This window comes from Halorubrum alkaliphilum, from assembly GCF_017873815.1.
Lineage (GTDB): Archaea > Halobacteriota > Halobacteria > Halobacteriales > Haloferacaceae > Halorubrum > Halorubrum alkaliphilum.
Genome location: NZ_JAGGKQ010000003.1, coordinates 1 through 112298, shown reverse-complemented (window position 1 = coordinate 112298; position 112298 = coordinate 1). Strand labels below are relative to the sequence as shown.

116 protein-coding genes, 4 tRNA genes and 1 pseudogene (1 of these 121 running past the window's edge) are annotated in these 112298 nt (G+C 66.7%); 53 read left to right on the top strand and 68 right to left on the bottom strand.

What is annotated here, in order from left to right:
• Nucleotides 1-171: the final stretch of an RAD55 family ATPase gene (locus tag J2751_RS03035; RefSeq protein WP_209483014.1), read on the top strand. The gene continues 453 nt to the left of window position 1, outside the view; the window shows 171 of its 624 coding nt (coding positions 454-624); its start codon lies off the left edge, out of view; the stop codon is at nucleotides 169-171.
• Between the two features lie 42 nt (nucleotides 172-213).
• On the opposite strand, the gene J2751_RS03030 is transcribed toward J2751_RS03035, so the two are convergent.
• Both J2751_RS03030 and J2751_RS03025 read right to left on the bottom strand, forming a co-directional pair.
• Nucleotides 214-489 (bottom strand): hypothetical protein, encoded by a 276-nt coding sequence (locus J2751_RS03030; RefSeq protein ID WP_209483012.1) that lies wholly within the window; start codon nucleotides 487-489, stop codon nucleotides 214-216.
• Between the two features lie 101 nt (nucleotides 490-590).
• Entirely contained in the window at nucleotides 591-1538 is a 948-nt protein-coding gene (locus tag J2751_RS03025; protein WP_209483010.1) for an FKBP-type peptidyl-prolyl cis-trans isomerase, read from the bottom strand.
• A gap of 202 nt (nucleotides 1539-1740) precedes the next feature.
• Between J2751_RS03025 and cyaB the strand changes: the two genes are divergently transcribed.
• Entirely contained in the window at nucleotides 1741-2310 is a 570-nt protein-coding gene (cyaB, locus tag J2751_RS03020) for a class IV adenylate cyclase (protein WP_209483008.1), read from the top strand.
• A gap of 16 nt (nucleotides 2311-2326) precedes the next feature.
• Here cyaB and J2751_RS03015 read toward each other — a convergent pair whose 3' ends face one another.
• Nucleotides 2327-2803, bottom strand: coding sequence for a MaoC family dehydratase (locus J2751_RS03015; protein WP_209483006.1), 477 nt, complete (start codon nucleotides 2801-2803; stop codon nucleotides 2327-2329).
• Nucleotides 2804-2965: 162 nt separating this feature from the next.
• Between J2751_RS03015 and J2751_RS03010 the strand changes: the two genes are divergently transcribed.
• On the top strand, nucleotides 2966-3907 hold the full coding sequence (locus J2751_RS03010) for an HpcH/HpaI aldolase/citrate lyase family protein (RefSeq protein ID WP_209483004.1): 942 nt from the start codon (nucleotides 2966-2968) through the stop codon (nucleotides 3905-3907).
• Between the two features lie 40 nt (nucleotides 3908-3947).
• Nucleotides 3948-5201 (top strand): Glu/Leu/Phe/Val family dehydrogenase, encoded by a 1254-nt coding sequence (locus J2751_RS03005; RefSeq protein ID WP_209483002.1) that lies wholly within the window; start codon nucleotides 3948-3950, stop codon nucleotides 5199-5201.
• Nucleotides 5202-5216: 15 nt separating this feature from the next.
• Here J2751_RS03005 and J2751_RS03000 read toward each other — a convergent pair whose 3' ends face one another.
• The 6 genes from J2751_RS03000 to J2751_RS02975 all read right to left on the bottom strand — a co-directional run bounded on the left by J2751_RS03000 (nucleotide 5217) and on the right by J2751_RS02975 (nucleotide 9410).
• Complete coding sequence (locus J2751_RS03000) at nucleotides 5217-5684, bottom strand: hypothetical protein (protein ID WP_209483000.1); 468 nt, start codon at nucleotides 5682-5684, stop codon at nucleotides 5217-5219.
• A gap of 91 nt (nucleotides 5685-5775) precedes the next feature.
• Entirely contained in the window at nucleotides 5776-6492 is a 717-nt protein-coding gene (locus tag J2751_RS02995; protein ID WP_209482998.1) for a diphthine--ammonia ligase, read from the bottom strand.
• A 103-nt stretch (nucleotides 6493-6595) separates the two neighbouring features.
• Entirely contained in the window at nucleotides 6596-7162 is a 567-nt protein-coding gene (locus J2751_RS02990) for a DUF7110 family protein (RefSeq protein WP_209482996.1), read from the bottom strand.
• A gap of 115 nt (nucleotides 7163-7277) precedes the next feature.
• Nucleotides 7278-7622: a glutaredoxin family protein gene (locus J2751_RS02985; protein ID WP_209482994.1), complete on the bottom strand. Its 345-nt coding sequence runs from the start codon at nucleotides 7620-7622 to the stop codon at nucleotides 7278-7280.
• 89 nt (nucleotides 7623-7711) lie between these two features.
• Nucleotides 7712-8353: a transcriptional regulator GfcR gene (gene gfcR / locus J2751_RS02980; RefSeq protein ID WP_209482992.1), complete on the bottom strand. Its 642-nt coding sequence runs from the start codon at nucleotides 8351-8353 to the stop codon at nucleotides 7712-7714.
• Nucleotides 8340-9410, bottom strand: a complete 1071-nt coding sequence (locus tag J2751_RS02975; protein WP_209482990.1) for a glucose 1-dehydrogenase — start codon at nucleotides 9408-9410, stop codon at nucleotides 8340-8342. The genes gfcR and J2751_RS02975 overlap by 14 nt, the downstream gene beginning before the upstream one ends.
• Nucleotides 9411-9514: 104 nt before the next feature.
• Here J2751_RS02975 and J2751_RS02970 point away from each other — a divergent pair, with 104 nt between their 5' ends.
• The 4 genes from J2751_RS02970 to J2751_RS02955 all read left to right on the top strand — a co-directional run bounded on the left by J2751_RS02970 (nucleotide 9515) and on the right by J2751_RS02955 (nucleotide 12039).
• Nucleotides 9515-10324 (top strand): NRDE family protein, encoded by an 810-nt coding sequence (locus J2751_RS02970; protein WP_209482988.1) that lies wholly within the window; start codon nucleotides 9515-9517, stop codon nucleotides 10322-10324.
• Nucleotides 10325-10349: 25 nt separating this feature from the next.
• Entirely contained in the window at nucleotides 10350-10703 is a 354-nt protein-coding gene (locus J2751_RS02965) for a helix-turn-helix transcriptional regulator (protein ID WP_209482986.1), read from the top strand.
• A gap of 231 nt (nucleotides 10704-10934) precedes the next feature.
• The gene (locus J2751_RS02960) at nucleotides 10935-11708 is read left to right on the top strand and encodes a GTP cyclohydrolase III (RefSeq protein WP_209482985.1); all 774 of its coding nucleotides are present in this window, start codon (nucleotides 10935-10937) and stop codon (nucleotides 11706-11708) included.
• Nucleotides 11709-11808: 100 nt separating this feature from the next.
• Nucleotides 11809-12039 (top strand): hypothetical protein, encoded by a 231-nt coding sequence (locus J2751_RS02955; RefSeq protein WP_209482983.1) that lies wholly within the window; start codon nucleotides 11809-11811, stop codon nucleotides 12037-12039.
• Nucleotides 12040-12051: 12 nt separating this feature from the next.
• Here the strand turns inward: J2751_RS02955 and J2751_RS02950 are convergent, their stop codons facing one another.
• The gene (locus tag J2751_RS02950; RefSeq protein ID WP_209482981.1) at nucleotides 12052-12270 is read right to left on the bottom strand and encodes a hypothetical protein; all 219 of its coding nucleotides are present in this window, start codon (nucleotides 12268-12270) and stop codon (nucleotides 12052-12054) included.
• A 104-nt stretch (nucleotides 12271-12374) separates the two neighbouring features.
• Here J2751_RS02950 and J2751_RS02945 point away from each other — a divergent pair, with 104 nt between their 5' ends.
• Nucleotides 12375-13181: an SDR family NAD(P)-dependent oxidoreductase gene (locus J2751_RS02945; RefSeq protein ID WP_209483211.1), complete on the top strand. Its 807-nt coding sequence runs from the start codon at nucleotides 12375-12377 to the stop codon at nucleotides 13179-13181.
• Between the two features lie 26 nt (nucleotides 13182-13207).
• Here J2751_RS02945 and J2751_RS15495 read toward each other — a convergent pair whose 3' ends face one another.
• On the bottom strand, nucleotides 13208-13363 hold the full coding sequence (locus J2751_RS15495; protein WP_245202575.1) for a hypothetical protein: 156 nt from the start codon (nucleotides 13361-13363) through the stop codon (nucleotides 13208-13210).
• A 130-nt stretch (nucleotides 13364-13493) separates the two neighbouring features.
• On the opposite strand from J2751_RS15495, the gene J2751_RS02935 reads away from it, so the two are divergent.
• Genes J2751_RS02935 through J2751_RS02925 form a run of 3 tightly spaced genes read left to right on the top strand, consistent with a single transcriptional unit; the run spans nucleotide 13494 to nucleotide 16207 of the window.
• Nucleotides 13494-15083: a heme-binding protein gene (locus J2751_RS02935; RefSeq protein WP_209482979.1), complete on the top strand. Its 1590-nt coding sequence runs from the start codon at nucleotides 13494-13496 to the stop codon at nucleotides 15081-15083.
• 48 nt (nucleotides 15084-15131) lie between these two features.
• The gene (locus J2751_RS02930; protein ID WP_209482977.1) at nucleotides 15132-15923 is read left to right on the top strand and encodes a DUF7117 family protein; all 792 of its coding nucleotides are present in this window, start codon (nucleotides 15132-15134) and stop codon (nucleotides 15921-15923) included.
• A 56-nt stretch (nucleotides 15924-15979) separates the two neighbouring features.
• Nucleotides 15980-16207, top strand: a complete 228-nt coding sequence (locus J2751_RS02925; RefSeq protein ID WP_209482975.1) for a DUF7385 family protein — start codon at nucleotides 15980-15982, stop codon at nucleotides 16205-16207.
• Between the two features lie 64 nt (nucleotides 16208-16271).
• Here the strand turns inward: J2751_RS02925 and J2751_RS02920 are convergent, their stop codons facing one another.
• Together J2751_RS02920 and J2751_RS02915 are read right to left on the bottom strand one after the other, a co-directional pair.
• Nucleotides 16272-18008 carry an MATE family efflux transporter gene (locus J2751_RS02920; protein WP_209482974.1) on the bottom strand — a complete coding sequence of 579 codons (1737 nt, stop codon included), beginning with the start codon at nucleotides 18006-18008 and terminating at the stop codon, nucleotides 16272-16274.
• A gap of 73 nt (nucleotides 18009-18081) precedes the next feature.
• A complete protein-coding gene (locus J2751_RS02915; RefSeq protein ID WP_209482972.1) occupies nucleotides 18082-19191 on the bottom strand; it encodes a mechanosensitive ion channel family protein in 1110 nt (369 codons plus the stop codon).
• Between the two features lie 100 nt (nucleotides 19192-19291).
• Between J2751_RS02915 and J2751_RS02910 the strand changes: the two genes are divergently transcribed.
• From J2751_RS02910 to aroA, 3 genes are all read left to right on the top strand, one after another.
• A complete protein-coding gene (locus J2751_RS02910) occupies nucleotides 19292-20029 on the top strand; it encodes a proteasome assembly chaperone family protein (protein WP_209482970.1) in 738 nt (245 codons plus the stop codon).
• Between the two features lie 100 nt (nucleotides 20030-20129).
• On the top strand, nucleotides 20130-21182 hold the full coding sequence (trmB, locus tag J2751_RS02905; protein WP_209482968.1) for an HTH-type sugar sensing transcriptional regulator TrmB: 1053 nt from the start codon (nucleotides 20130-20132) through the stop codon (nucleotides 21180-21182).
• A gap of 89 nt (nucleotides 21183-21271) precedes the next feature.
• Nucleotides 21272-22609, top strand: a complete 1338-nt coding sequence (aroA, locus tag J2751_RS02900) for a 3-phosphoshikimate 1-carboxyvinyltransferase (RefSeq protein WP_209482966.1) — start codon at nucleotides 21272-21274, stop codon at nucleotides 22607-22609.
• Between the two features lie 33 nt (nucleotides 22610-22642).
• Here the strand turns inward: aroA and rocF are convergent, their stop codons facing one another.
• A complete protein-coding gene (rocF, locus tag J2751_RS02895; RefSeq protein WP_209482965.1) occupies nucleotides 22643-23548 on the bottom strand; it encodes an arginase in 906 nt (301 codons plus the stop codon).
• 760 nt (nucleotides 23549-24308) lie between these two features.
• On the opposite strand from rocF, the gene J2751_RS02890 reads away from it, so the two are divergent.
• Complete coding sequence (locus J2751_RS02890; RefSeq protein ID WP_209482964.1) at nucleotides 24309-24548, top strand: hypothetical protein; 240 nt, start codon at nucleotides 24309-24311, stop codon at nucleotides 24546-24548.
• A 69-nt stretch (nucleotides 24549-24617) separates the two neighbouring features.
• Complete coding sequence (locus J2751_RS02885) at nucleotides 24618-25151, top strand: Rrf2 family transcriptional regulator (RefSeq protein ID WP_209482963.1); 534 nt, start codon at nucleotides 24618-24620, stop codon at nucleotides 25149-25151.
• A 682-nt stretch (nucleotides 25152-25833) separates the two neighbouring features.
• On the opposite strand, the gene J2751_RS02880 is transcribed toward J2751_RS02885, so the two are convergent.
• The gene (locus J2751_RS02880; protein WP_209482962.1) at nucleotides 25834-27015 is read right to left on the bottom strand and encodes an NAD(P)/FAD-dependent oxidoreductase; all 1182 of its coding nucleotides are present in this window, start codon (nucleotides 27013-27015) and stop codon (nucleotides 25834-25836) included.
• 65 nt (nucleotides 27016-27080) lie between these two features.
• Nucleotides 27081-27899, bottom strand: coding sequence for a nucleoside phosphorylase (locus tag J2751_RS02875; protein ID WP_209482961.1), 819 nt, complete (start codon nucleotides 27897-27899; stop codon nucleotides 27081-27083).
• Nucleotides 27900-28015: 116 nt separating this feature from the next.
• Here J2751_RS02875 and J2751_RS02870 point away from each other — a divergent pair, with 116 nt between their 5' ends.
• Together J2751_RS02870 and J2751_RS02865 are read left to right on the top strand one after the other, a co-directional pair.
• A complete protein-coding gene (locus J2751_RS02870; RefSeq protein ID WP_209482960.1) occupies nucleotides 28016-28777 on the top strand; it encodes a helix-turn-helix domain-containing protein in 762 nt (253 codons plus the stop codon).
• A gap of 192 nt (nucleotides 28778-28969) precedes the next feature.
• Nucleotides 28970-30457: an amidohydrolase family protein gene (locus J2751_RS02865; RefSeq protein ID WP_209482959.1), complete on the top strand. Its 1488-nt coding sequence runs from the start codon at nucleotides 28970-28972 to the stop codon at nucleotides 30455-30457.
• On the opposite strand, the gene cdd is transcribed toward J2751_RS02865, so the two are convergent.
• The 5 genes from cdd to ligA form a co-directional block, all read right to left on the bottom strand.
• The gene (cdd, locus tag J2751_RS02860) at nucleotides 30449-30868 is read right to left on the bottom strand and encodes a cytidine deaminase (protein ID WP_209482958.1); all 420 of its coding nucleotides are present in this window, start codon (nucleotides 30866-30868) and stop codon (nucleotides 30449-30451) included. The two genes, J2751_RS02865 and cdd, sit on opposite strands and share 9 nt — an antisense overlap.
• A gap of 81 nt (nucleotides 30869-30949) precedes the next feature.
• A complete protein-coding gene (locus tag J2751_RS02855) occupies nucleotides 30950-31537 on the bottom strand; it encodes a GNAT family N-acetyltransferase (RefSeq protein ID WP_209482957.1) in 588 nt (195 codons plus the stop codon).
• A 40-nt stretch (nucleotides 31538-31577) separates the two neighbouring features.
• Nucleotides 31578-32312, bottom strand: coding sequence for an MBL fold metallo-hydrolase (locus J2751_RS02850; protein WP_209483209.1), 735 nt, complete (start codon nucleotides 32310-32312; stop codon nucleotides 31578-31580).
• A 60-nt stretch (nucleotides 32313-32372) separates the two neighbouring features.
• Entirely contained in the window at nucleotides 32373-33305 is a 933-nt protein-coding gene (locus J2751_RS02845) for a hypothetical protein (RefSeq protein WP_209482956.1), read from the bottom strand.
• 58 nt (nucleotides 33306-33363) lie between these two features.
• Nucleotides 33364-35217: an ATP-dependent DNA ligase LigA gene (gene ligA, locus J2751_RS02840; RefSeq protein ID WP_209482955.1), complete on the bottom strand. Its 1854-nt coding sequence runs from the start codon at nucleotides 35215-35217 to the stop codon at nucleotides 33364-33366.
• Nucleotides 35218-35298: 81 nt separating this feature from the next.
• Here ligA and J2751_RS02835 point away from each other — a divergent pair, with 81 nt between their 5' ends.
• Nucleotides 35299-36867 carry a hypothetical protein gene (locus J2751_RS02835; protein ID WP_209482954.1) on the top strand — a complete coding sequence of 523 codons (1569 nt, stop codon included), beginning with the start codon at nucleotides 35299-35301 and terminating at the stop codon, nucleotides 36865-36867.
• A gap of 44 nt (nucleotides 36868-36911) precedes the next feature.
• Here J2751_RS02835 and purK read toward each other — a convergent pair whose 3' ends face one another.
• Nucleotides 36912-38108: a 5-(carboxyamino)imidazole ribonucleotide synthase gene (purK, locus tag J2751_RS02830; protein WP_209482953.1), complete on the bottom strand. Its 1197-nt coding sequence runs from the start codon at nucleotides 38106-38108 to the stop codon at nucleotides 36912-36914.
• 172 nt (nucleotides 38109-38280) lie between these two features.
• Here purK and J2751_RS02825 point away from each other — a divergent pair, with 172 nt between their 5' ends.
• Nucleotides 38281-38910 carry a CDP-alcohol phosphatidyltransferase family protein gene (locus tag J2751_RS02825; protein ID WP_209482952.1) on the top strand — a complete coding sequence of 210 codons (630 nt, stop codon included), beginning with the start codon at nucleotides 38281-38283 and terminating at the stop codon, nucleotides 38908-38910.
• Here the strand turns inward: J2751_RS02825 and J2751_RS02820 are convergent.
• The 21 genes and pseudogenes from J2751_RS02820 to btuC all read right to left on the bottom strand — a co-directional run bounded on the left by J2751_RS02820 (nucleotide 38907) and on the right by btuC (nucleotide 52643).
• Nucleotides 38907-39656, bottom strand: coding sequence for a hypothetical protein (locus J2751_RS02820; RefSeq protein ID WP_209482951.1), 750 nt, complete (start codon nucleotides 39654-39656; stop codon nucleotides 38907-38909). The genes J2751_RS02825 and J2751_RS02820 overlap by 4 nt on opposite strands.
• Before the next feature lie 152 nt (nucleotides 39657-39808).
• Nucleotides 39809-40027 carry a hypothetical protein gene (locus tag J2751_RS02815; RefSeq protein WP_209482950.1) on the bottom strand — a complete coding sequence of 73 codons (219 nt, stop codon included), beginning with the start codon at nucleotides 40025-40027 and terminating at the stop codon, nucleotides 39809-39811.
• A 60-nt stretch (nucleotides 40028-40087) separates the two neighbouring features.
• The gene (gene ftsY, locus J2751_RS02810) at nucleotides 40088-41206 is read right to left on the bottom strand and encodes a signal recognition particle-docking protein FtsY (RefSeq protein WP_209482949.1); all 1119 of its coding nucleotides are present in this window, start codon (nucleotides 41204-41206) and stop codon (nucleotides 40088-40090) included.
• Between the two features lie 11 nt (nucleotides 41207-41217).
• Complete coding sequence (gene pfdA, locus J2751_RS02805; protein ID WP_209483207.1) at nucleotides 41218-41670, bottom strand: prefoldin subunit alpha; 453 nt, start codon at nucleotides 41668-41670, stop codon at nucleotides 41218-41220.
• Nucleotides 41670-41846, bottom strand: a complete 177-nt coding sequence (gene rpl18a / locus J2751_RS02800) for a 50S ribosomal protein L18Ae (protein WP_209482948.1) — start codon at nucleotides 41844-41846, stop codon at nucleotides 41670-41672. Before rpl18a ends, pfdA begins: the two co-directional genes overlap by 1 nt.
• Nucleotides 41847-42006: 160 nt before the next feature.
• Nucleotides 42007-42096 (bottom strand): annotated as a pseudogene (locus J2751_RS15855) (ABC transporter ATP-binding protein); the annotation flags it as partial.
• A gap of 201 nt (nucleotides 42097-42297) precedes the next feature.
• Entirely contained in the window at nucleotides 42298-42963 is a 666-nt protein-coding gene (locus J2751_RS02790; RefSeq protein WP_209482947.1) for a translation initiation factor IF-6, read from the bottom strand.
• 1 nt (nucleotide 42964) lies between these two features.
• Complete coding sequence (locus J2751_RS02785; RefSeq protein WP_209482946.1) at nucleotides 42965-43243, bottom strand: 50S ribosomal protein L31e; 279 nt, start codon at nucleotides 43241-43243, stop codon at nucleotides 42965-42967.
• Nucleotides 43244-43396, bottom strand: a complete 153-nt coding sequence (locus J2751_RS02780; protein ID WP_023498294.1) for a 50S ribosomal protein L39e — start codon at nucleotides 43394-43396, stop codon at nucleotides 43244-43246.
• A gap of 113 nt (nucleotides 43397-43509) precedes the next feature.
• Nucleotides 43510-44664 (bottom strand): M20 family metallopeptidase, encoded by a 1155-nt coding sequence (locus J2751_RS02775; RefSeq protein WP_209482945.1) that lies wholly within the window; start codon nucleotides 44662-44664, stop codon nucleotides 43510-43512.
• 75 nt (nucleotides 44665-44739) lie between these two features.
• Entirely contained in the window at nucleotides 44740-45024 is a 285-nt protein-coding gene (locus tag J2751_RS02770; protein WP_209482944.1) for a DUF357 domain-containing protein, read from the bottom strand.
• Nucleotides 45025-45116: 92 nt separating this feature from the next.
• On the bottom strand, nucleotides 45117-45251 hold the full coding sequence (locus J2751_RS15850) for a DUF1289 domain-containing protein (RefSeq protein WP_209482943.1): 135 nt from the start codon (nucleotides 45249-45251) through the stop codon (nucleotides 45117-45119).
• A gap of 255 nt (nucleotides 45252-45506) precedes the next feature.
• Nucleotides 45507-45681 (bottom strand) — tRNA-Trp (locus tag J2751_RS02760).
• Between the two features lie 111 nt (nucleotides 45682-45792).
• Complete coding sequence (locus J2751_RS02755; RefSeq protein ID WP_209482942.1) at nucleotides 45793-46014, bottom strand: DUF5795 family protein; 222 nt, start codon at nucleotides 46012-46014, stop codon at nucleotides 45793-45795.
• Nucleotides 46015-46081: 67 nt separating this feature from the next.
• Nucleotides 46082-47137 carry a DUF5794 domain-containing protein gene (locus tag J2751_RS02750; protein WP_209482941.1) on the bottom strand — a complete coding sequence of 352 codons (1056 nt, stop codon included), beginning with the start codon at nucleotides 47135-47137 and terminating at the stop codon, nucleotides 46082-46084.
• Between the two features lie 634 nt (nucleotides 47138-47771).
• Nucleotides 47772-47844 (bottom strand) — tRNA-Thr (locus J2751_RS02745).
• A gap of 597 nt (nucleotides 47845-48441) precedes the next feature.
• Nucleotides 48442-48831, bottom strand: a complete 390-nt coding sequence (locus J2751_RS02740; RefSeq protein WP_209482940.1) for a peptide ABC transporter ATP-binding protein — start codon at nucleotides 48829-48831, stop codon at nucleotides 48442-48444.
• Complete coding sequence (locus tag J2751_RS02735) at nucleotides 48818-49039, bottom strand: hypothetical protein (protein ID WP_209482939.1); 222 nt, start codon at nucleotides 49037-49039, stop codon at nucleotides 48818-48820. Before J2751_RS02735 ends, J2751_RS02740 begins: the two co-directional genes overlap by 14 nt.
• A gap of 55 nt (nucleotides 49040-49094) precedes the next feature.
• Nucleotides 49095-50084, bottom strand: a complete 990-nt coding sequence (locus J2751_RS02730) for a class I SAM-dependent methyltransferase (protein ID WP_209482938.1) — start codon at nucleotides 50082-50084, stop codon at nucleotides 49095-49097.
• Nucleotides 50085-50145: 61 nt separating this feature from the next.
• Complete coding sequence (locus J2751_RS02725) at nucleotides 50146-51504, bottom strand: ATP-binding cassette domain-containing protein (RefSeq protein ID WP_209482937.1); 1359 nt, start codon at nucleotides 51502-51504, stop codon at nucleotides 50146-50148.
• The gene (gene btuC / locus J2751_RS02720) at nucleotides 51501-52643 is read right to left on the bottom strand and encodes a vitamin B12 ABC transporter permease BtuC (protein WP_209482936.1); all 1143 of its coding nucleotides are present in this window, start codon (nucleotides 52641-52643) and stop codon (nucleotides 51501-51503) included. Before btuC ends, J2751_RS02725 begins: the two co-directional genes overlap by 4 nt.
• A 62-nt stretch (nucleotides 52644-52705) precedes the next feature.
• Between btuC and J2751_RS02715 the strand changes: the two genes are divergently transcribed.
• Nucleotides 52706-53752 (top strand): PGF-CTERM-anchored ABC transporter substrate-binding protein, encoded by a 1047-nt coding sequence (locus tag J2751_RS02715; RefSeq protein ID WP_209482935.1) that lies wholly within the window; start codon nucleotides 52706-52708, stop codon nucleotides 53750-53752.
• Between the two features lie 50 nt (nucleotides 53753-53802).
• Here J2751_RS02715 and J2751_RS02710 read toward each other — a convergent pair whose 3' ends face one another.
• Nucleotides 53803-55026, bottom strand: a complete 1224-nt coding sequence (locus tag J2751_RS02710) for a pyridoxal-phosphate dependent enzyme (protein WP_209483205.1) — start codon at nucleotides 55024-55026, stop codon at nucleotides 53803-53805.
• 112 nt (nucleotides 55027-55138) lie between these two features.
• On the opposite strand from J2751_RS02710, the gene J2751_RS02705 reads away from it, so the two are divergent.
• Nucleotides 55139-56449, top strand: coding sequence for an NAD(P)/FAD-dependent oxidoreductase (locus tag J2751_RS02705; RefSeq protein WP_209482934.1), 1311 nt, complete (start codon nucleotides 55139-55141; stop codon nucleotides 56447-56449).
• Nucleotides 56450-56483: 34 nt separating this feature from the next.
• Here the strand turns inward: J2751_RS02705 and J2751_RS02700 are convergent, their stop codons facing one another.
• From J2751_RS02700 to J2751_RS02680, 5 genes are all read right to left on the bottom strand, one after another.
• The gene (locus J2751_RS02700) at nucleotides 56484-56819 is read right to left on the bottom strand and encodes a 2Fe-2S iron-sulfur cluster-binding protein (protein WP_209482933.1); all 336 of its coding nucleotides are present in this window, start codon (nucleotides 56817-56819) and stop codon (nucleotides 56484-56486) included.
• A 168-nt stretch (nucleotides 56820-56987) separates the two neighbouring features.
• Complete coding sequence (locus J2751_RS02695; protein WP_209482932.1) at nucleotides 56988-58028, bottom strand: zinc-dependent alcohol dehydrogenase family protein; 1041 nt, start codon at nucleotides 58026-58028, stop codon at nucleotides 56988-56990.
• Nucleotides 58029-58049: 21 nt separating this feature from the next.
• Nucleotides 58050-59189: a sensor histidine kinase gene (locus J2751_RS02690; protein ID WP_209482931.1), complete on the bottom strand. Its 1140-nt coding sequence runs from the start codon at nucleotides 59187-59189 to the stop codon at nucleotides 58050-58052.
• Nucleotides 59190-59471: 282 nt separating this feature from the next.
• Nucleotides 59472-59545: transfer RNA gene (locus J2751_RS02685), tRNA-Ile, on the bottom strand.
• A gap of 131 nt (nucleotides 59546-59676) precedes the next feature.
• Nucleotides 59677-60339, bottom strand: coding sequence for an FxsA family protein (locus J2751_RS02680; RefSeq protein WP_209482930.1), 663 nt, complete (start codon nucleotides 60337-60339; stop codon nucleotides 59677-59679).
• A gap of 169 nt (nucleotides 60340-60508) precedes the next feature.
• On the opposite strand from J2751_RS02680, the gene J2751_RS02675 reads away from it, so the two are divergent.
• Both J2751_RS02675 and J2751_RS02670 read left to right on the top strand, forming a co-directional pair.
• Nucleotides 60509-61201 carry a DUF1405 domain-containing protein gene (locus J2751_RS02675; protein WP_209482929.1) on the top strand — a complete coding sequence of 231 codons (693 nt, stop codon included), beginning with the start codon at nucleotides 60509-60511 and terminating at the stop codon, nucleotides 61199-61201.
• Between the two features lie 71 nt (nucleotides 61202-61272).
• Nucleotides 61273-62319, top strand: a complete 1047-nt coding sequence (locus J2751_RS02670; RefSeq protein ID WP_209482928.1) for an enolase-like domain-containing protein — start codon at nucleotides 61273-61275, stop codon at nucleotides 62317-62319.
• A gap of 7 nt (nucleotides 62320-62326) precedes the next feature.
• Here the strand turns inward: J2751_RS02670 and engB are convergent, their stop codons facing one another.
• A complete protein-coding gene (gene engB, locus J2751_RS02665; protein WP_209482927.1) occupies nucleotides 62327-62947 on the bottom strand; it encodes a GTP-binding protein EngB in 621 nt (206 codons plus the stop codon).
• Between the two features lie 136 nt (nucleotides 62948-63083).
• Here engB and J2751_RS02660 point away from each other — a divergent pair, with 136 nt between their 5' ends.
• The gene (locus J2751_RS02660; protein ID WP_209482926.1) at nucleotides 63084-63827 is read left to right on the top strand and encodes a 5-formyltetrahydrofolate cyclo-ligase; all 744 of its coding nucleotides are present in this window, start codon (nucleotides 63084-63086) and stop codon (nucleotides 63825-63827) included.
• An 88-nt stretch (nucleotides 63828-63915) separates the two neighbouring features.
• Here the strand turns inward: J2751_RS02660 and J2751_RS02655 are convergent.
• Nucleotides 63916-63990: transfer RNA gene (locus tag J2751_RS02655), tRNA-Arg, on the bottom strand.
• 218 nt (nucleotides 63991-64208) lie between these two features.
• Between J2751_RS02655 and J2751_RS02650 the strand changes: the two genes are divergently transcribed.
• Together J2751_RS02650 and J2751_RS02645 are read left to right on the top strand one after the other, a co-directional pair.
• The gene (locus J2751_RS02650; protein WP_209482925.1) at nucleotides 64209-64811 is read left to right on the top strand and encodes an RAD55 family ATPase; all 603 of its coding nucleotides are present in this window, start codon (nucleotides 64209-64211) and stop codon (nucleotides 64809-64811) included.
• A 72-nt stretch (nucleotides 64812-64883) separates the two neighbouring features.
• Nucleotides 64884-65306, top strand: a complete 423-nt coding sequence (locus tag J2751_RS02645; RefSeq protein WP_209482924.1) for a CoA-binding protein — start codon at nucleotides 64884-64886, stop codon at nucleotides 65304-65306.
• Between the two features lie 44 nt (nucleotides 65307-65350).
• On the opposite strand, the gene J2751_RS02640 is transcribed toward J2751_RS02645, so the two are convergent.
• A complete protein-coding gene (locus J2751_RS02640; protein WP_209482923.1) occupies nucleotides 65351-66331 on the bottom strand; it encodes a PLP-dependent cysteine synthase family protein in 981 nt (326 codons plus the stop codon).
• Nucleotides 66332-66427: 96 nt separating this feature from the next.
• On the opposite strand from J2751_RS02640, the gene thrS reads away from it, so the two are divergent.
• A complete protein-coding gene (gene thrS / locus J2751_RS02635) occupies nucleotides 66428-68404 on the top strand; it encodes a threonine--tRNA ligase (protein ID WP_209482922.1) in 1977 nt (658 codons plus the stop codon).
• 285 nt (nucleotides 68405-68689) lie between these two features.
• Here the strand turns inward: thrS and J2751_RS02630 are convergent, their stop codons facing one another.
• Nucleotides 68690-69406 carry a class I SAM-dependent methyltransferase gene (locus J2751_RS02630; protein WP_209482921.1) on the bottom strand — a complete coding sequence of 239 codons (717 nt, stop codon included), beginning with the start codon at nucleotides 69404-69406 and terminating at the stop codon, nucleotides 68690-68692.
• A 125-nt stretch (nucleotides 69407-69531) separates the two neighbouring features.
• On the opposite strand from J2751_RS02630, the gene J2751_RS02625 reads away from it, so the two are divergent.
• Nucleotides 69532-70329, top strand: coding sequence for an FAD-dependent oxidoreductase (locus J2751_RS02625; protein ID WP_245202572.1), 798 nt, complete (start codon nucleotides 69532-69534; stop codon nucleotides 70327-70329).
• Nucleotides 70330-70401: 72 nt separating this feature from the next.
• Here the strand turns inward: J2751_RS02625 and J2751_RS02620 are convergent, their stop codons facing one another.
• A complete protein-coding gene (locus tag J2751_RS02620; protein WP_209482919.1) occupies nucleotides 70402-71574 on the bottom strand; it encodes a pyridoxal-phosphate-dependent aminotransferase family protein in 1173 nt (390 codons plus the stop codon).
• 116 nt (nucleotides 71575-71690) lie between these two features.
• Between J2751_RS02620 and J2751_RS02615 the strand changes: the two genes are divergently transcribed.
• Complete coding sequence (locus J2751_RS02615; RefSeq protein WP_245202570.1) at nucleotides 71691-73208, top strand: ATP-binding protein; 1518 nt, start codon at nucleotides 71691-71693, stop codon at nucleotides 73206-73208.
• Between the two features lie 102 nt (nucleotides 73209-73310).
• On the opposite strand, the gene J2751_RS02610 is transcribed toward J2751_RS02615, so the two are convergent.
• The 3 genes from J2751_RS02610 to J2751_RS02600 form a co-directional block, all read right to left on the bottom strand.
• Nucleotides 73311-73928: a DUF7109 family protein gene (locus J2751_RS02610; RefSeq protein ID WP_209482918.1), complete on the bottom strand. Its 618-nt coding sequence runs from the start codon at nucleotides 73926-73928 to the stop codon at nucleotides 73311-73313.
• Nucleotides 73925-75070 carry a glycosyltransferase family protein gene (locus J2751_RS02605; RefSeq protein ID WP_209482917.1) on the bottom strand — a complete coding sequence of 382 codons (1146 nt, stop codon included), beginning with the start codon at nucleotides 75068-75070 and terminating at the stop codon, nucleotides 73925-73927. The genes J2751_RS02610 and J2751_RS02605 overlap by 4 nt, the downstream gene beginning before the upstream one ends.
• A 99-nt stretch (nucleotides 75071-75169) precedes the next feature.
• Nucleotides 75170-76342 (bottom strand): MFS transporter, encoded by a 1173-nt coding sequence (locus J2751_RS02600; RefSeq protein WP_209482916.1) that lies wholly within the window; start codon nucleotides 76340-76342, stop codon nucleotides 75170-75172.
• 134 nt (nucleotides 76343-76476) lie between these two features.
• Between J2751_RS02600 and J2751_RS02595 the strand changes: the two genes are divergently transcribed.
• Nucleotides 76477-76647 carry an HVO_0758 family zinc finger protein gene (locus tag J2751_RS02595; protein ID WP_209482915.1) on the top strand — a complete coding sequence of 57 codons (171 nt, stop codon included), beginning with the start codon at nucleotides 76477-76479 and terminating at the stop codon, nucleotides 76645-76647.
• Between the two features lie 69 nt (nucleotides 76648-76716).
• On the opposite strand, the gene J2751_RS02590 is transcribed toward J2751_RS02595, so the two are convergent.
• The gene (locus J2751_RS02590) at nucleotides 76717-77835 is read right to left on the bottom strand and encodes an aldo/keto reductase (RefSeq protein WP_209482914.1); all 1119 of its coding nucleotides are present in this window, start codon (nucleotides 77833-77835) and stop codon (nucleotides 76717-76719) included.
• 150 nt (nucleotides 77836-77985) lie between these two features.
• Here J2751_RS02590 and dacZ point away from each other — a divergent pair, with 150 nt between their 5' ends.
• The 8 genes from dacZ (at nucleotide 77986) to J2751_RS02550 (ending at nucleotide 88015) form a co-directional block, all read left to right on the top strand.
• Entirely contained in the window at nucleotides 77986-78804 is an 819-nt protein-coding gene (gene dacZ / locus J2751_RS02585; RefSeq protein WP_209482913.1) for a diadenylate cyclase DacZ, read from the top strand.
• Nucleotides 78804-79640, top strand: coding sequence for a mechanosensitive ion channel family protein (locus tag J2751_RS02580; protein WP_209482912.1), 837 nt, complete (start codon nucleotides 78804-78806; stop codon nucleotides 79638-79640). The genes dacZ and J2751_RS02580 overlap by 1 nt, the downstream gene beginning before the upstream one ends.
• A gap of 105 nt (nucleotides 79641-79745) precedes the next feature.
• A complete protein-coding gene (locus tag J2751_RS02575; protein ID WP_209482911.1) occupies nucleotides 79746-80615 on the top strand; it encodes a UDP-2,3-diacylglucosamine diphosphatase in 870 nt (289 codons plus the stop codon).
• A 99-nt stretch (nucleotides 80616-80714) separates the two neighbouring features.
• Nucleotides 80715-81407 carry a GNAT family N-acetyltransferase gene (locus J2751_RS02570; protein ID WP_209482910.1) on the top strand — a complete coding sequence of 231 codons (693 nt, stop codon included), beginning with the start codon at nucleotides 80715-80717 and terminating at the stop codon, nucleotides 81405-81407.
• A 70-nt stretch (nucleotides 81408-81477) separates the two neighbouring features.
• Nucleotides 81478-83163: a hypothetical protein gene (locus J2751_RS02565; protein WP_209482909.1), complete on the top strand. Its 1686-nt coding sequence runs from the start codon at nucleotides 81478-81480 to the stop codon at nucleotides 83161-83163.
• Nucleotides 83164-83273: 110 nt separating this feature from the next.
• A complete protein-coding gene (locus J2751_RS02560; protein ID WP_209482908.1) occupies nucleotides 83274-85667 on the top strand; it encodes a DEAD/DEAH box helicase in 2394 nt (797 codons plus the stop codon).
• Nucleotides 85668-85715: 48 nt separating this feature from the next.
• A complete protein-coding gene (locus J2751_RS02555; protein WP_209482907.1) occupies nucleotides 85716-86150 on the top strand; it encodes a phosphate-starvation-inducible PsiE family protein in 435 nt (144 codons plus the stop codon).
• A gap of 80 nt (nucleotides 86151-86230) precedes the next feature.
• The gene (locus J2751_RS02550; RefSeq protein WP_209482906.1) at nucleotides 86231-88015 is read left to right on the top strand and encodes a PAS domain-containing sensor histidine kinase; all 1785 of its coding nucleotides are present in this window, start codon (nucleotides 86231-86233) and stop codon (nucleotides 88013-88015) included.
• Nucleotides 88016-88052: 37 nt separating this feature from the next.
• On the opposite strand, the gene J2751_RS02545 is transcribed toward J2751_RS02550, so the two are convergent.
• Nucleotides 88053-89003: a hypothetical protein gene (locus tag J2751_RS02545; RefSeq protein WP_209482905.1), complete on the bottom strand. Its 951-nt coding sequence runs from the start codon at nucleotides 89001-89003 to the stop codon at nucleotides 88053-88055.
• Nucleotides 89004-89461: 458 nt separating this feature from the next.
• Here J2751_RS02545 and J2751_RS02540 point away from each other — a divergent pair, with 458 nt between their 5' ends.
• From J2751_RS02540 to J2751_RS02530, 3 genes are all read left to right on the top strand, one after another.
• A complete protein-coding gene (locus J2751_RS02540; protein WP_209482904.1) occupies nucleotides 89462-90154 on the top strand; it encodes a DUF7344 domain-containing protein in 693 nt (230 codons plus the stop codon).
• A 114-nt stretch (nucleotides 90155-90268) separates the two neighbouring features.
• A complete protein-coding gene (locus J2751_RS02535; RefSeq protein WP_209482903.1) occupies nucleotides 90269-91813 on the top strand; it encodes a cryptochrome/photolyase family protein in 1545 nt (514 codons plus the stop codon).
• 31 nt (nucleotides 91814-91844) lie between these two features.
• Nucleotides 91845-92510: a DJ-1/PfpI family protein gene (locus J2751_RS02530; protein WP_209482902.1), complete on the top strand. Its 666-nt coding sequence runs from the start codon at nucleotides 91845-91847 to the stop codon at nucleotides 92508-92510.
• Nucleotides 92511-92530: 20 nt separating this feature from the next.
• On the opposite strand, the gene J2751_RS02525 is transcribed toward J2751_RS02530, so the two are convergent.
• Nucleotides 92531-92962, bottom strand: a complete 432-nt coding sequence (locus J2751_RS02525; RefSeq protein ID WP_209482901.1) for a universal stress protein — start codon at nucleotides 92960-92962, stop codon at nucleotides 92531-92533.
• Nucleotides 92963-93172: 210 nt separating this feature from the next.
• Between J2751_RS02525 and J2751_RS02520 the strand changes: the two genes are divergently transcribed.
• From J2751_RS02520 to J2751_RS02485, 8 genes are all read left to right on the top strand, one after another.
• Complete coding sequence (locus J2751_RS02520) at nucleotides 93173-93658, top strand: type IV pilin (RefSeq protein ID WP_209482900.1); 486 nt, start codon at nucleotides 93173-93175, stop codon at nucleotides 93656-93658.
• Nucleotides 93659-94011: 353 nt separating this feature from the next.
• Nucleotides 94012-95973: an acetate--CoA ligase gene (gene acs, locus J2751_RS02515; RefSeq protein WP_209482899.1), complete on the top strand. Its 1962-nt coding sequence runs from the start codon at nucleotides 94012-94014 to the stop codon at nucleotides 95971-95973.
• A gap of 141 nt (nucleotides 95974-96114) precedes the next feature.
• On the top strand, nucleotides 96115-97971 hold the full coding sequence (locus J2751_RS02510) for a bacterio-opsin activator domain-containing protein (RefSeq protein WP_209482898.1): 1857 nt from the start codon (nucleotides 96115-96117) through the stop codon (nucleotides 97969-97971).
• Nucleotides 97972-98039: 68 nt separating this feature from the next.
• Entirely contained in the window at nucleotides 98040-100031 is a 1992-nt protein-coding gene (acs, locus tag J2751_RS02505) for an acetate--CoA ligase (protein WP_209482897.1), read from the top strand.
• Between the two features lie 87 nt (nucleotides 100032-100118).
• Complete coding sequence (locus tag J2751_RS02500) at nucleotides 100119-100598, top strand: DUF4212 domain-containing protein (protein ID WP_209482896.1); 480 nt, start codon at nucleotides 100119-100121, stop codon at nucleotides 100596-100598.
• Nucleotides 100595-102298, top strand: coding sequence for a VC_2705 family sodium/solute symporter (locus J2751_RS02495; RefSeq protein ID WP_209482895.1), 1704 nt, complete (start codon nucleotides 100595-100597; stop codon nucleotides 102296-102298). The genes J2751_RS02500 and J2751_RS02495 overlap by 4 nt, the downstream gene beginning before the upstream one ends.
• Before the next feature lie 3 nt (nucleotides 102299-102301).
• Nucleotides 102302-102763 carry a universal stress protein gene (locus J2751_RS02490; RefSeq protein ID WP_209482894.1) on the top strand — a complete coding sequence of 154 codons (462 nt, stop codon included), beginning with the start codon at nucleotides 102302-102304 and terminating at the stop codon, nucleotides 102761-102763.
• A 143-nt stretch (nucleotides 102764-102906) separates the two neighbouring features.
• Entirely contained in the window at nucleotides 102907-103167 is a 261-nt protein-coding gene (locus J2751_RS02485) for a hypothetical protein (RefSeq protein WP_209482893.1), read from the top strand.
• Nucleotides 103168-103334: 167 nt separating this feature from the next.
• Here the strand turns inward: J2751_RS02485 and J2751_RS02480 are convergent, their stop codons facing one another.
• The 4 genes from J2751_RS02480 to J2751_RS02465 form a co-directional block, all read right to left on the bottom strand.
• The gene (locus J2751_RS02480) at nucleotides 103335-103508 is read right to left on the bottom strand and encodes a hypothetical protein (protein WP_209482892.1); all 174 of its coding nucleotides are present in this window, start codon (nucleotides 103506-103508) and stop codon (nucleotides 103335-103337) included.
• Nucleotides 103509-103647: 139 nt separating this feature from the next.
• A complete protein-coding gene (locus J2751_RS02475; protein ID WP_209483201.1) occupies nucleotides 103648-105114 on the bottom strand; it encodes an MATE family efflux transporter in 1467 nt (488 codons plus the stop codon).
• 108 nt (nucleotides 105115-105222) lie between these two features.
• Nucleotides 105223-105879 carry an NAD-dependent epimerase/dehydratase family protein gene (locus J2751_RS02470; RefSeq protein WP_209482891.1) on the bottom strand — a complete coding sequence of 219 codons (657 nt, stop codon included), beginning with the start codon at nucleotides 105877-105879 and terminating at the stop codon, nucleotides 105223-105225.
• 90 nt (nucleotides 105880-105969) lie between these two features.
• Nucleotides 105970-108684 (bottom strand): heavy metal translocating P-type ATPase, encoded by a 2715-nt coding sequence (locus J2751_RS02465; protein WP_209482890.1) that lies wholly within the window; start codon nucleotides 108682-108684, stop codon nucleotides 105970-105972.
• 237 nt (nucleotides 108685-108921) lie between these two features.
• Here J2751_RS02465 and J2751_RS02460 point away from each other — a divergent pair, with 237 nt between their 5' ends.
• Together J2751_RS02460 and J2751_RS02455 are read left to right on the top strand one after the other, a co-directional pair.
• A complete protein-coding gene (locus tag J2751_RS02460) occupies nucleotides 108922-109116 on the top strand; it encodes a cold-shock protein (protein ID WP_004045866.1) in 195 nt (64 codons plus the stop codon).
• Between the two features lie 141 nt (nucleotides 109117-109257).
• A complete protein-coding gene (locus J2751_RS02455; RefSeq protein WP_209482889.1) occupies nucleotides 109258-109812 on the top strand; it encodes a hypothetical protein in 555 nt (184 codons plus the stop codon).
• 27 nt (nucleotides 109813-109839) lie between these two features.
• Here J2751_RS02455 and J2751_RS02450 read toward each other — a convergent pair whose 3' ends face one another.
• The 4 genes from J2751_RS02450 to J2751_RS02435 form a co-directional block, all read right to left on the bottom strand.
• The gene (locus J2751_RS02450) at nucleotides 109840-110787 is read right to left on the bottom strand and encodes an oxidoreductase (RefSeq protein ID WP_209482888.1); all 948 of its coding nucleotides are present in this window, start codon (nucleotides 110785-110787) and stop codon (nucleotides 109840-109842) included.
• Nucleotides 110788-110856: 69 nt separating this feature from the next.
• Complete coding sequence (locus tag J2751_RS02445; RefSeq protein WP_209482887.1) at nucleotides 110857-111195, bottom strand: rhodanese-like domain-containing protein; 339 nt, start codon at nucleotides 111193-111195, stop codon at nucleotides 110857-110859.
• Nucleotides 111196-111307: 112 nt separating this feature from the next.
• Complete coding sequence (locus tag J2751_RS02440; protein ID WP_209482886.1) at nucleotides 111308-111847, bottom strand: thiol-disulfide oxidoreductase DCC family protein; 540 nt, start codon at nucleotides 111845-111847, stop codon at nucleotides 111308-111310.
• A 264-nt stretch (nucleotides 111848-112111) separates the two neighbouring features.
• The coding region (locus tag J2751_RS02435; RefSeq protein WP_209482885.1) for a hypothetical protein at nucleotides 112112-112298 on the bottom strand (187 nt) is incomplete at its 5' end.

Here is a 112298-nt window from a genome sequence, read left to right as displayed (position 1 = left end):
TCCGAGCAGGTGGCCGATGTCGTCTTCGACCTTCGAACCACGGTCTCGGCGACCGAGATCGTGAACCGGCTCGCCGTCACCAAGTTCCGCGGCGGTGCCGCACTGGAGGAGCCGGTCAAGCTGAAGCTCACTGACACCGTCTCGGTCGACACGAGCCGGGACATCGCCTAGTGTTCCGGCCGAGCACCGAACACGTGCGTCGGAGCAACGGGATCACACGCCAATGACGACCCGGCCCGCCTCGATCGCGAGCACTATGAAGCCGGCGAGCACCGCCGCGACCGCCCAGTTCCGTGACGTGTCCATCCCTCCGTACGGTCCGCCCTTCCGAGAGAAGAGGTACGCGAGGTAGACGCCGAGCGGCACCAGCGTCGGAGCCGTTCCGATGGTCACTGCTCCGATGACGCTCGATACGACGGCGAGGACGATCGTCGATCCCCCGGCGCTCGCGGCGACGAGGAGGTCCCCGCGTGCCCGTTCGATCCCCATGCTCACGAGTGGAGACGGGGAGATTCAAAAGGTGTCGATCCGTTCGTCTCCCTCTCCAGGCATGGAGGGGGAAATCGCCCGGTTGGAAGCGACGAACCCGGTTATGCTTCGTCGATCTCGTCCGCGATCTCGTCGGCGTCGATGTCGACGTCTTCGAGCGCGTCCTCGATGTCGCCCGCGCCGGCACCGCCCATGCCGCCCATCATGCCGCCGAGACCGCCCATACCGCCACCCTCGATGACCTCCTCGACGACCACGCGGTCGAGATCGAGGCGGCTCATGAGGTCCTGCGCGATCTGCTGTTTCTGGAACATCCACTGCTGGTTCATCTGCATCGCCTGCGTTGCCGTCACGTAGAGGACGTCCTTCTCGACCTCCTCGGTCTCGACAACTTCTTCACCCTCGTCGTCCTCGGTGACGGTCTCCTCCTCCTCGACGACCGTCTCGATTCGGACCTCGGGAGCCTCCTGAAGGTGCATCCCGAGCATGCCGGCGGCCTTCTCCTCACGATCCTCGATGATCTCGAGCACCTCGTACTCGTATTCGAGGTCCTCGCCGGCCAGCGGGTGGTTGAAGTCGACGCGGGCACGGCCGCCGATGATCGTTTCGAGGTGGCCCTGACGGTTGTCGATCTGGACCTGTGCGCCGGGGTAGCGGCTGTCCTCGGGGATCTTGTCGGCCTTGACGGTCTCGACCTCGTCGGGGTCGTACGCGCCGAACGCGTCGTCGGCGGGGACGTCGACGACATCCTCGTCGCCGACGGACGCTCCGATGAGCGCCTCCTCGACGCTCGGGAACACGTGGCCGGCACCGAGCGCGATGATCCGGGGCTCGAACTCGTACTCGTCGGTGTCGATCTCGGCCTCCTCAGCGGTCGCCTCGTCCGTGGTGTCGATGACGTTGCCGTCGTCGGCCGTTCGGATCGTGTACGCGAGTCGGACGAAGTCGCCGTCGTCGAGTCCGTTCGCGTCGGACTCGGTCTCCTCGTCCGGCTCTGCGTCGGACTCCTCGGCGCTCTCGGCCGCCTCAGCCTGCTCCTGATCGCTCATAGCGGAACAACACCCGTTACACTCTTAAGGCGCACGGTTCGGGCCGAACGGCGGCCGAGAGACCCGGCCGATGGGTCCGCTCCTCGCCCGTGCTACGCCGCTGCTGCGCTCGGGTCGACCGCTGCCGGAGTCGTCCGATCGATCTCGGCTCCGGTCCGACCGCTGCCGTCGCCCTTTTGAGTACTCCCGCCGACCCGCGAGTATGTACGAGGTGGAGATCAAGGTCCCGGCCGCCCACGACGCCGTTCGGGCACGGCTTACAAACGGTGACGCCCGGCCCGGCGAGACGCGCTGGCAACGGGATGTCTACTACGACGCCCCACACCGCGAGTTCGCGGAGACGGACGAGGCGCTCCGGATCCGGCATGAAACGACTCGAAACGGGGGCGAGGCGAGCGGGGACGAAGAGACGGAATCGACGCGGATCACGTATAAAGGGCCGCTCCTCGACGAGGGATCGAAGACCCGCTCGGAACACGAGACGGGAGTGGACGACGCCGACGAGGCCGCCGGAATACTCGACGGGCTCGGGTTCGAGCCGACGGCGACCGTCGAGAAACGCCGCGAGTACTGGTCGTTTGAAGGGTTCACGGTCAGTCTCGACGCCGTTGACGGCCTCGGGGAGTTCGTCGAGATCGAACGCGAAGTCGAGACGGAGGACGCGATCGCTCCGGCCCGCGATAGCGCGGTCGACGCCCTCGAACGGCTCGGTCTCGACGCCGCCGATCAGATCCGAACGTCGTATCTCGGGCTGTTGCTCGCGGACGAGTAGACCATTTAAAAGACGCTCACTCTCCGTCGGTCGTCTCGGACCGTTTCAGGGAGAGCACCGTTCGCTCGAACGAACAGACCAGGACGTCCTCGGCGTCGTCGACGGTCTTGAACGCCTCCACGCGCAGTGTGACGATCCCGCGCTCGCCGTCGCTCGTCTCCCGCTTGTCGAGCACCGTCGACCGCGCGCGGATCGTGTCGCCGTGGAAGACGGGGTTCGGGTGTTCGACGGCGTCGTACCCGAGATTGGCGACGACAGTGCCGTCGGTCGTTTCCGGGATCGACACGCCGACCGCCAGCGACATGGTATATAAGCCGTTCACGAGCCGGTCGCCGAACTGCGTGTCGGCGGCGAAGTCGGCGTCGAGGTGGAGCGGCTGCTGGTTCATCGTCATATCACAGAACCGCTGATTGTCGGACTCGCTTATTGTCCGCCGCTTCGCGTGGTCGATCGTCTCGCCCACCGTGAACTCCTCGTAGTAGCGTCCGGTCATGTCGGGAGCCTCCACGGGCACCCACATATGGCTGGCGCTCGCAGTCGATCACCGCCCGCTCGTCGCCGACCGTCCGCTCGTCGCCGACCGTCCGCTCGTCGCCGACCGTCCGCTCGTCGCCGGCTCACCGGCTTTATTATTCGACGGCGACCAGCCTCGGGCATGGCCCGACGAAGCCTCCTGTTCTCGCCCGGTGACCGCCCCGAACTTATGCGGAAGGGGCCGGCCACGAACGCCGACGTCCTCTGTTTCGATCTGGAGGACGCGGTCGCGCCGAGCCGGACGGAATACGCCCGCGAGGCGATCCGAGAACTCCTCACCGATCCCGCCTTCAACCCCGACGCCGAGGTGTGCGTCCGGCTGACCGCGACCGAAGCGGACGCCGACCTCAACGCGCTCGCGGGCAGCATCGCCGGGCAGGGATCCGAGGGTGACGACGGTGGCTCCGACTCCGAGGGGAACGACGAGCCCCTCCGACTGGACGCGGTCATGCTCCCGAAAGTCGAATCGGCCGATCGGATCGATCGCGTGGCGGCGCTGTGTCGCGATCGCGGGCTCGACGCTATCGACGTGTTCGCGCTCGTCGAGACCGCGGAGGGAGTGCTCTCGACACGGGAGATCGCCGGGGCGTCGGCGACGACCGCGGTCGCGTTCGGGGCGGAGGACCTCGCGGCGGACATCGGCGCGACTCGGACCGACGAGGGGACCGAAGTGCTCCACGCTCGCGAGCACGTCGTTCTCGCCGCCAGCGCCGCCGAGGTCGACGCGATCGACACGGTGTACACGGACTTCTCGGACCCGGACGGCCTCCGGGAGGAGACGAAGTTCGCGATGACGCTCGGCTACGACGGCAAGTTGGCTATCCATCCCTCGCAGGTGGACCCGATAAACGAGGCGTTCACGCCGGACCCGGAACGCGTCGAGTGGGCGAGGGAGGTGTTGGCGGCTCGCGACGAGGCCGACGCCGAGGAGCGCGGCGTGTTCCAAGTCGACGGCGAGATGATCGACGCGCCGCTTCTCACACAGGCGGAGCGAGTCGTGGACCGCGCTCGCGCGGCCGGCCTCGTCGATCGCGTCGGCGTGGGCGATCGAGAGGATCCGTGACATTCGCCACCGTTAACTCTCGGGCACCGGATACTCGAGTATGAGCGACGAAGCGAATCCGTTCGAGAGCCTTCAGGAGCAGATCGACGACGCGGCCGTCCATCTGGACGTCGACCGGGGCGTCATCGAGCGACTGAAACGGCCCGAGCGGGTGTTGGAGACGAACCTGACGTTCGAGCGCGATGACGGGTCGCTCGAAACCGTTCGTGCGTACCGCGCACAGTTCAACGGCGATAGAGGCCCATATAAGGGAGGTATCCGATATCACCCGGGCGTTACCCGAGACGAGGTGAAGGCGCTCTCCGGCTGGATGGTTTATAAATGCGCGGTCGTCGACATCCCCTACGGCGGCGGGAAGGGAGGGATCGAGATCGACCCCGCGGAGTACTCGATGGCAGAGCTCGAACGGCTCACTCGCTCCTTTGCGACGGAGCTCCGACCTATGATCGGCGAGGACCGGGACATCCCGGCACCCGACGTGAACACGGGCCAGCGCGAGATGAACTGGATCAAAAATACCTACGAGACGCTGGAGAACACGACTGCTCCCGGCGTCATAACGGGGAAGGCGATCGACTCGGGCGGCAGCGCTGGTCGCGTCGAGGCCACCGGGCGGTCGACCACCCTCGCCGCGCGCGAAGCGTTCGACTGGCTCGGCCGCGACGTCGCGGACGCGACCGTCGCAGTACAGGGGTACGGGAACGCGGGATCCGTCGCGGCGGCCCTGCTCGATGATCTCGGGGCAACGATCGTCGCCGTCTCCGACTCCGGGGGCGGGATCTACGATCCCGAGGGGTTCGACCCGCGTGCGGTCAAAGACCACAAATCCGAGACGGGCGCGGTGGGCGGGTACGAGGGAACCGAGCCGATCACGAACGACGAGCTGCTGACGACGGACGTCGACCTCCTCGTCCCTGCGGCACTGGAGAACGCCATCGACGCGGACCTCGCGGTCGACGTGTCGGCCGACGTGGTCGTCGAGGCGGCCAACGGGCCGCTCACGCCCGGTGCCGACGACGTATTAACCGAGCGTGGCGTCACCGTCGTCCCCGACGTCTTCGCGAATGCCGGCGGCGTCACGGTGTCGTACTTCGAGTGGGTCCAGAACCGACAGCGGTTCCATTGGACCGAAGAGCGCGTTAACAAGGAGCTCGAACGCGTCATCACCGACGCCTTCGACGGGCTCATCGAGGCGTACGAGACACACGACCTCCCGAACCTCCGCACGGCCGCGTACGTCGTCGCTCTCGATCGAGTCGCGAACGCGTACGATCAGAGCGGAAACTGGCCTTAGGCCTCGAAACGAGAACTACACCTCGAAGAGCCGTTCCGCGTCGTCCGCCTGCCGACGGTATATCCCGCGCCCTTTCAATCGCGGAACCGAGTGCGTGTGGAGCGTCCGCGTCTCGGTGTCGTATACGAGCGGAAACACGTTCGTTCGCCGCTCGGCAACCGTGTACTCGGCCGCCGCCGTACTGAGTGCGTCATCGGCACCGGAGACCACGAAGACGACGTAGCCGATCCGCGTCACCGATTCGTCGCCGTCGTCGGTTCGGCGGTCGACCACCGCCCGAAATCGGTCGGCGGTGTCCGCGAGGTCATCAGCGTCGTAGTCGGTCGCGTCGACGACGGTTCCGAACAACGACACCGACCCGACCGTCGGGTCCTCCTCTCGTCTCGTCCACAACCGATCGAATCCCGACCTCCCGTCGAGGGCGTCGAAATCGTGCTCTCGTCGGTTCGCAGCCACCGCCTCGCGGTACCGATCGAACTCCATGTCACGGACGAAGGGGCCATATGATAAAAAATGACATACATGCCGGCAGTACTGACTTCCCGTGGGCGTCCCGGAGAGTGACGCTCCCGACTCAGCGCAGCGTCGCGTCCGTCACGTCGATATGGCCCCGATCACCCTCCCAGACGGTCTCGTACTCCAGATCGATCCGCCGGTTCATGTGTGGCCCGTCGACGACGTACGTCTCGAACTCGCCGCCCTCGCCCAAGGGATGGACGCCGTACTCCTCCCGGAGTTCGAGCAACTCCGCGAGTGCTGCCGCGTCGTATCGTCGACCGAGCCAGGACTCGTCGAGCCCGTAGGCGGCCACTTGGACGATCCGGATCTCGAAGCCGGCGTCGAACATCGCCTCCGCGAGTTCGACCGGGTCCTCCCCCCACAGCGGGGCGAACAGCTCGATCCCGAGCCGGTCGCACATCCCCCGGATCCGACTCGTCTGGAACTCGCTCTCGACGGCTCCCGCGGTGACACCCGCCAGATCGATGTCGCGGTCGGCGGCCAACTCGCGAAGCGCAGCCTCCATCGGCTCCAACTCGTCGTCACCCTGCGCGCCGGCGTCGTCGACGTCGTCGGCACCGAAATCGTCCGGTTCGAGCTCGACGAGGTCGATCCCAACGCTCTCGGCGGCGAGCGCCGCGAGCCGCGTCGCCGGCGTGTGGTACATGTAGGAGTCCCCGGCCGGATGAACGGTGAGCAGCCGAGAGACATCCAGATCGCTCTCCATCGCGCGATACAGCGCCCACGAGGAGTCCTTCCCGCCGGAAAAGAGGCTTACCCAGTCGCCAGTCATGAGTCATCGGACGCAGGGGACGCCTAAAGCGTCGGCGGTCGGAGCGGGTCGGCAGGCCAAAACGGGTGACGGTCGGGGCGGGTCGTCGGCGTCGACGATCCGCTCAGTCCGAAATGAAGTCGTTGTCGCGCCAGTTGACGCCGCCGTCGCCGTCTCCGCCCTGCGGACTCTCGACGACCTCGATGCTGGCCGGTCGCGGCTCACCCTCGACGATCCGCGTTGCCTCCAGCTCGTCGTCGGCCTCGGTTATCGCGGTCAGGGTCCCCTTCTCGGAACGCGTCGCCAGCTCCCGCAGGACGAGGAACATCGGGTACTGGAGCGCGCTGTTCTGGAGCACGGTCTCCCGATCGCCCTTGAAACAGGCGAACTCGACGAGCTCGGAGGGGATCTCCTCCTCCTCGTCGTCCATCCACTGTGGGCCGCCGGCACGAGGGGGCTCCTCCTCCCACACGCGGGTCTCGGAGACGGACGCCTTCAGCTGGGCGGTCGGCGTGTACTTGCTGATGCTCTCGTCGTCGGACAGGGCCTTGATAATGAGCGTATTGTTTCGACGCGTGATGTCGATGCCGTCGATCTCCGGCGGTAGGTCGGGGTCTTCGTCGAAGTACGTCTCTACGTCTTCGAGTGGCAGTTCGAGCGTCGAGTGAAGTCTGAACACGCGGCCTGTCATTGTTTACTGGGATGGATGATGGGTTGGACGGGTCGTCGGAACGCGGGCGGAAACGGTTGTACCTACCCCATATACGTGACGTAGGTTTATATGGCCTACTCTTCGGACGACGCCGTTACGCGACGCCGAGCTCGCCCGCGAGCTCGCCGCGTTCGTCGAGCTCCGCGAGGACGTCGCTCCCGCCGATGAACTCGCCGTCCACGTACGTCTGCGGGATCGTCTCCCAGCCGCTGTGCTCGGTGAGTGCCTCACGATAGGCGGGTAGCGCCGGCAACACGTCCACCGTCTCGAACTCCTCGACGTGACCGCTGATCAGCTCAATCGCGCGCTGCGAGTAGCCACACTGGGGCATCAGTCGGTTCCCCTTCATGAACAGCACCACGTCGTTCTCGGCTATCGCCTCGTCGACTCGCTCCGCGACCGCGTCGGGATCCATGTCGCCCTCTGGTTGAAACGTCATGGGCATGGGTAGGCGACGACGATTCAAAGGGGTTCCGCCCGGACCATACCGTCCGGTCGAGGGAAGTCATCCCGATCGGATCCGCCGGGCTACTCGCGGTCGACGCTGACGACGTCGACGAGCGAGTGAACGGGGACGCCCTCGATGTCGTCGTAGCCGACTTTGTCCACCAACACGGCACAGGCCACCGGCTCGCCACCGTGTTCGCGGATCGCGTCGATCGACTCCCGCATCGTCGTCCCGGACGTGATGATGTCGTCGACGACGTAGCAATCGCGGTCGCGGATCCCGGCGAAGTTGCGGGAGAACCCGCCACCGTGGTCGGCGATGTCGCCTTCCTCCCACTGGTGTTTCGCGGGCGCGTACGTCCCGAGGTCGGTGTCGAGCTCACGGGCGACCGCGGTCGCGAGCGGCGCGCCGGCCTTCTCGATCCCGACCGTGAGGTCCACCGCCTCGCCCTGCTTCGCGAGGAGGTCCGCCATCGCCGCGGCAGCGTACGAGAGGCGCGTCGAGTCCCGACCGAGCGCCGACCAGTCCACGTGGATGTCGGCGGTGGAGTCCGTGGAGTCGGCGTCGGTGGACGCCGACCCGTCGCCGTTTCCGCCGGCTCGCTCGACGAGCCAGCTTGCGGTCTCCCGGGAGACGTTCAGCTCGTCCGCGATCTCTCCCTTCGAGAGCCCGTGCTCGGCGAGCTCGGCTGCGCTGTCGATCAGGTCGTCAACGTTCTTCATATGCGCCGAATTCGACCGCCGTTTTAATAGTCGTGTCGTCATCCTCGAAGGCGGCCTCGAACTCGTCGAGCGGATACACGCCGGTGACGAGATCGGTCAGGAACGACTCGGAGAGCGTCGATAGCGACTCGACGGCGGCCTCGAAGTGCTCGTAGCTGGAGTTGACGCTCCCGACGAGCGCCTTATTGTGGAGGACGAGTTCGCGGTGGAGCCGTCCCCCGTCGATCTCGAACTCCCAGTCGCCGGGCACGCCGAGCAGCGCGGCGGCCCCGTTGGGCGCGAGCGCCTCGATGCTCTCGAAGGCGTGCGGGGCGTACCCGGTGGCCTCGAAGACGAAGTCGACGGCCTCGTGAGCGTCCGGGACCGCCGGCACCGGCGTCTCGTTCGAGTTGACGTACGTCGCGCCGAGCGACTCGATGACGTTGATCGTCGGATCGGGGCGGTCACGGCGCCCGAGACAGTAGATCCGCTCGAACTCATCGTCCAGCATCGCGACGGTGAGAAGCCCCAGCGCGCCGTTGCCCAACACGAGCATCGACTCCGGCTCCCAGTGGAACGCCGACCGGCTCGCGGCCGCGTGTTCGACGGCCTTCTCCGTGATCGACGCCGGCTCGATCAAGAACCCCCACTCGGCCAGCGACGGCGGCACCCCGACGAGGAACTCGGCCGGGCTCGTGAAGTACTCGGCCATGAACCCGTGCGCACCGACGATCCCCCGTTCGTGATATCGTCCGTTTGGGGCCATGTCCGGCTCTCCCCGCGCAAAGTACTCGTTGGCACCGTTGGGCGGGCGGCGGACCGTCGGCACGACGAGATCGCCCGCCTCGAACGGGGTGTCGTTCGGGTCCTCGACGACGCCGACGGCCTCGTGGCCCAGCACGAGGTGGTCTTCACCCTCAGGGGTGCCGCCGTGACCGCCGGCGATCACCTCGTGATCGGTGCCGTCGACGCCGACGCGCAGCGTTCGGACCAGCGCTTCCCCCGACGACGGCTCGGGCCGGGGCTTGTCGATCACGACCGGCTCGCTGCCGCCCTCGTACACTGCGATCGCCTTCATGCGTCTATCGAGTGGGCCAGTGACCAAAAGATTTCTTTTACTCCGAGTAAACGATATCACGTTTCCGACCGCGGGTTTTTGTCCGAGGCCGGCGATCGACGGTCGTGTGTACGCTCACGATCGCTTGGCGCGCGTTCGAGGGAGTCCCGATCGCTCTCGCCGCGAACCGTGACGAGGCTCTCGACAGGGAGTCGGAGCCGCCCGCGCTTCAGGGAGAAGGTGATGCCGACTCTGGCGACGAGGGTCAGTACCTCGCCCCGCGGGACGCCGAGGCCGGGGGGACGTGGATCGGGATGGGACCTTCGGGGCTCGTCGTCGCCGTCACGAACCGGTGGCTCGACGGTGACCGCGAGGGCGACCGATCCCGCGGCCTGCTGGTCGCCGACTGCCTCCGGATGTCCTCCGCGGGGGCGGCCGTCAGAGCGGTCGAGCGGGAGGTCGACGAGCGGACCTACGACGGGTTCAACCTCGTACTCGCGGACGACCTCGCCGCGTTCCTCCTCTCGTACGACGGCCGGTTGTCGGTCACCCGGCTCGATCCGGGCGTCCACGTCGTCGGCAACGTCGGCGGAGTCGTGAACGGCGAGCCACGGTTCGCGGTCCCGGAGCGGCGCGCGGAGTCCGGCGCGGAGCGGGCGGACAGCGCCTACCGGGTCGCCGCCGCGGTCGTTCCGGAGCCCGGGGAGGGGGCGGGGACATGGCTCGACCGCGCGGCCGACGTGCTCGCGGACCACTCGTACGGCGCGTGTCTCCACGGTGACGGGTTCGGGACCCGGTCGTTCACCCGGATCCGGACCGGGTCCGACCCCGCGTTCGCGTACGCCGACGGGCCGCCGTGTGAGACCGCCGCAGAGGCGATCGTCGTCCCCGACGGGTTCGGCGACGGCAGCGACGCGACGGAAAGCCAGTTTTAAGCGACTCGCGAGCGGGTGTAGGGACATGAGCGTGTCCGAACTCGAGTCCGAGCTGTCGGCCGACGAGCGCGCCGGCCTCGAACTCATCCGCGAGACCGGCGGGATCCACCAGAGCGACTTCTGGAAGGAGCTCGACGTCTCCTCGCGGAAGGGAAGCCGCATCGCGGAGGCGTTAGAGGAGTCCGGGCTCATCCAGCGCGAGAACACCGTTTATAATGGGCACAACACCTACTACCTCGAACCCGCCCCCCGTGACCTCGAGTTCGGGCTCCTGATGGCCGACGACATGCTGTCCCCATTCATCGGCGAGGAGGAGATCGACCCGCAGTCGGACGCCTTCTCTCAGTGGCTGATGAACCTCGCGTACGAGGAGTACTGAGACCGCTACGACCACCGCGAAGCGGTTGTTGGCGCGTCGTTTCGGCTCCGTTGAAATCGAATCGGTGGTTCGAGACCGCTCGTCGAGGAGTGGTTTTCGCTAGACAGCGAGAGTGAGTAACGCAGGTCGGTATGAAGTCGGATCCGACCGATATCGTTCCAGTTTTGAAACCGGTTCCACCTTCGTGATAACGGAAGGGTAAAGCGACGGCGGGCCGAACGGAGTAGTACTGTGACGACGACCCAGGTGACGCTGGTCCAGATCGACAACTACGGACCGTGGACCGTGACGCCGGAGCCCCGTCGAGAGATGGACTTACAGACGCTACAGTCCCGGCTGTTCGCCGACATCGCCGAGTATCTCGGCCACCGTGACGGGTACGCCTTTTTCACCCGATTCGATAACATGATCACGGTGACGAACGGCATCGACGGCGACGCACACGCAACGCTTCAGGAATCGATCCGGAATCGCTACCCGGTGACCGTCAGCCTCGGCACCGCCGTGAGCGACCGCCCGGTCGACGCTCTGGAGGAGGCGAACCACCGGATCCAACTCGAAGGGAGCGCCCAGGACGAACACCGGACGGAAGTGCTCGCAGGAGAGTATCTCACGGAGACGACTCCCTCCGACCTACAGATCGCCCACTTCGACGTCGTGAACGCGACTGGAAAGTACACCGACCGACTCAACGAGTTCGACACGTTCATCAACATCGAACGGGCGTACGCGTCGCTGATGGAGTACCTCCGGGAAGCCCACGGCGCGCTCTCGTTTTTCGTCGGCGGCGACAACATCATCGCCGTCTGTCCCGACCTGAACGAGTCCGCGTTCACCGACGCGGTCGATCACGTCATGAACGACGTCGACGTCGACCTTCAGGTCGGCGTCGGCCGCGGTGCGACCGCCCACGAGGCCGGCTTCGCCGCCAAACATGCGCTTGAGGACTGTCGACACGACGGAACGAGCGTCGAGATCACCGGCGTACCGGCCCCGACCGACTGATCTGCGTCGCCTTCGCCGTCGACCGCGTCGTCACCTTGATATCATTCCTGATAACTGGGTACGGATTTTTTTATATACCCGAGCGATACCACGAGCCAGCATGTCAGAAGAGATAGTCTTCGTTTGTACGGCGGACGAGTGCGAGGCCGGGCCGTGGGAGGGTTCCCACGACGCGATGGCACACTGTGAGCAGCACCCGAACCACGGGTACACGGGTCGGCCGCGATCGGAGGTCGACGAGGTCATCCCGGCGACCGCGGTCCGCAAGCGTGACAACCGGAACCTACAACACAAGGGTCATCCGCAGGGCGCGCTCGCCGACCACGACTGATCCACCCTCGGATCAGCGCTCCTCGGCGTCCTCGTCGAACAGACCGAGGTCCTCCGCGACGAGGTCGGCCAGTTGGTTCTTCAGTCCGGGGTCGACCTCCGCCACTTCCTCACCGTCGTGTTTCCCCTCGTTGTGTCGCGAGAGCGCGTCCTCGAGATCGTTCAGAGGGACACGGGTCTCCGTCTCGCAGTCGGTACAGACGATCGGAACGCGCGGTTCCTCCGTTGGCATGTCTCGAACCGTCGGCGGTGACGGATATAGTCCTTCGGGGATGGCCTCGACCGTGAACCGACGAAGTACCGCCTACTATGACCCGGGGGCTCGAACGCCGAGGCATGCGAGTCGTCGTTACCGGTGCGGCGGGCGGGATCGGGAGCGGGGTCGCGGAGACGCTCGTCGACCGTGATCACGACGTGATCGCGCTGGATCACGACGCCGACGGCCTCTCGACGCTTCCCGACTCGATCGAGACCGCGGTCCTCGATCTCCGTGACGGCGACGCGGTCCGGGAGGAACTGTCCGGACGCGACCTCGACGTCGTCGTCACCTGTGCCGGGGGCTACGAGCTCGCCGCGCTCGAGGACACCACGCCGGAGTCGTTTCGCCGGCAGCTGGACACGAATCTCACGACGGTTCATACCGTGGTCCGCGCCGTCGCGCCATCGATCCGGGAGCGGAACGGGCGGATCGTCGTCGTCGGTTCGATGGTGGGCAGCGTCGCGTTGCCGTACCACGGCGCGTACAGCGCCGCGAAAGCCGGAGTACGTGGGTACACTGAGGCGCTTCGACGCGAGCTCGAACCGCGCGGGCCCACCGTCGCCCTCGTCGAGCCGGGACCGGTTCGAACCGGGTTCAACGAGCGCGCGAGCGACGGGATCCGGTCGCTGTCGGACGGCGGGAGCGCGTACGCCGACGTCTACCGCGAGTTCGAGGCGTACACGCCGGCCGCGACGAGGGTCGAAACCGTCGTCGAGGCGGTCGTCACCGCGGCGACGACCGACCAACCTCGTACCCGATACCGGGTGAGTCGTCGGGCGAAATGGCTCCCACGACTCGCCGCGGTGCTCCCCGACCGCGTGTACGACCGGCTCGTCAGAACGGGCCTCCCGGGCGGCCTCCTCGGGCGGTTGATAGACCGCTAGGCGAGGAGAAGTGACTCCGCCCCGTCTCAGTCCGCCGACCCAGACGAGATCTCGCCCTCCGCCGCGTCGCCCTCGGTTTCCGCGGTCGCGTGGAGCTCCTCGACCGAGTCCGTGATCCGCTCGGCGAGCAGCTCCAAGGCGAGATACGAGATCAGTCCTTTCGGTGGGACGCTTTCCCGCATCGTTTCCGTCTCACACGGTCGTCGTGAAACGGTTTCGGTCCCGGCGACGGCACGAGGACGATACGGTCGCCCCGGGGCGTTCCGAGTACGACCCGAAAACCCCTAAGCCACGGGGGCTCCAAGTCGACGTATGGTCGAGGCACCAGCGACAGAGGAAGGGTGGTTCGCGCTCCACGAGTTCCGATCGATCGACTGGGACGCGTGGCGAAACGCACCACGTCACGAGCGGGACCGAGCCATCGAGGAGGGACGGTCGTTTCTCGCCCACCGAGAGGCGCTCGCCACCGCCGAGACCGGCGATTCGGCGGTGTTCTCCGTCATCGGGCACAAGGCGGACCTGCTGACGATCCACTTCCGGCCGACGTTGGACGCGCTCTCGACGATCGAGCGATCGTTCGAGAACACTGCGCTCGCCGAGTTCACGACGACGGAGTCGTCGTACGTCTCCGTCACCGAAGTGTCGGGATACGTCTCCGACGCGTACTTCGAGGACGACGAGGCGGAGATCGACGATGGGCTCCGCCGGTACATCGAGGGGAAGCTGAAACCGGAGATGCCCGACGACGAGTACGTCTCCTTCTATCCGATGAGCAAGCGACGCGGCGAGGAGTACAACTGGTATGACCTCTCCTTCGAGGACCGCGCCGACCTCATGGCGGGCCACGGCGAGGTCGGGAAACAGTACGCCGGGCGGATCAAACAGGTCATCGCCTCCTCGGTCGGCTTCGACGACCACGAGTGGGGCGTCACCCTGTTCGGCGCGGACCCGACCGACATCAAGGACATCGTCTATGAGATGCGCTTCGACGAGGCCTCCTCGCGATACGGCGAGTTCGGGCAGTTCTACGTCGGTCGGCGGTTCCCGCCGAGCGACCTCGGCGCGTACCTCGCCGGCGAGTCGGTCCCGACGGGCGAGTCCGCCGACGGCGACGCTCACGCAACCGGGACACATCCGGATGGCTCACACGACGCGCACGGCGACGGTTCCCACGGAGACGGTAGGGGCCACGACCACGCCGACGCGAGCGGCGGGTCCGCACACGGCGACCACCCGCACGGCGAGGAGGAGACGGGCGGCGAGGGCGACCATCCACACGGAGATGACTCGCAAGCGGGCGACGGGGACGGGACTTCCGACGAGGAGATCCGCGGCGAGCTCGCGGACCTCGACATCTACGCCGGCAAGCCCCACGGCGAGGATGTGTTCGCGACGGTCCTCTACAGCGAGGCCGACGTGGACGAACTGTTCGACGAGGTCGAGGGGCTCCGCGGCAACTTCGATCACTACGGCACCCACGTGAAGACCGCCGTCTACGAGGGCCACACGACGGACCGGACGGCGGTCGTCTCCATCTGGGAGACGGGGTCGGCCGCGGAGACCGCCGCCGGCTTCCTCTCCGAGCTTCCGGGTATCGTCGCCCGTGCGGGCGAGGAGTCCGGTTTCGGCACGATGGGGATGTTCTACGAGACGATACCGGAGTACACCGAGGAGTTCGTCGACACGTTCGACGACGTGGGGGAAGCCCTCGCGGAGATGGACGGCCACTTCGAGACGGATCTGATGACCAACGTCGAGGACGAGAACGACATGTTCATCGCGAGCCAGTGGCGCTCGAAGGAGGACGCGATGACGTTCTTCCGGTCGGACGACTTCCGCGAGACGGTACAGTGGGGGCGGGAAGTCCTTGCTGACCGACCACGACACGTCTTTTTGGCCTGATCGGACGAACCCGCAGTATTTTACCACGCACGCGACCCATATCGGATAATGAACGTTCGCGGCGAGCGGGAGTGTCGCGACTGCGGCGGTCGCTGGTCGTACTACGAGACCGGGTCGATCGAGTGTCCCGACTGTGGAAGCGTCCGGAGCGTTGGCCTCGAGGGACGGGCGACCCACACCGACACGCCCGCGTCGCTCGATCTCGCCCCACACCGAGATCGCTTCGGCGACGCGAGGAAAACGCTCCCGGCAGACGGCGTCGCCGACCTGAAACGTGATCTCCGAGAGTACCTACGGAAACGAGGATTCATTAGCGGCGGCGAGCTCCGACCGCTCGACGGGACCGTCATCGCCGCGCGCGAGCTGCTCGAAGCGGTCGACGTGTACGACCGTCTTCGTGAACCGACCGACGCTGACCGCGAGTACCTCCTCGCGCTGCTGGCTGGCGCGGATGACGGGGAGCGACCGGCAGCGACCGAGGTTCCCGGGTCGATGCGGGAGGCCCGTGGCAGCGCGGCCGCCCGTATCGTGAGCGAGTATCGGGACGACTTCCTCACGTTCCTCGACGAGTTGGCGTCGCCGGCAGGATCGGATCCGGACGCGGATCCCACCGTCTCCGTCGCCGGCGAGGAGGGGACGGCGCGGATCGAGCCCGCGCGGGAGCTTCTCGAACGCGTCAGGGACCGGACGAAACGGATGAGCGCGTTACAGGGGGATGTCGACCCTACCGTCGCCGACGCTCTGATCGAGGCGGCGAACGCGACGGGCGCGTATGTCCGGACCGGCGATACGGAGGCGCTCGACCGGGCCCGATCCCTGCTCGACGGCGCGGATGCGTGAATCACGACTGATACTCGCGGGCACACGTTCAAAACGTTCGGCTCGGACACTCGCGTATGCCCGACTTCGACGTCCACGAGCACCGCCACGCGCTGAAACAGCTCCGGGACACCGGCGACACGAGCCTCTGGGAGAACCGAAAGGCCATCGACTGTCCCGTCTGCTCGGAGCCGTTCGACCGCCTGTTCACCACGGGGAAGTCGACGGCACAGTTCCCCGAGAACGACGGAGCACGGTTCTGTCTCGCGCGCGACGAGGAGACGCTTCACCTATTTCGACACTGAACTGTTCTCGGTCCGGCCCGTTCTCAGTCCGGCCCGTTCTCGGTCCGGCCCGTTCTCGGTCCGCTCAGTCCTCGCCGACCGGGTCGACGTCGGGAGCCGGCTCCTCGATGTACCGGTCGGTCCACGTTCCGCGGGCGAACCAGGCGACTCCGACGATCGCGCCGAACACGTTCCCGAGCGCCATCCCGACCCACACGCCGGTCGCTCCCCAGCCAAGCGCAGCGACGGTGACGTCGACGACGGGGATCGTCACGCTCCACGTCAACGCGAGGTAGAACACGCTGGCGACGCGGCCGACCCACAGCGTGAGGATCGAGATGATCATCGCGGTCTTGGTGTTGCCCGCGCCACGGAACGCGCCGAGGATCACCTGCGAGACGCCGATGAAGGCGAACTCGACCGAGCGGATCCGAACGTACTCGACTGCGAGCTCGATGGTCGCCGGTGCGTCGGGCACGTCCCCGAGGAACGCCGCGACGATCGGTTCGGTGAACGTCACAGCGATCACGGCGACGAGGAACATCACCCCCGCACCGGTCGTTGCGGCGAGCTTGACCGCCTCCGCCGCGCGGTCCGCCCGGTCCGCACCGAGGTTCTGTCCGACCATCGTGTCGATCGCGCGGCCGAGCCCCATCGCCGGCAGGAAGACGAGGGAGATGAGCCGGTTCCCGAGGCCGTAGGCCGCGACGACCGGCGGCGAGAACGTGACGATCATCGCGGTGAGTGTGATCATCGCCATCGCGCTCGTCGTCTGTTCGACGCTGGAGGGGAGCCCCAGTCGGAAGATGTCCTCGATGAACCCGAAGTCGGGGCGGAGATCGGCGAGCGCGACCGCGGGACCGAGGTCGGTCGCGAACAGCGCCCACAGCCCGATGGCGGTCGCGACGCCGCGAGCGGCGATCGTCGCCAGCGCGGCCCCCTCGATCCCGTAGCCGGTGAACCCGGTCGCCGCGAACAGCGAGGACTCGATCGCGACGGGGTCGAGCGCGGCGATCCCGGGAACCGCCGCGAGCCACCCGAACAGCGGGTTGTTCTCGAACCCGAAGATGAGGAACGGATCGAGCAGGACGTTGACGACGACTGAGACGAGCATCACGGCCATCGGCGTCCGGGTGTCTCCGTAGCCACGCATGAGCGCGGAGAAGACGAAGAAGCCGAACATCAGCGGGATCCCGAGGAAGATGATCTCCATGTAGTCGGCCGCGAGCGGGATCACGGTCGCGGCGGTGTCGGGATCACTCGGAAGCAGTTCGAGTGCCGGCCGGGTATAAAAGTACCCCCCGATCCCGATGAACACGGAGAGCACGGAGACGGTAAAGATGGTCTGGCCAGCGACGAGTCCGGCCGAGTCGTCACCCTCCGCGCCGGTGTACTGCGCGACGAGGATCGCCCCCGCGGTCGTGAACCCGCCGGCGACCGCGATGAGGAGGAAAATGAGGGGGAACGCCAGACTGATCGCGCCGACTGCCTCGGCCGAGAGCCGACCGAGATACAGCGTGTCGACGACGTTGTACGTGACCTGTAACAGCTGAATGACGACGATCGGCCACGCGAGATGGAACAGGGGCCGAACGAGGCTCCCCTCGGTGATCGAGTCCGTCGGATCGTCGGACGACCCATTCTCGTCGCCCGGGTCGGACGGCCCATTCTCGTCGCCCGGGTCGGACGGCCCATTCTCGCCAGCATCGCCATTCTCGTCGCCCGGGTCGGACGGCCCATTCTCGCCAGCATCGCCACTCTCGGGCGGTACGTCTTCGCGCTCGTCGTGACCGGAGGACTGCTCGGAGGGCTCGTCGCTCACTCCGTGATAGGATGTAATCTCGGCGTATCAGGGTTCCGGTAGCGGCCTAGACGCCCTCAAAATGACGGGCCCGTTACTGGTCTGTGTCGGACGGATCGGAGCCGGAGCCGGGTACGCCGGAATCGGGGTCACCTCCGACTTCGGTTCCGCTGTCTCCGGTGTCGGTTTCGACGTCCGTGTCGCCGCTGGCTCCCGTGTTATCGTTGGCTCCGGCGTCCACGTCGACCTCGACGCCGATCTCGCTTCCCGGATCGGGGCTCTCCGTTCGCTGCCCGTGTCCTCGGTCGTCACGCATTCCCACCTGTGCGACTCCCGAGGTGTCGTCGAAGACGAGATGCCGATGCGGGTACGCCATCTCCACCTCGGCGTCCGCGAGCCGTTCGCGGATCCGCGTGTTCAGTTCCGACTGGACCTTCGCGAGCTTGTACGGCTTCTTCACCCAGTAGCGGAGCCGCAACAGGACCCCGTTGTCGCCGAACTCCTGGATCCGACACTCCGGGCTCGCGTTGTACCGCGCCACCCCGACCCGGATGTCCGGGCCGCCGTTGATGACCGCCTCGCAGTCCCGGGCCGACCGCTCGATCCGTCGCCGAGCCTCGTCGATGTCGGACTCGTAGGTGACGAGCACGTCGGCGCTCCGGCGAGTTCGTTCGTCCTCCGCGGAGTAGTTCGTCACGTCGCGGTCGCGCATGTTCCCGTTCGGAATCACGAGAAACGTGTTGTCGAGGGTGAATATCTTCGTGTAGCGGATCGTGATGTCCTCGATGAATCCTTGAGTCCCGTCGTCGAGTTCGACCATGTCGCCGATCTCGAACGGCTGGTCCGCGAGGATGAACACGCCGTTTATGAAGTTTCCGACGAGCGGGGCGAGGATGATTCCCACCACGGCCGAGAGCACCGCAGTCCCGATGAGGAGGTCCGTGAACCGGAACCCGATCGCCCAGAGCCCGAACAGGAACGCGAACACGATCGTTCCGACTCGAACCCCGCGAACGATCGTCTGTGCGACGCTTTGTCGGGAGAACTGCCGGGCAACCGGCCGGCCGATTACCCGAACGATGAACCGCGCCAGCACGACGCCGATGACGACGGAGAGAACGACGAAGAGGAACCGCGCTCCGGGGATCTCCCCGAGCCACGAGGACCAGTCGTCGATCGGCGCGGTCACCTCCAGTCGTACCATAGCGAACACCGCGTCGTCCACCCGAAAAAGCGTTTCCTCCCGCGAGCGCGCGAGCGGGACGGTGGGGAAACCATAACCCCCACCCGGTCGAAGCGGGCGTATGCGCGATCTCACGTCCGAACCGACGTTCAGTTTCACACACGAGACGGAGCCGGAGGACACGCTCATCGCGGGGTTCTCGGCGTACGGCCTCGCCGGACTCACCGCCGTCGACTACCTCATCGATCACCTCGAACTCGAGGAGCACGGCCACGTCACGGCCGAAGGGATTCCCTCGATCACCCCCTTCGAGAAGGGTCGACCGCGCCATCCGACCCGCCTGTACTCCGCCCCGGATCTCGACGTGACGGTGCTCGTCGGCGAGCAGTTCGTCCCGTCGGCGTTCGGCGAGCACCTAGCGACGTCGGTTCTCGACTGGACGGAACGCAACGACGTCTCCGAGATCGCCGTCCTGTCCGGCGTGCCGATCCCTCACGGTCCGGACGCCCACCGAACGGTCTACGTCGCAACCGACGACTATCACCAAGGACGACTCGACGGGGACGGGATCCCCGCGATGGAGTCCGGGTTCCTCGACGGGGTCAACGCGACACTGCTCGAACGCGGCATGGAGTCGCCGCTCGGTGTCGGGGTGTTCATCACGCCGGTACACGCACAGGTGCCGGACGTCGAGGCGGCCATTCGACTCGTGGAGACCGCGGACGACGTGTACGGCCTCGGGATCGACGCCGGTCCGCTCGAGGCGTTTGCGGCCGACGTGCGCCGCCACTACGAGGACCTCGCGGAGCGGATCGAGGAGCGTGAACCGGACGGAACGTACGACCGGATGTACATGTGATCGGGTCGATCCGGTTATGGGGTGGATAATTCGGATATGAAATCGGGTGAAACTCGTCTCATAGTAAAAAATTATACCGGAGGACCGTGTTGAAACGTTCATGGCAGACGATCTCCGGACGACGCTCGATCACGTCGGAGACCGGTTCAATCTGGGCGAGTACGAGATAGACGCGTATCTCACGGTGCTGGAACACGGTGAGTTGACCGCCAGCGGGATCGCCGACCGAACCGACATTCCGCAACCACGGGTCTACGACACGGTTCGAAGCCTGTCGGACAGAGGTCTCGTCGAACTCCGCGAGTCCCGTCCGATGAAGATCGTCGCGGTGGATCCGGAGGACGCGTTCGGCGAACTCCGGTCGTCGTTCACGGAGATGGTCGACGAACTCGAAGCTCGCTACACGGCCCCTACCCGCGAGACCGAGGCCGTCTCGCTCGTGAAGTCTCGTTCGACCATTCTCCGATATCTCGAGGAAGTGATCGTCGGTGCCGAGTACGAACTCGCCGTTTCGCTCACGCCGGAGCTGCTCCGTCGGTTCCGCGATGACCTCGCAAAAAAGGTAGCGGAGGGAGTCAGCGTCGAACTCCTGGTGACGCCAGCCACTCGGGCACCAGCCCCCGATGAGTTCGACTACCTCGAAGTGTCGACGACCGCTCGCGCGCGTCGCGGCATTACGACTCCGATCCTCGCCGTCGGCGACGGGGTGTACTCCGTGTACGCGACCCAAGACGCGTTACGCGACGATCGGGAGCGGTACGGCGTCATCTTCAACCGGTCGGCACTCGGCTTCCTCGTCTCCGGGTTCTTCGGGACGGTGTTGTGGACGACGGCGGAGACCATCGCGACCAACGACATGGATCGTCCCTTCCCGCGCCGGTACGCCTCGATCCGCCGGGCGGTGAAGGACGTTCGCGCGTTCGACGGGGATCCGTTCTATGCGACCATCTCCGGGCGTGACATCGAGACCGGCGAGGCGGTCACGGTCCGCGGGCGGGTGGTCGACAGCGCGTTCGAGGACAGCGAGGAGGTCGCCTCGCTCGTCGTCGAGACCGACGCCGGTCGTATCGAGATCGGCGGCCGCGTCGCCGCCTTGGAGGACGTCGAGGGACAGGAGATCGTCATCGGCCGCGGGTCGCCGCCGGAGATCTGATCGGTTCGGACGGGGTCCGACCGGTCCGGACGGGACCGGTGCGGTGTCGCGGCCGGTACCGACTTATTACCGGGCACGACACGGGGAGTATGGACATCCATCTCACGCGATCGGACGTCGCTGGGACCGCCCGCGCCCCGCCCTCGAAGAGCTACACTCATCGCGCGCTGCTCGCGGCGGGCTACAGCGACGGTGCGACCGTCGCGTCCCCGCTCGTCTCCGCCGACACGAAAGCGACGGCCCGCGCCGTGACCGCCTTCGGCGGCAGCGTTACGCCGGAGAAGGGGGGCGCCGACGACCTCGCCGCCGCCGACTCGCTCGTCGTCGAGGGGTTCGGCGGACGACCCAGTGTTCCCGCCGACGTGATCGACTGTGCGAACTCCGGGACGACGACCCGATTGGTGACCGCGACCGCGGCACTCGCCGACGGCGGAACGGTGTTGACCGGGGACTCCTCGCTGCGGTCGCGACCGCAGGGCCCGCTTCTCGACGCGCTCGACGAGCTGGGCGTCCGTGCCGAGTCGACCCGCGGGAACGGGCAGGCACCGCTCGTCGTCTTCGGTCCACTCTCGGGCGGCGACGTGGCGATCCCGGGCGACGTCTCCTCACAGTACGTCACCGCCCTGTTGATGGCCGGCGCGGTCACCGACGACGGGATCGAGGTGTCGCTGACGACGGCACTCAAATCGGCCCCCTACGTCGACATCACGCTCGAGTTGTTGGACGAATTCGGGATCACGGCCGACCCGATCGGGAGCGAGACGGCGGCCGGCGCGGAGGGGTTCGTCGTTCCCGGCGGCCAGACGTACGCGCCCGAGGACGGTCGCTACGAGGTCCCCGGCGACTTCTCGTCGATCTCCTATCTCGTCGCCGCGGGCGCGGTCGCCGCCGATCCGGACGACGCGGTTCGGATCGAGGGTGCGCGTCCGAGCGCGCAGGGCGACGCCGCGATCGTCGACATCGCGGACCGGATGGGAGCGACCATCGACTGGGACCGTGAGAACGGGATCATCACGGTCGAGCGCTCCGCGCTGTCGGGCGTGGCGGTCGACGTCGGCGACACGCCGGATCTACTCCCGACGATCGCGACGCTCGGCGCGGTTGCCGACGGCGACACGCGGATCACGAACTGCGAACACGTCCGCTACAAGGAGACCGATCGCGTCGCCGCGATGGCCGAGGAGCTGGAGAAGCTCGGCGCAGAAACGACGGAAGAGCGGGACGTTCTCACGATCCACGGCTCCGAGAGCGACCTCCGGGGGGCGACCGTCGACGGGCGGGCCGACCACCGGATCGTGATGTCGCTAGCGGTCGCTGCGCTCGCGGCCGAGGGGACGACGACGATCCGCGGCGGCGAACACGTCGACGTCTCGTTCCCCGACTTCTTCGAGACGATGGCGGAACTGGGCGCTCGCGTCGAGCGATAGCGGGTGTCCAGAGGCCGTTGCTGGCGACCGGGATCAGATAACTCGTTTTCCGAATGCACTGGCCGCGAGCTCGGTCGCGAGCGAGGCGGTCTCGTTGTTTCGATCGAGCGTCGGGTTGACCTCGACGAGCTCCATCGACCGGAGACAGTCGGCCTCGTCGACGAGCTCCATCGCGCTGTGGGCCTCCCGGTAGGTGACGCCGCCGCGGACGGGCGTCCCGACGCCGGGTGCCTCGTTGGGGTCCAGCCAGTCGAGGTCGAGGCTGACGTGAACCCCGTCGACGCCCTCGGCGGCCGCCGCCATCGCCTCCTCGGTGACGTCGGTGACGCCCCGTTCGTCGATGTCGGACATCGTGTAGGCCGTAAATCCGCGATCGCGGATGAGATCGACCTCGGCGGAGTCGACCGATCGGAGTCCGACCAGCGCGACGTTCTCCGGCGAGAGCGTCGGCGCGTTCGCCCACGCCTTGCCGGCGAACTCGTCGATCCCGAGCGCGGCCGCGAGGGGCATCCCGTGGACGTTCCCGGAGGGACTCGTTGAGGGCGTGTTGAGGTCAGCGTGAGCGTCGAACCACACCGCGCCGATGTCGGCGTCGCGAGCCGAGCCGACGAGCGAGCCGATCGCGATGGAGTGGTCACCGCCGAGCGCGAGCGGCACCGCGCCGTCCGCGAGCGTGTCGCTCACCTCGTCGGCGAGCCGGCGGCATACCCCGGCCGTCTCCTTGAGGAACTTCGCGTTTCCAACCGCCGGCTCCGCGGTGTCCGGGTCGCGCTCCTCCGCGCGCGGAACGTGGAGGTCCCCCACGTCGACGACGTCGACTCCCGCGCCGGCGAGTTCGTCGGCGAGCCCCCCATACCGGATAGCTGACGGCCCCATGTCGACGCCGCGTCGGTTCGCCCCGTAGTCGGTCGGTGCCCCGATGATTCGAACCCGTGTCATACGCCAAGGCGAACGCGACGTGGCTTGAATGGCCGGGGTCCGGTCCGCACTCGTCGACGACGACGACTTCGCTCCGGACCCATCCATCCACCCGCCTATCCATCCACCCATCCATCCGCCCGCCCATCCACCGTGAACATCTCGGACCGAGAGAACCGTGATCGAACTTAAAACAGCCGCGAGCGGCTTCAACGATTGCTTATAAGAGACGATACGGTGGCGCGCCTCCGAGTGGCCGAGCGGAGCGAGGCCGCGAGGAGCCCGCGAGGGAGCCCGGAACGGCGCTTATAAGCGCCGTTTCGGCGAGGCTGGGGAGGTGTGAGGTGCGGTGCCGTGCGGTGCGGGGTGGGACTCAAAGGGGCAGCCTGCTCCGGGAAGACGGGTGACGCAAGCACTGGAACGGGCGAGCATCGCGAGCCCGTTCCAGCGCGCAGCGAGCCCTTCGACCGGAGCAGGCTGGGGCTTTGAACGCGTTCGCCGTCGATCCAGCAGTAATCATTTATTAGCGAACGATCGAGCCTTCAGACGTATTTACCGCCCCAGCAACGACGTATACACGGCCGCCGGCGACGTCGTTCGACCGTTTATAAAGGGTCACACAACCGTTCTAATGGACGTACTCCCGATATCGATCAGAAAGCACTCTTCAGCGACCGGGTGTTTCAGTCGAGAAGCCATTTGAAGACCGGAATTTCAACGGATCCGCCCGATCCCATCGCGGATCCGTCACGGTTTCGGTCGCCGGGACGAACGGGAGGGTATGGACGAAGAGACGGAAGCGGTGGCGGACGACGATCCGACCGGCATCGACCCCGGTGACATCGAGCCGGCCGGCGCGCTGATCGCCGTGGCGTTCACCGGCGCGATCATCGGCCTCGTCGGGGCGGGGCTCGTCCCGCTCGTCGGCGACGCCGCCCTCGTGTTCGTCGTTCTCGGGGTTATCGTCGTACTGGCGAGTCCGGTCGCGTACCTCCGGTTCCGTGGTCTCGACGGACCGTGATCCGTCCCGCCGATTCGTTTATAAGGCTCTTCCATCGGATTTATGCGGGGTCGTCGTCTATTCGGAGTTATGTCATCGATAGAGCTCACATCGAGCCAGAAAAGCATCCTCACGGCCCTCATCAACCTGTACGGCCAGGAGGAGGACGCGGTGAAAGGCGAGTCGATAGCCGAGGAAGTCGACCGGAATCCCGGTACCATCCGCAACCAGATGCAGAGCCTGAAGGCGCTTCAGTTGGTCGAGGGCGTCCCCGGCCCCAAGGGAGGATACAAACCCACCTCGAACGCCTACGAGGCGCTCGACATCCAACGGATGGACGAGCCGGCTCACGTTCCCATCAAACACAACGGCGAGGAGGTAGATGGGGTCAACGTGGACGGGATCGACCTCTCCAGCGTCCATCACCCGGAGCTCTGCCGCGCGGAGATCCACGTTCAGGGCTCGGTCCGTGACTTCCACGAGGGCGACTCGGTCACCGTGGGACCGACCCCGCTCTCGAAGCTCGCCATCCGCGGAACCGTGGACGGGAAAGACGACACCGCGAACGTCCTCATCCTCCGGATCGACGACATGCGCGCGCCCGACGAAGAGCCCGCACACTGACGCGGCCGCCGACACTCACGCACCGCAGCGCCGTCCCCGCGAATGTATGCTCGGCGGTTCTCTCTCTCTCTCTCGTTGGCTGCTTCGGTGAGCCGCCGTCACCGGTCGTCGAGCGCAACGAGCGATGCCGGGAGTAGATCGCTCAGATCGATGGCGACGAGATCGTATTTAAATATGGAACGGGCGGCAGCGACGATCTCTTATAAATAAACCGCGGTGGCGTCACCGGCGGCGGAGCCGCCGGTTGCTAGCGAGAGCTTCGCTCTCGTCCCGCGCCCCTGACGAGGCTGGGGAGGCGTGAGGTGCGGGGCGGTCGCTGTGCGGGGTGGGACTCAAAGGGGCAGTCGCCGGACTACGTCCGGCTGCCAGAGGCGCGGAGCGCCTCACGGCTGGGGCTTTGGCGGTGTTTACCGCCGATCCGCCGGCAACTACGTATAAGCGAGCGGTTGGTGCTTTTAACTAGTTCAATACCGCCGATCCATACTCAACCACTTATAAACAGCCGCAAGCAACACCGCTTCACTACTTATAAACGACCACCCACCCGACGTGCTATACCCGCTCCCGACATCGATCAAGGAGCACTCTCCGCCGACGGATCGGTCCGAGGCGTATTGTTGAAGGAGCCCGTTCGTGTTCCGGTCCGAGCGAGCCGGTAGCCGGTCGATCGGGAACCCTCTCCCTACATATCGCCGAACGCGCTGACGCCGCGTCCGGTCGAGGAGACCTTCGCGATCCAGCGGACCGCGATGGACTTCTTCAGCAGTTTCGCGGGCGTGCCGCCGAACGTCTTGATGGGCATCCCCATTACGTCGTGTGCCACCGCCTCCTCGCCGACCGAGATGACGGTTCCCTTGTCCTTGTGCTCCCACGACTGGAGGGGCGCGCCGCGGGCGGCCCGCGCGAGGTTCTCGCCGGCGACCTCGGCGGCCTGCCACGCGGCCTGTGCGGTCGGCGGCGCGACGTCGTCACCGCCCTGATCGACCAAGGCGGTGTCGCCGATGGCGAACACGCGGTCGTCGCTCGTCGTGAAGTCGGACTCGGCGAACACGCGGTTCGAGCGGTCGTCCTTCTCGACTTCGACCCCATCGAGCTCCTCCTGACCCGTGATGCCGCCCGTCCAGACGAGCACGTCGTAGGGCAGTTCCTCCGGGTCCTCGTCCTCATCGCCGCCGAAGTAGACGGCGTCCTCCTCGGCCTTCGAAATGAAGTTGCCGGTGAGGATCTCGACATCGGCGTCCTCGAGCCGCTGGCGGAGCGCGCCCTGTAGCTGCGGGTCGTTTCCGGGGAACACCTCGTCGAGGCCTTCGACGAGAGTGATATCGATGGGCGCACGGTGTTTGTCGCGGTACTCCGCGACCTCGCCGGCCGTCTGGATCCCGGAGAGTCCAGCACCGCCGACAACGACGTGGGCCGGGTCCGAACGTGTCGCGTTCGCGGCCGCCTCGCGGACGTCCTCGTGGATCGCCTTCGCGTCGTCGAGCCCCTTCAGCTGGTGTGCGTGCTCCTTCAGCCCCTCGATGCCGAAGAAGGCAGTCGTGGAGCCGATCCCGAGCAGCAGGTAGTCGTAGTCGACCGTCTCGCCGTCGTCGGTCTCGACGACTCGCTCGTCGGTGTCGACGTCGACGACGCGTCCCTGAACGAACGTCGACTCGTCGGACATGATCTCCCCGACGGGGATGGTGATCTTGTCCTCGACCGCGGGGTTGCGGATGGCCCGGTGGACCTCGTGTAAGACGAGGTGGTAGTCGTGTTCGGAGATCCACGTGAGCTCCGCTTCACCGTGGCCGACTTCCTCTTCGAACGCTTTCACCGCACCCGCGCCGGCATACCCGGAGCCGACGACGACGATCTGGGATGTCATGTCTTTCGATGCGCGGGCCGCGGGTAAAGTCACTTTGGAAGCGGCCGGAAGCAATTCTTGCCGGACTACAACGAGAGTCCCGCGTGCCAGCGATCCGCGCCGGACTCGCGTTTGATTTCGTCCATGCGCGCGAGCAGCTTCACGGCGAGGCTTGCGGTCTCGGCGGCTCGCGTCTCGCCCTCCGTCCGGAACTCCCCGGTCACGCGGTTCGCGTACACCGAGCACACCGCGCCGGCGCGGAGTCCGTACACGTTCGCGACGGTGAGGATCGCCGATGCCTCCATCTCGACGTTCTTCACGTTCGCCTCCCGTAGCTCCTCGACGAGCGCATCGGAGCCGGCCGCCTCGAACCCCTCGAACCCCGGGCGTCCCTGTCCGGCGTAAAAGGAGTCGGCGCTCATCGTGATCCCCATGTGATAGTCGTGCCCGAGCCGTTCCGCTGCGGCGACGAGCGCGGAGACGACCTCCCCGTCCGCGCTCGCGGGGTAGTCCTCCCGGACGTACTCGTCGCTCGTCCCCTCCTGACGGACCGCGCCGGTGGTGATGACGAGGTCGCCGACGTCCATCTCCGGTTGGATCGCCCCGCAGGAGCCGACCCGAATGAACGTCTCGACGCCGACGCGCGCGAGCTCCTCGACGGCGATGGTCGCCGAGGGCGACCCGATCCCGGTCGAGGTCACCGATATCGGGGCGTCGTCGTACGCGCCCGTCGCGGTGCGATACTCGCGGTGATGGGCGACCTCCTCGTGAGCGTCCCACAGCGCGGTCACCTTGTCGACGCGCTCGGGGTTCCCCGGGAGGAGCACGGCATCGGCGACGTCGTCCGGCCCGACCTCGAGGTGGTACTGTTTCTCCGCGTTCGGATCCTCGCTGTCCGCTGTCATAGGCGGTGATCGGAGTGCTCTCGTAAAACAGTTCAGAAAACGCCCGGTCCCGGCCACCGCTCGCTCCGCATATGCTAACCGTACGTTGATGTACGGTCGCTTGTTATATTCAACCGATGCAGGAGTTCGATTTCACGGTCACCTACGAGGAGGGTGCCGACGATCTGATGGACGTCTTCGTTCGGCATCCCGGCCTCTACTCGCGGACGGTCTCGTGCCACGCCAGCGCCGACACGATGTGGCGCGTCGACGAGGTCACTGGTCCCCCGGACGCGCTCACCGCGTACGACCGCCATCTCCGGGGACTCCCCCGGTGTTCGAGCCTTCAGGGAATGGGTGGTTGTCAGCTGGACTGGGACCACGAGGTGCTTGCCGAGCGCCCGACGAGCCGGCTCATCTACTCCCGACAATCCGAGGGAGAGGGATGTCGTTCCGTGCCGTACTTGGTCACCAAGCGGCTCGGCGACGGCGCGCTCTGTCGTGCCCAGCAGTACGGGAACACGTACGAGTGGAACGTGCTCGCCGAGGACGATGCCGCGTTGAGTCCGATATACGAGGAGCTGGAGGCGAACCTGCGTCCCGGACTGGAGATCTCTTTCGAGCGGGTCGACGGGTCGCCCGACTGGACGACCGACCGGCCGGACGCCGACGACCTCCCGCCCGAGCAGCGCGAGGCGCTCCGGGCCGCCATCGAGCGAGGCTACTACGACACTCCGCGACGGAACTCGCTTCAGGAGGTCGCGGAGGCCGAGGGGATCCCCGTCTCCACCCTCCAGTATCGCGTCACTCGCGCGGAGGCGTGGCTCGCGAAGAACTACCTCTCCGGACGGACGGAGTTCGCGGCGGAGAGCGCCGAGATCGGCGAGACAGCGCCATAACCGTCCGTTTTTTCGCGCCCCGCGTGTTCCCGACGCCCTCGCGTATTCTCGACGCCCCCGCGTGTTCTCGACAGCCCTGACCGGTTCGTCAGCGTCGCTCTTCGATCGGTGGCGGGGTAGCCGCGCCGACCGGTTCGTAACATACCGAACGAACCTCCACGATGTCACGGCGCGTATCCTGAACCACCGACGATGCGACGACGCAACACCGACTCGAACGACGTATCGCGACGGAGCTACCTTGCGGGCGGCGCGGCTGCCCTCTCCTTGCCCCTCACTGGCTGTCTGGGGTCGCTCGGCGGAGATGACGGGAACGGTACGGGGACCGAGAACGCCGCGGGCGAGCAGCCGGATCGGCTTCTCGTACGGGACGGGACCGTGGTCTCCGTCGATCCTGACATCGGCGTGCTTGAGCACGGGGACGTGTACGTGGAGGACGGCGAGATCGTCGAGGTCGGCGAGGGGTTGACGGCCGACGACGCGACCGTGATCGACGCGGAGGGCAGCGTGGTCGCGCCCGGTTTCGTCAACTCTCACCTCCACACGTGGCAGGCCGGCGTGCGCGGCGTCGCCGGCGACTGGACGTTCATGGACTACCTCGACACGATGCTCGGCGAGGTGAGCAGCCACTACGAGCCCGAGGACGCCTATCTCGGCAATCTGTTCGGTGCCGCCGAACAACTCAACGCGGGGACGACGACGATCCTCGACTGGTTCCACATCGCCAACACTCCCGAGCACTCCGACCGCGCGATCGACGGGCTCGCGGACGCCGGGGTTCGCGCCGTCTTCGCACACGGTCCGCCGGGCGACGACGGCGACACGTGGTGGGAGGCGAGCACGGAGTCCCATCCCGACGACATCGAACGGCTCCACGAGGAGCGGTTCCCCGCGGCCGACGACCGACTCACGCTCGCGATGGGGATCCGTGGCCCCGACTACGCCACGGACGAAGTGGTCGAGGAGGACATCACCCGGGCTCGCGAGATGGGGATCCCGGTGTCGATGCATGCCGGGTCGCTCGGTCCGGGAACCGTCTACGCGCTGGAGGATCTCGGTCTTCTCGGCGACGACCTCAATTACGTCCACGCCAACCGGTTCGAGGAGGAGGAGTTCGCCCTGATCGGGGACTCCGGCGGTTCCGTCTCAATCACGCCAGAGGTCGAGCTCCAGATGGGGATGGGGATGCCCGCCCTCGGCGAGACGCTCGACGCGGGCGCGACGCCGACCGTCGGCGTCGATATCGTCTCGAACGTCAGCGGCGACATGTTCACGCAGACGCGCACGGCGGTACAGGTCCAGCGGGGCCGCGACAACCAGCCGGCCGTCGAGGCCGGCGAGCAGATCGGCGAGGTCTCGATCGATGCGGAACGAGCGTTGGAGCTGGCGACTATCGACGGCGCTCGCGCCCTCGGACTCGACGACCGGATCGGCTCCATCACCCCCGGCAAGCGCGCAGACCTGACGATCATCGGCGGCGATTCGGTGAACACGTCGCCGGTTCACGACCCGGTCGAGACGGTCGTCTTCCAGGCGAGCGTCGCCAACGTCGATACCGTCGTCGTCGACGGCACCGTGGTCAAACGCGACGGTGGGCTCCTGAACGACACGCTCGCCGAGGAGCACGACCGATTCGTCGAGTCCGGCGAGCGGGTGCTCCGCGAGAGCGGCCTACTCTGAGGGCGATCGGTCCCGATCGGCGTCGTCCAGCGTTCCCTCGCTGATCGTGTTCGGCAACAACTCGCCGAGCGCGTACTCGCTGGTCTCGCCGCCGCCCTCGTCGCAGAGGACGGGGAGGTCGCCGTCCGCGAACTCCGCAAGCGTCTGTCGACACATTCCGCAGGGAGTCACGCCGTCCCGAACCCCGGACGTGACGGCGATCCGGTCGAACTCCCGATGGCCCTCTTTGACCGCCTCCGCGATGGCGACCTCCTCGGCGTGGAGGCTGTTGGAGTAGTTGGCGTTCTCGATGTTACAACCCGTGAACACGGTTCCGTCGGCGGTCTCGATGGCGGCACCGACCCGATACTCGGAGTAGGGGACGTGCGCGTTCTCAAGCGCGTCGCGTGCGGCCTCGATCAGCGGATCCATGTCGGAGGGTCGGTTGGCGGTCGCATAAGTTGCGGGTTCCCCGCTCCGACGCCCGCTCCGACGAGCGATCGTCGACCACTCTCACTGCCCGGTGTCGTATTTATACGTCGCCGACTCCGGGTCGATCCCGAAGTCCTCCGCGGACTCCACGGGGTCCTCGTCGTCGTCGCCCGCCCTCTGTGTCGCGTTTTTAAACGCCTCCCGGAGCCCGCTCGGCATCTCGAAGCCGTCGGTGGGAAGCCGCAGTGGCGTGATCTCTCCGTCAAGCGTCTCGCGCTTCTCCGCGCGGCGATCCGTGAGCGGGTCGGGAACCGTACCATCGTCGATCGGTTTGAACCCGAACTGGGTGAGGTACTCCGGCTGATCGGTGAGGACGTAGACGACGTCGAACCCCTCCGCGGCCGCGGTGTCGACGAGTCGCTCGACGACGTGTGCGCCGACGCCGGCCCCGCGCCACTCGGGCAACACGCCGATCCCCGTGAGCTCGATCGCCTCCTCGCCGTCCGGCTTGTGAAGCCGCAGTCGCCCGAAACCCGCTCGGTCGCCGGACTCCTGATCGACCGCGATCACGTAGTCCCGCGACCGGAAGGCGACGTCGTCGAGTCCGACGTCCTCGATCGCGTCCAGCAACCACGCCTCGTCACGGTTCTTGGCGTCGCGGACGTACATACTCGACTCTACGGCACCGAACATAAAAACGGTTCGCCGGCTACCGGTTCACGGACCGTTCGTCGAGCGCGGCCGGGATCGACCGGGACGCGACGTCGCCGGCGAAGGCCTCGCCGTCGGCCTCCAGAGCGTCGAAGGTGTCATAGTGGATCGGAACGACCAGCTCGGGGGCCATTCCCTCCGCGAGGTCGGCCGATTCGTGACGGTCCGAAACGATGTCCCCGCCACCGATGTTCGCGAGGAAGAGATCGACGTCGAGTTCGGCGAACCCGTCGAGAGCGTCGCCGTCGCCCGGCCAGAAGGCGGTTCGGTCTCCGATCGAGAACAGGAAGCCACAGCCGAAGCCTTCCGGATGTGGAACAGTGCCGTCCGCGTCCGCACGGGGTCCCTCCGGATCGTTGTACGTGGGGACCGTCCAGACGGTAACGGTTCCGTCGTCGAGTTCCACCTCGAACTCCGCTTCGTCGTCGACGCGGATCACGTCGTAGTCGTCCGAAAGCGACTCGACGGACTCCACGTCGCGGTCGATCCGATCGGGGTCGACTGCCTCGTAGATCACGAGCGTCGCGCCCGGGTCGGCGACCGACCGGATCCCCTCGGGGTCGTAGTGGTGGTCGTGGGTGACGAGGACGAGATCACCGTCGCGGGTCCAGTAGTCGTCGAGCACGCCGTATCGACCCGGATCCGTGTAGACGGTCGGGCCGTCGACGGCGGCGACGCGCGCGGTCGCATAGCCGAGCCACTCCACGGTCAGGCCGTCGTATCGAACGGTCATGTTCCCCCATCGGCCGGCCGTCTCCTTGAGCGTGGCCATCGCTCGGTGTAATCGACGACGCTATCGCCCGGTGTGGTCGACGACGAGGAGATCCCACGCACCCCGGATCGTCTCGGCTGCGTCCTCACGCGCGTTCCCGCCTCCGACCCCGATGCCGACCGCGTGTTCGGGGACAAGCGGCATCGGGATCGGAACGAACCCCGCCGCACGCATCGCTGCGAAGCCGCCCACGCTCTCGACGACGGACCCGTCGTCACCGCGACGAACGCGGAACCGCTTGTCCTCCGGGTCGCGCCGATAGAAGTACGGGAACGCGGTCGACGGCGGGGTTCGAAGACTCTGGACGCCCGCGAGGACGCCACGAACCCGGCCGTCGACCGCACAGACGAGCCGCGGCACGTCGGGACGACCCGTCTCGTCCACGGCCCCGGCGTCGACCCCTCCGACGGACGGTACCGGACCGATCGGGGTGCCGGTCTCGCGCCACCGGAACGCCGGATCCGGCGCACCGCCGATCGGATCGGCCACCCGGATACAGGCGTAGCCGCCCGTGTCGACGCGGAGTCCCGTCGTGTCGACCGGGATCCGGTCCGGACCCGCGTAGAACGTCCGGCGTCGGTCGGTCTCGGCGACGAGTAACGGCGGGTCTTCGAGAACCGATCGGAGCGCCGACGCGACCGACTCGTCAGCGACGACGAACAGCACGCGTCGGTCCCGGTCGAGCGCGTGCGCGACCCGGGAGACGAGCGTGGTCGGCGTGACGTCGTCCGCGGCCAACGGCTCGATGGCCAACGGTCTCTCCTCGACTGGCCCGTCCGTTCCGCCGTGTTCGTTCCCCCCGCGCTCTGAACCCCCTTCGTCCCCCGTCTTGGCGATCGCTGGCGGTTCGGCGCGGCTCTCCGAGCGCGTGATCGCGAAGCCGTCGGCCGCGAGCCGGGCAGCCGCGGCGTCCGTCAGTCGGCGACGCGTCGCGTCGCCGAGAGGATTCGACATACACGGAGGGAGGGGCCGGAGCGTGAAGCGCGTTTCGCGTTCCGGACTGGCTTCCCGCTCATTCCGACTCCGCAAGCCGGGCCACCCGCTCGACGCTGTCCGCCTCAGCGGCGGACTTGTCCTCGCGAACGCCGACGAACCGCGGGAACCGGAGCGCGAATCCGGAGCCGTACGATGGGGAGGTCTGTATCTCCTCGTAGCCGACCTCGATAACGACCTCGGGGCGGAGCCGCAGCTCGGCCCCCGACTCCGAGACCACGTGGGGCTCCAGTCGTTCCGTGAGGTCCGCAAGCGCCTCGTCCGTGAGTCCGGTTGCGACCTTGCCGATCGTCGCGTATCCGTCCGGTCCGTCGGCGGCGACGTTCGTCCCGTTGGTGCCCGTCGGACCGGTGCCGGTCGCGACCGCGGTTTCATCGCTCCGAACCGCGAGCAGGAACGTCCCGAACAGCTCTGCGCGCCGGCCCTCCCCCCACTCCGCGCCGACGACGACCGCGTCGAGCGTCTCGACGGCCGGCTTCCGTTTCAGCCACTCCCGCCCGCGGTCGCCGGGCGTGTAGGCCGACTCCGGGTCCTTGAGCATGACGCCCTCGTGACCCGCTTCGAGCGCGTCGGCTTCGATCGACTCGACAGCTTCGATATCGGTCGTCGTACGCACGTCGGCGGCCGCGTCGGGGAGTACCTCGACGAGTCGCTCGTGGCGGGTCGAAAGCGGCTCGTCGAGCAGTTCGTCGCCGTCGGCGTACAGACAGTCGAACGCGTGGAGCCGACAGGGAATCGTCTCGCGCATGCGGTCGACGTCGTGTTTCCGTCGGAAGCGGCGCAACACCTCCTGAAACGGGAGCGGGGAGCCCTCGTCGTCGACCGCGACGATCTCGCCGTCGAGGATGACGGGAACGTCCACTCGCGACGCCACGAATTCGACGATCTCGGGAAGGGCGTCGGTCACGTCGTCCATGTTCCGCGAGTAGAGGCGCGGCCCGAACGCGGCGTCCTCGTGGGCGCCGTCGTCGCCCGCTCCTCCGCACCCACCCCCCGGAACGTAGTGAATCTGGACGCGCGCGCCGTCGAACTTGGTCTCGACGGCGACCTCGCCGAACGACTCGACCGCGTCGCTCGCGGTTCCGGCCTGCGCGAGCATCGCCTGGACCGGCCGCCCGACCTCTAGGCCCTCCGCGCGCAGCCCCTCCTCGCCCGCCCGCCGCGCGAGAACCGCGACGTGGCCGTAGTCGTTCGTGACTTGGAGCGCGCGCTCGACGAGCGCGACCGCATCGGACCCGTTCTTCTCGCCGTCGTTCACGGAATCGTCGTCCGAGCCGTCGTTCACGGAATCGTCACCCCCGCCGGCTCCGCCGTCCGCAACGAGGAACGCCTCGGCGATCGCGTCCCGGACGGTCCCCTCGCCGACGCCGATCCGCATCTCGCCGAGTACGAGCCGTGCGAGGACCTTCGCCTCCGCGGGCTCACACCGGTTGAACAGCCCGAACAGCGAGTCTACCTTCGTGGACTCGCTTCCCGCTCCCTCGACGGCCGCCAGCTCGCGAAGCGAGCGGTCGAGTTCGGCGACCGTAAGCGGCTTTCGACCGCCCGCGAACGCCGAGAGCCCTCGCTGGCCGCCAAAGTCGAATCCGGCCGCGACCGCGCCGATCTCGCCCCGATCCGCGAGCCGTGTTTCGACATCCTCGGCAGTCACGTTCGGACCGGCCGCGCGAGCGATCGCCTCGTGGCACGAGGCGGGCCCGACGTCCAGCGTTCGCGTGTCGTGGGCAGGGAACACCCGGCCGAGGAGGAACCGGGTCACCGTCGCGAGGTCGTCGGCGGCGGACAGCAGGTCGGCAACCCCGGCGGTCGTCGCGAGGTCGGCCGACTCCGCTTCCAGTCGCTCCGCCCGGTCGGCGAACGCGGCGAACTCCATGCCCGGGATCGGTGATCGCCGTTCAAAAGGACGCCGGTGCGGCCGCGAGGCTTTTAATATAGCGGCCCGTCCGGCCATTTCATGAGCACCGAGTCGGCCCTCGCCGACGGCGTCCGGGAGGCGCTCGCCGTTGACGCGGAGGAGTTCACCGCGCGCGCCGAGGAGGAGGCGGAGGTCGTCAAACAGGGATTACACGACGGCGTCTTCGACAACCACCAGTCGATCGTGGGGTTCGAGTACGAGTTCTACGCGGTCGCCGACGGTCGCTGGAGCGAGGAGTCGCGCGCCGGCGAGTACGCCCTGATGCGCGTTCCGCGGCGACTCCTCGAGTTGATGGGATTCGAGAAGGAGCTCGGCCTTCACAACGCGGAGATGTGTACCAGTCCACAGCCGCTCTCGGATCACGGACTCCGGGCCCAGCTCTCCGAGGTGCGCGCTCGGCTGGAGGCCGCCGAGAACTGTGCCCGCGTCGAGGGGATGCGGCTCGTCTCCGACGGCGTCTGGACGATCCCTCCCGCCGGCGAAACCGCCCGGGGCTATCTCACCGACAACGTCGACGTCGACGGGATCACGGTCGCGGTCAACATGAGCGATGCCGCCCGCTATCACGCGATGGCCAACGCGGGCGAGTCGACCGATCGGAGCGAAGGGAGCGGCGGCGGATCGACCTCGCTGGAGGTTCCTGGCGTGTCGCTGTCGGCGGAGACGGTGATGCCGGAAAGCCTCATCACGTCGATCCAGCCCCACTATCAGGTCGCACAGGCCGACACCCTCCCGGTCCACTTCCGATACGCGCTTCGGATCGCCGGGCCGCTGCTGGCGTTGGGCGTCAACTCCCCGGTCCTGCCGCCGGACCTGTACGACGACGACTGGGACGGCGAGCGCGTCCTCGACGAGGGCGCGACCGAGAACCGCATCCACGTGTTCGAGTCGGTTCTCAACGCTCACACCGACGCGAACAAGGTCCGGTTCCCGAAGGACTTCCACGACATCGAGGAGGCGGTCGACCGGATCGCGGGCGACGAAACGATGATCCCGATGCCCGAGTCCGGAGACTCCGACCGCTACGACGACGCGTTCGCCACCTTCCGCACGAAACACGGCACCTACTGGCGGTGGGTACGACCGGTGTTCGAGGGAGCGAGCCGGTCGAGCGCGAACGCTCGCATCGAGTTCAGGCCCGTGGCGGCCCAGCCGACCGTCCGGGACTCGATCGCCTTTCAGGCCGCCTTCGCGGGGTTGATGCAGGCGCTTCCACGACACGAACACCCCATCATCGGCCTCGACTGGGAGATCGCCCGCGACAACTTCTACGCGGCAGTCGCGGACGGGATCGACGCCGACATGGAGTGGATCGGCTACGACGGCGAACACACCACGGACGCGGAGACGCTGTTTACGGATCTCCTCGATCACGCCGCTGCGGGACTCGTGACCGCGGGCTGTTCGGAGGACGAGGCGGAATCGTGGCTCGCCCCGCTCCGCTATCGAGCCGACCACGGGACCACTCCGGCGGACTGGAAGCGCGAGGCGATCCGGACCCGTCTCGACGACGGCGAGACGTTCGCCGACGCGGTCCACGGGATGCAGCGGGCCTACATTGAAAACCAGTCGGAGACGCTCGTTTCGGGCGGTTTCTCGAGTTGGTGACGCGGAACGAACGGGGCGGGGATCGTCACGTCGACCGGGTCACGCTACTCGTCCCGGAGCGTCGTTTCGTCCCGGAACGTCGTTTCGTCGCGGAGCGTCCGTGCCCGCGACAGCAACGCGTCGCGCGCGTCGCCCGGGTCGTCGCCGGATCCGCTCGATCCCGTTACCGTCAGATGACCCATCTTCCGAAGCGGCCGGACGTCCGCCTTCCCGTACCAGTGGATATCGGCGTCGGGCGCGGCGAGGACGGAGTCGACGCCGCGAAGCGTCGCCGGTCCGGTCTCGTCCACGTCGCCGAGTAGGTTCGCCGTGACCGCGTTCGCGACGAGGTCCGTCGGGCCGAGCGGCCACCCGAGGACGGCCCGAACGTGGTTCTCGAACTGCGAGGTCCGCGCCCCCTCGATCGTCCAGTGGCCGGAGTTGTGCGGGCGCGGTGCGATCTCGTTGACGAGCACGTCGCCGTCGGCGGTCTCGAACAGCTCGATCCCGTAGACGCCGCGGCCGTCGAGGACGTCAAGCACGTCGTTCGCGACGCTCTCGGCGCGTTCGAGGACGTCGTCGCCCGCAGGGGCTGGCGTCACGCTCTCGCGAAGGATCTCCTCGCGGTGAACCGTCTCCGTGACGGGATACGTCCGCGTCTCCCCGTTCGCCCCCTTGACGCCCATCACGGCGAGCTCGCGCTCGAACTCGACGAACCGCTCCGCCATGGCGTCGCCGCCGACCTCGGCGAGGGCGTCCGCCGCCTCGGAGGGGTCCGCAACGGGAACGTTTCCGCGACCGTCGTACCCCCCCGTCCGGGCTTTGAGCATCACGCCGCCGAACTCCTCGACGACGCGTTCGAGCCCCTCGCTCGTCGCGGTCGCGACGAACTCAGGCTCCGGGATCCCCGCGTCCGCGAGCGCCTCCGCTTGAACGAGTTTGTCCTGAATGGTTTCGAGCGTGTCGGGGTCCGGATGGACCGGCACGTCGTGTTCGGCGGCGGCAGCCGCCAGCACGTCTGGATCGGCGAGCTCGATCTCGAAGGTGAGCGCGTCGACGCGGTCGGCGAGTTCGAAGATCCCGTCGGCGTCGTCGAAGTCGGCGACGATCTGGTCGCGGGCGACCGGCGCGGCCGGGCAGTCGGGAGTCGGGTCGAGCACGACGATGTCGACGCCGAGCGGCGCGGCCGCCTCGGCCAGCATCCGTCCGAGCTGGCCGCCGCCGACGACGCCGAGCGTCGGGCCGGGTAGCGTAATGGACATGTGACAGCCATCCTCGGGACATCGAATAAGGATTGCCAAGAGCGCCGAGGATCACTGACGGCACCGCGCCTCGATCCGTACCGCCCGCTACTCGCGCCCCGCGCTTTTTATCCCGTATGCGCGAGTAGCGAGCGGTACGGATGCCATCACAGCGCGAGGGCGATCGGCGGCGATGACGCTGGACAGTCTGCGGCCGCTGGCGACGCGAGCGATACGCCCGTTCGTGGCCGCCGCCGAGCGGATCGGCCTCTCCCCGAACGCGATCACGACGCTGTCCGTGTTCACGGCCGCTGCGGGGGGGTACGCCCTGGTGGTCGGCGGAAGCGATCCGTCGTGGTACGGCCCCGCCGCCCTCCTCGTGCTCGTCACCGGTTTCTTCGACGTCCTCGACGGCGCGCTCGCTCGCGCGACCGACACCGCCTCCGACGCCGGGGACTTCCTCGATCACGTCCTCGACCGCTACGGTGACGTGTTGATCCTCGGGGGGCTCGCGGTGGGCGTCGAGCAGTACCTCCTTGGAATGCTTGCGCTCACGGGCGTTCTGCTCACCGCATACCTCGGGACGCAGGCGGAGGCGCTGGGCCTCGATCGGATCTATGGCGGGCTGCTCGGCCGGGCGGACATCCTCCTGCTCGTGGGCGTCGTTGCCGGCGTGGGGACCGTCGTCGACCCGACGGTGTACGGGCTCTCGCTCGTCGAGTGGACGCTCGCGTTCCTCGCCGTCTTCACCCACGTAACTGCCGGCCAGCGGTTCGTCTGGTGCTGGCGGGCGCTCGGCGAGGACCCCCAGTCGTCCGCTTAGGAGATGTCGACGCGCGTGAGGTCGCTCTCCAACTCCGCGACGAACTCGTTGTACGCCTCCACGAACCCGGCGAACGGATCGGCGTACTCGCGGACATCCGCCGCGGAGGGTGCCTCGTACTGCGAGAGCAGGTAGACGCCGCCGGACCCACCCACGCGGAGGTACGACACGGCCCCCTCGTCCCACTTGAGCTCCCAGCGGTCGCCGTCGACGCGGGCTGTAAAGGTCCCGTAGTCGTCGCCCTCGTAGCGGTGTATCTCGCCGGCGATGACGCCGCAGGTCTCTCGAACCGCGTCGAGCACCCGGTCCCGTTCGGCGACGACGCCGTCGGTCGATTCGGGCTCCGGGAAATCGGCGGTGACGCCGTCGAGCACGCCCGACAGCGACTCGACGTAGTCGTTCCACGCGGCGACCATGTTCGCGTAGTCGTCGAGCGCGGTGGCCAGTCCGGCCGGGTCCGGCGGCCGTTTCGTCGAGACGACGTAGGTGTCGGATCCCCGATTCGGTGAAAAGAGGAGGAACTCCAGCTCGCCCGCCTCGTGCTTGACCGTCCACTCTCCGCCGGGGGTCGACAGCTCGGTGCGGCCGTAGTCGCCCCCCTGAAGCCGCGCGAGCTGGTAGGCGATCGTCCCCGCGTGATCGCGGACCGACGCGACCAGTTCGTCGCGTCGGTCGGCGACCGCGTCGACATCTCGGACGTCGATGTCGAAGCCGATCTCGCCGCCGACATCCGAAGGCGAAGTCATGGCTTGGATCCGGCGTCCCGGGCGGTTAACGGGTTCGGTGTCGGACGATCCAGTCCCCCGCGTGATCGAATCGAACCCCCGTCGGGATCCCGTTTCATCGCCTGAATACGGTTACACCAGTACTCCCGGATCGAGAGAGCGGCCACGACCGCTCACGTGTCATCGCCGACCGTAACGTGGGAACTACGCACTCGAAGGCAGACGAGACTCGCCGCCCCGAAGATGACGGGAAGCACGAGGTCGCCCGGAGAGCCGGACAAGGCCGGAAACACGCTCATTCCGGCCATCAACGCGAACAGGAACGCGAGCAAGCCGGTTATCGGAACGACGTATCCGTCGCTGAACGTGACATCGCCCGACGCGTCGGTCATCTTCTTCCTTTCGCGTTCCACATAATAAAACCTCGTGACCGATTCACTGAGGAGGGTCAGTCACTCGTTGCCGAGGAGGCTGTCGACCAGCGCTTCCGGATCGAACCGGGCGATGTCGTCGTAGCCCTGACCGGTCCCCAAAAAGAGGATCGGCTTGCCCGTGACGTACGCGATGGATATTGCGGCCCCGCCGGAGGAGTCCGCGTCCGCCTTCGTCAACACCGCGCCGTCGATCTCCGCGGCCGCGTCGAACTCCTTCGCGCGGTTGACTGCGTCCTGTCCGGCGACCGCCTCGTCGACGAACAGGGTCATGTCGGGGTCGACGACGCGGTCGATCTTCTCGAGTTGGGCCATCAGGTCGTCGCTCGTGTGGAGTCGACCGGCAGTGTCGCCGAGTACGACGTCGATGTCGTTGGCTTGTGCGTACTCGATCCCGTCGTAGATCACGGCAGCAGGGTCGCCACCCTGATCGTGTGAGATGAGTTCACGGCCGAGCCGGTCGGCGTGCTCGCCGATCTGTTCGTTCGCCCCCGCCCGATAGGTGTCGCCGTTCGCTAGCACGGACGAGTAGCCGCGGTCGGCGAGCCACTCCGAGAGCTTGGCGATCGTCGTCGTCTTGCCGACGCCGTTGACGCCGGTAAAGACGATCGTGACCGGCTTCTCTCCCTCGGCGATCCGCTCCTCGAAGTCGAACTGGCCGACCGCGATGACGTCGAGTAGCGCGTCGTGAAGCGCCGCCTCGACGAGTTCACCGGTCGTCTCGACCTGTTTTCGCGACTCGCCCAGCATCGTCTCGCGGACGGTGTCGAGGATCCGCTCGGCGACGCTCATCTCCACGTCGCTTTCCAGTAGTGCCATCTCGAGGTCCCACAGCGGGTCTTCGAGGTCCTCCTCCTCGATGATGATCCGGCCGGTCGCGAACGCCTTCGCACGCTGGAAGGTGCTCGGTTCGTTACCGTCGGAATCCGCCGATTCGGCGTCATCGCCGTCGGCCGCCTCGGACTCGGTACTAGCGGCCGTCGCCGCAGCGTCCGCGCTGGCGTCGGCAACCTCGCCGCTCTCCGTCGAGTTCGACTCGGCCTCGGATTCGTCGCCCTCAGGGGCGGGTTCGTCCGACGCGGTCGACTCCTCGACGTCCTCTCGGAAGCTGCTCAGCTTGTCCTTCAGTCCGTCGAACACGGTCGGCTACCTCACTCGTCGTCCGCCTGCGCCTGCATCTGCTGCATCTGCTGTTGTTGCATCTGCTGTTGCATCTGCTGGGCCTGCTGTTCGAGCTCCTGGCTCTCGGATTCGAGTTCGTCGACCTCCGCCTGCGTTTCCTCGATCCGGTCGTCGAGTGCCTCCTGTTTGCGTCGGAGGACGTCGATCGCGTCGTCCTGTCCCTGCTCCGCGGAGTAGTTCCCGCCGAGCGAGACGATGACCTCGTCGATGTCCTGAACCTCGGCACGGAGGTACGCGCCGCCGCCGAGCGGAACCTGTACCGTCTCGCCCGTATCGAGCGTCTCGATCGCCTCGACCGCGTCGTCGATGTCGGCTTTCTCCGATTCGTACTCCTCGATCTCGGCTTCGAGCGCCTCGATCTCTTCGTCGAGCGCCTGAAGCTCCTGGGAGAGCTGCTGGAGCTGCTGTTGTCCGCCACCCATCATGCCGCGGACACCTCCTCGATGTCGATCTGGGTACGCTTCCGGTTGTGCTGGCTACCGACCTGCGTGTAGATACGCTCGCGGGCGAGATCCTCGTTCTCCGCCTCGACGTCCTTGGTGAACGGCTGGAAGCCGTCTCGACTCTGGAACCGTCCACTCACCGTGTAGGTACTCATATCCATGGATCCGGCAGCGACAGGGAAGTATCTTCCTAAAAACCGAGAGCGGAACCCTCCGCCGACACCCGCCGTCAGCGACTCGAACATCAACAGAGCGAACAGGCCGCCGAGCGCGACGAAGCGAAGCCTCATCGGTGGCGCTGTGGTCGAGCAGGCGTCCGCCGCCGCTCGTCGGTCCGAAAACGTCGAGAAGCGTGCGGACCGCCGTCGTCTTTCCGGTTCCATTCGGTCCGAGAACGCCGAACACCTCGTCCTCCTCGGCGGCAGAAGAGAGGTCCTCGATCCCTCGAACGTCGCCGTCGTACTCCGTGAGACCGGTGAACTCACCCCAGGGCCAAGCCCCGGGGCAGTCGCCTTGGCTGCCTGTGTACTCGATGGCCGTCGGAGCGACGACGCCACGGTACGGTAGCTTAGAAACAGGGAGAGAGGACCGAGTACCACAACACCGTCAGTCGATGAATCCGAGCGTCTCCTCAATGCGGCCGAGCTCGGGGCCCGTCGTGTCCTCGCCGACGACGTAGCCGTCGTTGCCGGCGATGAGCCCCGAACCGACGAGGGGCGCGCCGTAGTTGATCGTGCCGAGGTCGGCCCGGACGTCGAGCGCGTCTTCGACGGCCTGTAGCTCCTCTTCCCGTGATTTCGGGTGGCAAAGGACGCCGGTGTCGTTGGCGACCGCGGCGGTGCCGACCGTTCGAACGTCGGCGAGATCGCCGCGTTCGACCGGCACCGACAACGTCTCCTTGATCGTCGTTATCGCTTCGCGCGGGAGGTCCGGGTGGACGTACGCGCCGTAGTCGTTCGCGAGGACGACGTTGCCGGCGGCGTTTATCCGACCGGGAAGTTCGCGGACCTCGCGGTCCGCGGCCTCGGCGATCCGCTCGCGCTCGCGATCGGTGGCGCGCTCAGACACGAGCACGCCGTTCTCGTTGCCGGCGACGAGCGAGCCGACGGTGTTGGAGCCGCCGACGGTCGTCGCGAGCACGTCCGCGTCGAGTTCCGCGCCGAGCTCGTCGGCGAGGTCGTCGTCGACATCCGGTCTGACGAGGAGGAGGTCGTCGACCGCGCGGGCGAAGACCCCCACGTACGACGAGCCGGTGAAGGTCGCCCGTAACACGTTACTCGGCGTACTCGGCTTCGACGACCGGCTCGCCGTCCTCAACGAACCGGGCCGCGCGAACGCGGAGCTTGCTCGGCGGGTTCTGTCGACCGTTTGCCCACACCGCCTCGTTGACGGAGGTGTCGAGGATCACGTCCTCGCCGTCGACCGAGAAGTGTTTCGCGAGGTGTTCGCGGACGATCTTCATGGCGTAGTCGGCGCGCTGCTGGACCGGCTTCTCCTTGGCGTCGCGGAGCGGGACGGTGACGACACGCTCCTCGAAATCACTCGTAGACATCTATTCGTCGAGGTCGTTGCGCCGCCAGTTGCGTCGCTTGGGGTTTCGCGTGACGTTCATATCCGTCTTCATCATCACCCACGCAGGAACGCGGGTGTTCTGGCGCTCCGCCTTCGCCAGACGCTTCTTTTTGGCCTTCGATTTGTCTCCCATAGTAGCACGTAGTTCCCGCGGACCGCATAAAACCCCTTCCATACGGATCGGACGAGCCAACCGCAACGAGCGCATCGAACGCCCACCCGCCCGGGTCGCGCTCGACCGACACCTCACCACCGGCGCTCGGCGAGATCGAGATAGATCTCGTAACACCGGTCAAGAACCGGTATCGAGACGCTCTCGGTGTCCGTGTGTGCTTCCCCCGGCTCAGACGGACCACAGACTACGGGTGCCGTTCCGGCACCCGCCAGCCACCCGGCGTCGGTCGCGTGCGGCTTCACCACGTGTTCAGGGGTATCGAGCCCACGGTCAGCGTGGACATCCCGAGACGCATCCAGCGCGGCGTCCGCGAACGCGTCGTCCCCACAGGCCATCGGCGGGAGATCCTGCTCCACGGTCCACTCGACGCCCGAGACCGCGTCCGGCGCGCGACCGATGTCGGCCCGGTCGCCCGGAACTGTCCGCTCGTCGATAGTGACCGTACAGCGGTCGGGGATCGCGTTCCACGTGTCGCCGCCGTGAAGCTTCGTAACCGCCAGCGAGCCCCGTACCGGCTCATCGAACACGGTCGCTTCCGGCGGGTCGAGCGTCCGGACGACGTCGACCGCGTCGCAGGCCCGATAGATCGCGTTCTCGCCCGCCTCGGGTTCGGAGGCGTGCGCCGCAGTGCCCGTCGCGACGAGCGTCGACGCGCGTCGCCCCTTATGAGCAACGGCAACATCGGTGACGCCCGGCTTCGAGTAGTTCGTGGACCCCTCGGCGACGAGCGCGTACTCCGGCGCGAACCCTTCGTCGATCGCATGACGCGCACCCTCACCGCCGACCTCCTCACCGACGAAGGAGGCGAGCGCGAGCTCGCGCCCCGGCGGTGGGCTCGCGTCCCGGAACGCGAGTAGGCAGGCCGCGACGGCTCCCTTCATGTCCGCCGCGCCGCGTCCGTGGATCCGCCCGTCCCGGCGCTCGACGACGTACTCGCCGTCGATCCCCTCGCCCGTCGTCTGTCGCTCCCCGGGCGGCACTACGTCGTGATGGCCGACGAGCGCGAGCGTGTGGGGTCGGGTCGAGGACTCGCCCGGATCGTCGCCGCCAGCCTCTCGTGATCGCTTATAAGCGATGACGTTGCCGACGGCGTCGCGCTCGACGGTCGCGTCCGTTTCCGCCCGAAGCCACGACTCGATCGCGTCGCCGGCGGCGGCCTCGTCCTCGTGAGAGGGGATCGCGACCAGTCGCTCCGTCAGCTCTGCGATCTCGTCCGTCTCGTCCATACCGGCCGGTCCGTCCGAGAGTATATAAATCCGGTTCGGCGCGGTCGGTCAGGTCGCCCGCGCCGCCCGCGTCGCTCACGTCGTGAACAGCTCGGTGTCGTCAGGGACCGCGAACAGCCCCATGCGGACGCCGGCGTCCAGCCAGCCGTAGCCGTACGAGTACGACGCGAGCGCGTTCACGGGGTCGTCGTCCGCGCGGAAGTGCCGCCCGTCCTCCAGATACGACTCCGCCATCTCGATCACGTCCGCGGCAGCCACGCCGAGCGGGGTGTCCGCCGGCGGTCGTGGGTCGGCCGCCTCGATGGCGTCCGCGAGCATCCGCTCGTAACGGTCCGTCTTCTCCTCCAGATCGGCGCTCATACGGAGCCGTGTCCGGGCGCGAGTAAAACGTCGGCGGAGGCGCGTGGCGCGAGGGATGTATATAAGCGGGGAGTAAGGGGGTCTTCGGACGCTTATAAGTCGTCCATGATCTCGCGGCGCTCCGCGTCACTCAGCGAAGACCATGCCGCGATCTGTTCGAGTGTTCGCCCGCAGGCCGTACACTCACCGTCTTCGACTTCACAGATGTCGATACAGGGTGACTCCATCACGGCGAGGCCCCCGCATAGTTCGCTCGATCCGCGCGCATACCGTAAGGGTGTGCTGTGGCGTGAATAAATGTGGGGGTCAAGTACGATGCGTCATATTGGGGCCCACCCGTCTGGTGGTTTTATGATTTGAAAGTAAGGGGGTGGGGCCGGAGGAATATTGAACCACGAGGCCTCGCTTCGCTCGCCTTCTGGGTTCAAATTTCCCCGAGGCACGTCGCCGCCGCTCGCGAGAGTGCTCGCGGCGGCAGTAAGTGGGGCCGGAGGGATTTGAACCCCCGATCGACTGATATCTCCGGTGCGCCTCGGAACTCCAGAGGGTCGTCAACGCGACCGATGATCAGTCGGCCGCTCGGTATATCAGTCTGGAGTGTCGTCCCGGGCGCGAGCCTCTGGAGTCAGTCGCCATGCCTGGCTTGGCCACAGCCCCGCGTGATCTTGCGATCATGGGTTGCCGAAACGCGGATAAAGGGGTTTCGATCCGGGACGATCCGTCGCCCGGCGCGTGGTCAGGGGGTGGGCTCGCGACCGACCCGCGCGGCTACCGGTTGTCGTCGGCCCAGTCGCACTCCTGGCATTTGTACCCGGTCACGAACTCGGTGACGCTCGGCATATAGCCGACGCTGATGACATCGCCGCCACACTCGGGACAGTCGCGGTCCGCGTCCGTGATGTCCTCCGCTTCCAACACCGACTCGCCCTCGACGAGCTCCGCGAGGGTCGCCGGCGTCACCATTCGACCTTGTACGACGCGGTTCGACATACCCGGCGTATGCGATGGAGCCACCTAAACCCCGGCACATCGGGCGGAGGGACCGACGCTCACGACCTCACAACCAGGGTGCCCGCGAGTCGTCCTCGGCGAAGGGGTCCGTCGAGTCTTCGCTCTCGCCCGCGCCCTCCTCGTCCGCGGCTACCGCCACATCGTCGTCGACGATCCGCCCCGGCACCTCGGGGGCGTCCAACGGCGGCTCGGTCGGATCCGAGTCGTCGCCCTCGTCGATCGGTTCGTCGCTTTGCCCGGATTCGCTTCCGGAGCCATCCGCGTCGTCTCCGGGACCCTCCTCTCCACGTGGGCCGTCATCGCCTCCCGTGCCACCTTCGGGGTCGTTCCCGCCGTCAGAATCGCCGACGACGTCTCCGATGCCCGCAGCATTGGGATCGTATGCGAACAGCGCGGTGACACCGAGCACGGCGAGTGCGATCGGAACCTCCGTCTGCATCAGGTCGAACGGTCGCAACAGGATCGGGAGCGCGAGCACGCCGAGCGCGACCGCGGAGCCGAACCGGAACCGATCGATGTCGACCCGCCCACGGAGGTGTGGAGCGAGCAGCGCCACGAGGAGCGCGAAGGCGACGCCGATCGCCGCGGCCGCGGTCCCGTTGACGACGTACTCGGTTGAGGTCTCGATGCTGAATCCGGCGGGCGTCACGCTCGCGATCAGACCGAGTCCGATGATGACACCGGGGCCCGGGAGATACTCGCCGAACTCCGCGCTCGCCGTCTTGGCCGCGATGGCGAGGATGACGAGCCCCGCGAACCGCTCGAAGATGTCGAGGTTCAAGAATCCCTCGAGCGTGGGTGCGAGCGCCGCCTGAACCGCCGCGACGGGGATGATGACCGCGCCGATGAGTAGCACCGACGTCGCCATCTGCCTTCGACTCCCGTCCATCTCCGCGAGGATGACGGCCATGGTGGCGGACCCGCCGAAGATGAGGATACCCGTCTCGATAACGCCGGTCGGCGTCGCCAACACGCCGGCGACGACGAGTGCCGCGAATATCCCGTCGATCAGCGGGAGAGCCATCACGGTGGCGAGCAGCTTCGTCGCGCCGCCGACACGTCGTTCTAACCGCAGCGCAACGGGATGCTGTGAGACGCTCATTCAGGGACGATACCCGTGACCGTCGGGTACGCGGTGGGAAGCGGGCGACCCACGATAGCCGGGTGACCGGCATACGGAGTCGGATCCGATGAGGGACCGACGAGTCCACGAAAACCGTTTGCGTGTATTGCCGGACATAAAGGAGGTGCCGAGGTCGATGTTCGGCTGGCCGGCGATACGCGCGTTCACGGGACTGTCGGAGTCCATACAGTATATATGTGTTGTGCTCAGGTTAAACTTTGTGTGAGAGCCACCTACATGACACTGTGATACCCTCGACGCTATTTATATACAAAAATGTAGGTCTCTCGTTCATACCGACCTACCACTAACGATCCATCGGAACAGAGTCGATCAGTGGTGACGGTGATCGTTCACGAGTGAACACTCCCGAGTCGTCTCCCGGAGTACCCGTCACCACGATGTGGGTGCCAAACCGTATTATATTGCTTCTGACAGAGTAGTACGGGTGGACGAACGACGGACGAAACGGATGCGGAGACGGAACACGGCGTCACCGATGACTCGCGGTTCAGAGGAGTCGTCGAGCGCAACACGGTTTCAGACGGACCTTTGGGGAGTTGAAGCCGCGCGACGGCATTGACGCGGTGGGGTTCACGGTGTGCGGTGGAAGAGCCGGAGGAGGGATTTGAACCCTCGGCCTATTCCTTACGAAGGAATCGCTCTGCCAGCTGAGCTACTCCGGCGCGTACCTTTTCATTCCCCGATGGTAAAAATAAGGGTTCCGAAACGGAGCCACCGCGGGGACAACTTACGAGCACGGACAGGACCGTTGAACGGCGCTCGATCCAGCGGTTCGATCTTGTACTATTCGAGATCAACACTACACATACGAACGCATATTGTCTACATTCCTTGTGTAGATATAAGGAAAAGACATAAACAACCGACCGATCTACGAACGCCCGCAGTGAGACACCGGTTCATACGGAGACCGCGGATCTCCGGGCGGTGTCAGTCCGGTCGAAGCCCGTACCGGGCGTTTCCGACGGTGGTCGGCGGCAGACCCCACGGTCGTCGACCAAACGATCGGTCACGATACGTATCCACCGCGACCGTCGTGTGGTGCACGTCTCCGACGTACCAAGCGCGAGATCGCCTCTGGTCCGAGAACCCACGGTCGCGACCTCTTGTCATGTTACGGGCTGAGCCGTCGTCCCGACTTCCGTTTCGGGGCGACGGCGGTTTGCGTCCGATACGTCCCTCTTGAGCGACCGCTCCACAGTAGATACCGAACGGTGGACCGTTCGAAGGCGTCTGCTATCGGATCGACCGGATCCTTCTCACCGAAACAGCCGTCGGAGCGCGACCGGAACCCCAACCAGACCGGCCCAGCCGGCACCGAGGAACCCGGAGAGGCGTGGCTCAGCGGGGGCGATCCCGAGGCGGCGAGCGAGCGGTCCCGGCCGCGCATCTGATCCGAAGACGATCACGGTGCGGCCACGAACGCGGATCTCGGTCGTGAGATCCGCCGCGGTCAGAAGCTTCGCCGGGCCATCCGCGTCGACACCGTCCGGAAGCGACCGCGCCACCCGGATCGCTCCCCGAACCGTCGGCACCTCGACGAACACCCGTTCGCCGGTCGATCGCACGTCCATCCGGACGCCCTCGATCGTAAGCGTCAGATCTTCCGTCGTGATCGAGAGCGGGGCGGTCGAGTCAGTCCTGCTCACGGGTCGTGACCCGAACGGTGCCGTCGAGCTGCCAGCTGGCGTGCTCGACGTCGTCACCGGTTCCGCTCGGGACGTCGACGCTCATCTCCTCGAACTCGTAGACGATCTCGGCGTTTCGACCGGTGAGTCGGTCGTAGAGACCGATCGCCAGATCCGGCCACGTGGTCGTCTCGTCGATGCGCTCTTCGGGTGCGGTTTCGTCCGTCATACGAACGATCGTACGGGCCCGACCGGGATATAACTTATCGCCAGATAGAAACGAATCAGCGTTTCGACAGCCGGACGTCGAGACAGACGTTGTACTCGTGGGGGGCGTACGACCGAACGACGCGCTCCGTCTCGACCGTCACGTCGTAGTCGTCGCCCGCGGCCGCCCGGATCGCTCGGGCTCCGGGACCGAACGGGTCGTCCTCGTGCTGGATGTCGTAGTAGTGGATGAGGCCGTCCTCGCCCGCTAGCGTCACCGCGGTATCGAGGAACTCGTCGGCGGAGTGGGGAAGGTTCATCACCAGTCGGTCGGCGGAGCCGGCGTACTCGCCGGTCGTTTCGCGAACGTCTCCGGCGATCGCGGTCACGCGGTCGCTGGTGCCGTTCCGCTCGGCGTTCTCCCGGAGGTACTCGATCGCGGTCCCGTTGAGATCGCAGGCGACGACGTCGGCCCCGCGTGCGGCCATCGGGATCGCATACGGGCCGACGCCAGCGAACATGTCGACGACCGACTCGCCGGCCGCGACCTGCTCGATGACGCGGTGGCGCTCGGTCGCGAGCCGGGGCGAGAAGTACACTTCGGCGACGTCGAGCACGAACTCGTGGCCGTACTCGCGGTGAACCGTCTCGGTGCCGTTTCCGGCCAGCACGTCCCACTGGCGGACCCGGAGGTCGCCCTCGATCGGCGAGGCTCGGTTGAGGACGGTCGCGCACGGAAGATCGGAGGCCATCACGGCGTCGGCGATCTCGCGAGCTCGACCGTCGTCGTCCTCGTCAATGATGACGATGTCGCCGAGGCGTTCGAGGGACGGCTCGTATCCGAGCAGGTCGGCGGGCGTCCGCGGTCGGTCACGCTCGTCCACGTTACGGTCCACGAGAGTTTCGGCGAGGTCGGACGGGACTCCGGCCGGATCCGTCACCGGGAGGTAGATGGTTCCGTCGACGACCTCGATCCGGTGGTCGCCGTCGAGAACCCCTGCGTCGGCGAGTCGCTCGCGGACGGACTCGCCGCGCTCGCGGTCGACGGCGACACAGGAGACGGTCATTACAGGATCGACGCGGGCAGAGGAATAAACGGTGACGCTTCGGCAGCGTGGCGTGTACGCGTCACTCGATGCGTTCGTCGACGGAGGGCTCCGGACCGTAACTGCCGTCGGTCCGAACCGCATCGAGCAGTTGACGCTCGCTCGCGTCGGCACCGACGTGAACGACTCGTTCGGCCGACGCGATGACTCCCTCGTTCGGGTCGGGCCCCTTGTTCCCGGCCCCACCGCTCCCGGTCCTACCGCTCTCGGTCCCCTCGCTTCCGTCGTCCCGATCGACGACGATCGTCACGTCCGCCTCGCCCGCGAGGTCGCCCGCGGCCTCCCGGGTCGACGGAACGACCGACTCGAACGGCGGCGCGGTAACGACTCGTCCACCCGCGTCGGCCACGACACCGGCCAGCACGTCTCCCGCGGGAACGACTCCGGCGGAGAGTTCGTGACCCGCGGCCACGAGTCGGGCGGCGATCCGGGCCGCCGTCCGCCCCGTTCCGACGACGTGAACGCGTCGGGCGTCGCGGTCGGTCACGCTCGGTTCGTCCGTCGTGTCTCCGTCGTCGCTCGGAACGGTCACGGGAGGCTCGCTCGGGTCGCTCGGATCGTCGCGAGCGAGCGCGTCGAACGCCGTGATCGCCGGTGATCCGGTGGCCGGGTTCCGCCCGACGAACGCCTCGGCGTCGAAGGCGGAGCCCACCGCGTCCGCGGTCAGCACCTCCGCCGGCGGCCCGGCGGCGTGGACTCCGCCCTTCGCGAGGACGACGACCTCGTCACAGTACCGGGCCGCCAGGTCGAGGTCGTGGATCGCCGCCAGCGCCGCCCGCCCCCCGTCGGCGATCTCGCGGATCAGTTTGCCGGTCCGAACCGCGTGGTTGACGTCGAGACTCTCCGTCGGCTCGTCGAGCAGCAGTGCCGGCGTCTCCTGTGCCAGCGCTCGTGCGAGCAGGACTCGTTGGCGCTCCCCGCCGGAGACCGCAGTGATGGAACGGTCCGCAAAGCGCGTGACGCCCGTAGCATCCATCGCCTCGCGGACCGCCCGCTCGTCGTCCGGACCGTGGCCGTCGAACCGTCCGAGGTGCGGCGTCCGACCCATCTCCACGACGTGTCGCACTCGGAAATCGAAGGCGAGCTCCGTCGCCTGTGGCACGCTCGCGACTCGCCGACTCACCTCCCGTGCGGAGAGGTCCGCGGCGTCGTCGCCGTCGAGCCGTATCTCGCCGCTGTCGGGTGTGATAGTTCCCTTGATCGCCCGGATAACCGTCGTCTTCCCGGCCCCGTTCGGCCCGACGAGCCCGACGAGTGACCCGCGTTCGACGTCGAAGTCCACCCCGGAGACGACCGGCCCGGTCTCGAACGAGACGGACAGGTCCCGCACCTCGATGAGCGGATCCGTGTCGGACGTATCGCTCGACGGATCGCTGCTCACAGCTCGTGCACCTCCCGGCTCATCAGTAGATAGATGAAGAAGGGTGCGCCGACCGCGGCGGTGACGATCCCGACCGGCAACTCGGCCGTTCCGGACCGCGCAACCGTGTCGGCGGCGACGAGGAAGCTACTCCCGGCGAGCGCGGCCGTCGGCAGCAACACCCGGTGATCGGGGCCGACCACGAGCCGGAGCATGTGCGGGACGATGAGGCCGACGAAGCCGATGACGCCCGCGAAGGCGACCCCCGCGGCGGTGATCAGCGCGGACGCCCCGAGCAGGATCCGCTTCGTACGCTCAACCTCGATGCCGAGTCCCTGTGCCTCCTCCTCGCCGAGCAGCATAACGTTCAGATCGCGCGTGTAGACGAGCAACAGGATGAACAGCGGCGGCACGACGGCCGCAGTCACGGCGACCTCGCTCCACGAAGCCCCCGAGAGGTGACCCATCAACCACGCGACGATCCGGCGAAGCGACTCGCCGGCCTGAAGCTGGAGGTACGAGATGACCGCCCCGAGGAACGTCTGGACGGCGACGCCGGCTAAAAGCAACGTCGCTACCGGCGTCCGGCCGTGTTGCGTCGCAATGGCGTACACGCCGAACGCGGCGATCAGCGCGCCGACGAACGCGAAGAGACTGACTCCCGCGCCGTACGAGAGTCCCACGTCGACCGCACCGACGAGGGGGAAAGCGACCGTCGTCGACAGCGCGACCGGGAAGACGATGAACGCGACGGCACCGACCGCCGCGCCGGAGGAGACGCCGATGATCGACGGATCGGCCATCGGGTTGCGGAAGAAGCCCTGCATGACCGTTCCGGCGGCCGCGAGCGCGAAGCCGACGAGGGCGGCGAGCAGGATCCGCGGGAGCCGCACCCCGACGACGATCTGCTGGTGGACGCCCTCAACGGGGAACGCGAACGGGGACCGATACGCGAGGCTCACCCCGGACACCGACAGCGACCCGGCGCTCGGGGATCCCGTTTCGATACCGACCGGAACGACCAGGGCGTTCAACACCGCTTTCACCACCTCCGCGGGCGGTATTCTAACGGGACCGATCGCGGCGCTCACCACCACGACGACCGCCAGCATCGCAGCTAAGCCCGTCGACCACGCGGCCGATCGAACCCACGCACTCATTCGTTTTCCAACGAAACTTGTAGTAGGTAAATACTTATTGGACCGGGTGCGTCATCGACTTGATGCGACAGCATTCCGTTATCGCGATGGCCGTCCTCGTGACGACCGCCCTCGTCGGCGGCGCCGCGGGCGTGGCCGCCGGCACGCAGCCGGCAGTCGAACAGCCGACGGTACACCAGTACGACGACGCGGACAGCTGTGCGTTCCCGGTCGAACTGACGGACGCGACCGGGACGGCCGTCACGCTCGATGAACGGCCGGAGCGGATCACGACGACGAACCCGTCGGCCGCCCAAACGCTCTGGGAGATCGGCGCACGGGACCGCGTTGTCGGCCTGACCCAGTTCGCGCTGTACCTCGACGGTGCCGACGAGAAGACCGGCGTCGACGCCGAGGGGCTCGGCGTCAGCATCGAGCGGGTCGTCGACACCGACCCCGACCTCGTGCTCGCACCGAACGCGTCGGCCGACCAGGTCGCTGACCTCCGCGAGCAGGGACTCACGGTCTACCACTTCCCCGAGGCGACCGACGTCGACGACATCGCCGAGAAGACGGAGACGATCGGACGGCTCGTCGGCGAGTGTGAGGCGGCCGCCGAGACGAACGCGGAGATGGACGACGCGGTGGCGGACGTCCGGGAGCGGACGGCAGCATTCGACCGCCCCGCCGCGTTATATCCGCTCGGCGACGGCTTCGTCGCCGCCGGCAACACGTTCATCGACGAGATCATGACGATCGGCGGAACCGACAACGTCGCGGCCGCCGAACACGAGGGGTACCCGCAGCTCTCGGACGAGGTCATCCTCGAAACGGATCCCGAACTCATCATCGTCAACGACGACGACGCGGCGATCCTCGACGAGGAGCCGTACGCCAGCACGACGGCGGGAGTCGACGACAACTACGTCGTGATCCCGGTCCACTACCTCAACCAGCCCGCGCCACGTAGCGTGATCGAGTCGACGGAGACGCTCGCGACCGCGGTCGAGGCGCTTCAGACCAGCGAGGAACCCTCCGCCGACGACACCAGTGCGGAGGTGCCCGGATTCGGCGTCGTCGCCGGCGTGATCGCCATGCTCGCCGCCGGACTGCTCGCGCGACGCGAGTAGGCCGCCAACACGTCGTCGTTGCTCGTCGGATCACGGCGTGGCCCGCGTTTTCAAATACCCTGTCCCATCAGGTGGCTTCGGAGCACGTCCGGCGTCTTGAGTCCGGCATCGCTGTTGACGAGAACGACCGTCTCGTCGCCCTCGAAGAAGTCGTCCTCCGCGAGTGCCCACGCCGCGGCGGGCGCGGCACCGCCGGTCACGCCCGTTTCCATCACTTCGTTCTGTGCGACCGCGACCGCGCTCGCGAGGATGTCGTCGTCCTCGACGCTCACGGCGGTTCCCCCGCTTTCCGTGACCGCCTCGATCGCCGCCGTCCCGCCCGCGGGGTCGGCGATCTCCAGTTCCCCGCAGATGGTGTCCGGCGTCGACCACGGCTCGGGCGCGTCGCGGCCGCGCTCGATCGCGGCGGCGATCGGCGCGCAGCCGGCCGCCTGTGCCGCGACCACCTTCGGAGTCGAATCGATCGCGCCGACGCGGGCGAGTTCACGAAATCCTTTATAAATTCCGGCGATGACCTCGCCGGTGCCGGTCGGGACGACGACGACGTCGGGAGCTTCGCCGAGGTCCGTGACGAGCTCGAACGCGACCGTCTTGATCCCCTCGTGGCGATAGGGCGTGGTGAACTCGTTCAGGTTCGTGTACTCCGTCTCCAGCTGTTCGTCGACCGCGTCCGCGGCGTCCGGGAACCGACCGCCGACGACGCGCATGTCGCCGCCGTGGACGTTCGTCATCGCCTTGTTCGAGAACGCACATCGCGAGGGGACGAACGCGTACGACCGGAGGTCCGCCCGACCCGCGTACGCCGCCATCGACTGTCCGGCGTTGCCGGGACTCGCACACGCGAGCGGCTCCACGTCGCCGCCGGCGGCCGCACGGCCCGCAACCGCGGTGAGCGCGACCGACATCCCCCTGTCGAGGACGGTCCCCGTCGGGTTCCGCCCCTCGTCTTTGACGTACACCGCGTCGACGTCGAGCTCGTCCGCCAGCCGATCGGTCGGAACGAGCGGGGTCGACCCCTCTCCAGCCGAGAGCGCGTCGGACGCGGGAAACGGCAGGAGCGCGTCGAACCGCCAGTGGCCGACGCCGGCGTGTGGACCCGCACTCGACCGGTCGAACAGCGTCGCGGGATCGACCGCGTCGTAGTCGTAGGTCGGGTCGAGCCCGCGTGCTCGCTCCTCGTCCGAAACCGTCGTCGGGTCCGCGGTCTCGTGGACCCGGCCCGACGCGCGACTCTCCAGCCCGCGAAACGCCTCCGTCGTCTCCGTCGTCTCCATACCGACCCTTGCGGCGGCGGCGACTAATCGCTTGGCTTCCCGGGTGTGAGTCCGATCCATGCCACGTCGCGTTCCGCCGCCGCTTATAATCGTTCGACCCGACGGAACGCGTATGGACGCAGACGTCATCGTCGTCGGCGGCGGCCTCGCGGGGCTGGTCTCGGCAACGCGACTCGCGGAGAGTGGAGCGGACACCGTCCTGCTGGAGCGGCGACCGACGGTCGGCGGCCGGGTCCGGACCCGCGAAGTCGACGGGTTCACGCTGGATCGCGGCTTTCAGGTGTTGTTCACGAGCTACCCAGCGGTCGCCCGCGAGCTCGACACGGACGCGTTGGACCTCCGCGCGTTCTCGCCGGGCGCGACGATCTGTCGGCCGGGATCGCGGGCCGTCCTCTCGGACCCGCTGCGCGAGCCGACCGCGGCGATCGAGTCCGCGCTCAACCACGAGATCCCCTTCTCCGACAAGCTCCGGACGCTCGCGCTGCGATACGATCTCTCGAAACGCGAGGAGAACGAGTTCTTCGCCGGCCCCGACGCGTCGATCCGGGAGTATCTGACCAACTGGGGGTTCTCGGCGGAGTACATCGAGAACTTCGTGGAGCCCTTCTACGGCGGGATCACGCTCGACCGGTCGTTGTCGAGTTCGAAACACGTCTTCGAGTACACGTTCCGCGCGATGGGTCGCGGATCGATCGCGGTCCCCGCCGACGGGATGGCTGCCATCGGGGACCAACTCGCGGAACGGGCTCGGGATACGGGCGTCGAGATTCGCACGGGCGAGGACGTGGAGTCGGTCGACGTCGGCTCCGGCGGTCGGTTCCGGCTCGGATCGGTCGGCCCCGCGGAGGGGGCACGCGTCGAACTCCTCGACGGGGGGACGCTCGACGCGAGCGCGGTCATCGTCGCGACGACCCCGCCGGAGGCACGGTCGCTGACGGGCGTGGAGTCGGTCCCGGAGGCAGGCGTCCCCAACGTCACGGCGTGGTACACGTTGCCGGAGGACGTCGAGTTCGAGACCGGGAAGCGAATCCTGCTCAATGCCGCGAGCGAGTCGCCGAACGCGGTGGTGCCGATGTCGGAGGTCGCGCCGGAATACGCTCCCCCGGACCGGGCGCTGCTCGGCGCGACGTTCCTCGGCGAGGACGCGCTCGCTCGCGACGACGCGGACCTGCTGGCGGACACCCGGGACGCCCTCTCGGCATGGTTCCCCGAGCGCGGCTTCGAGGGCCTGGAAACGGTCGACGTCGACCGAGTGCCCTTCGCACAGTTCGCACAGCCCCCGGGCGTCCACGCGGCACTCCCGGACGCGGACGACCCCGAGGGACCGGTGGTTCTCGCGGGCGAGTACACCGAATGGTCGGCGATACAGGGCGCGATGAAGAGCGGAGCGCGAGCCGCGACCGTCACCCGCGACTATTTATAAACGGCTCCCCGGTTCCGGTCGTCGATCGCGAAGCTCAGTCGTCGTCGGCCGCCGCTCGTGCCTCCGCGCCGGCGTCCTCTTCGGCTTCGATGCTCGGCGGGTACGTCCCGCGGTCGAGTCGGAGATCGGACTGGGGGCGGGCCATACAGGTGAGCGCGTACTCCTCGGCCTCCTCGTCGGTGAACCCGCGGGCGGCCGGCTGGGTTACGTCCCCGTCGAGTATCTCCGCCGAGCACGCGAGACACATTCCGACGCGACAGGAGTACTCCTGTGCGATCCCCTCCTCGATACAGGCGGCGAGGATCGTTTCCTTGTCCGACACCTCTATGATCTCGCCGGTGCCGACGAACTCGACGGTGTACTCGGTCATACCGCCGAGTACCCGCCGGCCAATCAAAAAGGGTTCCCCTCGATCCCGTCGCCGTCGCGGGGACGGATAGGATCGTCCGGATCGGGAACGAGTGCTGGCGGCCGGTCACGAGCTGCGTTCGGCAGACCGCGTCTCGTGGCCGATCGGGACGGTCGCGCTACGGCGGCGTCACGGTTTGACGAGCACCTTGATCGCCTCGCGCTCGTCCATCATGCGGTATCCCTCGCCGATCTCGTCGAGCGAGACCGTCTCGGTGAAGATCGGTGCGGGATCGAGCGTTCCCTGTAACACGTCGGCCATCAGTTCCTCGGCGTACGCCCGGACCGGCGCGACGCCACCCGCGAGCGTCACGTTGTCGCCGAACATGCCGAACACGTCGAGTCCCTCGTCCTCGACGCCGTACGGGACGCCGACGTAGCCGATCGTGCCGCCCGGCCGGACCGCGTCGATCGCGGCGTTCATCGCGCTCGCGGCACCGACACACTCCATCACGTGGTTCGGTCCCCCGTAGGTGAGTTCGCGTACTCGGTCGACGGCGGCCTCGCCGCGCTCGGAGACCGTCTCAGTCGCGCCGAACGACGCCGCGAGTTCGAGCCGGTCCTCGTGGTGGCCGACCGCGATGATCCGCTCGGCACCGAGTCGGCGGGCAGCGAGCACGCCACAGAGCCCGACCGCACCGTCGCCGATCACCGCGACCGTCGATCCCTCCTCGACGCCCGCGCTCACGGCCGCGTGGTGACCGGTGCCCATCACGTCGGTCAGGGGGAGCAGCGACCGGAGCGTCGACTCGTCGTCGGCGTAACGGTTCGGAACGCGGACGAGGGTGCCGTCGGCGTGCGTCGACCGAACGTACTCGCCCTGTCCGCCGCCGTTATCGCCGCCCCACGAGTCGCCGTTCTCGCAGGAGGTGTGGAGGCCCTTGCGACAGAACTCGCACTCGCCACAGGAGATGGCAAAGGGCGCGAGCACGCGGTCCCCGGGCGCGACCGAGGTCACGTCCTCGCCGACCGCCTCGACGATCCCCATCGGTTCGTGGCCGACCGGCGAGCCGGCGTCACGGTCGCTGTCACCCCGATAAAACCAGAGATCGGAGCCGCAGACCGCGGTGTGAGTCACGCGGACGATCGCGTCGGTCGGAGCCTCGATCTCGGGACGAGGTCGCTGTTCGACGCCGATGTCCCCGGGTTCGTTGAAGACGGCTGCGCGCATGAACGGACATACCGCCGCGCGTCACAAAAGGTCGGCGTCGTCCTCCGGCGCTCGCTCGGGAGGATCCGAGGCTGCGGGAACCGCCTCGGTTACCTCGACACGCTCGAACCCGACCTGAACGGCCTGGCCGTCCCCGATCGACTCGAACGCGAGGTCGGCGTCGGATCGGTCGACGACCCACCACACGAGCCACAGTCCGAGCCCGTTCGTGTGCCGCATCGAGGTCTCGTAGCCCCGCTGGAGGGTTTCGATGGTCTCATCGGGGATCCCCGGGCCGTCGTCCTCGACGCGGAGCGCGACGCCGTCTCCGACCGAGCGGATCGAGACCGAGACCCGCCGCGTGTCGCCCTCGTTGTGGATCACCGCGTTCTCGATCACTTCAGAGATGACGGCCTCCGTGAGTGGATGTGACCGTACTCGACACGTCTCGGCGACGGGCGCGTCGAACCTGGTGTTCGGATGCTCAGCCTGAAGCCGCTCTATCACGCCGTCAACGACGTCGACGAGATTTACGACCGCTTCTACGGGTTCGTCGGAGCCGCCGGAACCCATCACCTCGCCGATGTGGCGGGCGTGCTCGCTCACGGACAGCAGTCGGTCGACGTTCTCGGCCACGACGGCGGCGCTCTCCTCGCCGCCGTCGGCGCGCTTGCGCAGTAGCTCGACCCGCCCGTCGATGACCGTCATCGCGTTTCGAATGTTGTGGCGGAGAACGCGGTTCAACACCGTGAGCTGAGCGTTCGCCCGTTCGAGTTGGTCCTCCGCACGCCGTTGCTGTGCGTCGGTCAATCCCAACGCGAGCCCGAACACCGATCCGACCGACATCGCACCGATGACCACGACGCTCGGCCGCTCCATCGGCGGTCGGTCACTCATCCCGTAGGTGACGAAAAGCAGTGCGACCCCGCCGATCGTCGCTGCTCCCAGAACACTCCAGCCGGTGATACGGAGGGTGTACGACGGAAAAAGCGGCGACCGAGCTACCGGAACCGTTGCGGCGACCACGAGCGCGCTACACGTGATCGGCACGAGCGCACCGGTCACGATCATGGTGGGATCGCTCATCGCCGCCAGCGAGATCAAGTGGTATCCGAGGGGAGCGAGGCCGACGGCCGCGAGCAGTCCCAACTCCCCGACACATCGGACCCGTGTCATCCGCATTGATATCCGGTGGTCGACACCGGGGGATAACTATTATCGATCCGGTATCAAAATCGAGAACCAGAGACAAAAGCGGGTGAGAACGCCAACCGAAACGGAGCGATCTCATGTCGAGACCACCTCGGCTAACCCTGATCGCGGGATGGCGTGGACTACCGGCTCAAAATATTCCTGGACAATCCGCGAGAGCGGTCGCTCTTGAGTAGTAGAATACCGAAATTGGGTGGCTGGGGAGTCCCAGCCCACCAATCCCGCACGGCCAAAGACCGTGCGCGTCGTAGGTGGGCCAACACGGATTTGAACCGTGGACCTCCCGGTTATCAGCCGAGCGCTCAACCTGACTGAGCTATTGGCCCAGGTGAGCGCATTAGGTCGTTTCGTGGGTAGGATTTTAAGGGTTTCCTTTCAAAAGCGGGTCGCCGTCCGGCGGTTTTTCCGACGGATCGCGGGACCGAACCGGGCCGACCGCGGGACCGAGTTCCGACGGTCACTCCCCGCGTTTCTCTGACTCCCCGCCCTCAGTCTCGACCGTGTAATCCACGTCGACGACGTCGTCGCCCTCGTCTCCGGTTCCGGCGTCCCCCGAGAACCCGTCGGCGTCGTCTCCACCGTTTCCGCCGTCGTTCGGGAACCCGCCGGGGAAGTCATCGCCGCCGGGGAACCCCTCGCCGTCGAACTCGCTACCCCCGAAGTCGACGTTCCCGAAGCCGCCTGCGTCGCCGTCCCCACCCGGGAACCCGCCGATATACACGTTTCCGGTGGCGAACCCGCCCGTTTCGCGGTCGATGTACGGGACGACGACGTACTTTTTCACCGCCATCCGGATCGGGATCCGGGTGAGCGGGAGCGCGAGGAGAAAGCCGAGCGCGTCCGTCACTAACCCGGGCGTGAGCAGGAACGCGCCGGCAGCGATCAGGAGGCCGCCGTCAAGCAACTCGTCGGTCGGGGGTTGGCCCTGCGCGAGTTTACGTTGGACTCGCGCGAGCGTCGCCCGCCCTTCGGCACGCAACAGGAGCATCCCCAGAATCGCCGTCAACACGACGAGCCCGACGGTCAGGACCCACCCGAGCCGTGTCGCGACGAAGACGAGGAACAACGCGTCCACGAGCGGGACGACGAGGAGCAACGCGAGCAGCGTTCGCGGGCGCATGCCTCACGGTTTCCGCCCGGCACCCATAGCCCTTTTCGTCGCGGACGGTGGGCGCCGGGACAGGGGGACTCCGGTCCGGGACGACCTCCGACTGAGTCGCCCCCCGACGGGATCGCGCCGTATCGTCCGCGACCGCCACCGCTTTGACGGGCGGGTTCCAGCCGAGCGTATGGACATCGTCGGCGCACTCGGTCGCGAGCCTCCGGATCGCGAGTCGCTGCCGCGGTGGGTCGCCCCGTTGCCGAAGGCGGTGGAGGACATCGCCTACCGATTCGTCTGGGTCATCGTCGCCATTAACCTGCTGGGCACCGCGTTCGGCTTCTGGTACTACCGGTTCCAGTTCAGTCGACATCCGGTCGAGATGTGGGCGTTCATCCCTGACAGCCCGCTCGCGACGCTGTTTATTGCCCTCGCGCTTGCGTCGTGGGCGGTTGGTCGGTCGAGCGACACGCTCGCCGCTTTGGCCTTCTTCGGCAACATCAAACTCGGGCTGTGGACCCCGTACGTTCTCGTTGTTTTTTACCCCGCGTTCCTTGCGAACTCGGGGCCGGCGATGTACGCGTTCCTCCTCGTGAGCCACCTCGCGATGGTTGTGCAGGCGTTCGTGCTACACCGGATGACCGACTTCCCGGTCAAGGCGGTCGCGATCGCGGCGACGTGGTACACCGTCGATCTGCTGATGGACTACTTCATTCCGCTCGTCGGCGATGTCACCCACACCTCGATCCCGTACGCCAGCAGCACCCCGTGGTTCACGACCACGGTGCTTCAGGTCGCGGCTGCCGGGGCAGTGACGCTCACGATCGTCCCGCTGTTCTTCGCGCTCGGCACGCGTGTGGCGACGCTTCGGGCACGAAGCTAGGAGACGGAAGCCGTAGAACTCCTATCGCCTGCCGCGACCTCATTTAAGACAGTTCGGGACGACGGAGGTGTATGAGTGCTTACGAGCGGATCGCCGACCTGTCGGTCACGATCGAGTCGGTAGCCCGACGCCGACACACCGCCGACACGACGAGCGACTTCGAGCGAACGACCACGGAGTTCCGGCTCTCCGGCGACGGCGTCGTCGGCCGCGGCGAGGACGTGACCTACGAGACCGCCGACCACGACGCGCTCGCGGGGACGGACCCGATCGATATCGAGGGTGAGTGGACGATCGCGGAGCTGTCGGCCGCCCTCGACGACATCGACCTGTTCGCGACGAAGTCGCCCGAGCAGGCCGCCTCCCGAAACTATCGGCGGTGGGCGGTCGAGAGCGCCGCGCTCGACCTCGGACTGCGACAGACCGAGACTTCGCTCGGCGAGTTCCTCGGTATCGAACCCGAACCGATCCGGTTCGTCGTGTCGACGCGACTCGGGGATCCACCGACGACCGACCGAGTCATGTCGCTTCTCGACCGCAACGGGAATCTGGAGTTCAAACTCGACCCGACACCCGACTGGCCGGAGGAGGTGTTCGTCGAACTCCGTGAGACCGACGCGGTTCGGGTCCTCGATCTCAAGGGCTGGTACGAAGGAACCGATGTCGACGTCGAGGCTGACCCGGAGCTGTATCGTGACGTGCTCGCCGCGTTTCCCGCTGCGGTCGTCGAGGACGCCGCGTTCACCTCGGAGACGACGCCGATTCTGGAACCACAGGCCGACCGCCTCGCCTTCGATTACCCGATCGACGGCGTCGAGGCGATCGAGTCGCTCCCCGTCGATCCCGGGTGGTGTAACGTCAAGCCCTCGCGGTTCGGCACGCTCGAATCCCTGTTCGAGACGATCGCGTACTGCCGCGAGAACGGGATCGACATGTACGGGGGCGGCCAGTTCGAGCTCGCCAGCGGGCGGACCGCGATCCAGACGCTCGCCGCGCTGTTCTATCCCGACGCGCCCAACGATGTCGCCCCCGGGGCGTTCAACGACCCGAACGCCTCGCCGCCGTATCCGCGGAGCCCGCTGGCTCCTGACGACGACGCGGTCGGCTTCGAGGTTTAAAAAGCCGCTACGAGACGAACTTCAGCAGGTCGTCGCGGTTGTGCGCGTGGAAGCGCTCGCTGAGACAGTCCTCCAGCGCACCGATATCGCCCCGCTTCGCGCAGATCGGTGCGACCGTGTCCGACCACTGCTGCCACGGCGGGAACAGTCCGAGCCGATCGCAGATGTCGTCGAGCCGCTCGTCGAGGTCGTCGATCTTGTCGGTCTTGTTCACCGCGACGATCGGGTCGACGCCGACCTCCTCCAAAAACCCGAACATCTCCACGTCGTGGGGAACGTTTCCCCGTTCCGTGTGCCGATCGATGATGTCGACCGCACTCTTACCGTCGAGAACGACGACGCCCGTGAGGATCCGGTCGGCGTTATCCTCGACGTACCGGATCACGTCGGTTTTGATCTCCTCACGGCGGTCGCTTTCGACGCCGGACATGAACCCGAACCCCGGCAGATCGGTGAACATGAACGACTCGCTGACCCAGTCGTAGTGGTTCGGCTGACGGGTGACACCGGGTTTTCCGCCGGTAGAGAAATCGTGGCCCGTTAGCTCGCGCATCACCGTCGATTTGCCGACGTTCGACCGTCCGACGAGGACGACCTCCGCGTCGCGGTCCGGCCGGTCTTCGAACATACTCCTCCGTGGACGCCCGACCCGGTTAAAAGGCGCGTCGCGCCCGCGGTGGCGATGACGACCGAGTTCTTCCAAAGTGAGCCACTGGCCACTGTGCTCCCGGATCGTTTACGCGTCCGCCGGTCCGACTGCCGACATGGACAAGCAAACGGTCCGGGAGGCCGTCTGGGATGCGCTTGCGGACCGAGGCGAGGCGCGGTTCCCGTTCCCGCCACACGGACGGATCCCGAACTTTGCCGGCGCGTCGGACGCATGTACTCGACTTACGGAAACGGCGGCGTGGGCGTCGGCAACGACGGTGAAGGCCAATCCGGACGCACCACAGCTCCCGGTTCGCCGGGCCGCGATGCGTGCCGGAAAGACGGTGTACATGGCACAACCGCGGCTCCGCGATCCGAAGCCGTTCCTCCGCCTCGATCCCGACGAGGTCACCGACATCGACGAGGCGACGACCGTCTCGGGCGTGTCGAAACACGGCGTCCCGGTCGCTCCGGAGGCGGTCCCCCGAATCGACCTCGTCGTCTCCGGATCGGTCGCGGTGAGGACCGACGGCACCCGGATCGGCAAGGGTGAGGGATACAGCGATCTGGAGTGGGCGGTCCTCCGTGAACTCGACGCGGTCGACGACGGGACCACGGTCGCCACGACGGTTCACGAGTGCCAGGTCGTCGACAGTCCCGAGTCCCCGATCGATGACGTCGACGGCCTGCCCGGTCCCGACCGCCACGACGTGCCGATGGACTTGATTGTGACGCCGGACCGCGTCGTTCGACCGACCGGAAGCGCGGAGCGGCCGACCGGCGTCGACTGGGACCTCCTCGACGAGGAGACGCTGTCGGAGATACCGGTGTTGGCCGAACGTGCCCCGGACGAGTGTTGAGCAGCACGTGGACGCGTCGTTTCATACTGATAGCCGAACCGGCGACCGCTGAACGCGTGTCTCGGTCGCCGTTGAGTTCCGTAGTAAATGGGCGCTGCAGGATTTGAACCCGCGACAGCTTGGTCCGAAGCCAAGCACTCTATCCAGACTGAGCTAAGCGCCCGTACTCACGGATATTCCGCTAATGCTTTTAACTCCCGCGATCCGGAACGATATCGACGCGACCACGTCCCGACCCTGTTCACGGACGGCTGCCGGCCGCCGATCAAAAAGAATATTATTCGCACCGGAGATATTCTTGATAGCCGATGTATCCCGGTGGGACGGTACGTCCGTCGAACGCCTGCCACGAGTCCGTTCTCCGGCGTCCGAGGTACTCATATGTATGATCTACGTCCCCACCTCGACGCGGAGGTGGAACCGGGAACGAGTCTCCTGTTGACCGGACCTCCTCTCACCGGAAAGCGTTCGCTCGCGATGGACGTGCTCGCAGCCGGCACCGACGCGGGTGACGGCGCGATCGTCGTCACCACGAAGGACGGTGCCGATCGCGTCCTGAAGGACTACGAGAAACGTACCGGGTATCAAGGGAAGCCGGTCGCCGTCGTCGACTGTGTCACCCGCCAGCAGGGCGTCGGCGATGTCCGAGAGGACGACCGGATCAAGTACGCTTCCTCGCCCGTCGATATGACCGGGATCGGGATCAAGCTCTCCGAGTTCCTCCAAGCGTTCGGCGACCGCGGGATCGAGCGCAACCGGATCATGGTCCACTCATTGTCGACGCTACTGATGTACTCGGACCTCCAGACCGTCTTCCGGTTCCTTCACGTCTTTACTGGTCGGGTCCAGAGCGTCAACGGACTCGGACTGTTCAGCATCGACTCGACCGCCCACGACGATCAGAGCCTCAACACGCTCAAACAACTGTTCGACGGAATCGTCACGCTCTCCGAGGACGACGAACCCGAGATCCGACTCGCCTGACGACGATCCGTCGCAGTCCGTTCCGTTCGTCGCTCGGAAGGGTTTACGACGATCCGTCACGGAGTCGCATATATGCCTATCACTGATGACTCCGGACTGGTGCGTGCGCTCGAAGCCGAAACGGTCGCGGTCGTTGGCTGTTCGACGACGCCCGGAAAGGCAGCTCACGACGTCCCCGCGTATCTTCAAAAGCACGGATATCGGGTGATACCGGTCAATCCGTTCGCCAAGTCGATCCTCGGCGAACACGCGTACGACTCGCTCGGGGACATCGAGGCGGAGATCGACCTCGTGAACGTGTTTCGACCGAGCGACGAGGTTCCAGAGCTTCTGGACGTGGTCCGCGAGCGACACGCGAACCACGGCGACGCCGGGACTGCGTGGCTCCAACTCGGGATCAGCCACGACGAAGCGGCGGAGACCGCGGAGGCGGCGGGGGTCGACGTGATACAGGACCGCTGTATGAAAGTCGAACATCGACGGTTGATGGACTGAGGTTCGGCCGAGTTCGATGTCCGGAAGGCGGGTGATCTGCGGCCTCACCCGGTCCATTCCTCGAACGAGCGGTAGACGCCCTTCGAGAGGTAGCGTTCGGAGGAGTCCGCGAACACGGTGACGACCGCGTCGTGGGGCGCGTCGATCGTTCCGTCGGCGATGGCGCGAGCGACCTGCTTGGCCGCGATGGAGTTGGCGGCGGCGGAGGAGGCAACGAGCTGCCCCTCCTCGCGGGCGAGCCGAGCCATCTCCTCGTGGACCTTGCGGTCGGGAATCGCGTGGACGTCGTCGACGAGGTCCGGGTCGAACAGCTCGTTCGTCTCGATGTCGTGGGTCCCGATCCCTTCCGTTTTGTACTCCTCGTGGTCGACGTCCTCGCCGAAGAACTCCCGGTAGGCGGAGCCTGCCGGTTCGACGGCGACGACGTGTGTCTCGGCGTCCCGCTCGCGGAAGTACTCCGCCATTCCCATGAGTGTCCCAGCGGTGCCGCAGCCGGCGACGACCGCGCCGACCGCACCGTCGAGGGCCTCGTCGATCTCGGGGGCGGTGGTCGCGTAGTGGGCCTCCGCGTTGAGCGGGTTGGAAAACTGTTGGGGAACCACCGCGCCGTCCAGCTCCTCCGAGAGCTCGTGTGCGCGCTCGATGGCGTAGCCCATCCCGTCTTCGCTCGGCGTGTTGATCACGTCAGCACCGAGCGCGCGCATGAGCTGCTGTTTCTCGACGGAGAACCGTTCGGGAACGACGAAGACGGCGTCGACATCGAGCTGTTCGGCTGCGACTGCGATCCCGATACCGGTATTACCCGCAGTCGGCTCGATAACGGTTCCGCCGGGTTCGAGTGTTCCGTCCTCGAGCATGCGTTCGAGCATGTACTTCCCGATACGGTCCTTGATGCTCGCGCCGGGATTGAACGACTCGAGTTTCGCGTACACCGGGACCGCGTCCGGCGAGTCGTGAACCCGGACGAGGGGAGTCTCCCCGATGGTCTCCAACACGGAGGGGAGCGGCTCGCGGTGGTCGGTCATACAGTGGCAACTGTTGCCGGTCGGTTTGTGCCTTTCCATCCCGGGGATTCCGTGCCCGTGGTGGCGTGGCGGATACGGACGGATCGAACAACACTTATGCCGTTCGTCCGGCTTCCAAACGGTATGAGCGAGACCGATGCGCAGGCCGACGTGACGGTCGTCCTTCCGGACGGATCAGAACTCTCCGTACCGTCCGGGTCGACAGTCGAGGACGTCGCCTACGAGATCGGCCCCGGGCTCGGTCGCGACACCGTCGCGGGGAAGATCGACGGCGAACTCGTCGAGAAACACGCCGCCGTCCACGACGGCGCGCGGATAGAGATCGTCACCGACCAGTCCGACGAGTACCTCCAAGTGCTTCGGCATTCGGCCGCACACGTCTTTGCACAGGCGCTCCAGCGGCTCCGTCCGGAGGCGACGCTGACGATCGGCCCGTACACGGACGAGGGCTTCTACTACGACGTGACCGACGTCGACCTCGACGAGGACGACCTCCGCGAGATAGAGTCGGAGATGGACGCGATAATCGAGGCCGACTACGACATCGAACGCGTCGTTCGGTCCCGGGAGGACGCAAAGGAAATCTACGCGGACAACGAGTACAAACGCGAGATCCTCGACGAGGAGGCATCGGGCGAGACGGTCACCTTCTATCGTCAGGACGACTGGCAGGACCTCTGTCAGGGGCCACACGTCGAGTCGACGGGCGAGGTCGGGGCGGCGACGCTGCTCAACATCTCCTCGTCGTACTGGCGCGGCGACGAGGAAAACGACACGCTCACGCGGGTGTACGGTACCGCGTTTGCGAGCGAATCGGATCTTGAGGAGTATCTAGCGTTGCGCGCGGAGGCGAAAGAGCGCGACCACCGGAAGATCGGTCAGGAGATGAACCTCTTTTCGATCCCGACGGTGACCGGTCCGGGGCTCCCGCTGTATCACCCACCGGGAAAAACGGTGTTGAACGAACTGTCCGCGTTCGCGAACGCGCTCAACCGCGAGAACGGCTACGAGGAGGTCGAGACGCCACACGTCTTCCGGACGGAGCTGTGGAAGCAGTCCGGCCACTACGAGAACTACAAAGACGACATGTTTCTCCTCGACGTCAACGACGAGGAGTACGGGCTAAAGCCGATGAACTGCCCGGGTCACGCGACCATCTTCGATCAGTCCTCGTGGTCCTACCGTGACCTTCCGAAACGCTACTTCGAGAACGGGAAGGTGTACCGGAAGGAACAGCGCGGCGAGCTATCGGGGCTCTCGCGCGTCTGGTCGTTCACCATCGACGACGGCCACCTGTTCGTCCGGCCCGACCAGATCCGGCGGGAGATAGAGTCCGTCATCGACATGATCTTCGAGGTGGTCGAGACGCTCGATCTGGAGGTCGAGGTCGCTCTGGCGACGCGCCCGGACAAATCGGTCGGCGGCGACGAGATCTGGGAGTCCGCGGAGGACCAGCTCCGTGACGTGCTGGATTCCGGTGGGTACGACTACGATGTCGAGCCGGGCGACGGGGCTTTCTACGGCCCGAAGATCGACTTCGGCTTCGAGGACGCCCTCGGTCGCGTCTGGGACGGGCCGACGGTCCAGCTCGACTTCAACATGCCCGAGCGGTTCGATCTGACGTACACGGGCGAGGACAACGAGGAGCACCGGCCCGTGATGATCCACCGGGCGCTGTACGGCTCCTACGAGCGCTTCTTCATGGTGCTCATCGAGCACTTCGACGGCGACTTCCCGCTGTGGCTCGCACCCGAACAGGTCCGGATCCTCCCCGTCTCCGACGAGACGCTCGGCTACGCCCATCGCGTGAAAAACGACCTCGAAGACGCCGGCTTCCGCGTCGAAATCGAGGACCGCGATTGGACAGTCGGCCGCAAGATCCGCGCCGGCCACGACGACCGCGTCCCGTACATGGTCATCGTCGGCGACGACGAGCAGGAGGCGGGCACCGTCTCGGTTCGGGACCGCTTCGAGAACCAGCTCGGCGACGTCGACGTCGACGAGTTCCGCGACCACCTCGTCGACGAGCGCGACGAGAAGCGGACGGCCCCGGATTTCGTCGACGCGGAGTGAGGACGCGGACGCTCCGTCGAACCCCCCGTAGGGGGAACCGTTTCTGACTCGCCGGCGGTTCGGTGAGCGGTTTCGAAGCCCCAGCTGTTGGTCTCGTGAGCAACGTGAGCGGGAATCAAGGCCATCCTTTCGAGTCCCGCCCGCACGACCACCTCGGTTCGATCGTTCCGGGCCTCGACCGGCAGCCGCGAAACCGCGCCGCAGTACGAACGCCGGCCGCTCGCGGGAGTCTCAGCTCGCTCGGCACGCGCGAGAAGGCACACACCGGATGACCGGTCGGCCGTCCTACGCCTTCTCCAGTGCCGCCCGGTAGTGATGTTCGGAGCCGTCACCACGGGTCACGTCGGAGACTGTCCAGCCGGTCCCGACGGCGGCCTCACGTAGCCGATCAGGACTGAACAGTCGAAGCTGGAGGACGGGGTTGCGCTCGCCCTCGTACTCGAAGAACATCACGCGGTGCGCGAGCCCCGGCGTCGGGTCGTCCCGATACCCGATCAGCTCCGCGGTGTCGGGGTGGTCGGGGTCATAACAGTCGACAACGGCGGTTCCGTCGGGTCGGGTGACGTACGCCAGATCGTCGAGGAACGCGGAGAGTCCCCGCATCGACCCGGCGAGTCCGAGTTGGGTCCCGTTCGACAGCGCGGAGCCGAACCGGTCCCGATCGAACGTCTCGCGTAGCTCGAACATGTCACCCTCCCGCGCGTCCTCGACGCCGCGGTCGCGCATTGTCTCGACGAGCGCCGAACTGGGCTCGATGGCGACCGTCTCGAACCGCTCCTGAAAGAATAGGGCGTGGCGTCCGGTTCCTGCCCCGAGATCGACAAGCGGTCCTTGGAGATGTGACGCCAACCAGTCGTTCGTTCCAGTATTGGGATCGAACGGGGTGAAATAGAAGGACTCGATCGGGTGTTCGACAGACGCCTCGCCGTCGGAGTGATAGAGCGGCTCTGTCCGCTCGTCGCGGTAGTGGTCGCGGATCGCCCGGCCGAACGCGTCGGTCATGTCGGCTCTACCGGGAGCCATCACAAAAATCCCCTTCGAGGACCGGTACCGCAGTACAATCCGACCGATCTCGACACTCGTCACGCGTCGGCGGCGTTATGACGACGGGCCGGTTGTGGGCGAGCATGGAGTACGATGTCGTGATCGTCGGCGGCGGAGTCGCGGGGCTGTCGGCGGCTACGTTCACTGCGAGAGCCGAGTTGGAAACGCTCGTTCTCGACGCGGGCGGGTCGCTGATACGCCGAAACGCACATCTGGAGAACGTTCCCGGCTTCCCGTCGGGCGTCAACTCGCGGCAGTTCTCGGACCTGCTGGTCGAACAAGCGGAAAACGCGGGCGCGGAGCGCAGAGAAAGCAGAGTGACCGCGGTCGAGCGAACGGACACGACGCGCGACGACGGTCCAGACGGCGAGAACGACGCGAACAACGCGAACAACGCGACCGACGCGAACGACCGACGTTTCCGGGTCCAAACGACGGACGACGACCGCGTCACTGCCGAGTACGTCATCGCCGCCACGAAAAACGAGACGGCGTATCTCGACGGGATCGACGGGGTCGGCCTGATCGATCGCGGAAAGGCGTTCGTCGACACCGACGAGCGCGGCCGCACCGGCGTCGACGGACTATACGCGGCCGGACGCTTGGCGGAGAAGCCGCATCAGGCCGCGGTGTGTGCGGGCCACGGCGCTGAGGTGGCGGTCACGCTGTTAGAGGACGACGACCGACCGTTCTATCACGACTGGGTCGCGCCCGACGGGTACTTCACCGATCGCGGGCGGGAGGTCCCTCCGGGCTGTGAGGAGATCGACGACCCAGAGCGACGACGACGCGAGGCTGATTCGCTTAAAACGATGCGTGAGCGGTTTTCCGAGCCGCATCCGGGGGATCAACCCACACACCCGAGTTTGCGCGAGGAGTGATCGAGCGGTCGGGAGAAGCGAGTCGGTACCGATCTAGACGACCTGTGAGAACCCGCCGTTGATCCGTCGTCGCTACCCTTCGAACCCCTGTGTCGCCAGCGCGTCCTCCAAGGCCGCGAGCAGGTACTCGACGTTTTTCGGGCGTGCGGAGTGGCCCATACAGCCGATCCGCCACACGTCGCCGGCGAGGTCACCGAGGCCGGAGGCGATCTCGAGGTCGTACTCGGCGAGCAGGTGGTCGATGACGGCGCTGTCGTCGACGCCCTCCGGTACGCGAACCGCGTTGAGACTGGGGAGCCAGTACGCGTCGGGGGCGTTCATTTCGAGGCCAAGTTCGCGAACGCCGGTTTTCAGGTCCTCAGCGACGCGTCGGTGTCTGTCCCAGCGCTCCTCGATCCCCTCCTCTGCGACGAGCCGAAGGGCTTCTCGGAGCGCGTACACGTTCGTGATCGGGGCGGTGTGGTGATACGAGCGGTCGTCGCCCCAGTACCCCTCTAAAAGCGAGAGGTCGAGGTACCAGGACCGCGGATCGGTCTCGCGGTCGAGCACCTTGTCCATCGCCCGATCCGAGAGGGTGAGGGGGCTCGCGCCGGGCGGACAGGAGAGGCACTTCTGTGGGCCCGAGTAGGCGGCGTCGATGTCCCACTCGTCGACACGGAACTCCACGCCGCCGAGTGAGGTGACCGAGTCGGCGATGACGTACGCGTCGTGGTCGTGTGCGATCCCGGTCAACTCGGGGACGTCCGGCTGGAGAACCCCGGTCGACGTCTCAGCGTGGACGAACCCGAACACGTCCGGTTGGTGTTCGTCGAAGGCGCGCTCCACGTCGACCGGATCCAGGGGCTCGCCCCACGGTGCGTCGACGGTGACGACGTCGCCGCCGGCGCGCTCGGCCATCGACGCCATCCGCCCGCCGAAGTAGCCGTTCGTCGGGACCAAGGCGGTGTCGCCGGGTTCGACGAGGTTGCCGATGGCGGACTCCATCGCCGCGGATCCGGTGCCTGACACCGGGATCGTCCATCGGTTGTCGGTTCGGAAGGTGTATCGCAACAGCTCCTGTACCTCGTCCATGATCTCGACGAACGAGGGGTCGAGATGACCGACGAGTGGGGTGCTCATCGCGCGAAGCACGCGCGGATGGACGTCGCTCGGGCCGGGGCCCATTAGGGTGCGGTCCGGCGGCGTCAGTTCGCCGACATCCGGCGGTTGCTCCCGCGCGGACACTCCGGTTTGACGGTCAGCCATACCGATCGGTCATGAGGGTAGCATAAAAAACACGACGGACCGAGTGTCCTGAATCCGACGCTTCGCGGTTCACGTCATCCACCGGGATGAAGTACCTTGCCGTACTACGCTTGGTGATGACTGACGTTCCGTCCGGACTGGGTTCGGATGACTTTGAGACCATCCTCAACCGGATGGGAGATGGGTTCTTTGCCGTTGACACCGAGTGGCGCCTTATTTACGCAAACGACCGCGGTCAGGAGATACTCCGTGCGGCGATGGCCGACGAGGTACTCGACTCTGTAGACGACATCGAGGGACTCCACTTCTGGGACTCGATCCCCGACGCGGTCGACACGGAGTTCTACGAACGATATCACGACGCGATGGAGACGCAAGAGGACGTCTCGTTCGACGAGTACTATCCGCCACTGCGGACGTGGTTCGACGTGCGTGCGTTTCCGTCCGACAGTGGACTCTCCGTCTACCTCCGCGACATCACGGAGGAACGGCGGCTGGAGCGCCAGCGACGGGAGAGCCTCCATGCAATTCAACGACTGTACGCGGTGTCGTCTGACCGGGAGCTGTCGTTCGGGGAGAAGATCGACGCGCTGCTCGAACTGAGTCGCGAGTACCTAGACCTCCCGAATGGATTCCTCACGCATATCGACGACGGAACACAGCACGTCGAGCGGTCCCGAGCGGATCATCCGGACCTACAGGCCGGCGAGAGCTGCCCGCTCGACGAGGCGTACTGCCGGCGAACGATAGAGATGGACCAGCTTCTGACGGCCGCGAACGCGGTCGAGGAGGGCTGGGACGGGGATCCGGCTCACGATCGGTTCGGGCTCGGGACGTACATCGGCGGCCGGGTCGAAGTCGACGGAGAGCTGTACGGAACGCTGTGTTTCGCGGACACGGAGCCGCGCGAGGAGCCGTTCACCGACACGCAGCGGACGTTCGTCGAGCTGTTGACTCGATGGGTCAGCTACGAACTGGAGCGACAGCACGCACAGCGGCAGATCGAACGGGAGCGCGACCGCCTCGACGAGTTCGCGAGCGTGGTGAGCCACGACCTCCGGAACCCACTGAACACGGCCAAGGGGCGATCTGAACTGCTTTCGGGAGAGTGTGACAGCGACCACCTTCCGCCGATACGTCGCTCGCTCTCGCGGATGGATACGCTCATCGAGGATCTCCTCGTGTTGGCCCGTGACGGCGTCCGGGTCGAGGAACTGACTGCCGTCGATCTCTCGGATCTCGTGAATGACGCGTGGATGACGACGGATCGGGCGGGCGCGACGGTCGAGGTCGACGTCAACGAGCTTCGGATCTCCGCCGACGAGTCTCGACTCCGACAGCTCCTCGAGAACCTGTTCCGGAACGCCGCCGAACACGGCGGCGACTCGGTCTCCGTTGCGGTCGGGAGACTCCCAAGCGGGAGCGGTTTCTACGTCGAGGACGACGGGCCGGGGATCCCGGAATCGGAGCGAGAACGCGTGTTCGAGACCGGCTACACGACCACGACCGACGGGACCGGATTCGGACTCAGTATCGTCTCTGAAATCGTCGCGGCCCACGAGTGGGAGATCTCCGTGACCGACGGGCGCGAGGGCGGAGCCCGGTTCGAGATCACGGGCGTGGAGATCGTATGAACTAACGGCGGCTCACCGTCGTTCAATTCAGTAACCCCGTCTACCCCGAGCGCGATCCGCACTCATCGTTCAGTACGGCGATCCAGTCGCGATTCATGCCTGCTACTCGTCGAGTTCGGCGACAATTCGCTCTCGGATCGGCCCCGCGTCGACGGGGGCCCACGCCTCGATATCGTAGGTCACGTCCGCGAGAACCGCGAGGCGATCCGCGTCACCCGACTCGATGGCGGCGACCGCGTCGTCGGAGAGCCGATCGAGCACCGCGCTCGACAGGGCCTCCCGGTCGACCGCCCGATCCGGCACGTCGAGGATGTGTGGTAGGTCCTCGGCCCCAGCCGGAAGGGACGGGAACGCGGCCGGGCCAACCGCGAGGAAGGTCGGCTCGGCGTCCGGATCGTCACCTGCGCCGTCCGCGCAGTCACCGCCGCCCGCGCCGTCCGCGCAGTCACCGCCGCCCGCGCCGTCCGCGCAGTCACCGCCGCCCGCGCTGTCCGCCGCCGACACCGCCGCTTCCGGGGCTGGAACGATCGCGTACTCCGCGACCGCGAGGTCTATCGCCGCCGCGATGGCGTCCTCGTCGATCTCGGTTCGTTGTTTAAAAGCCAGCTCCGAGAGCGCCCGGGACAGCTCCGCCCGGGTGAGCGAGCCGAACAGGTCGACCACGCCGGCGAGGTCGTCGCGGGCTGCGACGCTGGGGCCGTCCTCCCCTTCGTCAGTCATGCGTCGTCTCCCTCGACCGGGTCGGCGGCGGCCCCGTCCGTCTCTCTCCCCTCCGAGACGGCGTCCAGATCCGCACGGGCCGCGTCAGCGACCTCCTCGGGCGTGAGCGGCGCGTCGTTCCACGCCGGTAACCGGGTGTCGGGGCCCGGCTCCGCGATGGCCTCCGCGTAGGTCGCGATCTGGTCGCGCTCGGCGGGGCGATCGTAGTCGAGCCCGTTGAACGCCGCGTCGGTCGCGTACTGCCGGGTCATTCGGTCGGCGACCTCTCTGTAGCGGGCGGGGAGCGTGTCGTAGTCAACGTCGACGCCGGCGTCGGCCACCGCTCGGAGGGTCGCCGCGCTCACCGCGCGGCTCATGTCCGCGAGCCCCGTCGGGCCCTCCACGGAGCGGTGGTCGTGTTCGTATCGACCGAGATCGACCTGTGCGCTCCCCTCGAAGCCGGCGTGGGCGAACGCCTCGCCGAGCGTGCCGACCTCCAGTCCCCAACCGCGCTGGACGCGGAGCTTCGCGACGAGGTCGGTCGTCGCCGCGAACTCGCCCGCGAGCGCGTACCGGAACGCGTTCAGGTACTCCAGTACCGCCGCGTCGTGCGCGTCGTCGATCGCACGGACGAGCGGGCGGAAGAACAGCCGGAACAGCCGCCCGTACAGTGCGCCGTCCTCGACGCGAGCGTAGTACCCCTTCGAGAACTCGTGGCCGTGGGCGATCGGGAACAGCAGCCGATTCACGAACGCGGGCGAGTACGTCTTCGTATCGGCGTCGTGAACGACAACGAACTCCTCGTCCAGCGCCCGCCCGAGCGCGAGCCACACGTCCCGACCCTTCCCGCGACTCCCGTTGACGCCGCGGTCCCCGAGCAGCGCGGAGAGCTGCGGGCCGTCACACCACAGCGTCTCCACGTCGAGATCGAACCCGTCGAGCCAGTCCGCGAAGGGGCCGGCGCGGTCGGGGGTGGCGCGGAGCGGGACGATCACCCGCGCCGGGTCGACGGTTTCGAGGGCGGTGAGGACGTTCTCGGCCGCGAGGGTGCCGTACTCGCGTTCGGTCATCGGCACCACGACCGCCGTACGGCCGGTCGGCGCGGAGGGCCGGTGGTCCGTCAGCGCGTGAAGCGTCGTCACGCGCTCCTGTACGTACTCCATCACCCGATCACAGGTGGACGAGCCCCTAAATACGCACGATACCGGGGGTCGCGTCGGCCTCCGGGTGGAGACGACCCGTGGCCGAGGGCCCGAAGCTGGTCAGGGGTGTGCCGCTCCGCCCGGAACGCGTCCGAGCGCGTTCAAGGCGGCGTAGACGACCACGAGCGCGCCGAGACCGCCCGCAAGCGACAGGAAGACGGCGTCGTACGCGAAGCCAGCCTCGATCGCCTCGCCGACGACCCACGAGCCGGCCGCCTGCGTCGTCATCATCCCCGCGGAGAAGACGGCGTACGCCGACGCGCGGGTCCCGTCGGGCAGCGAGTCGAGCAGGTAGGTGTCGCCCGCCGGAAACAGCATGTGGATCGTGAAGCCGACGAGGAGGCTGGCGAGGACGACCGCGACGAGCCCCGAGGCGTACACCGCGAGGACGACGCTGCCGACGAACGTCGTCACGATCCCGAGGATGTACGGCACGTGGGGGAGCCGGTCGGCCAGATCGCCGGAGACGAGAAACGCCGGGACTCCCGCCGCGAAGATGACGGTGAGCAGGTTACGAGCGGTCGCCGGGTCGAGCCCCTTGTCGATCATGTACAGTTCGTAGAAGTTGAACAGCCCCTGCCAGACGAAACTCGTCAGTCCGAGGAGGACGACGCCCGCAGTGATCAGCTTCCACTCCGAGCGCGCGCCGGCGACGAAATCGGTGTCGCTCGTGCCGGCCTCGGGGAGGTCGGTTCGCCCGGCGAGCGCGACGAAGAGGACCGTCGTGAGCGCGGCCGCGAGCGCGAGCCCGTAGAAGGCGTACCGCCAGTCGTACCACAGCGTGACCGTGACGACGGGTGCGGCCGCGACCGCGGCGAGCTGGCTCGCCATCCCGTGAACGCCCATCACTCGGCCGACGCGGTCCGGGAACAGCTCGGAGACGAACGGGTTGGCGGCAACAAAGTAGACGCCGGAGGCGCTGCCGACCACGAACGCGGCGACCATCAGCGTCGGAACGCCCGGCGCGAGGGCGACCCCGAGCGCGCCGAGCGTAAGCGTCACGCCGGAGGCGACGACGACGGCAACCCGCGAGAACCGGGTGAGCGCCCAGCCGGTCGGGATCCGTGGTGAGGCAGAGCCGAGCCACGCGAGCGTGACTATCAGCCCCGCCGTCCCCTCCCGGATGGTGAACTCGTCGATGAACTCGCCGACGAGGGGTGCGAACACGACCCGCGCGAAGTTGACGAGGAACACCAGCCCACACAGCGAGCCGAACAGCCGGGTCCGTGACACGCTCGCGGTTCCCCGCGGACGGCCACAAGTGTTGCGAATCCGGCGTGGTCGGTGACGGACGACGTGGAGATGACTCCGGAGTCCGACGAGCGTCGTACGAGGTTTTTATACCCGCCGCTGCCGAAGACTGCTGTATGAAATCGACGCGCAAGGCGCTACGGGACGGTGACCTGTTCAAGGACACCTACGAGCGGCTGAACTGCGCGGAGTGCGACAAGGTACTTAAAAAGAAGAACGACCCGGACGAGGTGTTCGCCGTGCGGCTCTGTCCGGAGTGTGATGCCCGGTTTAAGGAACTGCGGTAGGCGAGCGTCTGTTATATACGATCCGACCGTTCCGAGTCGCGACCGGAGTCATCGCGACACACGTCGCGGTCACTCGAACACCGCGTCGAACGCGGACGCGCCGAGGGGGTCGAACGTGCCCGCGGCGACGTTCTCCCGGAGGTGTTCGGGGTCCGTCGTCCCGACGAGCGAGCAGGTCACCGCCGGCGCGCTACGCGCGAAGTTGAGCGCGCGCTGGGCCGGGGTGTCGCCCGCGAGCTGCTCGTCGACCGCCTCCGGGATCGCGTTCTCGTTCGCCAACTCCCCCTGACCGATGCTCGCGCTCGTGACGACCGAGAGTCCCGCCTCGTGGGCGAACTCCAAGGTCGACACCGGGTCGCCGTCGGGATCGTCGGGCGGTCGCTGGTTCGTTCGCGTGAACGCGTCCGCCATCCGGATAGTAAACGGGAGTTGGACCGCCGCGAACCCGTGGTCGTCGTCGGGGCCGACCGACCGCCCCGCGGCCTCGGCGCGCGCGAGCACCTCCCCGAGCGAGAGGTACGCGTCGTGACCCTCGGGCACCCGAAACGCCCGCCACGTCGCGACGCCGTACTGTCCGATGTCGCCGGCGGCGCGCCGACGCTCCAGACGTTCGAATGCGGCCTCAAGCGCCTCGTACACGTCGGATCGGGAGCGTGTGGCGAGTTGGGCCTCGGGGTTGTGGACGTAGTAACAGTCGACGGTGTCGAGTCCCAGACGATCCAACGAGCGGTCAAGCGACCACGCCAGATAGTCGGGCGCGAGACAGTGGCCGCCGGCGAGGTCCGCGGGGTCGACGATCCCCGACTCCACGAACCGCTCGCGGACGTATCGGGACGGATCGTCCGGCCGCTCGCCGTTGAACGGGAGGAACCCGCCTTTCGTGGCGACGACGACCGCCTCGCGGTCGACCGCCGTCTCGCGGACCGTCTCGCGGACGGCCTCGCCGACGGCCCGCTCGGATCGACCACACCGATAGTTCACGGCGGTGTCGACGTGGTTCACACCGGACTCGATCGCGAGGCGGACGACCCGCCGATACGCCTCGTCGACGCGGTCGGTCGGCTCCCCGAAGTACGTCCCGAGGCCGACGCTGGCGGCGACGCCCGGCCCGAACCGCCGGAAGTAGGTCCGTCCGAACGCGTCGCCAAACCGGTCGCGATACGCCCACAGCGCGTCTCGGGTCGCCATCTCGCTTCGATCGACGGGCGTGATATATAAAAGCGAACCGCGACCGGACCACGAACGGACCGCGACCGGCCTCGTTCGGCTGGACGGTCGTCAGACGCGCGTACGACACGTCACAACGATTATACGTCGAGCGGGAGTCGTTTTGAGTCAATGGCGTCACTCACTGACCACTTGGCCGACCTCGTCGAGGACGCCGACGCGGTGATCCTGTTCTCGCCGACCGCCTCGTTCCACGACCGGTTCATCGACGGCGACACCGGCGACACCGACGTGATCGTCGCCGCCCCCGACGACGATGTCGGCGCGGAGTCGTTCGTCGAGCTGCCGCTTCCGTTCCGGAACGTCCGGGATCGGATCCGGTTCGGGATCGAGGGGGCGATGGACGCGTCGCTCGTCTCCGAGGGCGACGAGGTCGTCTGTATCGCCTCCGTCTTCGAGGGAGAGTCGGACGCGATCATTCGCGTCACCGTCGACGAGACGGCGAACTCCGGCATCTACGACCTGTTCGTCGACTCCCGCGCCGACCCCGGCGTCATTCGGAACGTCTTCGAGGTTGCGATCGAGCTCGGGAAGAAGGGACAGAAGGGGAAGCCGGTCGGCGCGCTGTTCGTCGTCGGCGACGCCGGCAAGGTGATGAACAAATCGCGTGCGCTGTCGTACAACCCCTTCGAGAAGTCCCACGTTCACGTCGGTGACCCCATCGTGAACGTCATGCTCAAGGAGTTCTCACGGCTTGACGGCGCGTTCGTGGTCTCCGACTCCGGGAAGATCGTCTCCGCGTACCGGTACCTCGAACCCGCCGCCGAGGGCGTCGACATCCCGAAGGGGCTCGGCGCGCGCCACATGGCCGGCGGGGCGATCACCCGTGACACGAACGCGACGGCCATCGTCCTCTCCGAGTCCGACGGACTCGTCCGGGCGTTCAAGGGTGGCTCACTGGTTCTGGAGATCGATCCGGAGGAGTACTAATGACTGGGGCGTTCGCGCTCCCTTCGACGGCGACAGTTCTTTCCGGGGGATTCCAACCTGACCAAGCGGTTGCCGAACTCCTAAACGCGATCCCAGACCGGATATGGCTCGCGTTTGCGGTGCTTCTCCTCGGACTGGTTCTGGCGTATCTCGCCGGCGTTCTCAATCGGCGACTTCTGCGGCGAGCCGGCGTCCCCGAGGCGATAGAAGGGACCACATTCGAGCGCACCGCCCGCGAGTTTGGTACCTCGACGGTCCAGATTGTCGCAAAACTATCGACGTACTTCATCGTCGCCGTGACGGTCATCGTTGCGTTCAGCGTAGCCGAAGTCGAGTTCGCGGACCTGTTTTGGGCGGATCTCGCCACGTTCGTTCCTCGGCTGTTCGTGGCCGTCATCGTTCTCATCATTGGGGTCGTCGTCGGCGATAAGGCCGAACTGCTCGTAGCCGAGCGTCTCCGGGAGATCAAACTCCCGGAGGTGGGAGTGATCCCGGCGCTCGTGAAGTATAGCGTCGTCTACGTCGCCGCGCTCATCGCGCTCGCACAGGTCGGGGTACAGACGCTCGCGCTCGTCGTCCTCCTCGGTGCGTACGCCCTCGCGCTGGTCGTGTTGACCGCCCTAGCGACGAAAGACCTGCTCGCGGCCGCCGCAGCCGGCGTCTTTCTCCTCCTTCGGCAGCCGTACGGCATCGGCGACGAGGTCCGGGTGGCGGGCCAGCGGGGGATTGTACAGGAGGTCGACCTGTTCGTCACCCACATTGAGACCGACGACGGCGAGCACGTCCTCCCGAACCACGCCGTGTTCCGCGACGGAATCGTCCTGATACGGGAGTGACGCCGCGGGTTTGCGGCGGTATCATCACGCCGTTCCTCGGATCGGCGGTGTAGTTATTTATCTGATGAGAACAGTCATACAGCTGGTGTACCCATGATAGTCGCCGTGTCGGACACACATCTCGGGACAGCACATCTCGATTCGGTCGATCCGGACCGGGACGAGTTCAAACGGTTCCTCCGATATCTTCGGGATGACCTCCAGCCGACACACCTAGTTCTTAACGGCGACATCGAGGATTTCTGGCGGCGCGACATGCGCACGCTGACACGGGAGAACTACGACGTGTTCACCCGGTTACGCGAGCTTCGAGATGCCGGGATCGAGGTTCATTACGTGCTCGGAAACCACGACTGGTACGCACGGAAGGATCTGGAGGTTACCGGTGGTCGTGGCGAAAAAGCGTATTACGACTCTGAGTACCCGGAACAGTTGACGATTTCGACCGATGGAACGACGTACACGTTCATGCACGGCCACCAGTTCGACCCAGTACAGGACGAGTGGTACTTCGACAAATTGGCCGTGATCAGCACCGACTCGGTCGGCGCGACGTTCAGTGAGAAGTGGGCACTTTTCAGTGAAGTCAACGGCGTCGCCGAGATGTTTCACGCGCTCCTGAAGCTCGCGACGGACCGGGTGAGCCATGGAACGTGGGCAGACAGACTAGGGAAGATGGATCGATGTGGAGACCACGACCTCAACGAACAGCCTGGGTCCGCCGGACAGTACGTCGCCGACCGTCCAGACACCGATTGGCTCTGTATCGGTCACACGCACTGTGCCGGTATTAGACCGGACACCAACGTCGCAAACAGCGGCGCATGGCTGGACAGCGAGAACACGTATCTCGTCTTGGAGGACCGTCCTCGGCTCATGGCGTGGAACGACGGAGAACCAGAGCCGCGTACAGAACACACCGAACCCGGCACCAGTGACGGGATATTGGACCGCCTCAGGCGACGCGGACGGTGACCCGTCGACGCTCGTCGATCGACTGCCTCAGCCGGCGGCGTTCCCACCGAGTGAAACTGGTTGTCAGGGTATAACAGGGTTCGAAACAGACACCCGCGTATGGACGCCGATACGCCGGACGTTGCCTGTGACGGGTGGAACGGCAGCGAGTGCGAGGGGACGGTCCACTGTCCTCCGCGGTGTCCCCGGTTCATCGACAAACACGGCGATCCGTGGACCGTCGAATTCGCCGACTCGGGCGACGCCGACCGACTCCTCGGGATGTACGAGGCGTTCGGCACCGCCGACCGCGCACAGGGGATTCCGCCGGCCAACCCCGACCGGCGAGTCGACTGGGTCGACTCCCTGCTTGCGGACGGCAGCAACGTCCTCGCCGAGCGGAACGGTCGTGTTCGAGGCCATGCGGTGTACACGCCCCTCGACGCCGACTGCCCGGAGATTGCGGTGTTCGTTCACCCCGACGCGCAGGGTCGGGGCGTCGGGACCGAGCTCTGTCGGCAGCTGATCGCGGACGCCGCGGCGGGGGACCGCGACGCGCTCGTGTTACACGTCGAGACAGGAAACCGGGTCGCACGAACCGTCTACGACGAGGTCGGGTTCCGGACGGTCGAGCGGAACGGTGACCTCCGGATGGAGCTCCCGCTCGACGATCCGGTTGCGACCGAAGTCCGCTGGCCTCCACTTGTCCGTGAGGGCCCGGTTGAACCCGCCGGCACGACCGCCCCCGAGGGGTCGGCGCTGCGACAGAGCGCGGGCGACAGTCCTCCACATCGAAACAGCGAGTCGCCGTAGCTCCGTCGCCCGCGGGGTCGCTCGAAAGCGATCGTTTAGGTTCCTTCATCCCAATCTCGAAGCAACGAACATGGTGACAACTGACACGCGATCCGTCGGTGAACTCGAACGGCGCGTCGAGGCGTTCGACGCGACGACGCCGGACGAGATGGACGACGACGACCGGGCGCGGCTGACGGACGCGCTGGTCGCACTCGCCGACGCCTACGGGAACCGTGGCGAGTTCGACGCGGAGGCCGAGATGATCGAGCGGTTGGACCGTCTCGGACGCGACGGCGCGGACGACCCCGTTGATGTCGAGGTTCATCTTGCGGTCGTCCTCGCGAACGCGACGAGCGTTCGCGGTCGTGAACACGTGTACGAGACCGCGATCGATCCGGATCGACTTGCGGCGTATCGTGACCGGATCGAGTCGGTGTACGACCGTCGTCCCGAAGCGGCGATCGCAGCGCCGCTAGCCCGGGCGACGGCCGAGACGATCCACGCGAACGCGAAGGGCGACCGCCGCGACCGGATCGGCCCGCTCGTCGAGCGGATCGAGACGGTGTACGACGCCCATCAGGAGCCGGACATCGCCGCCTCGCTGTTGCGGGCGTACGCTCACGCCGAGCGATACCTCGGTGACGAGTCCGAACGCGACCGGCTCGACCGTGCGGAAGAGCTGTTCGGAGCCCATCCCGACGGGGAGGTCGCCGCAGGGCTCGCGGGCGTTCTCGCCGGACGGACGAACGCGGACGCCGAGCGGACCGACGTAGACGCCATCGAGGACCGGATCGGGCGAATCGAGGCCCTCGCGGACCGGTATCCCGCACAGGAGGCGTCGATACTTCGGTGGCTGCCGGTCGCGACGGCGAACGCGACGCGGGCGAGCTTCGAGGCCGCCGAGCCGAGCCGCGTCGACCACTGGGCCGACGCGACCGCCGAGCACCACGACCGGCTGTCGACCCCGTCGACGGCGACGTGGTGTGCGGTGGCGACGTTCTTCTCCGCGCGGGCGTCCTTCTTTGCGGGTGACGTGGCTGCCGGCGAAGACGCGCTTGAACGCCTCGAAGAGCTCGAACAGCAGCACGATAATCCCGTCTTCGAACACTGGCTCGGGCGGGCGATGTTCGATGCGGCCCGAAGCTACGTGGAGACCGACCACCCGGAGCGCGCGAAGGCGATGGTCGAGGACCTTGCGGCGTTCGCGGTTGGCCACGAGGACCGCGAGGAGATTGAGCGCGGGCTGGACGCGCTCCGCACACACGCGCCACAGCTGTTCGACGAGGAAGATGTTCGGGTTGGCGAGCCCGATACTGCGTCCACCGATCCCGAGGAAACGACACACGCCGGCGGGCCTTCGACCGGAGCGCAGCCGGAACACGGGGATGACCCGACCGCGGTTGAAGGTGAGACGTCCCGAGGTTCTCGGGACACCGACATCTCCGTCGATGTCGAAGCCACTGACCAGATACCCACGGCCGACGCAACCGACGTGACTGCCACCACCGACACGACCACCACCGACACGACCGCCACCACCGACACGACCGCCACCGGCGACGCGACCGCCACCGGCGACTCGGATCTCCCCGGCTGCGGGAACTGTGGAGAAGACGGGTGCGGGAACTGTGAGACCGGGAGAGAGCTGAAGCAGCCGGCGTCCGGTCCCGTGCTTGCCGCCGCCGCGGTAGGCGTTGCGTTCGTCTGTCTCTCGGTCGCCTACACCCTCTACCGGGCGCAGCGTGCGCTCTGGAACACCCTCACTGAGTCGTGACTCAGGAGTCGACGACGCGGTGAAGCGAGGGAATGGCCTCTTCGCTGGCAACTGCGCGCACACCCGTCGGACCACAACCGTTAGAACCGTCGATCCCGTAGCTGAGTGACGTGGCAGACGCCATCGACTGGCTCCGGAACCGGCCCTTCTACGAGGGACAGATCGCCGAGCATCGTCGCCTTCCGGCGCGGGATCCCGAGTTCGCCGACATCGAGGTGGAACCCCGTCTGGCGGGCGCGCTCGACGACCGCGGCGTCGACCGCCTCTACCAGCATCAGGCGACGGCGATCGAGGCGGTTCGGGACGGCGACGACGTCGTGCTCGCAACCGAGACCGCGAGCGGAAAGTCGCTCGCGTACACCGTTCCGGCCTTCGAGGCTGCGATGGATCACGGCGGGCGGACGCTGTATATCGGCCCGCAGAACGCGCTGATCGCCGACCAGGAGGAGTCGCTCTCGGAACTCGCCCACGGGCTCGGCTTCGGTAGCCGGGTGTCCGTCGAGTCGTACACCGGGCGGCTCTCGCGGGCCGAAAAGCGGGACGTTCGGGACGCCCGCCCCACCGTCCTGCTCTCGAACCCGGATATGCTCCACTACGCGCTGTTGCCCTACGCCGGACGGCTCTGGGAGTGGTTCTTTGCCTCGCTGGAGCACGTCGTCATCGACGAGGTCCACGGCTACCGCGGCGTGTTCGGCTCGCAGGTCGCGATGACCCTCCGGCGACTCGCGCGGACTTGCGAGCGGTTCGGCTCGGATCCGACGTTCGTGAGCTGCTCGGCGACGATCAACAACCCGGTCGAGCACGTCTCGACCGTCACCGGCCGCGACCCCGACGGGATCACCCTCGTCGACGAGGACACCTCCGGCCGGGGCCCGCGCGACTGGGTGCTCTGGAACCCGCCGGAGTACGACGAGGACTGGGCGGAGCGGACGGGCGAGGACGCCGGCCGCCGGAAGTCGAGTCACACGGAGAGCAAGCGGTTGTTCGTCGATCTCGTCGAGAGCGGCCGGCAGACGCTGACGTTCACGCGTGCGCGACAGACCGCAGAACAGTACGCGACCGACAGCGCGAGCGAGCTCCGGAGCCGCGGGAACCACGACCTCGCCGGGAGGGTCGGCGCGTATCAGGCCGCCCTGAAGGACGGAACGCGCCGCGACATCGAGGCAGACCTCCATTCCGGCGAGCTTCGGGGGGTCTGGTCGACGAACGCCCTCGAACTCGGCGTCGACGTCGGCGGGCTCGACGCCGTGATCCTCGACGGCTACCCCGGAACCCGGATGTCGGCGTTCCAGCAGGCGGGACGGGCGGGACGGGGAACGGATCCAGCGCTCGTCGTCATGGTCGGCGGCGAGGACGGTCTCGACCAGTACCTCATGAACCACCCCGAGGACTTCTTCGATGCCCCGCCGGAAGACGCGATCTGTGACCCCGAGAACGACCAACTGCTGCCGCGACACGTCGCGTGTGCGGCCGACGAGCAGTGGCTCTCGCCCGCGGACGAGGCGTATTTTGGCGAGTCGTTCCCGGGTGTCGTTGCTGACCTCACCGACGACGGGGTCCTGAAGCGGCGCGACGCCGCGGACGGCACGCGCTGGACGCACGCGGGATCGGAGAGCCCCCAGCACGCGATGAACCTCCGGACGGCGGAAGAGCGGGAGATCGAGTTGATCGACCGGTCGAGCGGGGAGTCCATCGCCTCGCTGGGCTTCGCGGACGCGCTCCGGGACGCACACCCGGGCGCGATCTACCACCAGCAGGGCCGGACCTACGAGGTGACCGACCTCGACCTCGACCGCGACATTGCGGAGTTGGACAGCTCGTGGGCGGACTACTACACGCAGGTACTCTCCGAGAAAGATATGGTCGTGAACGAGGGCCTCGCGGAGCGGACGCTCCCCGCCCGTCCCGACGTACCGGTCCGGTTCGCGGACGTCACCGTGACGGAGCAGATCACGGGGTTCGTTCGGAAGGACGCGGCGACCGGAAAATCGCTCGGCGAATCGACCGTAGATCTCCCCGAGACGACGCTGCGAACGAAAGCCCTGTACTTCCCGGTTCCCGAGGATATCGAGAGTGAGATGCGAACGCTGGGCGACGAGGTCGGCATCGGCGGCGAGTACGGATTCAACGGTGGGATCCACGCGGCCGAACACGGGATCATCTCGCTGTTTCCGTTCCACTTGCTGTGTGATCGCGCTGATGTCGGCGGGATCTCGACGCCGTACCATCCCCACACCGACTCGCCGGCCGTGTTCGTCTACGACGGGTATCCCGGTGGCGTGGGTCTCACGCGCCGGGGACACGAGCGAGCCGAGGAGCTGTTCGCCCGGACGGCCCGGCTCATCGACGGCTGCGGCTGTGAGTCGGGGTGTCCCGCCTGCGTCCAGTCGCCCCACTGTGGGAATGCGAACGAGCCGCTCGCGAAGCCGACCGCGGTCCGTCTGCTGGAGTCGTTGACCGGGACCGCGGGCTCGGACGACGCCGACAGCGGGCACACGGTGTGACACGGTTCGGCACAACTGATTTCCGGTTCGCGCTCGTCCGTCTGTTCGATGCCGGCCGACATCAGGGATGTCACGGAGCCGTCCGTCACTGCGATGCAGTGGCTCGTGCTCGGCGCAGCCTACTTCCTGCTGGTTCTCTTCGTCATCGGGCTGTTCGACATGCTGCTGTCGCTGTACGAGCTCTTCGTCACCGGCCGGTTCACCGACCCGATCGCGGTCGTCGACCTGCTCGATACCGTCCTCCTGCTTCTCATCATCGTCGAGGTACATCGGACGCTCATCGCGTACGCCCGCGAGGAACCCGTCCTCCGGATCGTCGTGAGCGCCGGGATCATCGCGGTTTCCCGTGAGGTGATCAGCTTTCGTGTCGCCGATTACAGCGGGGGCGACGAGGCGCTCTCGGTCGCGCTCGCGTTCGCGGTCCTGATCCTGACGCTCGTGTTCGGATACTTCCTGCTGGACCGCATCGATATCACGACCTGATCGGCCGTGCTCGTCCCGATCGACGGGCCAGATTCATGTACGTGGAGCGAATATATGGCGTAAATTGGGAGTCGAAACCGATGGATGAGACCGGAGGTGAGCGGATCGGGTCGGCGTCCGCGTCCAGCGACGACGGGTTCGATCGCGGGGTGTTGGAGAACGCCCCGGAGGCGATCATTGCCCTCGACCGGACCGGGGTGATATCGTATGCGAACCCGGCAACGGAACGGCTCCTCGGGTATTCTCCCGACGATCTGATCGGCCGGCCGGGAACGGAACTGATACCCGACCGATTCCACGACGATCGGTCCGACGACATCCGTTCGTATCTCGGGCCGGACGGAACCGGCGTCGAATCGATCGAGGGGAACGGCGGGACTGACGCCGGGACGGAGGAGACCGGATCCCGTCGGGGCGGTGCTGACGTCCCGCTCGTCCATGCGGACGGGCACGAGGCGTCCGTCGTGATATCCGTTCGTGAGGGAGCGATCGGCGGGGATCCCGTTCTCGTCTGTGTCTGTCGTCGGCCCCCGGACCGTCGAGGGATTGAACGCCGGCTCCGCGAGCGGAAACGAGAGATCGAGGCCCTTCACGGCGTTGCGACGGATCTAGGTGAGTGTACTACTCCGGATGAGGTGTACGACACGGTGATCCGGGCGGTCGAGCGGATCCTCCGTTTCGATTTCGCGCTCGTCGACGCCGCGGTCGACGGCGTACTCGTTCCGAAAGCGATCTCGTCGAACCTCGGCGGCGAGGGGTACTACGAGGAGACGCCGATCGACGCCGAGGACAACGTCGCGGCCGAGGCGTATCGAACCGGGGACTCCAGCGTCATCGACGACCTCCGTGAGCACGAGGCCGCGCCGGCCGACTCAGAGTTCCGGTCGCTGTTGACCGTTCCGATCGGCGACATCGGGCTGTTCCAGTCCGCCTCGAAGGCGGTCGGTGCGTTCGACGAACACGATCTGCGTGCTGTCGAACTCCTCGCCGCACACACTCGTGCCCGGCTCACACAACTCGATGTCGAGCGTCAGCTCCGCCGACGTACCGAGGAGCTCGAACGCCAGAACGAGCGTCTCGAAGAGTTCGCCAGCATCGTCAGTCACGACCTCAGAAACCCGATGAACGTCGCACAAGGTCGTCTCGAACTGGCACGCGCAGCGTGTGCCAACGTCGGCGACGACGCTGCCGAACAGTTCGAGGCGGTCGAGAACGCTCACGATCGGATGGCGGAGCTGATCGACGATGTCCTCGCGCTCGCCAAACGGGGCGCGAGCGACGTCGACCCGGAGCCGGTCTCGCTCCGTACGGTCGCCGAGGAGACATGGACGACCGTGGAAACCGGCGACGCGACCCTCTCGGTCGAGGACGACGGAACCGTCCATGCTGACCCGACCCGGCTACAACAGCTCATCGAGAACCTGTTTCGAAACAGTGTGGAACACGGTTCCACGAGCAGTCGGACGAAGTCCGACGACAGTGTCGAGCACGGCTCGACTAGCAGCCGGGCGGAGCCCGGCGACAGCGTGGAACACGGTCGTTCGAGAGACGGCGACGCCGTCTCTCGTGATGACGAAAACTCCGCGGAGTTTTCGAACCATTCCACGAGCAGTCGGACGAAGTCCGACGGCCTTCGAGTGCGTGTCGGGATGGCCGATGGCGGGTTTTACGTGGCGGACGACGGGCCGGGGATCGCGTTAGATGACCCGGACGCGGTGTTCGAGACGGGATTCACGACCCGCGAGGACGGGACGGGGTTCGGCCTCGCGATCGTCAAGGGAATCGCGGACGCACACGGCTGGAGCGTTTCGGTGGGCGAAAGCGAGTCGGGCGGGGCTCGCTTCGAGTTCGTCACCAAGGAGTGAACGGAAACACGAACCGGGGCGGTACGTCCGGAGTCGCTCACGAGGGGTTCGCGATCCGTTCGAGCGCTTCCGGATCGACGTCGGCCTCGAACAGCCGAGTGCCGCAGTCTCCACACGTGGCGGCGAGCACGTCGTACTGCCGGCAACACGACTCGACGACGGTCGAATCGAGCGTCACCGTCCCGTCGCACGTCGGGCACGTCTCCACGAACAGCCGGAGGCTCCCGAGCAGCTCGCTCCGGTGTGCCGTCGGCAGCGTCGTCCAGTCCGCCCAGCGTTCCGTGAGAACGTCGGAGGCGGCGAGATCGGCGACGAACGCCGGGCGGGACTCCCATCGACCCGCGGGCTCGCCGTCGATCGACGCCACGTACGCGTAGCCGCGGTCGACGAGCGAGACCGAGTCCGGGTCGATATCGAGGAACCGCGCGAGCGCGCGGCGGTCCGCGTTGCTGTCGCGGTCCGTGTCGACGTACTGGCCCGTGTTGCTGCCGCGGTCCGCGAGCTCGCGGGAGCGACGTTCCCACGCCTCACGGAACGACGCATCGACGACGAGGTCGTCCGCGACGGGGTCGTCAACCAGAACGCCGCCGTCGACGAGGACTCGTGCGGCGTCGAAGACCGGTTCCGTCGACTCCGGAGCGTCCGGCCCCTCTTGAGGGACGGCGTTCCGCTCGGCCGTCGCCTCCACGTCGGTTCCGTCGAAACCGACGGTCGCCCGTTCGGGAGCCTTATCGAAGAGCACCAACACGCGGTCGGGAAGGTATCGCTTCGTCAGAGCGGGTGTGCCGGGAACGAGGTACCCGCGGACGGCGATGGTCGCGACGGCGGCAACGAGCACGACGAGCGCCCACGCGGTCGACACGATCGCGACGCCGACCGCGAGAACGACGGCGATGAGCAAGTTGACGAGCGTACACGGAACACACCGGTTCTCGCCGGTGTATCGTGGGTTCCGAAGCCAGAGCGAGAGCCGTGATGACGTATCCATGGACGGATGGAGGGTTCGATCGGATATAGGTATGACAGCCATACCGGCGAGTCATCCCGGTCCGAGCCCGGCCGTACCGCCCTCGACCGACGCGACGGATCGAACGACATCGAACTCAGTATATTCGTTTTATGATAGTCCCGCTTACTGAGAACCGAGAAAACTGACTGAAATACGGATTCAGCCATCAAAGTCGTGATTTTCCCGCATATATTACTGCTTATTGATATATAGGAATTTTTAATACGTGGCGTGGTGTTCGATTGCGTAACGATACCGAAGCGCGAAGTTATCCGGTGGGTGAAACGAACTGAACGCAGACCCACGGACGCAGTATCGTCAGTGGTGACGGCATACCAAAACGTGGTCGAAACACGGTCCGGGAGACGAGAGCGGTGGTATCGGGCGGAACGGGAGCGAAACCGATCCGGAGAACACGTGACTACGGGAAACCACGAATGAATCACACGCGGACGACCGACCAACGGAATGAGGCAGCGAACGACGATACGGTCGACGAGACGGGCGAGTCGGAACTTTCGTCGGAGTCGGGGTCCTCGCCGAGATCAGGACCGTCGCTGGAACCGGATCCTGCGGCGGACGAAACCGGATCCGAACGGGCACCTGACGAGAGCGGGAGGGGGAACGACTCGATATCGACCGACGAGTTGTTCGCGCTGTTGAGCAACGGTCGACGGCGACACGTCCTCGAGTTCCTCTCGGAGAACGGCGGCGAGATCAAGCTCCGCGAGCTGGCGACGGCCATCGCCGCCGAGGAGAACGACCTCGAACCAGTCGAGGTGAACTACACCCAACGAAAACGGCTCTACACCTCGTTGTATCAGTCACATCTCCCGCGGATGGAACGCAGCGGCGTGATAGAGTACGACCGGAACAGCGGGATGGTGACGCTCGGACCGAAAGCCGAGGGGTTCGACGCCTATCTGGAGGTCGTCGGCGAGAACGAGTTCACGTGGTCGGAGTTCTACCTCGGGCTGACGGGACTGTTCGCCGCGGTGACGCTCGCGTTCGCCACGGGGACGCCGCCGTTCGCCTCGATCGGCCCAGTGATACTGATGGCCGCGTTGACGCTCGTGCTCCTCGTTTCGTCGGTCGCACACGTCCGATACACGCGGGGTCGGCGACTGTGACCCGTCCCGGGCCCATCGACCTCTCCCGTGTCGGATCGGGTCGTCAACGATAGCGCCGGATCGCTCCGTCGATGATAGCGGTGCTTTCACGGTTCTCCCGCCCCACCCGATCGCATGGAGCTGTTCTGGCACCGACGGGACCTCCGGATCGACGACAACGTCGGACTCGCAGCGGCCGCCGACCGCGACGCGGTCGCGCCGGTGTTCGTGTTCGACCCGGACGTGCTCGACCACGCGAGCGACGTCCGCGTGCGTCGACTGCTCGACGGACTGGCGGCGCTACGGGGCGCCTACCGCGACCGCGGAAGCGACCTCCTCGTGGCTCACGGCGACCCGGCGGCGGTGCTCCCGGAGTTGGCCGACGAGCTCGACGCCGAACGAGTCGTCTGGAACCGCGATTACTCCGGGCTCGCCCGTGAGCGCGACGCCGGCGTTCGACAGGCCCTTCACGACGCCGCCGTCCGACGCGAAGCACACCACGACGCCGTGTTACACACGCCCGATTCGATACGGACGAACGCCGGCGACCCCTACTCCGTATACACCTACTACTGGAGGAAGTGGACCGACCGGGACACGGACCCGCCGGCACCGACTCCGACCGAGGCGGACCTCGTCGATGCCGACGGGATTCGGACCGCCGAGAAGTCCGGACTCGACGGCGTCGACCTCGATGTCGCCGTCGGGGACCTCCCGACGCCGGCCGACCTCGGATTCTCCGAGCCGGACGCGGACGTGGGCCCGGCGGGGACGGCGGCCGCCCGCGAGCGGCTCGACGCGTTCCTCTCGTCCGGCGTCTTCACCTACGACGACGAGCGCGACTACCCCGCACGGAAGGGAACGTCGCGGATTTCGACGTTCATGAAGTACGGCGAGATTGGGATCCGAGAGGCGTACGAGGCGACCGAGACGGCGCTGGCCGACGCCGAGGACCGCTCCGAGGCGAACACCGGAGACGACGGGGACGACACGGACGACGGGGACGCCACGGACCACGGGGACGCCACGGACCACGGGGACGCCACGGACCACGTCGAGGCGTTCCAACAGCAGCTCGCGTGGCGCGAGTTCTACACGCAGGTGTTGTACCACAACCCCTCGGTCGTCACGGACAACTACAAGGAGTACGAGGAGGGGATCGACTGGCGTGATGACCCCGAGGAGATCGGGGCGTGGAAACGCGGCGAGACGGGCTACCCGATCGTCGACGCCGGGATGCGCCAGCTTCGCGAGGAGGCGTTCATGCACAACCGCGTGCGGATGATCGTCGCCTCCTTCCTGACGAAGGACCTGCTCGCCGACTGGCGACACGGCTACGAGCACTTCCGCGAGCGACTCGCGGACCACGACACCGCCAACGACAACGGCGGCTGGCAGTGGGCCGCCTCGACCGGGACGGACGCCCAGCCGTACTTCCGCATCTTCAACCCGATGACACAGGGGGAACGCTACGACCCAGATGCGGAGTACATCAAGCGGTACGTCCCGGAGCTTCGCGAGGTGGACGCGGACCTGATCCACGAGTGGCACGAGCTGTCGCCGACTCAGCGCGCAAACGCCGCCCCGGAGTACCCCGCGCCGATCGTCGACCACTCGGAGCGTCGCGAGGACGCGCTGGCGATGTACAAGCGAGCACGCGGCGAGGACCCGGAAGAGTAAGCTCCATGTTCGTCCCCCGCGTTCCCGCGGTATGAACGTCGACGTCCTGTTGTACGACGGCTTCGACGAACTCGACGCGATCGGCCCGTACGAGGTGTTCGAATACGCGCTGGAGTTCGCTGCGGAGGAGTCGGCTGGCTCCGTTGAGACCGACGCGGAGCCCGCGCGTCGGCTCCGCTACGTGACGCTTGCGGACCGCGACCGCGTGACCGCGAGCCACGGGACGCGCGTCGGGGTCGACGCCGTGCTCCCGGAGCCGGACGCCGGGGATGCCCCGGACCTCCTCGTCGTTCCCGGCGGGGGGTGGACCGGGCGCGACGAGACCGCCAGCGCGTGGGCGGAGGCCGAACGGGGAGCCATTCCGGACGCGCTCGCCGAGTACCACGCCGCGGGCGTCCGGATCGCGAGCGTCTGTACCGGATCGATGCTGCTCGCGGCGGCGGGCGTCACCGACGGCCGGCGAGCGGTCACACACGCCAGCGCGCTCGACGAACTCCGTGACTCCGGCGCAAGGGTCGTTGACGCCCGGGTCGTCGACGACGGCGACCTCCTCACCGCTGGCGGAGTCACGTCCGGACTGGATCTCGCCTTATATATCGTGGAGCAGGAGTTCGGCGCGGCGGTCGCCGACCGCGTCGCGACCGTCATCGAGTACGACCGTCGCTACGAGGTCGCCCGCGGGATGTCGGACGGGTAGTCTCCGGATCGCTCGGCTCCTTAAATATCGCCGCCGCCGACGGTGTTGCCCTCGCCGTCGACGGTGATCACCGTACAGTCGAGTTGGTCGCGCAGGAAGGTGTCGATGTCGGGGTCCGAGAGGAGCTTCTGGACCATCCGTCGCCAGCGACCGGCTTGTTTCGAGCCGATGACGACCACGTCGGCGTCCTCCGCGACGATCTCCTCCAGAATGGTCTCCTCGACGAGGAACCCCCGACGGACGACGTAGCGGGCGCGGTCGAGGGGCCCGGTTCGGCGCTCGACCGCGCGTTTCAGGTCGCTGCGGGAGACGCCGCCGGAGTTCTGATAGAGGTCGACGTGGAAGACGGTGAGATCGGCGTCGCGCTCCTCGGCGACGCGGACCCCCTCCCGGAGCGTCTTCTCGGAGTGTGCCGTCAGCGGGTACCGGACCGGCACCACGACCAAGGTCATGTCCCCACCGACGCGTTGGGAACGTAAATACGCTGGCGATGCTCGAAGGGTGTTCACGGCCCGACCCGCGTGCTAGTTTCACTCTCTCTCGAAACGTGTACGATGGAACAAGCACTTATATATGAAGACGCAACCACGAGGTAGCCAGCGTTCCGAACGGCACCGTAGACGGCCGTAAGCAGGCCGTTCGGGTGATAGCTGGATCCAAATATGTTACCGGACATCCAGTTCGACGACGACGACCGCGCAGTAAGCCCCGTTATCGGAGTCATCCTTATGGTCGCCATCACTGTGATCCTGGCGGCGGTCATCGGGACCTTTGTGCTCGGGCTCGGCGACTCGCTCGGTGACAACCAGCCGACCGCACAGTTGAGTGTTGATCTCGATCAGGACGAACCTGATCTGACCATCGAGCACAACGGCGGCGACTCGATCTCGTCGGAGTCGCTGCGAGTCGTGGTCACCGGCCCTGACGAGCAGCGAGCGGAGGCCAACGACGTGTTTGAGAACAGGTTCTCGGTCGGTGAATCGGAGACTGGTGAGTTCACTGAAAACAATGGTGAGATCTCCGAAGGCGAGGACGTTCGGATCCGCGTGATCCACCAGCCGAGCGAGTCGATCCTGCTGGATCGGTCGATCGAAGTCACTGAGGATGAACTCGATATCGGCGAGGATCTCGACTTCGATAATGATTGATCGATCGAGCTTTGAGCCGACTCGACGGACTATTTAAATCAGGTCGGAGCCCGGTCTTCCGGTGGCGGTGTCGGACCGACTTTGTAATTCACTATTTAAATAAATGAACACTCCGACTCTACACGCCGTCTACTCCGGTCACCGATCATGAACCGATCTCGATCGTTCGATCGTGCCGGGCCACTACGATCTTAAAAACGGGTCCTCACCGAAGCCGGTTCGATCGCCCCGACACCGACACGATCACCGACGCCGTGGTCTCCGATCGGGCTCTCCCGTCGGTGACCGTGTCGTCGGCATCCGCGACGCGGTCCCGGACAAAGTATACGGTCCTGCGGTCGGGAGTATGACCCATGGACGAGGCCGGGACTGACGGCCGGCACGCAGTGGCGGTTTCGAGCGATGGGAACGCCACCGATCCGCCGGAGTCGTTCCGCGAGTCGGCCGCCGTCGTCGATCCCGACGTGTACGAGGCGTTCGAGCGCGACTGGCCCGACGCGTGGGGCCGCGCCGCCGACCTCCTCGACTGGGCGCGCGAGCCCGACACCGTGCTCGACGACTCGAACCCCCCCTTTTATGAGTGGTTCCCGGACGGCCGGCTCAACGCGTCCGTCAACTGCGTCGACCGCCACCTCGACGAGCGCCGGAACCAGCTCGCGATCCGGTGGTTCGGCAAGCGCGGCGAGCGTCGCTCGTACACTTACGCGGACCTCCATCGGGAGGTGAACGCGGCCGCGGCGGGCCTCCGCGAACTCGGCGTCGAGGAGGACGACGTCGTCACCCTGTATCTCCCGATGATCCCGGAACTTCCGGTGACGATGCTCGCGTGTGCTCGCATCGGCGCGCCCCACAACGTCGTCTTCGCGGGGCTGTCGGCGGAGGCACTCGCGACCCGGATCGACGCCGCCGACTCCGAGTACCTCGTCACCTGTGACGGCTACTACCGCCGCGAGGACGCGTTCAACCAGAAGTCGCGTGCCGACAACGCGGCCCTCCGGATCGACGGCGAGTTGGCGGCGACCGTCGTCGTGGACCGCCTCGGCGACGCACTTGAGATCGCGCTCGGCGAGGACGAACACGACTACGAAGCGCTGCTCGCGCCCCACGACGGCGAGACCGTCGAGCCCGTCGCGCGCGACGCCACCGACCTGCTGTTCGTGATGTACACCTCGGGGACGACCGGGCGACCGAAAGGCGTCGAACACGCTACGGGCGGCTACCTCTCACACGTCGCGTGGACGACCAAGAACGTGCTCGACGTCCGGCCGGACGACACCTACTGGTGTGCCGCCGACATCGGCTGGATCACCGGTCACTCCTACGGGGTGTACGGCCCACTCGCGCTGGGAACGACCTCCCTGATCTACGAGGGCTCGCCCGACTATCCCGACCGCGAGCGCGTGTGGGACCTGATCGAGCGCAACGCCGTCAGCGTCTTCTACACGTCCCCGACCGCGATCCGCTCGTTCATGAAGTGGGGCGCTGAGTACCCCGACGCCCACGACCTCTCCTCGATCCGACTGCTCGGGACGGTCGGGGAGTCGATCACGCCGAAGGCGTGGCACTGGTACCGCGAGCACGTCGGCGGCGGGACCGCGCCGGTCGTCGACACGTGGTGGCAAACGGAGACGGGCGCGATAGCTGTGGCGACGCTGCCCGGCGTGACGCCGATGAAACCCGGAAAGGTCGGCCCGCCGCTTCCGGGTATCGAGGCGCAGGTCGTCGACCGCGACGGTGACCCGGTCGATCCGGGCGAGACCGGCTACCTCACGATAGACCGGCCGTGGCCGGGGATGCTTCGTGGACTTCGCGAGGGCGCGGAGCGCTACCGGCGCGAGTACTGGGTCGAGACCGACGAAGGGTGGCGGTACCGCACCGGCGACGGCGCGACCGTCGACGAGGACGGCTACGTCACGATCCTCGGCCGCGTCGACGACGTGATCAACGTTCGTGCCCACCGGTTCAACACCGCGGAGTTGGAGTCGGCCATCGTCGCCGTCGACGGAGTCACCGAGGCTGCGGTCGTCGGCGACGACTCTGGCGGTGTCGTCGCATACGTGACGACGCAGGGCAACGTCAACCCCGACTCGACGCTCCGCGAGTCGGTCGAAAGCCACGTCGCCGACGCGGTCGGGGAGGTCGCCCGTCCCGATCGGGTCGTGTTCACGCCCGACCTCCCGAAGACGCGCTCCGGGAAGATCATGCGCCGTCTGCTGGAGGACATCGCCCGCGGCGAGGAGTTCGGCGACGTCAGTGCCCTCCGAAACCCCGAGGTCGTCGGGGAGATTGAGTCGACGGTCCGAGGTGAGGAGTGACGTTTCGGATCAGACACGATCCACGAAACGAACGTCAGCAGTGATCCGCCGGACGGCCCACGAGAGAAACAACAGAAGACGCACCCATGGTTCGAGAGTCGCAACGTTCTTGTTTCGCGCATCCGCTTTATGACGAAACGTATGGACGATCCGATCCCGCAGTCGGCATACGAGGACCTCGTGAGCGCGGCCGAGACGTATCGGTCCGCGCTCGTGGTCCGGCTCGCGGGTGAGGTCGGCCTTCGGACAGCGGAGATACCCCGAATACGACCGTGTGACATCCGGGACTCGGAGCGTGTCACCGGGGCGGCGATCCTCTCGATCCCCGCGTCCGGCGCCAAAGACGACGCGGACGGGAGCAGCGACGCGGACGGGGAGCCCGACGACGTGAAGCATGAGCCGGTCGACCGCGAAGCGTTCGTTCCGGCGTCGGTTTCGACGGAACTCCGTCGATACGCCGACAGCGCCGGCGTGGCGAGCGAGGAGCCGTTCGTCGACGTCTCGCCTCGGCGCGTCCAGATGTTGGTGAGCGAGACTGCCGACCGCGCGGCGACGCTGTCGAACGATCCCGCGTTGTCCTCGATAACGCCCCGGGACCTCCGTCGGACGTTCGCGCGGCGACTGCTGGACCGCGGCGTCGACGCACACGTCGTCCGGGAGACGGGCGGCTGGGGGTCCATGGACGCGCTCGACCCGTATCTCGACCCGCTCGACGGCGAAGCGATCGTCGAGGCCGTCGTCGACTCTGAAGACGGCGAGGTTACGGACGACGGGGACGCGGTGCTCCCTCGTGACGACACGGATGACCCGATATCCCCGCCGCGGGGCGCTTGGGAGCCCCTCCTCGACGCGTTCGCAGCCATCCCGGCGGTTACTGACCGGGAGGCGCTCTTCGAGGCCGTCGTCGAACGGCTGGCTGCGGGGGAGCGTTGGCGGACCGCCGGAGTCGTTCGTGGGGCCACGTCCGGAACCAACGCCGACGTCGATGTCGTCGCGGTGGCCGGCGACGGGAGCCCGGAGCACACCGGGCTCTCGACCGTCCCGAACGAGGAGTGCGCACCATGGCAAGTCGCGATCGAGGAGAGAGAGCCGACGGTCGGTCGGATCGGCGAGGACGGTTTCGTCGGCGAGGAGACCAACCGGTCGGCCACCGGATCGGTTCTCGCGGTCCCCGTCGGTCACCGCGACGCGACCTACGGGGCGTTGTGTCTCCGGCGCGACGAGACAGAACCGGTCACCGCCGCGGAGCGCAGGGCGGTCGCGGTGCTCGGCCGCTGTCTTGGCTGGGGGATCACCGCGGGTCGGTGGCAGGACCTGTTACACTCGGACGCGGTCACTCGGGTCGAGTTCCGCACGGCCGACACGGACGCGTTTCTCGCGGGCGCGAGCGACGCGCTCGGCTGCCGGATCGAGTTGGAGTCGGCGGTGACGGTCTCCGAGTCGAGTTCCCGGTGTTACCTCCGCGTGTCTGACGCCGGACCGAAGGCGCTCGCGGACGCAGTCGAGGCGGCCCACGGCGTCTCGGAGCTACGCGTGATCGAGACCCGCGAGGCGGGCTGTACGGTCTCGATCCGGGTCGCGGGCGGCTCGCTCGTCCGGACCCTCGCGGAACACGGCGCAACCATCAGGGACGCTGTCGCCGAGAGCGGCGAGGTCCGAGTCGTCGCCGACCTCCCGGACGGTACCGACGTCGGACCCATCGCCGACGGCCTTCGTGAGGTGTATCCCGGCGTCAGACTGGTGAGCAAGGAGTCGGTCACGCGGTCGCCACACAGCGAATCGACGCTCCGTGAGGGCGTCACCGAACGACTCACCGATCGGCAGTGGGCGACGTTGTCCGCGGCGTATCACAGCGGCTACTTCGACTGGCCGCGAGGGAGCACCGCGGAGGAGGTCGCCGACGCGATGGATGTCTCCTCGCCGACGTTCCACAACCACCTCCGGAAGGCACAGCGGGCGCTACTGGAGACGCTCTTCGAGGACGGCCGGGAACAGTAACCTTCACGATTTTTTCGTATTTAGCGTGGTTGTTTATGTAGGGGTGTTCGCTGTGTACGACCGTACTCATGACGGAGGAAGACGGCCAACTGGAAGCGCGGCTCGCCGAACAGGAGGTGTTCGAACCGCCGGAATCGTTCGTATCCGGCGCGAACGTGACCGATCCCGACATTTACGAGGAGTTCGAGGAGAACTGGCCGGCCTGCTGGGAGGGTGCGGCCGACCTGCTCGACTGGGAGACCGACTACGATCAGGTGCTCGACGACTCGAATCCGCCCTTCTACGAGTGGTTCACCGGCGGTGAGCTGAACGCCTCCGCGAACTGCCTCGACCGACACCTCGACGAGCGGGGCGACGAGGCCGCGATCGAGTGGGTCGGCGAACCGGTCGACGAGGCGAACCGGACGTACACCTACGAGGAGCTCCACCGCGAGGTGAACGAGTTCGCCGCCGCGCTCCGCGAACGGGGCGTCGAGGCCGACGACGTGGTAACGCTGTACATGCCGATGATCCCGGAGCTCCCGATCGCGATGCTGGCGTGTGCCCGGATCGGCGCGCCCCACAGCGTCGTGTTCGCCGGGTTCTCCGCGGACGCGCTCGCGACCCGAATGAACGCCGCCGACTCGGAGTATCTCGTCACCTGCGACGGCTACTACCGCCGCGGAGACCCACTCGACCACCTCGACAAGGCGAACGAGGGGCTGGCCGGTGTCGACCACGGCACCACGACGGTCGTCGTCGACCGACTCGGCCCGAACGGGGACAACTTCGGGCACGACCTGACCGACGACCAACTCGATTACGATGACCTCGTCGAAGCACAGGCCGGTGCCGAGGTCGATCCCGTCGTCCGTGACGCCGAGGACATGCTCTTCCTGATGTACACCTCGGGGACGACGGGCAAGCCGAAGGGCGTGAAACACACGACGGGCGGCTACCTCTCGTGGGTTTCGTGGACCTCGCAGGCGGTCCTCGATATCAAGCCGGGTGACACGTACTTCTGTGCGGCCGACATCGGCTGGATCACCGGTCACTCCTACATCGTCTACGGCCCGCTCGCGCTCGGGACGACGACGATGATGTACGAGGGAACGCCCGATTACCCCGAGCGCGACCGCCTCTGGGAGATCGTCGACGAGTACGACGCGACCCAGTTGTACACCGCGCCCACCGCGATCCGCGCGTTCATGAAGTGGGGGACGGAGTACCCCGACGCCCACGACCTCTCCTCGTTGCGGCTGCTGGGAACGGTCGGGGAGCCGATCAACCCGCGCGCCTGGAAGTGGTACTACAAACACGTCGGCGGCGAGGACTGTCCCGTCGTCGACACGTGGTGGCAGACGGAGACCGGTGGGATGATGATCACCACGCTCCCGGGAGTCAGCGACATGAAACCCGGGTCGGCGGGGCCACCGCTACCGGGGCTCGACGTTCGGATCGTCGACACGATGGGCGAGGAGATCGAACCCGGGCAGGCCGGCTATCTCACCGTCGAGAAGCCGTGGCCGGGGATGTTGCGGACGCTGTACAACAACGACGAGCGATACATCAACGAGTACTGGGCGGAGTACTCCGACGTCGACAGCGACGACCCCGACGACTGGGTGTACTTCCCGGAGGACGGCGCGAAGATCGACGCCGACGGCTACATCACCGTGCTCGGCCGCGTCGACGACGTGATCAACGTGTCGGGTCACCGGCTCGGGACGATGGAGATCGAATCTGCCATCGTCGGCGTCGAGGGTGTCGCCGAGGCCGCGGTCGTCGGCGGCAACCACGATATCAAGGGCGAGGCCGTCTACGCGTACGTGATCACCGAGGACGGCTACGAGGGGACCGACGAACTGCGCGACCGCGTCGTCGCGGGGGTCGAGGACGCCATCGGCCCGATCGCCCGACCGGAGCAGGTCGTGTTTACCCCCGACCTTCCGAAGACCCGCTCCGGAAAGATCATGCGCCGGCTGCTGGAGAACATCGCCGACGGCGAGGAGATCGGGAACACAAGCACGCTCCGTAACCCCGATATCGTCGACGACATTCAGAAACAGGTCGAGGAGTAGCGGGCAGCACGCGGGGGCGACTCCGTCGTATCGTTGTCGCGAGAGAGCCGATCGAACGCCACAGAACCGAGACGACACACGCAATCCATGCCAGATAACGACACACATTCAGCCGCCGCGGGAGACCAGCACACCGGGGATCATCCCGAGGACGCATCGCTTAGAGCCGACGGCGGAACCAGCGACGTCCAGCGAGAACAGGAGATGGATTACCTCGAAGTGGAGATCAACCTCTTGGACCCGGCGACGCCGTTCATGAAGGACCACCTCCGGGTGATCTGGATCGGGTTCGCGATCTGGGTGGTCACCACGTTCGGCCCGATCACCGCCACGCGGATCGCCCCCGATCTGATGACGACGGCGATGCCGATCATCGGGTTCCCGTTCCATTACTTCGCGATAGCGATCGGCGCACCGGGTGCCGCGCTGCTCCTCTCCGTGTGGTACGCAAAGAAGCGTGACGCCATCGACGAGAAGTACGGGATCGAACAGGTCGACAACGAGGCGCTTGCGGCAGACGCCGACGCCGAGAGTACCGCGGCGGCCGATGGAGGTGTCGAGGGGTGATCCCGTCGTCACTCCTCCTACAGGCAGGCGATCTCCTCCCCGAGGGACTCGAGATCGGGTTCAAACTCGTTCCGGCGGTCATCGTCATTTCGATGATGGCGCTGTTCCTCGCGGTCGGGTTCGCGTTCAAGGTCGCCGACACCGACGACATGTGGGTCGCCGGCCGCTCGATCGGAAACATCGAGAACGGGATGGCGATCGGCGCGAACTGGATGTCCGCGGCGTCGTATCTCGGCATGGCCGCCCTCATCGCGCTCTCGGGCGTGTACGGCCTAGCGTACGTCGTCGGCTGGACGACCGGCTACTTCGTCCTGCTTATTTTCATGGCCGCACAGATGCGCCGGTTCGGGAAGTACACCGCGCCGGACTTCGTCGGCGACCGGTTCAACTCCGATACGGCCCGCGCACTTGCGGCGATCACGACGTTCCTGATCGGCTTCGTCTACGCGCTCGGACAGGCGCGCGGGATGGGGCTCGTCGGAATGTACGTCCTCGGCGACATCAACAACGTGATCGCGATCCCCGGGCTCAGCGCGTATCAGGCGATGATGGTGCTGTTCATGCTGGTCACCATCGCGTATCTTACCCTCTCCGGAATGCTGGGCGCGACCAAGAACATGGCGCTCCAGTACGTCATCCTCATCGGCGCGTTCCTGATCGGCCTGCTGGCTACCGGATGGACCGCCGGCTACTCGACGATCCTCCCGCAGATCGAGTACGGGATGTTGATAAGCGAGCTGAGCGCCGAGTTCTCCGATCCGTTCGCGGGCGGGAGCTACTACCTCTGGATCGCGACCTGCTTCAGCCTCGCGTTCGGTACGTGCGGGCTGCCGCACGTACTCGTCCGGTTCTATACCGTCGAGAACGAGCGGACCGCCCGCTGGTCCTGTACGTGGGGCTTGTTCTTCATCGCCGTGCTCTACCTCTCCGCGCCCGCATTCGCGGCGTTCGGGACGGATCTGTACACCAACTCCCAGTTCGGTCCGACGTACGGTGATCCGGGAATGAGCGACGCCGCGGCCGACGTCATCGTCGTCCTCGCCGCACAGCTGGCGAATCTGCCGACGTGGCTCGTCGGGTTCGTCGCTGCCGGCGGGATCGCGGCCGCCGTCGCAACGACATCCGGCCTCTTTATCGCCGCCTCGTCGGCCATCTCCCACGACATCTACGCGAACATCATCAACGAGGACGCGACCCAGCGCCAGCAGGTGCTCGTCGGTCGGCTGAGCATCATCGGCATCGGGCTCCTGACGATCCTCTTCGCGCTGGACCCGCAGGCACCCATCGCCGCGCTGGTCTCCTTCGCGTTCTCGCTGGCCGCGATCGTGTTGTTCCCGATGTTCTTCCTCGGACTCTGGTGGGAGAACACGAACCGCCCCGGCGCGCTCGCCGGGATGACGAGCGGTATCGTCATCTGGTTCATCCCGATGCTCAACGAGGGACAGTTCGGCCTCGTTGACGGCGGTGCCGGCTTCGGGATCGAGTTCTTGGCGACGTGGATGCCGGCCGTCGGCTCCGGGCTGATCGGCGTGCCGCTCGTCTTCGCCATCACAATCTTCGTCTCGTACGTCACCGACGAACCGCCGCTGCGGACCAAACGGATGGTCCGACAGTGTCACAGCCCCGATCCGATGCCGAAGGACAAGACGGCCGCACAGGTCGTCTCCGAGAAGGTAGACGACGCTCCCGCGGACGACTGACCAATGTACGACAAAATACTCATCCCGACCGATGGAAGCGAGGTGGCGAACAACGCGGTCGAACACGCGATCGATCTCGCGGAGAAGTACGACGCGGAGGTCCACGCGCTGTTCGTGGCCGACACGGACATGGTCGCGTACAGCCTCGGCACCGAGCAAGTGGACAGGATCCGGCAGGGCAAATTCGGCGAGATGACCGAACTCGCCGACGACGCCAAGGAGGCGACCGGCTTCGTCCGTGAGCGGGCCGAGGCGGCCGGCCTCGACTTCGTCGAGCGCCACGCCGGCGGCCAACCGCACGACGTGATCGCGGACTACGCCCGAAACAACGACATCGACCTGATCGTGATGGGGAGCCATGGCCGCTCCGGCGTCCGCCGTGCGCTGCTGGGCAGCGTCACCGAACGGACCCTGCGGTCGACGCACGTCCCCGTCTTCGTCGTCGACTACGTCGAGGGACGGTAAGCGGTCCACCCAACTCCACGACCCGCTTCGAACCGACGACTGCCCGCTTCCAAACTGACGACCGAACGCTTCGACCCGACGACCGAACGCTTCCGAAGGACCGATCCCGAAAGACCGACCTGCGAGTGCGACGACACACACCCATGACGGACACGAACCCGCCGGAGGAGACCGATCCCGACCCGAGCATCGCCGATCGGGTTCGCTCGCACGTCTCGGAGAACCGAACCGGGATGTTCCACGACCTCGTGTTCGCGGTGGCGTGGGTGGCGCTTGTCTCGTTGCTCTTCGATCTCGTCTTCGTCAACGCGCCGACGTGGGCGTACTATATGTTCATGCTCACCGGGATCCCCGCGTACTTCGGCTTCTTCATCTCGCTGGAGATCGCGAAGAAGAACCGATAAACCGCCTCGGGGTCAACGCGGCGGAACACCACGTCGAAGCCTGCGCCTCGGACACGTCTCGGATCCATGCGACTCCGTATCGAAACCGTCTCTCGACCGATAACGGGAGTGTATCGAGTATACTGAGACGATGCTTTTTATAAGCGAGCGGGTGGCGTTGCTGGCGGCTACTTATAAGTGGTTGATGCGGTACCGGATGCGTCCAGATCCCGGATGGTTCGTTTATAAGTAGGAGAGTAGAGATCGACGGTGACGACCTCCAAAGCCCCAGCCTCGTCACCGGCGGCTTTGCCGCCGGTTGCAAGCGAGCGCTTTGCTCTCGCCCTGTCGGCGCGTAGCACCGGCAACGCCACCGCATCGTCCTTTTATAAACAATCGTCTCGGCCACGCACATCCATTTAAGTACATCGCGTCGCTGCCGATCTGAGCGAGTCACTCCCAGCGTCGTTCATCGCCACACCTACGTGGCCGTGTTCGTGCTCAGTCGTCCGTCGTTCCCGACACCGGTTCCGACTCCACGCCGGTCTCGTCATCGGTCTCGTCTATCACACCCTCTCGCCATGTCCCCCGGAGGAACCACGCGACACCGACGACGAAGGAGGCGACCGCGGCGGTCGTGTATGCCCACCAGAGTCCCTCGACGCCCCAGTCGAGTCCGGTGTACCCGATCTCGACCGCGGGGACGGCAAGGGGTCCGACGTCGAACCCGCCGAGGGTGACGCTGACGGCTCCGAACGCCAGCAGCGCGGCGAGCGGGATCCGGAACACCCACCGTGAGAGCATCGAGAGCACCATCGCGATCCCGGTGTTACCGGCCCCGCGGAACCCGCCCTGTACCACCATCAGTCCGCCGAAGAAGGCCCACGAGAGCGCGACGATCCGAAGGAAGACGACCCCCTCGGCGATCGTCTCCGGGTCGTCGACGAAGGCCCCCATCGCGGTCGCCGGGAACAGCCACACCACCCCGCCGGCGGCAGCGAGAAGCACCATCGTTCCGGCGGTGGCCGCGCGCGTGACCGCCGCCGCGCGATCGGGGGTCCTCGCGCCGAGGTTCTGCCCGACGCCGGTCGCGGTCGCCTGCCCGACCGCGCCCGCGACCGACCACGAGACGGACATCAGTCGGACGCCGATCCCGTACGCCGCCGTCGCTGCCGGCCCGAATCGGGCGACGAGTGCGGCCATGAACACGGCCGCGAACGACCGCGCCCAGCCGTCGAGCGTCGAGGGGTAGCCGATGTCGATCAGTTTCCGGAGCAGCGTCGGGTTCGGCTTCAGATCGCGAACGTACAGTTTCACGCCCCAGCTCCCGTTTATCAGGATCCAGATCCCGATCGCGGTCGCGAACAGTCGGGCGATAAGCGTCGCGACCGCGGCACCCTGCGTTCCGAGCGCCGGGAACGGTCCCCATCCGAGGATGAAGAACGGGTCGATGACGATGTTGATCCCCGCCGAGACCGCGACGAGCCACATCGCCGTCTTGGTGTCGCCCGCGCCCTGAAGCGACGAACGGAACGCGAAAAAGAGGAACGTGAGCGGGAGGGTGAGGAAGATCACCTCGATGTACGCGAGCGCCTCGACGAACACCGCGTCACGCGCGCCGATCCAGTACACCAGCCAGTGGCGGGTCGCGAACCCGACGAGCGCGAGCACGACGGAGACGACGGTCGCGAGCAACACGGTCTGAGCGACGACTTCGTCGGCGCGACGGTCCTCGTCGGCACCGACGTACTGGGAGACGAGGGCGATGGTCGCGGCCGTGAGCCCCATCGCGGTGGAAACGAACAGCCACGACAGCGGGAACATGAGTGAAACGGCGGCGACCGCCTCGGTGCTCACCCGCCCGACCCAGAACATGTCGGCGAGATTGTAGAGAGTCTGGAGCAGATTACCCAAAACGAGCGGCCACGCGAGGCTGAACAGCTTCGGGGAGATCGCCCCCGTCGTCATGTCGACGCGCGCGTCGTCGTTCCCCACGGAGAGTCTACGGAAAACTACGGTGAGGACGCTACTAACGTTTCGGGAGTCGGCGACCGAGACGGTCTTTCGCGTTCCGGCTTATCGACCCACGGATCGGACATCCCCGACGTCGAGCAGCGACTCACCGGGATCGAGCGCGGTCCGGTACGCCGCCCGTGCGACGGTATCGACGTGGAGCGGACGTGACTCGCCCAGCCGTTCGGCGAGCGGCGGCACGGACGCGACCAGTCGGAGCAGGGCGTTCACGCCGGACGGGAAGTGCGGCTGGTCCGGTCCGTACACCGGTCCGGGGCGGAGGGTGACGGTGTCGATGTCGAGGTCGGCGATGGCGGTCTCCGCCCGCCGTTTCGCGGTCACATAGGCGTTCCTGACACCCGGCGGTTTCACCGCCGAGGAGAGTAGGACGTACGTCTCAACGCCCGTACGCTCGGCTTCGAGGGCGGTGAGGATCGCGCTATCACCGTTGACGCGCTCGAAGGTGACTCCGGTCGTCGCCGCCTCCGAGATGATACCCACCGAGTGGACGACCGCGTCCACGCCGTCGAGCCGATCCCGCCACGCGTCGGGACGGAACAGGTCGGCGCTGGTCCACGAGACCTCGTCGGTCCATGGCGCGTCCACGTCCGGTCGGCCGCTTCGGGAGACGCTCCGCACCTCGTGGCCCTCACGGACCGCGATCCGGCAGATCGACCGACCGATGAACCCGCTACCGCCGACGACGAGGAGGGTGACCATACGTACCGGTTGGGGCCGGGGCGTCCTTGGCGTTTCGGTCGGGGACCGTCCCGGACCAGCTCTCGACTCCCGGCTGCCCGGCGACCGTGGTCAGTCGAACAGCCGGTAGAGCGGTCGCACGGGCAAAAACCGGTAGTCCGTGTCGGGCGTCCAGCGGCGGAACGCCAAGCTGTTCGACATCACCGACACCGACGATCCGGCCATCGCAAACCCGGCGAGCGCGGGGTTCAACAGGCCGAGCGAGGCGATCGGGAGTAGCGTCGTGTTGTACGCGAACGCCCAGAACAGGTTCTGCCGGACCTTCGCGATCGTCGCCTCGGAGACACGCAGCGCCTTCAGCACGTCCCGCGGGTCGTCACGCATCAGGGTCACGTCAGCCGACTCGATAGCCACGTCGGTCCCGGATCCGATCGCGATCCCGACGTGGGCGGTCGTGAGCGCCGGCGCGTCGTTGACGCCGTCGCCGACCATCACCGCGCGGCTCCCGTCGGCCTGGATCGCGTCGATGGCGTCCGCCTTGTCCTCGGGGAGGACCTCCGCACGCACGCGATCCGAGTCGATGCCGACCTGCTCCGCGACCGCGCGGGCAGTCCGCTCGTTGTCGCCGGTGAGCATCGAGACCGCGATGCCCCGCTCGCGCAACACGTTCACCGTCTCGCGTGCGCTCTCGCGGACCGTGTCAGCAGTCGCGAGTACGCCGAGGAGCTCGCCGTCGACCGCGACGAGCATGGCGGTCTTCCCCTCGCGTTCGAGCCGTTCCATCGTTGTCTCCGCCGGATCCGGGTCGACTCCGTTCTCACGGAGCAGTTTCCGGTTCCCGACGAGCACCTCGCCCAGCACGGTCGTCGCCGTAATCCCGTGACCCGGGACGTTCTCGAACTCATCCGGCTCCTCGATGTCGATCCCCCGATCGCGAGCACCCTCGACGATCGCCTTCCCGAGCGGGTGTTCGCTGCCGGACTCGGCGCTCGCGGCCGCCCGGAGCAGTCGGGTCTCGGCGTCCGCGATGGGCCTCGGCGTCGAGTCGTCCGCCGTCGCCTCATCGCCGTCGGCCCCGACCGCGACCCCGCCATCGGGGGTCGCGTCCGCTCCTCCTCCCGCGGTCCGCGAGTGGGAGGTCGGCTCCCCGTCCTCGACCGGGACGGCGTCGGTCAGCGCCATCTCGCCGTGAGTGAGCGTCCCGGTCTTGTCGAAGACGACGACGTCGACGTCGCGGACGCGCTCCAGAACGTCACCGCCCTTGAACAGCACCCCGTTGGTCGCCGCGATGGTGGATCCGACCATCGTCGCCGCTGGCGTCGCCAGCCCGAGCGCGCAGGGGCACGCAATGAGCACGGCGGAGGCGAACACGACCATTGAGAACTCCAGGATGCTCACGCCGCCGGCAACGGGGCCGCCACCGACCGGTGCCCACAACGGCAGCCAGTTCACGAACGCTGCGAGGGTCTCGGGAAACAGCGCCCACACGGTCGCCCAGAGGACGGCGTTGGCGATGACGACCGGGACGAAGATCCCGGAGACCTCGTCCACGAGCCGCTGGATGTCCGGTTGGCGGGACTGTGCCTCCCGGACGCGCTCGACGATCTGTTGGATCGCCGTGTCTTTTCCGACGTTCGTCGCCTCGGCGAGCAGCACGCCGTTCTCGTTGATCGTCGCGCCGACGACCTCGTCGCCGGGTTCCTTCTCGACGGGGACCGACTCACCGGTCAGCATCGACTCGTCGACCGCGCTTTCACCCTCGACGACCACGCCGTCCGTGGGAACCTTCTCGCCCGGCCGGATCTTCATCACGTCGCCCACCGCGATCTCCTCGACCGCGACGGTTCGCTCGGTGCCATCGTCGTCGACGAGGGTGGCCTCGTCGGCACTCAGCCGGAGGAGTTCACGGAGCGCGTCGCTCGCGCGGGCCTTCGAGCGCGCCTCCAGCCAGTTTCCGACGGTGATGAACCAGAGGATGAACGCGACCGCCTCGAAGTAGAAGTCGCCGACGAGCGGATAGCCCACGATCGGACCGATCAGGACACCCGTGCTGAACAGGTAGCCGGCTGAGGTGCCGATCGCGACCAGCGTGTCCATGTTGACGTCGCGGGCGTTCGACCACGCGCGCCACGCGCCGGCAAGGAACACCCGGCCGAGCGTCCCCATCAGGACGGTCGCGACCGCGAACTCTATCCACCCGAGCCCGATGCCGGCAACCGACGCGGGGACCTCGTACAGCCCGAACATCCCGCCCATCAGGTACCAGAACGGGATCGTGAGAACGCCACCGCCGATCACGAGGCGTCGCTGGCGGGCCAGCTCCCGCTCGGCGGCGCTCTGGCGTGTCCCATCGTCAGCGTCGTTGTCTCCGTCGCGCTCGCCGCGCACCTCGCCGGCCACATCCGTCTCCCGAACCGGGTCGAATCCGGCGTCCTCGATCGCGGCGTACACCGCAGTGAGATCGGCGTCGACGGGGTTGTACTCGACGCGCGCCTCGTCAGTCGCGGCGTTGACGTCGACGGCGATCACGCCGTTCACGCCGCCGATGGCCTCCTCGTTGGTCGCGGCGCAGGTCGAACAGCTCATCCCGCCGATCCCGACGGTCGCGCTCTCGGAGACCGGATCGTAGCCCGCGTCCCGGACCGCGTCGAACAGGTCGGCGAGCGAGACACGTTCGGGGTCGTACGTGACAGTCCCCTCGTCGGTTGCGAAGCTGACGGAGGCCTCCTCGACGCCCGGAAGCGACTCCAACGCCTCCGTGACCGTCCCCGAGCAGGTCGAACAGGACATCCCGCCTATCTCGAGGTGCGCGTTGCGGGTACTCATCTCGATAATACATACGGGTCCCCTACTCATGCGGGTTGCGCTTATGATACCGGATGTGTGGGCACGTTTCGACTTTGGAATCGAAAGCGCATCCGGTGGATCCTAGAGAACAGGATGGACGTATGAGCGGATCTCAGAGTCGAAACGCCCGTGAAACGACGTGAGGGGCCGTCCGAGTAGGGATCAGACCGGATACGCACAACACTTATGTCCCGGTTCCGCGTTTGTGAGGACGCGATGGCGACAGGCAAGGTCGACTTCTTCAACGACACCGGCGGCTACGGATTCATCGAGACTGACGACGCTGACGAGGACGTGTTCTTCCACATGGAAGACGTCGGCGGCCCGGACCTCGAGGAAGGCCAGGAAGTAGAGTTCGAGATCGAGGAGGCGGACAAGGGTCCGCGCGCCACGAACCTCACTCGGCTGTAACGGCGACTCCGACCGCTCGCACAGCCCCCGAAACGTGTCCCGCGTATTATTATCGTCGCTAGCGACAGCGTCGTGAACGATATCGGGCCGTGACCCGGCCGCGTCGCTGCCGTTTTCCTCCTGCCGTTCGACGAACCGCGCATGACGAACTCACCGGAGATGCCGCCCAACCCCGACTCGTTCATCGCCGAGAACCTCGATCGCTACGCCGAAACGCAGGGCGTATTGCCCGAGCGATTGGAGGAGTTCGGCGAGACCTATCGCGATCAGGGGTATCTGACGCGCGAGCAGTTGTACGATATCGCCTACGAGTCGTCGACGCGGAGCGCGTATCACGTCCGAAACAACCCGGCAGAACGCTGTCGGGAAGTGACCCGAAACGTTCGTGCGGTCGAGGGCGACTTCTCGAAGATCCACCTGATCGGCGGGCTCCGCGGGTTCAAGGCTCCGACCGCCTCGTGCGTGCTGGCCGCGCTCGACGGGGACAACCACGCCGTCGTCGACACCCGGGTGTGGGCGTCGCTGGAGCGGTTGGGCTACCTCGACGGGCGGAAGGAGACGTTCGACGCCGCCGACTACGTGGCGATGATCGGGCCGATTCGGAAGTTGGCCGCGGAAACGGGGTACACGCCGGTCGAGGTCGGCTACGCGCTGTTCGCGTACGACGACCACGTCCGTGAGGGCACGCTCCACTGAAACGACCCAAGAGCCCGGTGAACACGGCTACTCATCGAAGGGGAACTCGACTCCCGTCGCGTCGGTGGAGTACTCCCAGAGCCGGCGAGCGTCCGCGCGATCGTAGGACGCGTCGTTCGACCGGCCGACGGTCGGATGTCCGCGCATATTCATGAGACCGCCGGGCTCGACGTACGCGCCGCCGGAGACGTCCGCGGTCGCGGCGTACAGCATGGGCTCCGCTCCCGTTGCGGCGTCTTGACCGAGCACCGCGTTGGCGACGCGCATTCCGACCTTCATGAGGGGGTTGCCGCTCGCCTCGCCGGTCCGGATCTGGAGGTTGGTGTCGGTGTAGCCGGGATGACAAGCGACGCTGCGAAGGGTCGGATCCGCATCTCCGTCCACACGGCGCTGGAGCTCGTAGGCGAACAGCAGGTTCGCGAGCTTGCTCCGGCCGTAGGCCTTCCACTTGCCGTACGACTCCTCCCAGTTGAGATCCGAGAAGTCCATCTCTCCGGTCTCGTGTGCGCCCGACGACTGGGTCACCACGCGTGCCCGGCCATCGATCCCGTCGGCCGCTGTTAAAAGGGGATACAGCCGGCCCGTGAGCGCGAAGTGGCCGAGGTGGTTGACGCCGAGTTGTGTCTCGAAGCCGTCCTCGGTCTCGCTTCGCGGGATCGCCATCACGCCGGCGTTGTTACAGAGGACGTCGAGGGCGTCGTAGTCGTCGGCCATCCCCTCGGCGAACTCGCGGACGGAGGCCAGTGAGGCGAGGTCGCACTCGCGGACGTCGAGATCGAGATCTGCGGCGGTGGTCGCACGGAGGTCGTCGGCCGCGTCCGCGCCGCGCTCGACGCTTCGACACGCCATCACGACGGTCGCGCCCTTCCTCGCGAACTCGCGCGTCCCCTCGAAGCCGAGCCCGCTGTTCGCGCCGGTCACGACGATCGTCTTCCCGTCGAGCCGCGGCATGTCCGCGGCGGTCCAATCGCTCATACCCGATCGGAGGTGCGCGTTGGGGAGAAACCTGTCGGCGGAGCGGTCGGACCGGTCGGTCGGAGGACGCTAGTCCCGATCGGCGTCCGCGCCGCGCTCCAACTCGAACTCCCACTCCTCATAGCCGCCCGCCATGCTCGCGACGAGGACGTCTTCCTCGACCTCCTCGTAACTGTTGACGAGCATCGCGGCCTGTTTCGAGGACTGGCCGATCGGACAGGCACAGACCACGTCCCGTCCGTCCCAGTCGATCTCGGGCACTCGCGACGGCAACTCGCCGAGCGGCACGTTGATCGCGCCGGGGATGTGCCCCCGCTCGTACTGGGTCGGCGAACGCGTGTCGATCACGCGAACGTCGCCGGCTTCGACCCGGTCTCTGACCTCCTCGGGCGTCACCTCTTCGACCACGTCACGGACACCCCGTTTCCGCCGACTGCCGAGCACTCATGTCTCCGGATACCCGCCGCCGCGGTTAACGCTTTTCGACGGCAGTATCCCCGCCGTCTCGCGATCCGAAGTGTTAGGAAAGGAACCGGTCGCTGACATCCTCGTCGGGGATCATACACTGGTCCTTTCGCCCGAACCAGTCGTATCGGTTGCTCGCGACCACGTCGTACACCCGGTCGCGGATGAACTTCGGGACGACCCGGCCAAGGGTCCCGATCCGATACGGCCACCCGATCAGCTCCGCGATCCGGATCGCCGCGCCCGACTTCGTGTACGTCCGGTCGCCCTCGACGAGGACGAACGAGTCGAACGCCTCGGTGGGGAAGTCGTGCCGTTCGAGGAGGGCCTGCCCGACCGGCGACTGGAGCGACGCGAACCGGAGCCGCCCCTTCGGGTCCCGCGGGATCAGGAAGGAAACGACGCCGTTACAGAGGTTACAGACGCCGTCGAACAACACGATGGGGTGGTCGGTCGGAACCGACTCGGGAGCGACGGTCTCCTCGTCGACCGCCGACTCGCCGTCGACCGCCGACTCGCGACCGCCAGCCGAGTCGTCGCCGATGCGCTGGTCGGATCCCTCGTCCGTTTCCGGGTCAGTGTTCTCTGTAGTCATCGATCGGGATACGTCGTATCATGTCCTTCGAACCCCACGGACATTTACCCTCGGATCACGACGCTACGAGCGCACCACCGATGTGTACCGTCCGGCGCGGATCGCGTGCTCCGTGTGGTTGTGATTACGATGGTTATTTATAAACGGCTGAATGCGAATCGCCGGTGAATACCTACAAATCCTCAGTTGCCGGGGGCTTCGCCGCCGGCTTCCAGGGGCGCGGAGCGGCTTGCTGCCGTTCGCTTATAAGTGGTTGACGGCGAATCAGCGATGGACGCCTCCAAAGCCCCAGCGCGCACCGCAACCGCCCTCCACCTTCCCAGCCTCGTTGGCGACGCCGACCGCTTCGTTCAATTGTACGTGTTTACCCCGAGGTCTCGACAGCCGGCACAGCGTGAGCCCGTGAGATAACCTCATTATTGCTGACGACTCGACGAAGTTCTTCGTATGG

Bases quoted from the DNA above. Each gene is read 5' to 3' on its own strand.
- J2751_RS03030 (WP_209483012.1), bottom strand. From the start codon at position 489: ATGGGGATCGAACGGGCACGCGGGGACCTCCTCGTCGCCGCGAGCGCC.
- J2751_RS03025 (WP_209483010.1), bottom strand. From the start codon at position 1,538: ATGAGCGATCAGGAGCAGGCTGAGGCGGCCGAGAGCGCCGAGGAGTCC.
- cyaB (WP_209483008.1), top strand. From the start codon at position 1,741: ATGTACGAGGTGGAGATCAAGGTCCCGGCCGCCCACGACGCCGTTCGG.
- J2751_RS03015 (WP_209483006.1), bottom strand. From the start codon at position 2,803: ATGACCGGACGCTACTACGAGGAGTTCACGGTGGGCGAGACGATCGAC.
- J2751_RS03010 (WP_209483004.1), top strand. From the start codon at position 2,966: ATGGCCCGACGAAGCCTCCTGTTCTCGCCCGGTGACCGCCCCGAACTT.
- J2751_RS03005 (WP_209483002.1), top strand. From the start codon at position 3,948: ATGAGCGACGAAGCGAATCCGTTCGAGAGCCTTCAGGAGCAGATCGAC.
- J2751_RS03000 (WP_209483000.1), bottom strand. From the start codon at position 5,684: ATGGAGTTCGATCGGTACCGCGAGGCGGTGGCTGCGAACCGACGAGAG.
- J2751_RS02995 (WP_209482998.1), bottom strand. From the start codon at position 6,492: ATGACTGGCGACTGGGTAAGCCTCTTTTCCGGCGGGAAGGACTCCTCG.
- J2751_RS02990 (WP_209482996.1), bottom strand. From the start codon at position 7,162: ATGACAGGCCGCGTGTTCAGACTTCACTCGACGCTCGAACTGCCACTC.
- J2751_RS02985 (WP_209482994.1), bottom strand. From the start codon at position 7,622: ATGACGTTTCAACCAGAGGGCGACATGGATCCCGACGCGGTCGCGGAG.
- gfcR (WP_209482992.1), bottom strand. From the start codon at position 8,353: ATGAAGAACGTTGACGACCTGATCGACAGCGCAGCCGAGCTCGCCGAG.
- J2751_RS02975 (WP_209482990.1), bottom strand. From the start codon at position 9,410: ATGAAGGCGATCGCAGTGTACGAGGGCGGCAGCGAGCCGGTCGTGATC.
- J2751_RS02965 (WP_209482986.1), top strand. From the start codon at position 10,350: ATGAGCGTGTCCGAACTCGAGTCCGAGCTGTCGGCCGACGAGCGCGCC.
- J2751_RS02955 (WP_209482983.1), top strand. From the start codon at position 11,809: ATGTCAGAAGAGATAGTCTTCGTTTGTACGGCGGACGAGTGCGAGGCC.
- J2751_RS02950 (WP_209482981.1), bottom strand. From the start codon at position 12,270: ATGCCAACGGAGGAACCGCGCGTTCCGATCGTCTGTACCGACTGCGAG.
- J2751_RS02945 (WP_209483211.1), top strand. From the start codon at position 12,375: ATGCGAGTCGTCGTTACCGGTGCGGCGGGCGGGATCGGGAGCGGGGTC.
- J2751_RS15495 (WP_245202575.1), bottom strand. From the start codon at position 13,363: ATGCGGGAAAGCGTCCCACCGAAAGGACTGATCTCGTATCTCGCCTTG.
- J2751_RS02935 (WP_209482979.1), top strand. From the start codon at position 13,494: ATGGTCGAGGCACCAGCGACAGAGGAAGGGTGGTTCGCGCTCCACGAG.
- J2751_RS02930 (WP_209482977.1), top strand. From the start codon at position 15,132: ATGAACGTTCGCGGCGAGCGGGAGTGTCGCGACTGCGGCGGTCGCTGG.
- J2751_RS02925 (WP_209482975.1), top strand. From the start codon at position 15,980: ATGCCCGACTTCGACGTCCACGAGCACCGCCACGCGCTGAAACAGCTC.
- J2751_RS02915 (WP_209482972.1), bottom strand. From the start codon at position 19,191: ATGGTACGACTGGAGGTGACCGCGCCGATCGACGACTGGTCCTCGTGG.
- J2751_RS02910 (WP_209482970.1), top strand. From the start codon at position 19,292: ATGCGCGATCTCACGTCCGAACCGACGTTCAGTTTCACACACGAGACG.
- trmB (WP_209482968.1), top strand. From the start codon at position 20,130: ATGGCAGACGATCTCCGGACGACGCTCGATCACGTCGGAGACCGGTTC.
- aroA (WP_209482966.1), top strand. From the start codon at position 21,272: ATGGACATCCATCTCACGCGATCGGACGTCGCTGGGACCGCCCGCGCC.
- rocF (WP_209482965.1), bottom strand. From the start codon at position 23,548: ATGACACGGGTTCGAATCATCGGGGCACCGACCGACTACGGGGCGAAC.
- J2751_RS02890 (WP_209482964.1), top strand. From the start codon at position 24,309: ATGGACGAAGAGACGGAAGCGGTGGCGGACGACGATCCGACCGGCATC.
- J2751_RS02885 (WP_209482963.1), top strand. From the start codon at position 24,618: ATGTCATCGATAGAGCTCACATCGAGCCAGAAAAGCATCCTCACGGCC.
- J2751_RS02880 (WP_209482962.1), bottom strand. From the start codon at position 27,015: ATGACATCCCAGATCGTCGTCGTCGGCTCCGGGTATGCCGGCGCGGGT.
- J2751_RS02875 (WP_209482961.1), bottom strand. From the start codon at position 27,899: ATGACAGCGGACAGCGAGGATCCGAACGCGGAGAAACAGTACCACCTC.
- J2751_RS02870 (WP_209482960.1), top strand. From the start codon at position 28,016: ATGCAGGAGTTCGATTTCACGGTCACCTACGAGGAGGGTGCCGACGAT.
- J2751_RS02865 (WP_209482959.1), top strand. From the start codon at position 28,970: ATGCGACGACGCAACACCGACTCGAACGACGTATCGCGACGGAGCTAC.
- cdd (WP_209482958.1), bottom strand. From the start codon at position 30,868: ATGGATCCGCTGATCGAGGCCGCACGCGACGCGCTTGAGAACGCGCAC.
- J2751_RS02855 (WP_209482957.1), bottom strand. From the start codon at position 31,537: ATGTACGTCCGCGACGCCAAGAACCGTGACGAGGCGTGGTTGCTGGAC.
- J2751_RS02850 (WP_209483209.1), bottom strand. From the start codon at position 32,312: ATGACCGTTCGATACGACGGCCTGACCGTGGAGTGGCTCGGCTATGCG.
- J2751_RS02845 (WP_209482956.1), bottom strand. From the start codon at position 33,305: ATGTCGAATCCTCTCGGCGACGCGACGCGTCGCCGACTGACGGACGCC.
- ligA (WP_209482955.1), bottom strand. From the start codon at position 35,217: ATGGAGTTCGCCGCGTTCGCCGACCGGGCGGAGCGACTGGAAGCGGAG.
- J2751_RS02835 (WP_209482954.1), top strand. From the start codon at position 35,299: ATGAGCACCGAGTCGGCCCTCGCCGACGGCGTCCGGGAGGCGCTCGCC.
- purK (WP_209482953.1), bottom strand. From the start codon at position 38,108: ATGTCCATTACGCTACCCGGCCCGACGCTCGGCGTCGTCGGCGGCGGC.
- J2751_RS02825 (WP_209482952.1), top strand. From the start codon at position 38,281: ATGACGCTGGACAGTCTGCGGCCGCTGGCGACGCGAGCGATACGCCCG.
- J2751_RS02820 (WP_209482951.1), bottom strand. From the start codon at position 39,656: ATGACTTCGCCTTCGGATGTCGGCGGCGAGATCGGCTTCGACATCGAC.
- J2751_RS02815 (WP_209482950.1), bottom strand. From the start codon at position 40,027: ATGACCGACGCGTCGGGCGATGTCACGTTCAGCGACGGATACGTCGTT.
- pfdA (WP_209483207.1), bottom strand. From the start codon at position 41,670: ATGGGTGGCGGACAACAGCAGCTCCAGCAGCTCTCCCAGGAGCTTCAG.
- rpl18a (WP_209482948.1), bottom strand. From the start codon at position 41,846: ATGAGTACCTACACGGTGAGTGGACGGTTCCAGAGTCGAGACGGCTTC.
- J2751_RS02785 (WP_209482946.1), bottom strand. From the start codon at position 43,243: ATGTCTACGAGTGATTTCGAGGAGCGTGTCGTCACCGTCCCGCTCCGC.
- J2751_RS02780 (WP_023498294.1), bottom strand. From the start codon at position 43,396: ATGGGAGACAAATCGAAGGCCAAAAAGAAGCGTCTGGCGAAGGCGGAG.
- J2751_RS02775 (WP_209482945.1), bottom strand. From the start codon at position 44,664: ATGGACGAGACGGACGAGATCGCAGAGCTGACGGAGCGACTGGTCGCG.
- J2751_RS02770 (WP_209482944.1), bottom strand. From the start codon at position 45,024: ATGAGCGCCGATCTGGAGGAGAAGACGGACCGTTACGAGCGGATGCTC.
- J2751_RS15850 (WP_209482943.1), bottom strand. From the start codon at position 45,251: ATGGAGTCACCCTGTATCGACATCTGTGAAGTCGAAGACGGTGAGTGT.
- J2751_RS02755 (WP_209482942.1), bottom strand. From the start codon at position 46,014: ATGTCGAACCGCGTCGTACAAGGTCGAATGGTGACGCCGGCGACCCTC.
- J2751_RS02750 (WP_209482941.1), bottom strand. From the start codon at position 47,137: ATGAGCGTCTCACAGCATCCCGTTGCGCTGCGGTTAGAACGACGTGTC.
- J2751_RS02735 (WP_209482939.1), bottom strand. From the start codon at position 49,039: ATGACGGACGAAACCGCACCCGAAGAGCGCATCGACGAGACGACCACG.
- J2751_RS02730 (WP_209482938.1), bottom strand. From the start codon at position 50,084: ATGACCGTCTCCTGTGTCGCCGTCGACCGCGAGCGCGGCGAGTCCGTC.
- btuC (WP_209482936.1), bottom strand. From the start codon at position 52,643: ATGAGTGCGTGGGTTCGATCGGCCGCGTGGTCGACGGGCTTAGCTGCG.
- J2751_RS02715 (WP_209482935.1), top strand. From the start codon at position 52,706: ATGCGACAGCATTCCGTTATCGCGATGGCCGTCCTCGTGACGACCGCC.
- J2751_RS02710 (WP_209483205.1), bottom strand. From the start codon at position 55,026: ATGGAGACGACGGAGACGACGGAGGCGTTTCGCGGGCTGGAGAGTCGC.
- J2751_RS02705 (WP_209482934.1), top strand. From the start codon at position 55,139: ATGGACGCAGACGTCATCGTCGTCGGCGGCGGCCTCGCGGGGCTGGTC.
- J2751_RS02700 (WP_209482933.1), bottom strand. From the start codon at position 56,819: ATGACCGAGTACACCGTCGAGTTCGTCGGCACCGGCGAGATCATAGAG.
- J2751_RS02695 (WP_209482932.1), bottom strand. From the start codon at position 58,028: ATGCGCGCAGCCGTCTTCAACGAACCCGGGGACATCGGCGTCGAACAG.
- J2751_RS02690 (WP_209482931.1), bottom strand. From the start codon at position 59,189: ATGCGGATGACACGGGTCCGATGTGTCGGGGAGTTGGGACTGCTCGCG.
- J2751_RS02680 (WP_209482930.1), bottom strand. From the start codon at position 60,339: ATGCGCCCGCGAACGCTGCTCGCGTTGCTCCTCGTCGTCCCGCTCGTG.
- J2751_RS02675 (WP_209482929.1), top strand. From the start codon at position 60,509: ATGGACATCGTCGGCGCACTCGGTCGCGAGCCTCCGGATCGCGAGTCG.
- J2751_RS02670 (WP_209482928.1), top strand. From the start codon at position 61,273: ATGAGTGCTTACGAGCGGATCGCCGACCTGTCGGTCACGATCGAGTCG.
- engB (WP_209482927.1), bottom strand. From the start codon at position 62,947: ATGTTCGAAGACCGGCCGGACCGCGACGCGGAGGTCGTCCTCGTCGGA.
- J2751_RS02660 (WP_209482926.1), top strand. From the start codon at position 63,084: ATGGACAAGCAAACGGTCCGGGAGGCCGTCTGGGATGCGCTTGCGGAC.
- J2751_RS02650 (WP_209482925.1), top strand. From the start codon at position 64,209: ATGTATGATCTACGTCCCCACCTCGACGCGGAGGTGGAACCGGGAACG.
- J2751_RS02645 (WP_209482924.1), top strand. From the start codon at position 64,884: ATGCCTATCACTGATGACTCCGGACTGGTGCGTGCGCTCGAAGCCGAA.
- J2751_RS02640 (WP_209482923.1), bottom strand. From the start codon at position 66,331: ATGACCGACCACCGCGAGCCGCTCCCCTCCGTGTTGGAGACCATCGGG.
- thrS (WP_209482922.1), top strand. From the start codon at position 66,428: ATGCCGTTCGTCCGGCTTCCAAACGGTATGAGCGAGACCGATGCGCAG.
- J2751_RS02630 (WP_209482921.1), bottom strand. From the start codon at position 69,406: ATGACCGACGCGTTCGGCCGGGCGATCCGCGACCACTACCGCGACGAG.
- J2751_RS02625 (WP_245202572.1), top strand. From the start codon at position 69,532: ATGGAGTACGATGTCGTGATCGTCGGCGGCGGAGTCGCGGGGCTGTCG.
- J2751_RS02620 (WP_209482919.1), bottom strand. From the start codon at position 71,574: ATGGCTGACCGTCAAACCGGAGTGTCCGCGCGGGAGCAACCGCCGGAT.
- J2751_RS02615 (WP_245202570.1), top strand. From the start codon at position 71,691: ATGACTGACGTTCCGTCCGGACTGGGTTCGGATGACTTTGAGACCATC.
- J2751_RS02610 (WP_209482918.1), bottom strand. From the start codon at position 73,928: ATGACTGACGAAGGGGAGGACGGCCCCAGCGTCGCAGCCCGCGACGAC.
- J2751_RS02605 (WP_209482917.1), bottom strand. From the start codon at position 75,070: ATGGAGTACGTACAGGAGCGCGTGACGACGCTTCACGCGCTGACGGAC.
- J2751_RS02595 (WP_209482915.1), top strand. From the start codon at position 76,477: ATGAAATCGACGCGCAAGGCGCTACGGGACGGTGACCTGTTCAAGGAC.
- J2751_RS02590 (WP_209482914.1), bottom strand. From the start codon at position 77,835: ATGGCGACCCGAGACGCGCTGTGGGCGTATCGCGACCGGTTTGGCGAC.
- dacZ (WP_209482913.1), top strand. From the start codon at position 77,986: ATGGCGTCACTCACTGACCACTTGGCCGACCTCGTCGAGGACGCCGAC.
- J2751_RS02580 (WP_209482912.1), top strand. From the start codon at position 78,804: ATGACTGGGGCGTTCGCGCTCCCTTCGACGGCGACAGTTCTTTCCGGG.
- J2751_RS02570 (WP_209482910.1), top strand. From the start codon at position 80,715: ATGGACGCCGATACGCCGGACGTTGCCTGTGACGGGTGGAACGGCAGC.
- J2751_RS02565 (WP_209482909.1), top strand. From the start codon at position 81,478: ATGGTGACAACTGACACGCGATCCGTCGGTGAACTCGAACGGCGCGTC.
- J2751_RS02555 (WP_209482907.1), top strand. From the start codon at position 85,716: ATGCCGGCCGACATCAGGGATGTCACGGAGCCGTCCGTCACTGCGATG.
- J2751_RS02550 (WP_209482906.1), top strand. From the start codon at position 86,231: ATGGATGAGACCGGAGGTGAGCGGATCGGGTCGGCGTCCGCGTCCAGC.
- J2751_RS02545 (WP_209482905.1), bottom strand. From the start codon at position 89,003: ATGGATACGTCATCACGGCTCTCGCTCTGGCTTCGGAACCCACGATAC.
- J2751_RS02540 (WP_209482904.1), top strand. From the start codon at position 89,462: ATGAATCACACGCGGACGACCGACCAACGGAATGAGGCAGCGAACGAC.
- J2751_RS02535 (WP_209482903.1), top strand. From the start codon at position 90,269: ATGGAGCTGTTCTGGCACCGACGGGACCTCCGGATCGACGACAACGTC.
- J2751_RS02530 (WP_209482902.1), top strand. From the start codon at position 91,845: ATGAACGTCGACGTCCTGTTGTACGACGGCTTCGACGAACTCGACGCG.
- J2751_RS02525 (WP_209482901.1), bottom strand. From the start codon at position 92,962: ATGACCTTGGTCGTGGTGCCGGTCCGGTACCCGCTGACGGCACACTCC.
- J2751_RS02520 (WP_209482900.1), top strand. From the start codon at position 93,173: ATGTTACCGGACATCCAGTTCGACGACGACGACCGCGCAGTAAGCCCC.
- acs (WP_209482899.1), top strand. From the start codon at position 94,012: ATGGACGAGGCCGGGACTGACGGCCGGCACGCAGTGGCGGTTTCGAGC.
- J2751_RS02510 (WP_209482898.1), top strand. From the start codon at position 96,115: ATGGACGATCCGATCCCGCAGTCGGCATACGAGGACCTCGTGAGCGCG.
- acs (WP_209482897.1), top strand. From the start codon at position 98,040: ATGACGGAGGAAGACGGCCAACTGGAAGCGCGGCTCGCCGAACAGGAG.
- J2751_RS02500 (WP_209482896.1), top strand. From the start codon at position 100,119: ATGCCAGATAACGACACACATTCAGCCGCCGCGGGAGACCAGCACACC.
- J2751_RS02490 (WP_209482894.1), top strand. From the start codon at position 102,302: ATGTACGACAAAATACTCATCCCGACCGATGGAAGCGAGGTGGCGAAC.
- J2751_RS02485 (WP_209482893.1), top strand. From the start codon at position 102,907: ATGACGGACACGAACCCGCCGGAGGAGACCGATCCCGACCCGAGCATC.
- J2751_RS02475 (WP_209483201.1), bottom strand. From the start codon at position 105,114: ATGACGACGGGGGCGATCTCCCCGAAGCTGTTCAGCCTCGCGTGGCCG.
- J2751_RS02470 (WP_209482891.1), bottom strand. From the start codon at position 105,879: ATGGTCACCCTCCTCGTCGTCGGCGGTAGCGGGTTCATCGGTCGGTCG.
- J2751_RS02465 (WP_209482890.1), bottom strand. From the start codon at position 108,684: ATGAGTACCCGCAACGCGCACCTCGAGATAGGCGGGATGTCCTGTTCG.
- J2751_RS02460 (WP_004045866.1), top strand. From the start codon at position 108,922: ATGGCGACAGGCAAGGTCGACTTCTTCAACGACACCGGCGGCTACGGA.
- J2751_RS02455 (WP_209482889.1), top strand. From the start codon at position 109,258: ATGACGAACTCACCGGAGATGCCGCCCAACCCCGACTCGTTCATCGCC.
- J2751_RS02450 (WP_209482888.1), bottom strand. From the start codon at position 110,787: ATGAGCGATTGGACCGCCGCGGACATGCCGCGGCTCGACGGGAAGACG.
- J2751_RS02440 (WP_209482886.1), bottom strand. From the start codon at position 111,847: ATGACTACAGAGAACACTGACCCGGAAACGGACGAGGGATCCGACCAG.